A 115343-nucleotide genomic window follows, 5' to 3' on the forward strand; every position below is an offset into this window, starting at 1 on the left:
GATCGTACTCGATCGTGGCAACCTTGGCGGGCACGCCGTCCTTGTTGCGCTTGAAGTCGATCACGCGGTAACGACGCTTCACGCCGCCGCCCTGGTGGCGGGTGGTGATGCGGCCGTTGTTGTTACGACCGGCCTTCTTGGGCAGGGGCTCGAGAAGAGACTTCTCGGGCTTGGTGCAGGTGATCTCGGAGAAATCGGAGATCGTCTGCCAACGCCTACCAGCGGAGGTCGGCTTAAGGTGCTTTACAGCCATTACAATCCCTTTCAATAGGAATCCGTTAGCCATCGCAGACAGGGATTCGAGGTTCTGCCTCGGGTGCGATGACACCGGACGTATACACGGTTCCGGGCGTGTCCATTTTATACGCCCGAAACCTTGAGCTCTCGCCTCCCCTATTTGGGAGGCATGAGCTCACTCAACAGCAGCGAGTCTTAGGCCTGGTTGCCAAAGACCTCGATGGTGTCGCCCTCGGCCAGCGTGACGATGGCCTTCTTCCAAGAACGGGTCTTGCCGGCGACATAGCGCACGCGCTTGGTCTTGGGCTTGACCGTCAGGGTGTTCACGCGAACGACCTTGACGCCGAAGATCTCCTCGACAGCGTCCTTGATCTGATACTTGTTAGCATCCTTGGCGACCTCGAACGTGTACTTGTTCAGCTCCATGCCGGAGAAGGAACGCTCGGACACGATCGGACGGATGATGATCTCGTGGGCGGTCATTTATGCAAGCACCTCCCCGAAGTGAGCGGCGATGTCGGCGGGCATCAGCACAGCGTTGTTGTTGACGAGATCGTAGGTGTTGGCCTCGTCGGCAGTGATGATGAACGTCTTGGGAATGTTGCGGAACGACAGGTAGGCGTTGACGTCCTCATCGCGAACGATGATGGTCAGACGCTTGCCCTCAAGGCCGAGAGCCTTGAGCATGGCGACGGCAGCCTTGGTGGAAGGCTTCTCGAAGCCGTAGTCGTCGACGAGCACGAGCTCGCCATCGGCCAGCTTGGCGGACAGCGCGGAGCGCATAGCCAGCTTGACCTCCTTGTTGTTCATACGCTTAGCGTAGGAACGGGGCTTGGGGGCGAAGACAACGCCACCGTGACGCCACTGGGCAGCACGGATGGAACCCTGGCGGGCACGGCCGGTGCCCTTCTGACGCCAAGGCTTCTTGCCGCCACCGGAAACCTCAGAGCGACCCTTAGCAGACTGGGTGCCCTGACGCCAAGAGGCCATCTGGCACTTGACGATGTGGTGCATAACGTGGATGTTCGGCTCGATGCCGTACACCTCAGCGGCGAGCTCGGCCTCGGCGACCTTCTTGCCCTCGCTGTTCTTTACTTCAAACTTTGCCATTTAAGTGTTCTCCTTGGTATGACGCTGGGCTAAATGGGCTGGGCCCTTAGGCCATACGGATGGCGACGAGACCATTCTTGGCACCCGGGACAGCGCCCTTGACCAAGATGAGGTTCTGCTCGGCATCGATGCGGACAACGGAAAGGTTCTTGACGGTAACGCGCTCGTTACCCATGTGACCGGCCATCTTGACGCCCTTGAGGACGCGCGCAGGATAGGCGCACTGACCGATAGAACCGGGGTGACGCTGGAAGTGAGAACCATGCGTCATAGGACCGCGGCGCTGACCCCAGCGCTTGATGCGACCCTGGAAGCCCTTACCCTTGGAGGTACCGATGACGTCGACCTTCTCGACATCAGCGAAATCAGCGACGGTGACGACCTCGCCGACCTTGTGCTCCTCGCCGTTCTCGACGCGGACCTCACGAAGGAAGCGGACAGGCTCGACGCCAGCCTTGGCGAAGTGACCAGCCATGGGCTTGTTCACGTTCTTGGCCTTGATGTCGCCGAAACCGATCTGGACGGCGTCATAGCCGTCGGTTGCCTGAGTTTTAACCTGCGAGACAGCGCAGGGGCCAGCCTGGATGACCGTGACGGGAACGACGTTATCGTCCTCGTCCCAAACCTGGGTCATGCCAATCTTGCGGCCGAGAATCATGCTGATCAAGATATGATCCCAACTCTCGCGTGGTCTTGGGACAATGCGTACACCACCGAGCGTACGCCCCTAGAGGACCACTACTTACACGACGTGCTCCCCAGCCTTGTATTTCGCCCGGACTACCTGACAACCCTATTAAGCAGGCATTTTGTCCAGCCAGAATACTCCCCTGGTTACACACAGCTGTTTAGTATACACGGCTGCGGGCGTATCCATCGAGATTCATATTTCACTCACATTGTTTACGCAGGTAAAGTGCGTGGCACGTTCCCAGTGTGCGGCGGAGGGGGCGGGCCTGAGACATATTAAGGTTGCTGCTCTACAGTCCTGCTCACGACGGAGAGCACATTAAGTGCTCTCCTGTTCGTGCGGAACTCGCGACAACCTTAATATGTCTCAGGCCCGCCCCCTCCGCCGCACACTGGGAACGCCACGTTGATGTCTGCTTAACTCTGCTCGTTCAGGCTAATGACTTTGTTGGGGGTCCACAATTTGCTGCAAGGTGAACTTGCATTGGGGCGCATCGTCCTCTTCTCGCGCATCATCAAAATCGAAAATCATGATGGCGCAGTTGGGGAGTTTTGCTGGGAGCTCGAAGCCTTCTGGGGCTGCAGCCTTGATGAATTGGCGGCTAGCGCTGCCGTGGCTTACTGCTAGAAGGGTTCCGATACCATCGATGCCCATGAGATTGGTGAGGGTGTCTACCATGCGCTCTTGCAGGGCATGACTTCCTTCTCCTCCAAAGGGGACCAAGTCCTCGCCTGGATCCCAGACGTCGGTGGGCAGGGCGTCGTGGGGGCCTTCTTCGAAGGTGCCGTAGCTGCGCTCAATGATGCCTTCGCAGGGCTCGACTTCTGCATCAAGGCCGAGGAGTTCGGTTGCGACGAGACTTGCCGTGTCCATGGCTCGGCCTAGGGGCGAAGAGACTACTTTGTCGGGGACAACGTCGTGGTCCTTGAGCCATGCGGCTGCCATTCCCGCTTGTTTGCGGCCCAGGTCGGTCAACGGAGAATCGCAGCGGCCCTGGACCAGCTTTTTGACGTTGAACTCCGTCTGACCGTGGCGGAGTAGATACAGCTTCTTCATGCTCTCCCCTTCTGCATAACCTGCTTTGCCGGCACAGCCTTACTCGTGGGTATGCCCTACGTAGTCTTCGTCGATCGTAATCTTGGCAATCGACTTGGGATATTCCGATTCGACCCGTTGTGCCAGCGCGTGCTTTACGTCTTCGGCACTCATCTGCAGATCCGAGGGACGCACGCAGTCAAAGATCACGTTGGTGTGCGTAGGACCCGGCACACAGCGTAGGTCATGAATCGAAAGGCGGCTATCGATCTCTTGAGCCATAGCGTTGATGCGCAAGCGCATGCTCGCCACCTTGGGATCGTCGGTCACGATGGGGTCGTAATGGAGCGTGACAATCATGCCGTCTTCGTCCCTAAACGACTGCTCGATGTTATCGAGCGTGTCGTGACTTTCTAGCGGGCTGGCCTCGGCTGCCATCTCGGCGTGTGCGCTTGCGAACTTCCTGCCCGGGCCGTAGTCGTGAACCATCAGATCGTGAACGCCCAAAACGCCGGGGTAGCTCATGATCTTGTCTCGAATATGCTTGACCAGCTTAGGATCGGGCGTCTGGCCCAAAAGCGGGCTCACCGTATCCTGGATGAGTTCAAAGCCGCTCCAGCCAATATAGGCACCAACGGCAAGGCCGACCCAAGCGTCAAGGTTGATGCCCGTCACCTGCGAAACAATTGCGCACGCCAGTACGGCGCCCGTGGCAAGAACATCGTTCTTGGAATCCTGCGCGGTCGCACGCAGCGTCTCGGACTCAATGCGATCGCCGAGCTTTTGGTTGAGGGCCGCCATCCAGAGCTTTACGATAATCGAAAGCACGAGAACTGCCACCAGGGCAAGCGAGAACTCGACAGGTTCGGGGTGGATGACGCGCTCGACCGAGGACTTCACCAGCTCAACGCCAATCAGCAGCACGAGTGCCGCCACGACCAGACCCGAGAGATACTCGTAGCGACCGTGGCCGTAAGGATGCTCGGGGTCGGCCGGCTTGCTCGCCAGCTTAAAGCCCAGCACGCTCACGATATTCGAGCTGGCATCGGACAGGTTGTTCATAGCATCCGCCACAATCGAAACCGATCCCGAAACCACACCAATGGCACCCTTTGCAGCACAAAGCGCCACATTGGCGACAATACACACCATGCCCGCTAACGTGCCCACACGTGCACGATCGCCCTGCGCGCGCTTAACAATCCACTCGACCATCTGCATCCGCCCCCACGGTACTACTTATATATCTATTGCTTGACCGGATTGTAGTGTAGCCACTTTGTCCCCCAGATACAAAAAGGCCGCAGCCCACACGGGCCGCGGCCTTGGAACACGACAAAGGGATCGTCCTTTTGTCGCACAGGTTTATGCGCTTACTTCAGCAGCGCTCGCCACTGTTTCGGGCGAATCGGCTCCGTCCCCCGTCGCCTGCCCCTTCGCCGGCACCACGCCAAAGCAGTAGCTCAGCGCCGCAGACACCGCAAATGCCGTGCCGCCGGCAACGCAGCACCACAGCAGGTTCGAGATGCCGCCCGTGGCAAAGCCAATGACCATGAGGACATTCGTCATGCCGATGGTATAGGCCGTAACGTGGCCCACGGCCGCAACAAGGCCTCCGACGGCACCACCAATGGCCATGCACGTCAGGCACCTGCCGTATTTAAAGCCGCAACCGTACAGCGCCGGCTCGCTTACGCCGCCAAGCACGCCCGAGATTGAATAGCCCAGCATGAGCGCCTTCTCGTCCTTATCCGCAACGCGGAGCGACGCGCCAAAGGGCATGCCCCAAACGGCGAACGTTGCCATCGTCGCGGCGATCAGGATGCACGAATCCGTTCCCACACTCATAAACTGCGCATAGGCGAGCGATAGGACAACGTTGCTGACACCCGCGATCTTAAGGAACTCCCAGCCCGCGGCAAGCCCCATGAGCGTGAGCAGCGATACGATGCCACCGGAATTGCCAAGCATAAACATAAGCTGGCCCAACAGCATGCCCAGATAGCTGCCCGCCGGCGCCGTAATACACAGCGAAACCGGAACCATAACGAGCATGGTCGCAAACGGAACGAACGAAAACGCCACGGCCTTAGGGATAACGCGCCGAAAGAAACACTCCACTCGCCAAAGCACGGGTACCGAGATGAGAACCGGAATAACAGTCGTCGTGTAATCGTTGACCGGCGCGGGAAGCAGGCCATACACGGAAGTCATCGATGCCCCCATCGTCGATGCGGCATCGACGAGCTTAAGCAGATCGGGCGCAATCAATACGCCGCCCAGCATCATACCCAGCTGCTCCGAGCAACCGAGCTGGCGGGCGGCCGCCCACCCAAGATAAATGGGCAAAAAGTAGTAGCCGGCGTTATAGAGCCAACTGTAGAACAGGCGATAGATTTCGGAATCGGCAGACCATAGGCCCAGCATGCCTTCGCCCATAATGACGGCGACGGTGCGGAACAACGCCGCGCAGACAATAAACGGCAGCGCCGACATCATGCTTTTGGACAGATAGTCCACCACGGCCATGGCGTTTGATGAGACCGTCGTTGTAAACGAGGTGTTAGAAACTTGTGACACAGGAACCCTTTCCCAATGTGACATGCGGACTGTCCCTTTGTCACATCGTGCGGTACTGACCGATTGCGCGGTACTTTTCGTAGCGGAGGTTTATGAGGGTCGCGTCATCGAGCCGCCCAAGCGTATCGAAGGCATCAAATGCCGAGGACATGACGGCGCCGGCGATCTCCTCATGCGACAGGCCCCTATCGTCGACAATGCTGTCGATGATGCCGAGCGCCAACAGATCGGGGGCCGTGAGTTTCAGCGCCTCGGCGGCCTCATTCGCGCGCTCGGTATCCTTCCACAGGATCGACGCACAGGCCTCGGGGCTCACGACCGAATAGGCCGAGCTCGAGAGCATCAGGATGCGGTCGGCCACGGACAGCGCCAGCGCGCCACCAGAGCCGCCTTCACCCGTCACCACCGAGACAATCGGTGTCTTAAGGCCGCTCATCTCCATGAGATTCTGGGCAATCGCCTCGCCCTGGCCGCGCTCCTCGGCACCGATACCGCAAAACGCGCCCGAAGTATCGACCAGGCACAGAACCGGTCGACCAAACTTTTCGGCCTGGCGCATAAGGCGACGCGCTTTGCGGTAGCCCTCGGGATGCGCCATGCCAAAGTTGCGGCGCATACGCTCTTTGGTCGTGGTGCCGCGCTCAATGGCGATGACCGTTACGGGGCGTCCATCTTTCCAGCCAATGCCAGCCACCACAGCGGCGTCGTCGCCAAAGTAACGGTCGCCGTGCAGCTCCACAAATCCATCCAGGCCCAGCGAGATCATCTCACCCGCCGTGGCGCGATCTGCCGAGCGGGTCTGCTTGACAATCTCGAGCGCGGTTTTTGGTGCGGGCGAGCGCTTAAACAAGTGTCCCAGCTTTTTGCCGCGGCGACCCGTATGCACGATTTCATGCGGTGCCCCCAGGCCGGGCGCGCGCCCTTCATGCAGCGCCAGCAGCTCGCCTACCGTGAGCGCAATCTCGCCACGCGGAACAACGGCATCGCAAAAGCCGTGCTCCAGCAAAAACTCGGAGCGCTGGAATCCCTTGGGCAGGCGCTTGTGCATGTTCTGCTCGATCACGCGCGGGCCGGCAAATGCCGTCAGGGCATCGGGCTCGGCCAGGATAATGTCGCCCTCCATGGCAAAGCTCGCGGTTACGCCTCCGGTCGTGGGGTCGGTGAGCACCGTGATATACAGGCCGCCCGCCTCGCTGTGGCGCCTAACCGCCGCAGAAATCTTGGCCATCTGCATAAGCGAGGTCACGCCCTCTTGCATGCGCGCACCGCCCGAAACGGTAAAGCCGACAACTGGCAATCCCAGCTCGGTCGCACGCTCAAATGCGCGACAGATCTTCTCGCCCACCACAGAACCCATCGAGCCCATCATAAAGTTAGCGTCCATAAAGAAGAGCGCGGTATCGCAACCGCAGATTTTGCCCCTGCCGCACACAACGGCATCGCGCTCGCCCGAACGCTCGCTCACGCCCTTGAGCTTATCGGCATAGCCGGGAAACGAGAGGAAGTCCTCCGACGCCAGATTGGCATCCCATTCCTCAAACGTGCCCTCGTCGACCGTCATGCGCATGCGCGCGCGACCGCTCACGCGAAAGTGTTTGCCGCAACGAGGGCAGACCTCGAGGTTGTCGTGTAGGCGTGCCTCATCGATCACACGGCGGCACTCCGGGCACTTGATAAACACGTGGCGCGCGGGAAACTCGGCGCACGACTCGGTTATCGGCCCCTCAAGGACATTGACCGTCTTCGCTTTTCTATTCATCAGCATAGAGATGCCCCATCAGATCGGTGTGATACATGCCCGACAAGAACTCGTCGTTTGCCAGCACGTCGAGCTGAAGCTCGCTGTTTTCGCTCACGCCCTCAATCACGAGCTCGCCCAGGGCCGAGCGCATCTTGCGAATGGCGCCGTCACGCGTGGGCGCACACACGATGAGCTTGCCGAGCATGGAGTCGTAGTACGGCGGAACTGTCGCACCGGTGAACATGGCCGAATCCCAGCGCACGCGCGGACCACCCGGTACACGCAACGCGGTGACCGTTCCGCATGACGGCAGAAAGTCCGGCGTCTCGGCATTGATGCGGCACTCCATGGCATGGTTGCGGACCGGCATGTCCTCCTGCTCAAAGGGCAAAGGCTGGCCGGCCGCCACGCGCAGCTGCCACTTGACCAAGTCGGTATCGGTCACAAACTCCGTAACTGGATGCTCCACCTGCAAGCGCGTGTTCATTTCCATAAAGTAGAAATTGCCGTCGTCCGAATACAGGAACTCGATGGTACCGGCTCCTTCGTAGCCGACGGCACGAGCCAGGTCACGCGCCGCCTTGTGCATACGGGCACGAATGTCGTCGTGTCCGTCGAGGCACGGTGCGGGGCTCTCCTCGATCAGCTTTTGGTTGCGGCGCTGCACCGAGCACTCGCGCTCGCCGAGCGAAAACACATGGCCCTGCTTATCGGCCATAATCTGCACTTCGACGTGGTGCGCCGGCGCGACGAACTTCTCCATGTAGCACTCGCCGTCGCCAAAAACGGCCTCACCCTCGGCACGTGCTTCAATAAAGGCCTTTGCCGCGTCTTCCACGCGCTCGACCTTGCGAATGCCGCGACCGCCGCCACCTGCACGCGCCTTAATAAGCACGGGGCAGCCAATGCGCTCGGCCTCGGCCGTCGCCTCCTCGGGGCTTTTGAGCAAATCGCAGCCCGGCACGATGGGCACGCCCGCCGCGGCAGCCGTTCGACGTGCGGCATCCTTGTCGCCCATGCTGTCGATCACCTCGGCCGAAGGACCGACAAACGCCAGGCCATACTTGTCGCAGTCGCGCACGAAGCTCGCCTTCTCGGAAAAGAAACCGTAGCCAGGATGGATTGCCTTTGCCCCCGACTTCACGGCACAGGTGAGCACAGCATCGTCGTTGAGGTAGCTCTCGGCAAGACGCGGGCCGCCGATGCAATACGCCTCGTCGGCAAGCTGCACGTGCAGCGCGTCCGCATCGGCCGTGGAATAAACGGCGACGGTCTTGATGCCCATATCGCGGCACGCGCGGATAACACGGACCGCGACCTCGCCGCGGTTGGCGATGAGCACTTTGTCGAACATGAAGCCTTCCTTAACTTTCGTGCATGAGTGCAAAGGACATATCGGCGCGGCAGCAAACCTCACCGTTGACGCTCGCAGTACCCGTCGCAAAGCGGAACGGCCCGCGCGCACGCGTGATGGAGCACACCAGATCCACCGTGTCGCCCGGGCGCACCGGACGCTTAAAGCGCACCTTGTCCAGACTCGTGTAGAACGGCGTCGCGCCGCGCGCCTCCTCATCGCCCATCAGCAGCACGCAGCAGTTCTGGGCGAGCATCTCGCACTGGATCACGCCGGGGACGACCGGGTTTCCCGGAAAATGCCCCTGCAAAAAGTACTCGTCGCCCGTAATCGTGATCTTGCCGTGGGCCTCGTCGCCCACTAGCTCGGCTTCGTCGAGCAAAAGCATCGGCTCGCGATGCGGCAACAGCTTCTTGAGCTCTTCTTTGTTCATGGATATCACCTATCCGATCCTCATGAGGCAGCTGCCAAACTCCACGAGGTCGCCGTCGGCCACGCAGATCTCGAGTACCTCGCCATCCGCCTCTGCCGTCACCTCGTTGAGAACCTTCATGGCCTCGATGATGCAGAGGGTCTCACCGGCCTTGACCTTGGAGCCCACGTGCACAAACGGCTCGTCGCCCGGCGCCGGGGCAGCATAGAAAACGCCGACCATGGGAGCGGTCACCTCGGTGCCCTTGGGCTCCGGTGCGGCGGCAGGCGCCTGCGCGGCGGGCTCCGGTGCGGCGGCAGGCATGGCGACAGGAGCCACCGCCGGAGCAGTCACGGCACCCGGCATAGGCATGGGCACGGCAACAGGCTGCGCGGCGCTCGCGCGCTCGAGTTCGACCGCGGTGCCATCGGGCTCCTCAACGCGTACGCGCGTGAGGCCGCGGTCCTCCATAACATCGGCTATCTCGGCAAGTCTTTTGGAATCCATGCTCTAGCTCCTCGTATATCTACGCAGCGCGATGGCGGCGTTGTGCCCGCCAAAGCCCAGGTTGGTCGAAAGCGCCCAGGTAAGGTCGGCGCGAACCGCGCGATTGGGCGTGTAGTCAAGATCGCAGGCGGGATCGGGTGTGTGGTAGTTAATGGTCGGCGGCACCACGCCCTGCTCGAGCGCCATGGCGCAGGCCATGACCTCGATGGCACCCGTGGCACCGATCATGTGGCCGGTCATCGACTTAGTCGACGAGACATGCGCGGCGCGCGCCGCGTCCTCGCCGAGCGCACGCTTAATGCCCGCCGTCTCGGACGAATCGTTGAGCTTGGTCGATGTGCCGTGGGCATTGATATAGAGACCCTCGGAAGGCTTGACGTCGCCCTCGGCCACCGCCAGCGATATCGCGCGGGCAATGCCGGCAGCCTCGGGATCGGGGCTCGTGATGTGATAGGCATCATCGGTGTTGCCGTAGCCCACGACCTCGGCATAAATGTGCGCACCGCGCGCCTGCGCATGTTCCATGCTCTCGAGCACGAGCACGCAGGCGCCCTCGCCCATCACAAAGCCGTCGCGGTCTGCATCGAACGGGCGGCAGGCCGTCGCGGGATCGGGGTTGGTGGTCAATGCGCGGCAGGACGTAAAGCCTGCAACAGCATCGGGGATAATGGCCGCCTCGGCACCGCCCGCGAGGATCGCGTCGGCATAGCCGTGCTTGATAGCACGGAACGCCTCGCCCACCGCATGGGCCGAGGTCGCGCACGCAGTCACGACTGGCAGGGTCGGTCCCTTTGCCTTGTGACGGATTGCGATATTGCCCGATGCCATGTTGGGGATCATCATCGCGATCATGTAAGGCGATGCGCGGCGGGGCCCACGGTCGGCAATCGTATGGACGTTGTCGACGAGCGTCTGCATGCCGCCCACGCCCGACCCCACGTAAACGCCCAGGCGCTCGCGATCGATGGCGCCTTCGGCATCAAAGCCCGCATCGTGCATGGCCTCGTCCGAAGCCACCAGCGCAAACTGAACGCAGGGATCGAGATGCTTGGCGTCACGCTTGCCAAAGTACTCGTTGCCGTCAAAGCCCTTGACTTCGGCCGCCACCTTGACGGTAAACGCATCGGTATCGAAGTGCGTGATCGGGCCGATGCCACAGGTCCCGGCGCACATGGCCGCCCAGGTGGCAAGCGCGGTGTTGCCGAGCGGCGATACGGCACCGATGCCGGTGATTGCAACTCTCTGTTCCATCATGGTCTCCTCATCCAAGCCGTTCTTCGGCCCTGGTTTCTACATCGCCATTCCGCCGTCGACGCGCACGACCTCGCCCGTAATGTAGGCAGCCGCATCACTCGCTAAAAAGCGCACCACGCCGGCCACTTCCTCGGGGCGTGCCATGCGCTTAAGGGGAATCTGTTCCTCGGTTGCCGTACGCACCTTCTCCGAGAGCTTTGCCGTCATATCTGTCTCGACAAACCCGGGGGCGACCGCGTTCGCTCGTACGCCACGAGGCGCAAGCTCGCGCGCCACCGCCTTGGTAAGCCCTATCACGCCCGCCTTGGAAGCAGCGTAGTTGGCTTGCCCGGCATTGCCCATCAGGCCCACGACCGAGCTCATGTTGACGACGCAACCGCCGCGCTGGCGCATAAAGGTCTTGGTGAACGCGCGCGTCATATTGAATGTTCCCTTGAGATTGACATCGAGCACGCGATCGAATGCGTCATCGCCCATGCGCATGAGCAGGCCATCGCGGGTGATGCCGGCATTGTTGACGAGCGCCCAAATGGAACCAAAGTCGTTGAGGACCGCTTCCACACACGCGTTGACGGCAGCGGGATCGGCCACGTCGCATTGATATGCGCGTGCCGTGGCGCCAACCGCCTCACAGGCTTCGCACGTCTCGCGCGCCGCATCGACGCTGCCGGCATAGACGACGGCGATATCAAAGCCGTCCTCCGCCAGACCGACAGCGCAGGCGCGGCCGATACCCCGCGAGCCGCCCGTGACCAGTGCCACGCGACGTGAGTCGTTGCGCTCGAGCGCGCCGTTGTTCAAGTTGCCCATGTCATTCCTTTCGGGTTACAGCCCTGTGGACTATGCGAGCTCGTCGGCAATAGCTGCGACCTGCTCGGCCGTTTCGCACGAATACACGCGAACGTCGCTCAGCGTACGCTTGGCCAGGCCCGACAGCGTTTTGCCAGGGCCGACCTCAATAAACGTGTCGATGCCCTGATTCTGCAGAGCATGCAGCGTGTCGACCCAACGAACGGCATGACTCACCTGATTGGCCAAGACATCCGATGCCGCTCGCGGGTCCGCCGGATAGGGCGCCGCCGTCATGTTTGCCATGACCGGAATCAGCAGCGGTGACGGCGCGTGGCCGGCTTGGATATACGTCGCCAGCCCCTCAGTCGCCTCGGCCATATAGGGGCTATGAAATGCGCCCGACACCGCGACTTTCATAGCGCGGCCGCCAGCCTCTTTTACTAGGACGTCGAGCTCCTGCAGCGCCTCGGGCGGTCCGGCAACAACCGTCTGCTGCGGACTGTTGTAGTTGACCGGCCAGCAGTCCTCGCCGGCCTGTTTTGCCAGGTTCTCGACTTGCGCCGCATCGAGCTTGATGACGGCGCGCATGCCGCCCGGATGGCGCTCGGCAGCCGCGGCCATCAGCGCCGCGCGCTCGCACACGAGCTCAAAGCCCGCTCGCGTATCGAACGCCCCCGCAAAGGTGAGCGCGGCGACCTCGCCAAGCGAAAAACCCGCACAGGCGGCAGGTACCACGCCGCGCTCACGCAGGGCGGCAGCCGCTGCCAGATCGTGAACGAACACGCACGGCTGCGTGTTCTCGGTCTGCGAGAGCTCCTCCTTGGAGGCGCTTCGGCACTGCTCACTGGTCCCCGGGCGCACCTCGTCGGCAATGGCGAACACCTCGGCGGCCGCCGGCGATGCCTCGATCAGGTCGACGCCCATCGCGGGGTGCTGGGCGCCCTGGCCGGCAAACAGAAACGCTACGCCACCCATGCGCACGCACCCTTCAGGACGTGCTCGGCGCCATCGACCAGGTCGTCAACGATTTCACGTGCGCTTTGGCGCTCGTTGACCATGCCGGCAATCTGTCCACACAAAAACGAGCCCTCTTCGTAATTGCCGTCCTTGGCGGCCTTGCGAAGGGCGCCCGTGCCCATGGCCCCGAGCTCCTCGACGCTTACGCCCGCCGCCTCGCTCTTGGCGTAGGCGTTGGTGAAGGGGCTCTTGAGGGCACGCACCGGGTGTCCCGTCGAGCGGCCGGTCGCACGCGTCGAGGTGTCGTTGGCCTTCAGGACCATCTCCTTGTACTGCTCCGATACGGTGCACTCATCTGCGATCAGAAAGCGCGTACCCACCTGCACGCCGGCGGCGCCCAGCATAAAGGCGGCCGCCACGCCGCGGCCATCAGCGATACCGCCAGCCGCAACCACGGGAATATCGACCGCATCGACAACCTGCGGCACCAGTGCCATCGTCGAGGTCTCGCCAATATGGCCGCCTGATTCGGTACCCTCGGCAACCACGGCAGTGGCTCCACGACGCGCCACGAGGCGCGCCAGCGCCACCGAGGCAACGACCGGGATGACCTTGATGCCCGCCTCGTTCCACGCCTTCATGTACTTGGTGGGATTGCCGGCACCCGTCACGACGACCGGCACCCGCTCGTCAATCACGACCCGCGCGACCTCGTCGGCAAACGGGCTCATGAGCATGACGTTGACGCCAAAGGGCTTATCCGTCCTGGCGCGCAGCTCATGAATCTGGTCGCGCAGCCAGTTGGCGTCGGCGTTCATGGCCGCGATAATCCCTAAGCCGCCCGCCTCGGACACTGCCGACGCCAGCGAGGCGTCGGCGATCCAGGCCATACCGCCCTGGAACACGGGCTTTTCGATGCCGAGCAGATCGCAGAGAGGAGTCTTGAGCATCTCTACTTCTCCAATGCCGCCTCGACCGTATCGGCGAACTCGCCGACCGTCTTGGGGTTCTCCTCGGTATCGAGCTGGATGCCAAACTCGTCCTCAACGGCGACGAGGATCTCGACGGTGCCCAGACTGTCGAGACCAATCTCCTCGAGCGTGGACTCGGGCTTCATCTCGACGTCGTCAAGACCGGCGGTCTCGCGGATAACATCGCAAACGCGCTCGAAGGTCTTCTGATCTGCCATGGTAGTTCTCCTTTGTTTGTGCCCTAGGGGCGTTTTTATTTCCTATGTGCGACTACTTCCAACGAAGTAGATAGCCACCTATATCCAGACCGGCGCCAAATCCAACGAGGGTGATGGTGTCGCCCGTGTGAAGTGCACCGGCGTTTGCCAGCCGGTCGAGGGCAAGCGGAATGCATGCGCTCGAAATGTTGCCGGTCTCGCGCAGCGTTCGAACCACGCGCTTGTCTGGCACACCGAGGCGCTTGACCGCCTGACTCAGGATTCGTTCGTTAGCCTGATGGAATACAAAATGGTCGATGTCCTCGACCGAAATGCCCGCATCGCTCGCAAGCTTATGGACCGTGTCGCAAATCGCGTTGACGCCGAACTTGAACACGCGGCGGCCATTCATGGACAGCACGCTCTCGCTATCTGCGGAGGCCTTAAACGGCGAGGTGCCGACCAGACCGGGAACGCACAACGTCTCGACGTCGGGCGCCGTCGAAAGCTCAACGGCAAGGGGGCTGTCTCCCCCAGCCTCAATCACCGCGGCGCCTGCCCCATCGCCAAAGAGCACACAGGTGGCGCGGTCGGTCCAGTCGAGCGCGCGCGTCATCTGCTCGGCGGCAACGACAAGCACATGCTTGGCTCGTCCTCGAGCGATATAGCCCTCGGCAACATCGAGCGCAAATACGAAGCCGGCGCAGGCAGCCGAGACATCGAAGGCAGGGCACGTCGCGCCCAGTCGCTCAGCAACGGCACACGCCTCGGCGGGAACAAGGTGGTCACCCGTCGTCGTCGAGCAGACGATCAGATCCAACTGGCTCGCGTCGATTCCGGACACCTGAAGTGCCCGCTCGCTCGCCGCTACGGCAAGGTCGTCAAGTGACTCGGTGGTGCAGACGTGGCGACTCTTAATACCTGTGCGGGTAAAAATCCACTCATCCGAGGTATCGAGGAACTCGGGCAGCTCGTCATTGGAAACACTGCGCTTAGGAAGCGCCGAGCCTGTTCCAAGAATCGTGAAACCCATCACTAACCTCCTTTGAGTTGTTGACGTGTTTACATCGACCAAGAGAGGATAGCGCATTTCAGTCGTTGTTAACGTGTTAACATTAAATTGTCCAAATGCGACAAAGGCTTCACATTGTGTCTCTCTCGACACTATTGCGTTATTCACTTATTCATTAAGGAGGTAGCAGCCGTTATGGATGCCAAATTAACGATAGTCGACGTAACCGGATCGACCAACGATGACCTGCTCGAAGCAGGAAAACAGGGAGCGCCGCACGGCACAGGACTTGCCGCCCGGGCTCAGACAGCAGGACGCGGCCGGCGCGGCCACAAGTGGGATTCAACCGCCGGCAACCTATTGCTTTCGATTGTCCTGCGTCCATGCGTTAATCCTGCGAAGTACTCTGGTCTTGCTGCCGTCAGCGGCCTAGCGGTGCTCGAGGCGCTCGAAAAACAGGGTCTTGCAAACGAGATTGGCCTCAAATGGCCCAACGACCTGGTCGCGCGTGGACGCAAACTCGGCGGCATTCTGGTCGAGGCCGCACGCGATAACGAAGGCAAACCTTTCGCCGTCTGTGGCATTGGTGTCAATGTGAACTATGCGCCCCAAGAGGTGCCCGATGGCGGCCTGCCGGCAATCGGTCTCTCGGACCTTAACGAGAACGTTCCAACTGTCGACATGCTCCTCGATGAGGTCTATCACGCAGTTATAGACGCTATAGATGCCTGGGCAGAACGCCTCAACGCCATGGAAGAAAACACCGGACCGCTCGCGCCCGTCCACGGCGAATATGTCGCTCACCTCAATTGGATTGGAAAGCACGTTATCGCCCGCTCCCCTGCCGGTGACGAGCTGGCGCGAGGCATCTTTAAAACGGTCGATGGCTTTGGTCGTGCGTGCATCGAAACAAAAGACGGCTTGCGATCCTTCCATTTTGAGGAAGCGTCATTGCGCCCCTTGAGTGAGTAGGTCGCCACAGCCAGCCGCTCGGCAGCCTTACCCGGCGATCCAAACCCATCATGCAAAACAAAAGGGCCCCGCTACCGTAACGGCAGCGGGGCCCTTTAAGCTATGAGCGATATCGCTTAGAGCTTGATGTCGATGTCAACGCCAGCGGGGAGGTCGAGACGCATAAGCGAATCAACGGTGCCCGAGGTGGGGTCGAGGATGTCGATGAGGCGCTTGTGGGTGCGCATCTCGAACTGCTCACGGGAGTCCTTGTTCACGTGCGGCGAGCGGATAACCGTGTACAGGTTGCGCTCGGTGGGCAGGGGGACAGGACCGGAAACGCGAGCGCCGGTCTTCTGAGCGGTCTCGACGATGAGCTTCGCGGACTGATCGACGACCTCGTGATCATAGCCCTTGAGGCGAATGCGGATCTTCTGGGTAGCCAACTTAAACCTCCAAAGAGTGAGAGAGATGCTCTCGCGGATTACGTAACAGGGAGCTCGAACTTAGGCGTTCTTGCTCATGACCTCGTCCACGATGGACTTGGGCGCGGGCTCATAAGAGTCGAACTGCATCGTGTAGGATGCACGGCCCTGGGTCTGGGAGCGAAGGTCGGTAGCGTAACCGAACATCTCGCCCAGCGGCACCTTGGCACGGATGAGCTTGCTGTTCTTGCGATCCTCCATGCCCTCGATCTTGCCGCGGCGACCGGAGAGGTTGCCCATAACGTCGCCCATGTACTGCTCGGGGGTCTCGACCTCGACAGCCATGATCGGCTCGAGCAGCTGCGGGTCGGACTTCTTGAGGGCGTCCTTGATAGCCATGGAACCGGCGATCTTGAAGGCGGCCTCGGAGGAGTCGACCTCGTGGTAAGAACCGTCGAACAGGGTGACCTTAACGTCGAGGACCGGGAAGCCGGCGATAACACCGGTGTTCAGGGCCTCCTGGATGCCCTTGTCGATGGACGGGATGTACTCCTTAGGCACGACGCCGCCGACGATAGCGTTGACGAACTCGTAGCCGAAGCCCTCCTCCATCTTCTCGAGCTTGATGACGGCGTGGCCGTACTGACCGCGACCGCCGGACTGACGGACGAACTTGCCCTCAGCCTTCTCGACGTCGTGACCAGCGGTCTCGCGGTAGGCAACCTGGGGCTTACCGACGTTAGCGTCAACCTTGAACTCGCGGAGCAGACGGTCGACGATGATCTCGAGGTGCAGCTCGCCCATGCCGGCGATGATGGTCTGGCCGGTCTCGTGGTTGGTGGACACCTGGAAGGTCGGGTCCTCCTCGGCGAGCTTGGTCAGAGCCAGGGACATCTTGTCCTGCTCGGCCTTGGTCTTGGGCTCGATGGCAACGTCAATAACGGGCTTAGCGAACTCGATCTTCTCGAGGACGATCTCCTTGCCCTCGGCGCACAGGGTGTCACCGGTGGTGGAGTTCTTGAAGCCGACGCAAGCGACGATGTCGCCGGCGGCAGCGTCGTCACGGTCGATACGCTCGGCGGCGTTCATCTCGAGGATGCGGCCGAGGCGCTCGCGCTGACCGTTGGAAGCGTTGACAACGTAGGAGCCGGACTCGGCGCGGCCGGAGTAAACGCGGACGTAGGTGAGCTTACCGACGAACGGGTCGGTCATGATCTTGAAGACCAGGCCGGAGAAGGGCTCGTCGAAGGAAGGATGACGCTGAATCTCCTCGCCGGTGTCCGGATCGGTACCGGTGACGGCCTCGACGTCAAGCGGGCTGGGCAGGTAGTCGACGACAGCGTCGAGCAGCTCCTGAACGCCCTTGTTCTTGTAGGCGGAACCCACGAAGACGAGGTTGAGCTCGTTGGCCAGAACGCCCTTGCGCAGAGCAGCCTTGAGCTCCTCGACGGTGAAGTCCTCCTCCATGAGGATCTTCTCCATGAGCTCGTCGTCAAAGCTGGCAGCAGCGTCGAGGAGCTCCTCGCGCTTGGTGGCAGCGATGTCGGCAAACTCAGCCGGGATCTCGTCCATCGGCTCGGGGTAGGTCATGCCCTTCTCGTCGGCCTTGAAGTCCCATGCAGTCATGGTGACCAGGTCGATGACGCCCCAGAAGTTGTCCTCGGCGCCCATCGGGACCTGAGCGGCCACGGCGTTGGCGTCGAGACGATCCTTCATGGTCTCGATAGCGTTGAAGAAGTCAGCGCCCACGCGGTCATACTTGTTGATGAAGGCGATGCGGGGGACGTTGAAGGTAGAAGCCTGACGCCAAACGGTCTCAGACTGGGGCTGAACGCCGGCAACGGCGTCGAAGACGGCGACAGCGCCATCGAGGACGCGCAGGCAGCGCTCGACCTCGGCGGTGAAGTCAACGTGGCCCGGGGTGTCGATGATCTGGATGCGGTAGTCCTTACCGTCCTTGTTCCAGAAGCACGTGGTAGCAGCGGAGGTAATGGTTACGCCGCGCTCCTGCTCCTGAACCATCCAGTCCATGGTAGCAGCGCCCTCATGGACCTCACCGATCTTGTGGGTCTTACCGGTGTAGTAAAGAATACGCTCGGTCGTGGTGGTCTTACCGGCATCGATGTGGGCCATGATGCCGATGTTACGGGTATCGGAAAGCTTGTACTTAGGCTTAGCCATGTTAGTTCCTTACCTTAACTTACCAACGATAGTGAGAGAACGCGCGGTTGGCCTCGGCCATCTTGAAGACGTCCTCACGCTTCTTGACGGAAGCGCCCAGGCCGTTGGAGGCGTCGAGGATCTCGTTGGCGAGACGCTCGGCCATGGTCTTCTCCTTGCGAGCGCGGGAGAAGTTGACGATCCAGCGGATACCCAGAGCGGTGGAACGACGGGAGTTGACCTCCATCGGGACCTGATAGGTAGCGCCACCGACACGCTTGGGCTTAACCTCGAGCGTGGGCTTGACGTTGTCCATAGCCTTCTTGAAGGTAGCGAGAGCGTCGCCACCCTCGGACTTCTCGGCAACGATCTCGAAAGCGGTGTAAACGATGCGCTCAGCGGTGGCCTTCTTGCCGTCAAGAAGGACCTTGTTGATGAGCTGAGTCACCAGGCGGTTGTTGTAAACGGCGTCAGGCTGAACCTCACGACGATTAGCTGCTGCACGACGCGGCATGTGAAATCTCCTTAAGTGTCTACCGTGCGGCGCTCAAGACGGCACACGGCGAAAGTATCAAAACGTTATCTGGCTTATTTAGCCTTAGGGCGCTTAGCACCGTACTTGGAACGGGCCTGCATACGGTTCTGGACCGGAGCAGCGTCGTAGGCGCCACGGATGACGTGATAACGGACACCAGGGAGGTCACGGACACGACCGCCGCGGACGAGCACGATGGAGTGCTCCTGCAGGTTGTGGCCCTCACCCGGGATGTAAGCAGTAACTTCGATGCCGTTGACAAGGCGAACACGGGCAACCTTACGAAGAGCCGAGTTCGGCTTCTTGGGGCTCGTGGTGAAGACGCGGGTGCACACGCCGCGCTTCTGGGAGTTGTGCTGCAGAGCAGCGTTCTTGGACTTCTTGGGCACGGAACGACGGCCCTGGCGAACCAGCTGGTTAATAGTAGGCAAAGCGTACTCCTTCTCGAATGATTCCAGCTTTCTGTAAAGTGCAACGGCTTGAATCGAGGGGTCAGCATCCCCCTACGAAACACGCAGTTCGATAGGATACGTGGCGTTAGCTGTGCCGTCAACAGACCACGCCGCCGGGCGTATCCCAAAATTGGCACATTTCCGCAAAGCCTACACAAAAGGAATCCCCTCCTGTGCGCGGGGGCGGATCCCCGGCCCGGGCGGCACAGGGGTTAAGTTTGCTGCTCTACAGTCCTGGCTCGCACGGAGGCCACATTAAGTGGCCTCCGGCTCGTGCGGAACTCGCGACAAACTTAACCCCTGTGCCGCCCGGGCCGGGGATCCGACGTGCTCGTCGGGGCAACGTTCTCTACTAAAAAGGGGGCAAGTCTATACCTGCCAAAAAGGGACAGGTTTATTTTGGTCGGTTTTATCTGGGAAAACGCCGCTCTTCACGGTGATCCGCATCCATTTGCCACGTTCTTCCGAGAATCAGACAAATAGCGTTCAATCTAACCGTCCATATAACGCAAAATAGGCCGCTTTCCCTCTTGGGAAGCGGCCTAGACCTTACGAATAGACGATGGTAAAGGGTACTTTCGTTTCGGTCTCCCCCGTTGATGTGTACCTCGCGCCCTCGAGGGTTACCGAGACCACTTGATCGACATCAATCAACTTCGTTGGCACCCAAATGTTCTCTCCGCTATTGCGTGCCATCGAAACATAGAAATTGTACGCCCCTGCGTCGTCATCTTCGATAATCTGCTCCGATCCATCCTTGTAGCTGACGGTCAGTTTATGATCAACTGCTTCATAGCCCAGATCATCGATGTGCGTCTGGATGGAAAACGGGCTGATCTCGAGAGGCGAGTCGTCGGAGCGGAGCTCCTTTGTATCGACGTGCGCTCCGACGTTAAACTCTGGCGTCGATACCTCGATCACCTTCGCATCCTCACCTTTGCCCTCCGTCCAACTGATATTCCAGGTGACCGCATGTCGTAAATCTCGATCGCGATTCCAAGATGCAAAGTACATCGTGCCGTTAATGACCGTGTCGCTTGATGTGTCTTTATCAATGGTGCAGCGTGTATCAGCCCATTCCTCGCCGAAGTTCATGCTGGGTGTACTGACGCCCCCTTCTTCTTCACCATAGAGAACAAGTTCGCCAAGCTCTGCCGCCGGCTTGTAGTAGTTAACGCCATTCGGATTGGACAATGTAAACGTCACAGCACCGCAACCGTTCTCGTCGATTGCCATCTCATGAATGTCGAGCGTATAGCCGTTGCCCTCGACGGACAGATTGACCTTCTGGACTGCACCCTCCAGGCTTTGGGGCGCGATACCACCACCAAACTCTCTGGTGTAGGTATATTTCGTCCCCGACGAGCCGCCATTTGTCCAGGTAACGGACTCTCCGTTGCCATGGTTTCCCCAGGCAGAGGCAAAATAACTGGAATTGACAACAGCGTAGGCGACCCCTCCGGTCGCCAGCACTCCGGCAAGACATCCGATTACGGCAACATACAGAGGCTTCGCGTGACCCTTTCGGCGAAGCGGCTCGCCAGCAGCGGCATAAAGAACACGGTCAGCAAGATCGCTATCGGCTTGGACGGACTCGAAGGCCTGCTTGATCTGGTTGGATTTCACGGTCGCCCTCCTCTAGGATGAACTTGAGCTTCGATCTGCCGCGAGCTAAACGCGTTCGAACGGTCGCGGCTGGCACATGCAGTAACTCGGCAATTTCTGAAGTCGAGAAGCCCAGATAGTAATAGAGCACGATAGGAATACGGAATCGCTCCGGAAGTCGCATAACGTCTGACAGGACCGCCTTGGTCTCCTCCTGCGCCGTCGAAAGCGAATCGGCCAGATTCTCAATATCCTCCACGCGCCTCCACGGCTTTCGAAAGAGAGATTTACATTCATTGATCGTGACCCGGATAAGCCATCGACGAAGATGCTCCCAGTTTTCAAATTGCGCGTCGCTTTTGAGCAACTTAAGAAAGACGTCTTGAGCGACATCGTCGGCGTCAGCGCGATCACGCAGATACGTCAATGCGATCCGAAACACGACATCCCGGTGGTCTTCGACCGCCTGTCTAAAAGCTTGTTCTTCCATAATCACCTCCCGGTGACATTAATGGTTCTCGATGAGGCCCTCACCATAGATACGCTCTGGCCGGACGAAATGTTTCAAATTCAAGCAGGAAAAACCTACCAAAATATACCTGTCCCTTTTTTGGCAAGGGATCAACGGAACGCAACAGGTTGAGCATACGCAAGCGAGCGGCCCCCAGAGCGTACAAGGTGGCATGAAAAAGGCAGGGCATTGACCTTTTGGTCATGCCCTGCCTTTTGAATGACAGATTGTAGCTCTGGGGGCCGCGCAGCGACGGAGGTCGCCGCCGTTCGTTAGAACGGCGGAACTAGTTACTCCTCGTCGTTGTCCTTGGCCTCTTCGGCGTCGTCGGTGTCCACGAGCTGGTTGAGCAGCTCGTCGAGGGAAGCCATGTCCTCGTTGATCGCGCCGTTGGCGGGAGCCTTCTTGTCGTCGATCGGGGCGCCCAGGAGCTCCTCGTCGGCGTCGGCGTGATGCGTCGGCGTGGCGGAGGTGCCCAGCAGGATGTCGTCCGGACCGTCGGGGCTAAAGACCATCTGCAGCAGCTGCGAGAGGTCTTCCTCGTCGGCAACGTCGTCGTTGTTCTCGAGGATGTAGAGCAGGTCGTGGGCCTCCAGGCCGTCACGGAGCTCCTCGATCGCCTTGGCACCGATGCCATCGATGCGCAGCAGATCCTCCTCGGACTTGCCGACCAGGTCGCCGACCGTCTCGATGCCGACCTCGCTGAACTTGTTGGTCCAGCGCTGCGACACGCCCAGGTCGTCGAACAGGTACAGGCGAGCCTTCTCAGCAGAGATGGTGTGGCCGTTGCGGGTGAACGAACCGTCAGCACCGCCGAACTCGTCGTAGCCGGCCCAGTCGAGCTGCTGCGGAAGCTGCTCGTCCAGGTCCTTGAGCTCCACAGGAGCCCACTCGGGCAGCGACTTGGCGTTGGGCGAAGCCGGACCATCGATGTCCACGTAGCCGTCGGCCGTGCGATACGTCAGCTTGGCGTTGGCGTACGGCTTGAGGCCGGTACCAGCCGGGATCTTCTTACCGACGATGACGTTGGACTTAAGGTCGAGCAGGTGGTCGACCTTGCCCTCGATGGCAGCCTCGGTAAGGACACCAGCGGTACGGATGAACGAAGCGCTCGACAGCCAGGAGTCGATGTTGGACGCGACCTTGAGCGTACCCAGGATGACGGGCTCGGCCACGGGAGCCTGACCGCCCAGACGGGCAACGCGCTCGACCTCGTCGGCGAACTCGTAGCGGTCGACGTACTGACCAAGCAGGTACTTGGAGTCGCCGGGGTTGGTGATCTGAACGCGACGCAGCATCTGACGTGCGAGCACCTCGATGTGCTTGTCGTTCAGGTCGACGCCCTGGCTGGTGTAGACGTCCTTAACGCTCTCGACGAAGGTGTGCATCGTCGACTCGATGTCGGTCAGCTTGCGCAGGTTGCGGAAGTTGACGAAGCCCTTGGTGATCTGGTCGCCGGCGCGAACCTCGCAGCCGTCCTCGATCTCGGGCATAAAGCGCACCGAAGCGGGGACGCGACGCTCGTCGAGGACACGGGTGTGATCCTCGGAGTCGGTGAGCGTCAGCACGTACTCGGACTTCTCGGGCTTAATCGAGAGGTGACCGGAGTACGGAGCCAGCTCGGCCTCGCGACCCAGAATCTTCTCGTTGACGTTGCCGACGATATCGAACATACGGCTGACCGTAGGCAGACCCTGCGTAATATCGTCGACGCCAGCGACGCCGCCGGAGTGAATGGTACGCATCGTAAGCTGCGTACCGGGCTCGCCGATGGACTGGGCGGCAATAATGCCGACCGCGGTACCGATGGCGACCGGACGACGGGTGGAAAGATCCCAGCCGTAGCACTTCTGGCACACGCCGTACTTGGAGCGGCAGGTGAGCAGCGCGCGGAGCTTGACCTTCTTGAGGCCGGCATCGACCATCTTCTGGATGTCGGCGACCTTCTCGATGTAACCGTCCTGCTCAAAGAGCACGGTGCCATCGGGAGCCACGACGTCCTCAATGAAGCAACGGCCGACGAGGTCGGTGTTGAGGTCGGTGGTGCCGGGGATGATGAGGTTGTAGGTGACGCCCTCGTGCGTACCGCAGTCCTCCTCGCGGACGATGACGTCCTGGGCCACGTCGACCAGACGACGGGTCAGGTAACCAGAGTCCGAGGTGTGGGATGCGGTATCGACCAGGCCCTTACGGGCGCCGTAGGTCGAAATGAAGTACTCGAGCGGCAGCAGGCCCTCGCGGAAGTTCGCCTTAATGGGAAGGTCGATCGTCTCGCCGGACATGTCTGCCATCAGGCCGCGCATGCCGCCGAGCTGACGCAGCTGGGTCTTAGAACCACGGGCGCCGGAGTCGGCCATCATGTACAGCGGGTTCTCCTCGTCGAACATGTCGAGCATGAGCGCTGCAACCTTATCGGTACAAGCGGTCCACTCGTTAACGACTTCGATGTGGCGCTCCGTCTCGTTGATGAAGCCCTCCTCGAAGTACTCGTTGATCTGGTCGACGTTGGCCTGGGCGCGATCGAGCAGCTCCTGCTTCTCGGCAGGGATGAGAGCGTCCCACACCGAGATGGTGAGGCCGGCGCGGGTAGCGTAGTGGAAGCCGGAGTACTTAATGGCGTCGAGGATCGGACCGACCTTGGCCTCGGGATAGCGATCGCAGCAGTCCGCAACCAGCTTGGCCACGTCGCCCTTGACCATCTTGTAGTTCATGAACTCGTAGTCTTCGGGCAGGCACTGGCGGTTGAAGATGATGCGGCCGATAGAGGTCTCGAAGCGCGCGGTCTTGTTGCCGGTGACGTCGTAGTCGACAAACTCGTTCTTGCCGTTTTTGACGCGGAAGATACGGGTGCCGTCCTCGTTGATGACATTGGCGTCGGCAGCGGACACGCGGACCTGAATCTTGGCCTGCATGTCGACCTCGGAGCGGCAGTCATAGGCGTGCAGCGCGTCGTCGAAGCTGGCGAACACGTGGTTCTCGCCCGGCAGACCGTCGCGGACCTGGGTCAGGTAGTACACACCGATGATCATGTCCTGCGAGGGGATGTTGACCGGCTTGCCGGATGCCGGCGAGCGCAGGTTGTTCGCAGAGAGCATGAGCACGCGAGCCTCGGCCTGAGCCTGGCTGGACAGCGGCACGTGGACAGACATCTGGTCGCCGTCGAAGTCGGCGTTGAAGGGCGAGCAGACCAGCGGGTGCAGGTGGATAGCCTTGCCCTCGACCAGCACCGGCTCAAAGGCCTGGATGGACAGACGGTGCAGGGTCGGTGCACGGTTGAGCAGCACGACGCGGCCGTCGATGACCTCTTCGAGGATGTCCCACACAAAGGTGGCACCGCGGTCGATAGCGCGCTTGGCGCCCTTGATGTTCTCGACCTTGCCAAGCTCGACCAGGCGCTTCATTACGAAGGGCTTGAAGAGCTCCAGCGCCATGGTCTTGGGCAGACCGCACTGGTGCAGCAGCAGCTTGGGGTCGGTAACGATAACCGAACGGCCGGAGTAGTCGACACGCTTACCCAGCAGGTTCTGACGGAAACGACCCTGCTTGCCCTTGAGGGCCTCGGCGAGCGACTTGAGCGGGCGACCGCCACGGCCAGAGACCGGGCGACCACGGCGGCCGTTGTCGAACAGGGCGTCCACGGACTCCTGGAGCATGCGCTTCTCGTTGTTCACGATGATCGCAGGGGCGTCCAGGTCGAGCAGGCGCTTGAGTCGGTTGTTACGGTTGATCACGCGACGATACAGGTCGTTGAGGTCGGACGCGGCGAAGCGGCCGCCGTCGAGCTGGACCATCGGGCGCAGATCGGGCGGAATGACCGGGATGACGTCCAGGATCATGTTCGCGGGGCTGTTGCCGCCCTTCAGGAAGGCGTCAACGACCTCAAGGCGCTTGACGGCCTTCTCGCGCTTCTGCTTCTGGGAATCCTCGTCGGCGATGATGGCCTTGAGCTTCTCGGCCTCGGAGGGGAGGTCGATGGCAGCGAGCAGGTCGCGGACGGCCTCGGCACCCATGCCACCCTTGAAGTACATGGAGTAGTAACGGGTCATCTCGCGGAACAGCGGCTCATCGGAGATGAGGTCGCGCTCGGTGAGCTTCATGAAGGCGTTGAAGGCGTCCGTGCGGAGCTGCTTCTCGTCCTTGCACTCTTCCTCGATGTCGACGATGCCAGAGGCGATCTCCTCGGGGGTCAGCGGCTCCTCGTCGGAGAACTCGTCAAAGTTCTCGGGGTCGCCCTGCTCCTTGAGGGACTCGATCTGGCGGGCGCACTCGGCATCGATCTCTTCCAGATCGGCGGCGAGCTCCTCGCGCAGGTCGTCGGCGTCGGCCTCGCGAGCCTCGTAGTCAACCTCGGTGATGATGTAGCTGGCGAAGTACAGAACCTTCTCGAGGTCCTTGGACTTGATGTCGAGCATACGGCTCATCGGGAAGCTCGTGGGGCTCTTGAAGTACCAGATGTGGGACACGGGAGCGGCGAGCTCGATGTGACCCATGCGGTCGCGACGCACCTTGGCCGAGGTGACCTCGACGCCGCAGCGCTCGCAGACGATGCCCTTAAAGCGGATGCCCTTGTACTTGCCGCAGGAGCACTCCCAGTCCTTGGCGGGACCGAAGATCTTCTCGCAGAACAGGCCGTCCTTCTCGGGCTTGAGGGTACGGTAATTGATGGTCTCCGGCTTCTTGACCTCACCGTGCGACCAGGAACGGATCTGGTCGGCGGAGGCAAGGGAGATCTTTACCGAGTCAAAATCAGTAGCTTCGAAATCTGCCACAGTCAACTACTCCTTATCAGTGGTCGTGGCGGCGACAGCCTCGGGCGCCTCGGCGGTCTCGGCATCCTCGGCCTCGACGTCGGCGTCAACGCCGGCGAGCGCAGCCAGGTCGTCGAGAGCGGAGGTCTCCTCGGCGGTCACAGGGGCGGAGGCGTCCTCGTCGGCATCGTGCATGGGCTCGATGTCCAGTGCGAGGGAGCGAATCTCCTTGACGAGAACCTTGAAGGACTCGGGGATACCCGGGACAGGAACGTTCTCGCCCTTGACGATGGACTCGTAGGTCTTGACGCGGCCCACGGTATCGTCGGACTTGACGGTCAGGATCTCCTGCAGGACGTTGGAAGCACCGTAAGCGTACAGTGCCCAAACTTCCATCTCGCCGAAGCGCTGGCCGCCGAACTGGGCCTTGCCGCCCAGAGGCTGCTGGGTAACCAGGCTGTAAGGGCCGGTCGAACGGGCGTGGATCTTGTCATCGACCATGTGGCCGAGCTTGAGGATGTAGGACGTACCCACGGTAATGGGCTCGCGGAACTCCTCACCGGTGCGGCCGTCGAACAGACGGGTCTTGCCGCGCTCGTCAAGCTGGGTGACGAACTCGGGGCGCATGTGATCGCCAAAGGCAGCGGTGGCCTTGTTGAGCATGTTCTTGTTGGCACGACGGATGACCTCGGCGATCTCGTCCTCCTTGGCGCCGTCGAAGACGGGCGTGGCGGTGAAGAACGGACCGGGGACGTACTTGTCGGAGTCGGCCTGTTCGGTATCCCAACCGCAGGCAGCAGCCCAGCCAAGGTGGCACTCGAGCAGCTGGCCGACGTTCATACGCGAAGGAACGCCCAGCGGGTTGAGGATAACGTCGATCGGGGTACCGTCAGCCATGTAGGGCATGTCCTCGACCGGCAGAACGTTACAGATAACACCCTTGTTGCCGTGGCGGCCGGCGATCTTATCGCCCTGCTGGATCTTACGACGCTGGGCGACGTAGACGCGCACCTGCTCGTTGACGCCGGGGGCCAGGTCGTCGCCGTTCTCGCGGCTAAAGCGGACGACGTCGATAACGCGGCCGTAAGCGCCGTGAGGCATCTTAAGGGAGGTGTCGCGGACATCGTGCGCCTTGGCACCGAAGATGGCGCGCAGCAGGCGCTCCTCGGCGGTCAGAGCGCTCTCGCCCTTAGGCGTGACCTTACCGACCAGGATGTCGCCAGGGCCGACCTCGGCGCCGATGCGGATGATGCCGTCCTCGTCGAGGTTGGCAAGCATGTCCTCGGAGAGGTTCGGGATCTCGCGGGTGATCTCCTCGGGGCCGAGCTTGGTGTCGCGGGCGTCGATCTCGTGGCGGGTGATGTTGATGGTCGTCAGCAGGTCCTCGGCCACCAGGCGCTCGGACACGACGATACCGTCCTCGTAGTTAAAGCCTTCCCACGGCATGTAGGCCACAGTGAGGTTCTGACCCAGTGCGAGCTCGCCATGATCGGTCGAAGGACCGTCAGCCAGAGGCTCGCCCTGCTCAACGGTGTCACCGACGCGCACGAGCGGACGGTGGTTGATGCAGGTGGACTGGTTGGAGCGCTGGTACTTGGCCAGATGATACTCGTCCATGCCGCCGGCATGCTTGACGATAATCTTGGCGGCGTCGGCAAAGATGACCTCGCCGGCGTTCTTGGCCAGGGTGACCTCGCCGGAGTCCAGAGCGGCGCGACGCTCCATGCCGGTACCGACATAGGGAGCGGCGGGGTGAACCAGCGGCACGGCCTGACGCTGCATGTTGGCGCCCATCAGCGTACGCTTGGCGTCGTCGTGCTCAAGGAACGGGATCAGCGTGGCTGCGACGGAGAGCATCTGACGCGGCGAGACGTCCATGTAGTCGACGTCCTCGACGGGCACGTCGGCGGGAGCGCCGAAGGAGCCGTCGAAGTCGCGGGTACGGGCGATCACGGTGTGCGGACGGACAAGCTTGCCCTCGGCATCGGTCGTGATGAACTCGTTGGTCTTGGGATCGAGCGGCGTGTTGGCCGGCGCGATGACGTGCTTCTCTTCCTCGTCAGCGGTCATCCAGTCGATCTGGTCGGTGGCAACGCCGTTCTCGACGCGACGGAACGGGGCCTCGATGAAGCCATACTCGTTGACGCGGGCGTAGAGGGCGAGCGAGCCGATCAGGCCGATGTTGGGGCCTTCGGGGGTCTCGATCGGGCACATGCGGCTGTAGTGCGAGTTGTGAACGTCGCGGACGGCCGTCGGCACGTTGGTGCGGCGGCTGGAGCCGGACTTGTGGCCGGCAAGACCACCAGGGCCGAGTGCGGACAGACGGCGCTTGTGGGTCAGACCGGTCAGGGGGTTCGCCTGGTCCATGAACTGCGAGAGCTGCGAGGAACCGAAGAACTCCTTGATGGAGGCCACGATCGGGCGGATGTTGATGAGCGACTGCGGGGTGATCTCGTCGATGTCCTGGGAGCTCATGCGCTCACGGACGACGCGCTCCATACGGCTCATGCCGATACGGAACTGGTTGGCGACGAGCTCGCCAACGGTGCGGATACGGCGGTTGCCAAAGTGGTCGATGTCGTCGACCTTGAAGCCCTGCTCGCCGGCAGCGAGGGACAGCAGGTAGCGCAGCGTTGCGACGATATCCTCGTCGGTGAGCACCGTGACCTCTTCCTCGGTGGTGAGGTTGAGCTTCTTGTTGACCTTGTAACGACCGACGCGGGCCAGATCGTAGCGCTGCGGGTTAAAGAGCAGGCCCTCGAGCAGGCTGCGGGAAGCGTCCACGGTGGGAGGCTCGCCTGGGCGCAGGCGACGGTAGATCTCGATGAGGGCGTCCTCGCGGGTGAGGGCGGTGTCGCGCTCCAGGGTGCGCTTGATCACATCGGAGTTGCCGAGCAGCTCGATGATGTCGTCGTTGGTGACGGCGATGCCAAGGGCGCGCAGGAACATCGTGGCGCTCTGCTTGCGCTTACGGTCGATGGAGACCATGAGCTGGTCGCGCTTGTCGACCTCAAACTCAAGCCAGGCACCGCGGGACGGGATGATCTGGGCCTTGTAGATCTGCTTGCCCGAATCCATCTCGGAGCTGTAGTACACGCCCGGGGAGCGGACGAGCTGCGAGACGACGATACGCTCGGTACCGTTGATGATGAAGGTGCCCTGATCGGTCATCATGGGGAAGTCGCCCATAAAGACGAGCTGCTCCTTGATCTCGCCGGTCTCCTTGTTGGTGAGACGAACGTCGGTCAGAAGCGGAGCCTGATAGGTCATATCCTTCTCGCGGCACTCCTCGACGGTGTGCGCGGGGTCGCCGAACTGATGCTCGCCGAAGGTAACCTCGAGAACATGGTTCTGGCTCTGGATGGGGCTGGATTCCTTGAACGCCTCACGAAGGCCCTCGTCCTTAAAACGCTCAAAGGATTCCCTTTGAACAGAGATAAGGTTGGGGAGCTCCATGGCCTCCGGGATTTTCCCGAAGCTGACGCGCTTGCGCTCAGTGGCAGTGTATGCGTAGGTCACCAGGTTTTTCCTCCTTCACGGAAATGCTCGGTGGGTTGGCGAGGCATAGCTTCGCCAGTTATCGCAACCTAATAGTTTATCAGGTACCGACCGTTGGGCAAGAAAAGCCTTGACGCGATTGAGTTTTTGGAGTAGCAAAGTTTTTCGGCAGAAAATATGCAGGTAGATGTATGTGTATCGAACATCTGTTCATATATTTTCTGTGAACAGAGGGCCGGCAATCGCAGCTCTTATAAAAAACGGGCGCGAACCGAGGTCCACGCCCGTAAATGTCGATGCCCGAAGGCTTACTTGCGCATCAATCCGCCGCGCTCGTCGATGGCGTCCCAGAAGGCATCGGCAAAGCGGGGGTCGCTTGCAGCCATGAGGGCGTTGGTGGCCATCCAGCCAGAGGGAGTGCCGGTGTCGTAGCCCGACAGCGGGTCGATGACGACGGCGTACATGGCCTCGCGGTCGAGCGAACGGGCCATGGCGTCGGTGAGTTGGATCTCGCCGCCCTTGCCGGCCTGCTGATCTGCCAGCAGGTCCATGACCAGCGGGCTCAGCAGGTAGCGACCGACGATGTACAGGTTGGACGGAGCAGCCTCGGGAGCGGGCTTCTCGACCAGACCGCCGATGCGCCAGACAGCGCCCGGCTCGGCATCGGCAACGTCCTCGGCGCCCTCGAGCGAACCGACGCGCTCGCCGGCGATAACACCGTAGCGGCTGACTTCCTCGGGTGAGCAAGCAGCGACGGCGATAACCGAAGCGCCACCGTGCTCCTTGGAAACGGCGAGCATCTTGTCGCAGATGTCGCGGTTAGGCACAACGTAGTCGCCCAGAAGAACCAAGAAGTTCTCCCCTGCCACGGCGTCGGCAGCAGAGCGGATAGCATGGCCGAGGCCCTTGGGCTCGTACTGATAACGGAAGTCGACCGGCATACCGCCAGCGTGGGCGACGGCATCGGCATAGGCGTTCTTGCCGCGCTCGCGCAACAGGTTCTCGAGCGAACGGTCGGGCTGGAAGTAGTTCAGCAGCTCGGGCTTGCCGGGCGAGGTAACGATGATGGCGTCGTCGACCTCCTCGGGGTCGAGTGCCTCCTCGACGACATACTGGATGACCGGCTTGTCGAGCACCGGCAGCATCTCTTTGGGCGTGCACTTGGTGCCAGGCAGAAAACGCGTGCCAAGACCGGCGGCGGGGATGATTGCCTTCATGTTATTCAAAGATCCTTTCGCAGGCGCAAAAGCGCCCCGTGCGTGCGGCGCACAGCCGCAGACCAAATTGCGATACCCAAGCATCTTACCGCTGGAACTATATGTCGCTACAAGGCAGAGACAATTCTTCAGCAGGTCAACGCAAATTATTGCTCGAATGGTGCAATTTTATTGCCCAACGACAGGGCACCCGATACGACGCAAATCACAGAACATGGCAGTTTGAGCAACCGATGCCGAGGGGCCAAAAAACAAAAAAGACGGGGCTCGCAATGCGAACCCCGTCTGCAAAGAAATCTGGCGAGAAAGCCTGATTACTTGAGGGTGACAGCAGCGCCAGCAGCCTCGAGCTTCTCCTTGGCAGCCTCGGCGTCCTCCTTCTTGGCACCCTCGAGAACAGCCTTGGGAGCGCCCTCGACGACCTCCTTGGCCTCCTTCAGGCCAAGGTTGGTGAGCTCACGGACGGCCTTGATGACCTGGATCTTGTTGTCGCCGAAGCCCTCGAGCACGACGTCAAACTCGGTCTTCTCCTCGGCCTCAGCAGCGCCAGCAGCGGGAGCGGCGACAACAGCGGCAGGAGCAGCGGCGGAAACGCCGAAGGTGTCCTCGATAGCCTTGACGAGCTCGGAAGCCTCGAGAAGGGTCATTTCCTTAAGAGCATCGATGATCTCATCGGTGGTAAGCTTAGCCATTTCTAAGTCCTTTCGGTTTCCGTGTCTGTGCACGGAGATCAGTTAAAACACGGCGCGAATGCGCCAGGGGTGCGGCGTTGCCGCCGCGGGTGAAAACAGCGACTAGGCTGCCTTCTGCTCGGAGACCTGCTGGATCGAACGAGCGAGACCAGAGGAAACGCCGTTGACGCAGACAGCAATGTCGCGAGCGAAACCGGAGATGAGACCGGCGATCTGACCGAGAAGCTGATCCTTGGTGGGCAGCTCGGCGATAGCCTTAACATCATCAGCGGAAACGGCCTTGCCGTCGGAGATACCACCCTTGATCTCAAGGACGCCCTTGGACTTAGCGGAGAAGTCCTTAAGGGCCTTAGCGGCCTCGACCGGCTCGGTCTCGTAGAACACATAAGCGACGGGGCCGGCGAGGATCTCGTCGATCTCGGGCTGCTCCTGGTTCTTGAGAGCGATCTTGACCAGGTTGTTCTTGTAGACCTTCATCTCGGCGCCGCACTCGCGAAGCTGATGACGCAGCTCCTGAGCCTGCTTAACCGTCAGACCGTTGTAGTTGACGACGAACAGACCGGCGTTCTCGGCGATACGGGACTCGATCTCTGCAACCTTGTCGATTTTGTACTGCTGGGGCATAAATTACACCTCCTCGAATTCTTTCCGGGCACGGTCCGCCACAAGGACGTGACGGGGGCATGTCCAAAAAGAAAGCCCCCGCGCTGCATGAGCGACGGGGGCGAGAAGACATATCTACTCGACCACCTCGGCTGGCGGGATATCCCATTAAGCTCGCGGGCGATGCCCGTTTGCACCGGCTGTCTCTGGCAGCGGATTCGTGCGTGAACCGAAAGTATTATGGCGGGGACCCCGGCGTCGGTCAACGGGCGCGAGGATTCGTCCACAAACCCTGCATACGCTCCGGCCCGAGGGGACGGGTCGAGATTTTCGCTCGGTCAAGTCCTGGCTCGCACGAAGGCCACATTAAGTGGCCTTCGGCTCGTGCGGAATCTACGAAAATCTCGACCCGTCCCCTCGGGCCGGAGCTGCAGTAACTTTGCGGCGAATCCTCGTGTCCGTTGAGCGGCGCGCCCCACTCACAATCCTTAAGTCGGTGGGCTGATGTGTTGCGTCCCTGGTGGCTATAGAGTTGAGACGAAGGTGGACAGGCGGCGGAGGCCTTCGTCTAGGTCTTTGTCGGAGACGCAGTAGCTTAGGCGGATGTGGCCTTCGGTGCCGAAGCAGTTTCCGGGAACTAGGGCTACGTTGGCCTCTTTGATGGCTTTGATGCAGAAGTCTTCGCTTGTTAGGTCGAACTGCTTAATGCTGGGGAAGGCGTAGAAGGCGCCTGCCGGTTCTACTACGTCGAGGCCCATGGCGTTTAAGGCTGCGAGCACGCGTTCGCGGCGGGCTCGGTAGACTTTGAGCATGGGGGTTGGGTCGACGGTCAGGGCTCGGGCTGCGGCGTCCATTTCGAAGGAGACAGCACTCGATACTAAGTATTGGTGAGCCTTTGCGATCTCGGCGATGACGGGGGCTGCGGCTGCGAGCCAGCCCAAGCGCCAGCCGGTCATGGCCCAGGGCTTGGAGAAGCTCTCGATGACTACCGTCTGCTCGCGCAGTTCTGGGTGTCGCTGGGCAAAGCGCTCGTAGCCATCCACATAGACCAGACGGTTGTACACGTCGTCGCAGACCACGTAGATGCCCGCCTGCTCCGCCACGTGCGCCACGGCGTCGAGCGAAGCCGCGTTGAGGATGCAGCCCGTGGGGTTGTTGGGCGAGCAGATGACGATGGCTTTGGTCGCCGGCGTCACGCAAGCACGAAGTGCGTCTTCGTCAATCTGAAATTGCGCAGGCTCCGTATCCAAAAAGACCGCCTTGGCATGGTTGGCCACGACGATGCTCTCGTACAGGCCAAAGGCCGGCGTGGGGATAATGACCTCGTCGCCGGGGTTGAGCATAGCCATGAATGTTGCCGACAGGGCCTCGGTCGCGCCGTCGGTTAGGATGACCTCGTCGGCCGAAAACGCCAGGCCCGCGTCATCCATATATTTGGACAGTGCATCACGCAGGGCGGGGCGACCGTTGTTGGGCGGATAGTGCGTGTCACCGCGGTCCAGCGCGGCGGTCACCTCGGCGCTAATCACATCGGGCGTGGGAAAATCGGGCTCGCCGAGCGCAAGCGCGATGCACCCCGGGTGCTGGGCGGCGAGCGCGTTGATCCGGCGGATACCGGAGGGCTTGAGCGTGGCAAGCGAGGTATTCATGGGCAGTCGCATGGCGTTCCTTTCGTAAGGGTTGCACTAGGATAGCGCGGCGGGGCGCCGCCAGACGGTGTAACCTAAACGGAAACGAGCCGGAAAGGAGATGGCATGGAGACGACCGCGCGTAGCGACGTACCAAAAACACTGCAAACCATTGCGTATATCAGCATTCCCAATAGCGCCGATCTTGAGTTTTTGCTTTGGGACCTGCAGGATGCCATCGCCGCCTATGCACAGCTTTCCGGCACTGCACTCCCCCGCCCAGTCGACTTGAAGGCAAATGACGCCGGCAGCGTTGCCGATGGCATCGTGCTGGCCATTGAAGATATGGCTGACGATGAGACGTTGACAGCCATCGAGCAGGCGCTTGAGCGCTTTGGCAGTACGGGAACGCGTGTCTACGCCGTGATTAGAGCCGCACAACAGGGCGCTGAGCAGGCGCGTGGGACCGCCGTTCGCTTGCACAAGGCATGCGAGCGCCATGACCAATTGTGGTGTGGCGGCGTTGCCATCTGCGCCGGCAGCGGCATCGCAGCGCTTCGCCATTCCCCACGCATGGGACTCTTGCGGCGACCATTTTCGGAAGCGATGGATAAGCTTGTGGGCGCTGTGCGCATGGGCTGCTCCGTCGAGCATGCACAGCGACTTGGCGGCGGCAATGCCGCCAACGTCGACGCCGACGGCATGGTTTGCGCCGAGCCAGCCGTGCCCGCGCCGGTCTGGCGAGGCGTTCTGAAACACCTCGGCGCCCACACTCAATCAATAATCTAAATTAATGAGCTGCCCAGTCAACGGCTTCACTCCAACGCTCGACAAGCCGCTCCAAACGCCACGCCGCGTTGGCAGGACTTGTCGAGGGCAGGACGATGGCGGGCAGCCCCGTCCGATCTTGCAAGTAGCGTTTGTAGAGTCGCCCTGCCGTGCCGCCGTTACAGACAACGGCCTCGATCGGCGCGGCATCGGTAATGCACTCGATATGTGCCGGCACAACGTTGCGAATGCTCGCGTCACTCGAGCCCTTAATGTCGCAGCCCTCAATCACATCCCACAGGGCTACGCCGCCGTTCAGCAGCATGGATCGCTTGGCGGCAATCGAGGCGTCGAGCGTCGCAGGCTCGCTGCCTGCCAAAGGGTCGCCCTCGTTGGGCGGCACGGGCACACCGAGACACGCGGCCATCACGCGCCAAAAGCGATTCTGAGGGTTGCCGTAATAAAAGGCATTGGCGCGCGAAAGCACCGAGGGAAACGACCCCAGCACCAAAACGCGCGAGTGCTGGTCGAACACGGGCTCAAACCCATGCTCAATATGTTGATAGCCCACGTCGGACGCAGCCATGGCCTAGGCCCTCAACAGATAGCGCACCTCGTAGGGCGCAAGCTCAAGGGAGCCCGCCAGCTCGACCGTGGGCACGCCGTCGCCAAGCAGGTCGACGAAGGAGCCGTTGAGCTCGCCGGCGCCAAAGGTGTAAGGCTCGTCCACGGCGTTCACCGCCACGAGCACCGTCGCGCCGTCACAGGCGCGCTCGAACAGCAGCTGCTTGTTCTGGATCACCACGTTGCGATAGGCACCGTAGTTGAGAGCACGGGCAGCCGCGTCGTCGGCCGAGCGAAGGTGCGCAAGCCGCGTGATGAACGCCGTCAGCTCGTTGGGCGCAGGCTCATCGAGCGCAGGGCGCAGCGCCCAGTCGCCATCGGGGCCGCCCTTTTCGCCAGCAATTCCCCACTCGCTGCCATAGTAGACGCACGGGATGCCTGGCATGCCAAAGAGCATGCCGTAGGCAGGACGTAGACAGGACTTGTCGGTGAGGATGCTCGCCAGGCGCGGTACATCGTGGTTGTCGACAAACGACAGCAGATGTTTGCCGCGGTAGATGCACCACGGATCGCCGCCAAACTGGCGGTGCAGCGAATGGGCGATCTCGAACATATTGACCGAGTTAAAGCTGGAGTACAGGCCCTTGTAGCACTCGTAGTTGGTGCAGGAGTCGAGCATCTCGTCGTTGACGATCTGGTTGTAGTCGTCGTGGAGCGTCTCGCCGATCAGCACAAAGTCGGGCTTGAGCTCACGGGCAAAGGCGTGCAGGCGGCGCATAAAGTCGCGGTCGAGCATATAGGCAACGTCCAGGCGCAGGCCGTCGACGCCAAAGACGTCGGCCCAACGGCGCACAGACTCGAGCAGGTAATCGACCACAGCGGGATTTTGCAGGTTGAGCTTCACAAGCTCAAAATGGCCTTCCCAGCCCTCGTACCAAAAGCCGTCGCCATAGCAGGAATCTCCGTCAAAGCTAATATGGAACCAGTCCTTGTAGGGCGAGTCCCACTTGCGCTCCTGCACATCGCGGAAGGCCCAAAAGCCGCGACCGACGTGGTTGAAGACGGCATCAAGCACCACGCGGATGCCATGGGCGTGCAGCGTGTCGCATACGGCGGCAAAGTCGGCGTCCCCACCCAGGCGACGGTCGATATGGCGCAGGCTGCGCGTGTCGTAGCCATGGCTATCGGACTCAAGCGGAGGGTTGATCAGCACGGCACCGATACCGAGCTCCTGCAGGTAATCGGCCCATTGGGCGATTTTCATGATGGGGGCATCGGGATTGGACGCGGTACCGGCAGCTTGGGAGAGCTCGTCCTCGGCAACGGGCGCGACGTTCTCGCGCGGAGCTCCACAAAAACCCAGCGGATAGATCTGGTAGAACGTCGTCTCGTATGCCCACATAGCAACCTCCCGGTAATCTTTCACGCAACGCCATCCATTGTATGCCCGCCGCGCATCCCCTCCCCCAAAATAAGTTGCGGTGAAATAGGGACTGTTGAGACCAATAAACCGGGCAAACAGTCTCTATTCCACCGCAACTGATGAGGGAACGTGATTAGGCGACGGGCTTTGCGCGGCGTATGGCCGGGAACAGCACCGTAATGGCGAGGATGACGCCCACGACGGTAATCGCCCCGCCCGCGAAGCCAATCCAGGTGATACCGGGACCCGAAACCACGGCGCCGCCGATCGCGGTGCCCGTGCCGATGCCGAGGTTAAACAGGCCCGAGAAGATCGACATGGCGACGGCCGACGAATCCGCCGGCGTGTACTTGATGAGCTCGGCCTGAAACGCCACGTTAAAGGCCGTGGAGCAGCAGCCCCATAGCGCGCAAACAGCGAGAACGGCGACGAGCGACGGTGCAACCGGACCCATGAGCAGCAGAGCCACAGGCACGCCGGAGAGTGTGATAGCCAAGAACGGAAAGCGATGGCCATCGAACAGTCGGCCGAACAGCCAGCTTCCGAGCAGACCGGAGCAACCAAACGCCGTCAGCGTCATGGTGATGGCGCTTGCGTCGACATGGGCGACCTGCGCCAGGAAGGGCTCGATATAGCTGTAACCCGCGTAGTAGCCGGTCGCCATAAAGACCGTGACCGCGTAGAGCGCGATGAGGAACGGGTTCTTGAGCAGCTCGGGCAGCTGTTTGACGGTAAAGCGCTCGCCCGCCGGCATGGCCGGGAACACCGCTGCCTGATACACCACCGAAGCGGCAGAGAGGGCCCCAACCACGGCGAATGTCATGCGCCAGCCCACGGCCAGTCCGATGGCGCGGCCGATCGGCAGGCCAAAGATCTGCGCGATGGACGAGCCCGTGGCGATCATGCTGATGGCGAGCGCCCCGTGGCGCGTGTCAACCAGACGCGACGCCATGATCGAGGCGACCGACCAGAACACGGCATGCGCGCAGGCGACCACCAGACGCGCGCAAACCAAAATAGGATAGGTAGGCGCCACGGCCGACAGAAACTGCCCGAGCGAGAACACGGCAAGCACGCCGAGCAGCATACGCTTGAACTCAAAGCGCGAGGCAAACACCATAAGCGGCAACGACAGCAGCATGACGCCCCAGGCGTAGACCGAGATCATGATGCCGGCCTGGGCCTCGGTAAGCGAGAACGACGCGGCGATATCAGTCAGAAGGCCAATGGGCATGAACTCCGACGTGTTGAATACGAACGCGCAGCAGGCGAGCCCGATAAGCGGGAGCCACTGCTTGAGTGAGATGCCATCTTGCCTTGCCTGAGTCATGTAGGAAACCTCTCCGATTGTCTTGAGCGGTGGGCGATTATATAGCAACGACCCCGCATCCGTCAGTACAGATGCGGGGCCGCAATCAACTCAATACACAGAGGTGGCGACGTCAATTAATAGCTAAGCCAACCCCAGCAATATGCCCGCCGAATGCACGACAAACGCCACGATCCAGGCGACCGTCACCTGAAACGCGAACACGGCAACGGCATAGCGCGCGCCCAGCTCACTCTTGACGGCGCCGATTGCCGCTACGCAGGGCGGGTACAGCAGCGTAAAGACCAGGAACACGTAAGCGGTAAACGGCGAAAACATGGTCGACAGTGCCGCGGGCGATGTTGCACCCAAAAGCACGGTGAGCGTCGAGATGACGCTCTCCTTGGCGATAAGTCCGGTGACGAGCGCCGTGGATGCTCGCCAATCGCCAAACCCAAGCGGCGCCAGCGCCGGCGCGATGATGCTGCCGAGACCCGCAAGCAGGCTTTGCGACTGATCGGCGACCACATTAAAGCGAATGTCGAACGTCTGAAGGAACCAGATGACCACGGTAGCGGCAAAGATAATGGTAAAGGCCTTGGTAATAAAGTCCTTGGCCTTATCCCATGCCAGCATCACCGTCGTCTTGACGCTCGGCAGACGGTAATTGGGAAGCTCCATGATAAACGGCACCGGGTCGCCCTTAAATGCCGTGCGGTTGAGCACCAAAGCCGCGATGCAACCGACCGCAATGCCAATCAGATAGAGCGAGACCATGGCGGGAACTGTCGCCTGCGGGAAAAACGCCCCGCACAGCAGACCGTAGACCGGCAACTTGGCCGAACAGCTCATGAACGGCGTGAGCATGACCGTCATCTTGCGGTCGTGCTCGGATGGGAGCGTACGGGTTGACATGATTGCCGGCACGGTGCAGCCAAAACCGACGAGCATGGGCACAAAGCTGCGACCCGACAGGCCAAAGCGACGCAGCACCTTATCCATGACAAAGGCCACGCGCGCCATGTATCCGGAGTCTTCCAGAATGGAGAGGAACAAGAAGAGCACGACGATAATCGGCAGGAAGGTCAGCACGCTGCCCACACCCGTAAGCACGCCGTCGACAGCCAGCGAGCGCACCACGTCGTTGGTGCCGAACGCCTTGAGGCCCGCATCGGCCGAGGCGATGATGACCGCGATGCCGTCCTCCATGAGTCCCTGCAGCGCCGCGCCGATCACGCCAAACGTCAGCCAAAAGACGAGACCCATGATCACCAGGAACGCCGGAATGGCCGTGTAGCGACCCGTCAGGATGCGGTCGATCTTGACGGAGCGCACGTGCTCGCGGCTCTCATGCGGCTTGACGACGCAGCGCCCACACACGTCGCCGATAAAGCTAAAGCGCATATCGGCCAGCGCGGACAGGCGGTCGGTGCCGGCTTCGCCCTCCATCTGGGTAATGATGTGCTCGATAGCGTCGAGCTCATTGCGATCCAGGTGAAGCGCCTCGGTCACCAGCTCATCGCCCTCAACCAGCTTGGTCGCTGCAAAGCGCACCGGGATGTGCGCCGTCACGGCATGGTCCTCGACAAGGTTGGCAATGCCGTGGATGCAGCGATGCAGTGCACCACCGTCCGAGCCATCGGGCGCGCAGAAGTCCAGGCGACCGGGGCGCTCGCGGAACCGCGCCACGTGCAAGGCATGATCTACCAGCTCGCCGATACCCTCGTTGCGGGCAGCGCTAATGGGGACAACAGGCACGCCCAACAGGCTCTCGAGCAGGTTGACGTCCACGGCGCCGCCGTTGGCCGTCACCTCGTCCATCATGTTGAGCGCGATGACCATGGGGCAGTCGAGCTCCATAAGCTGCAGCGTCAGGTACAGGTTGCGCTCGATATTGGTGGCGTCGATGATATCGATGATGGCATCGGGATGCTCGTCAAGGATAAACTGGCGGCTCACAATCTCCTCGCCCGTGTACGGCGACAGGGAGTAAATGCCGGGCAGGTCGGTAACGCTCGCCTCGGGGTGGTTACGGATAGTGCCGTCCTTGCGGTCGACCGTCACGCCGGGAAAGTTACCGACGTGCTGGTTGGAGCCCGTAAGCTGGTTGAACAGCGTGGTCTTACCGCAGTTTTGGTTGCCGGCGAGGGCAAAGTGCAGCGGTGCGCCCTCGGGCACGGCCGTTTTTGCCGCACGGGGCGAATACGTCCCCTCGCCGAGTGCCGGATGCTCCGTCGTGCCGATTGCAGCGTTAGCGCGCGGACCCATATCGGTATCGTGAATGCCCACGAGCTCAATGCGGGCGGCATCGTCCTTGCGCAGTGTCAACTCGTAGCCACGCAGACGGATCTCGAGCGGATCTCCCATAGGGGCGTATTTCATCATGGTGACTTCGGTGCCCGGCGTGAGGCCCATGTCCAAAATATGCTGTCGGAGCGCCTGATCATCGGATGTCACCGATGCGACAACGGCGTCCTTTCCAATCTCGAGTGTATCGAGCTTCACGCGCTCATCCTTTCGTTAGACGCGGTTAACCGTTTACCGGGGCTAACCAACTCGTAACGACAAATGATAGCGCTCTGAACTATTTTATAAAGTCAAATACCGATGTTTACCTGCGCAAACTTTATGCGATGCGCCCCGAAAGCTCTTTGCGCATACCGCTCAGCGAGATCGAAACGGAACCCGACCGCGCGGTGGCAGTGAGTCGATCACCCTCGACTGACCCCGTGCATGTAAAGGGTGCCTTGCCCATCAAGACGTGGGAGATAGTACCCGAGAGTTCAAAGAAATCGCCCTCAGCGCGGGCACTCGAGAGAGCGATATTGAGACCCCTGACGTTTAGTACTGCCCTGAGCACGCCGTTCACCCCATGTGAAAACGTCACCTCGCCGCGTTTACTCCCCACCGGCGTCTGGGCCGAAACCACATACGTACCCTCGAGCATGGCTCCTCCTCTGAGTAGGCTTTTTGAAATGGCCATCTAGTCTACTTTGCTGCGAGACGGCTTGCCCAGAAACCGCGAGCACACAATGACGTTCAATCAACAGATTGCTGCAAGGGAAGCAAGCGTGCAAGGGGGACAGATTACTTTTGACACCATTTGCGCCAACGGACGGGATGCGGAGCGACGACCGTGCAGGTGGATTCCGGATCGTCGCTTCCTCCGTCCCCCAGCGAATCAAAACGAAGTTGCGGTGGAATAGTTCCTGTTTGATGCTTTAACCAGCAAAAACAGGAACTATTTCACCGCAACTGCAAAAGCCCGCGCTGGCAACAAATGTCACCTGCGCGGGCTTGGCGGGCGTTCAAAAAGGCACGTTACAGAGACCCACATCAGTTATGGAATGCCGAGCAGCACCGATGCGCGATGCCCGCTGGCTTACCAAGCAACGAAGCTCGCCGTAGCCTTAGACAATCGGCGCAATGCCGGCAAAGTGCAGATACAGCGAGATAACTGCCACGACAATGACCACCGCTGCGATCAGCTTGTCGTGCAGATGCGGAAGCACCTGCTTGCCGCGGCCGCGCTCGCCCAGAATATAGACGGGGATGGCTGGGGCAAAAAGGATCGTCGTGATCATGACGCCCTGAAGACCCGTCGACCACACAAGGAACAACGTGTAGATAAAACCGAGCGTACCGAAGAAGCGTGCCTTGCCAACGCTTGGCGCATGCGGCCCGTCCAGATGCTCGTTCTTCCAGCCGATCACCATGTAATAGGCAGCCGAACAGACATACGGAACTAAAATCGTGTTGACCGCGCAGCTATAGAAGAACTGGTAGGTGCTCGCCGCCACATACGAAACAATCAAGAAGAGCTGCGTGATGCCGGAGCTTACGAGAACCGTTACCACCGGGGCATCGTGCTTGTTCGTCTTAGCAAACGCCAGCGGGAAGGAGCCCTGACGCGCCGCCTCAAACGGCGTCTCGGATGCAATGATGACATAGCCCAGCATCGCACCGACCAGCGAGAGAATAACGCCAAGGTTTACGATGGCTGCACCAACCGGACCGATTGCGCACTCAAGAATTCCCGCCATGGAGGGCGTTGCAAGTTGTGCCATCTCCTCGCGCGGCATAATGCCGAGCGACAGCATCGAGATAATCAGATACAGCGTAAACACGGCTGCAAATCCAAGCGCCGTCGAACGACCGACGTCGCGCACATACTTTGCACGGCCCGAAATGACGACAGCGCCTTCGATACCCGTAAAGACCCAGACAAGGGCAATCATGGTCGAGACAACCTGCTCACCAAAACCGGGGCCAGCCGGCTCTCCCCAGAAGTTGTCCATAAAGATATCGACGTTGAACTTACCCAGGAGCACAATGCTCAGCACAAAAAGCCCCAGCGGCACCAGCTTCGCCAAGGTGACGATCGTGTTGATGCCGGCAGCTTCCTTAACGCCGCGAAGCACGAGAGCGGTTAGGAACCACAAAAACACGCTGGCGCAGACGATGGAAAGCATATTGTTGCCCGTACCGAACGCAGGGAAGAAATAGCCCAGCGCGCTAAACAGCAAGAGCGCAAAGCTCACATTGGAAAGACATGCGCTGATCCAGTAGCCCCAAGCGGAGTTGAATCCAACGTAATCGCCAAAACCGGCCGCAGCGTATGCATAGATGCCGCCAGTCAGGTCTGGACGAGCCTGAGATAAACCGTTGAATACCATCATCAGCGCAAAGACGCCAATGAAGCAAATTCCCCACGAAACGATAACCGCGCCGGTATTGGCTCCGCCTGCCGCCATATCGCCGGCAAGAGAAAAGATGCCGCCGCAAATGCTCGCAGTGATGACCATCATGGTCAGACGAAAGAGATCGAGGCCATTAGGGTCGATAATCTCTTCATTTTGAGCTTTAGAGGCCATTGTATGTGCACCCCCTTCATCATGTGATCGAACGAAAGATGGCCCGGACGTCCCGAATCGGGTGCCGGGCCATCGGTCAAGCGATCATCAGACTGTTACAGCTATCGCGTTAGAAGCGCAGCGACAGGCAAGAAAGGCCGCCGTCGACCTTGCGATACTCGGAGGTGTCGACGACGAGCGTCTTGTAGCCCAGATCCTGCACGGCCTTGAGCACGGTCGGATAGCCCTCGGCAACGATGACCGTACCGTTGACCCAGATGCAGTTGGCGCCGTAAGCCTCGTCCTCGGGCACGACGATCTTGTTGTACTGGGCAAAGTCGGGCTTATCGATGAACTCACCAGAGACGAGCATGTTGTTGTCCTCGATATAGTTGACGCCCGTCTTGAGGTGCAGGACCTCCTCCAGCGGAACCTCGGAACCCTCGAGGCCCCAGCCCTCGAGAATCTCGCAGAACTGGCGGATGCCCTCTTCGTTGGTGCGAGCGGAGCGACCGACGTAGAAATGGTCGCCGACCATCATGACGTCGCCGCCGTCGAGCGTGCCCGGAGAAACGATGTGCTTAACATGCTCGTCGTCAAAGAAGCGGCGGACGGCCGGCTCGATCTCATCCTTCTCGCCGTTGCGGCTATCGGCACCGGGGTTGGTAATGATGGCGCCGCAGCGAGTGATAACGGCCGGATCTTCGACGAAGCAGCTGTCGGGATACTGCTCGAGAGCCGGCAGCACCGACACGTCAACGCCGCACTGCTCGAGTGCGTGCTCGTAATCGTAATGCTCCTCGATAGCGCGCTCGTAGATGGGCTGGCCAAGCTCGGGAGCGCTCGCGATGCCATTGCTCAGGGACTTGCCGGGACGACGGATGATGACGTGGCTGAACTTGGTCATGATGATCCTCCTTGGATCTCATAGTACTGAGCGGACTTCCTTGCGTCCGCCTTCCTTCCGATGGCTTTATCTTAGGGTGTCTTTGCTGTTTTGTATATTGTATACAATCCTGAACGGTAGATATTTTTCGGTGAACGTATTTTTGCTTCCTAGGGTCAGGTAGCGTGATTTAGCTGGTCGTTCTATAATCAAATTAGCCTATTCAAACCAAACGTATTTAAATTTGAAAATATACAGTTAAGGTATATAAGCTCATGGAAACACTCAGAAGACCCTTGAAGGATCATGTATACGACTATATTTCGAGTCGCATAGACGCCGGCGAGCTTTCGGCCGGCGACCGTGTGAGCGAGCAAGCGATCTGCGATGCCATGGGCGTGTCGCGCACGCCGGTTCGCGAGGCGCTCATCCAGCTGGCAAGCGACGGCTATCTGGACAACCTCCCCCGCCGCGGATTCCGCGTCCGTGGGTTCGATCAGCAAAACGCCGTTGAAGTCTTTGAGATTATGGGGCCGCTCGACGGGCAGGCGGCATACCTTGCCTGCCCCCTCCTGACCGAAGAGGACATCATGCAGCTAAAGTTCTTGGTTGGATCCATGGACCTCGCGATCCAAGGCGGTCTTATCCGAAAGTACGACGACATTCAGCGGGACTTTCACCTTACGTACTTCAACCGCTGCGGCAACGACCGTCTGCGCGACATGATTTCGCAACTCGAGCGTTGCTTTATCAAACGCGATTACGAGACCGTCGATCAGGAGACGGCGTGCAAACTGCTGGGTATAGCCAATGCCGAGCATGCCCACATTCTTGAGCTGTTCGAAGCGCGGGATGCGGCGGCCGTGCGAGACTACGTTCGCGATGTCCATTGGAACACGGAGAACGCCCAGTTCACCGTTTGGTAGGAAAGCAACAGGGGACGACATCGGTCTTAAACCTTGACGCCAGCACCGCCCAAACTGATCCATTTTCCTCCGTCCCCGAGGGATCAGCGACGCCCTTCTGGAAAGCGCATCCCACCATCCGGGCGAATTCCGGGATACCGTTTCCCGATGGGGCCTCTCGGGGAAATTGCGTCCCAGAATTCTGGCTCGAAACGGGATATGGTTTCCCAAACAGGCCTCTTGCGGAAAATGCATCCCGGAATCCCTGCCCGAAACGGGACGCGCTTTCCCAGTCGAGGCCCTACGGGAAACTGCATCCCGGAATCCACGCCCAAACCGGGACGCAGTTTCCGGGCGGGGCATCAAAAACAAAGTTGCGGTGGAATAGTCCCTGCTTGGGCTGGTTGAGGGCTTAAATAGGAACTATTTCACCGCAAGTTATTGAGGGGATGTCCGTCCTCTTACAGATGGCGTTCCAAAAAGCGGAAAGCTAGGCGAATCCAGGGGCGGACGGCCACTTGCTTGTCCTCATTGTCGACCGCGGTGTTGGCGTTGCCGAGCGAAAGGCCGTGACCGCCCTGGTCAAAGACGTGCATTTCGCATGCAACACCCTCCTCGGCCATGCGCTGCGCAAACGGGTAAACCTGCGCGATCGGCGCCGTCTTGTCGTCGGACACGCCCCACACAAAGGTCGGGGGCATCTGACGCGAAACATGCGTGGTGGGGCAGATGTCGGCCAGGTGCTCGTCGGTCGCCTCGCCGCCCGTCACCATCGACAGATAGTCGTTAAGCAAATCGCGCCCCGTCTTGCCACCCGTCTTGGGCACGCGCAGGTCGATGCGCGGGTCGCGCGTCTGCATATCACGCACATAGGCAAGGTCGAGCAACGGATAGCCCAGCACCACGGCGTCGGGACGAATATCCTCCGGACGAGCCCCTGCCAGGCCCGCGAAGGGACCAGTCTTCCACTGCGTTGCCAGCGAAGCGCAAATCATGCCGCCCGCCGAGAAGCCCACGATGCACACGCGCTTGGGATCGACATGCCACTCGTCGGCGTTGGCGCGCACGGTAGCAACCATCTTGGCAAGGTCTGCCTGCGGGTGCGGAAAACTCACGTCGCCCGTGGCGCTCGTCACATAGCTGAGCACAAAGGTCTGGTAGCCGCGGTCCAAAAATGCAAACGCTACCGGGTCCTGCTCATGCGGAGCGATATGCGTAAACCCGCCTCCGCCGCAGATGATCACCGCGGGGCGGCGGCCATTGGGCTTGTCGGGCAGCGGCTCGGCACCCAAATACGTAAACGTCGCCGGATATTCCTCGGTCGGCTCCTCGCCCCACAGTGCGTGATTCTCGACAATCATATGTGCTCCCTTCGCGCAATTCGTGCGCACTATTTTTCCGCTCTCAAGCGTACCCCAGTTGGGCCCAGGGCGCAGAAACACTCCCGCAATAAGTTCACCTTCAACTGATATATCACATAATCCCAGCTCAGGACCATCGTTGAGCAGCGTAGAATAGGGGCGTTGACCAAGCCGCGAAACACATATGAAACGTTTCCGGCAAACCAAACGCGCGATATGCGCCTATTTAAGTTGGAGGCAACTATGGGTCTGCTCGATTCGCTTAAGTCCACCTTCACCTCGACCGGCGAGGCGTCCATTCCGCCCGCAGCAAGCTTCGCCACCCGCGAAGGCGTCATCTACGCCCCCGTCAACGGCGTGCTCGTCAACCTGGACGAAGTTCCCGACGAGACCATCGCCTCGGGCATGCTTGGCCAGGGCTATGGCATCGAGCCCATTACCGGCACCATCTATGCGCCCGCCAACGGCCGCATCGGCGCCACCACCGTCACCAACCACTCCATCGGCATGATCACCGAGGACGGTCTTCGCGTGTTCATCCATGTCGGCCTGGGCACCGTGGAAATGAATGGCAAGGGTTTTGCCCGCTTTGTCGAGATGGGCGATGTGGTCAAGGCGGGCCAGCCGCTCATCAGCTTCGACCGCGACGCCATTAAGGCCGCTGGTCACGAGGATATCGTGACCGTCATCGTCTCCGAGCTCGATCGCCTTAAGAGCATCGACCATGTCGGCGAGTCCGGAACGCTTATCGGCGGCAACCCGCTTGTCAAGCTGGGCGACCCGCTGCTGGTGGCCAAGACCAAGTAGCCAGGTCCCGCGCTACACAGCCAAAAGACACCACGAAAAGCGCCCGCGACCATTTGGTCGTGGGCGCTTTTCGTTTGAAAACCATCCCGTCAATGCCTTGTCTGTATAGCCCAAATGAGCCGAGCTGCTAGAATATCGAACTGTATGGATAACTATCATTCAACCGTTATGGGAGGATACGTGAACCGCACCAAAATCGCGCAGCTCTATACGCACGCCGAGTCGCTCGGTGGCCAGACCGTCACCGTTGCCGGCTGGGTCAAGTCCGTCCGCGACATGAAGAACTTTGGCTTTGTTACGCTCAACGACGGCAGCTGCTTCCGCGACCTGCAGGTCGTCATGAACCGCGAGGCGCTCGACAACTACGACGAGATCGCCCATCAGAACGTCTCGGCCGCACTCATTTGCACCGGCACCGTCAAGCTGACGCCCGATGCGCCCCAGCCTTTCGAGCTTTCTGCCACTTCCATCGAGGTCGAGGGCGTCAGCGCCCCGGATTACCCGCTGCAGAAGAAGCGCGCGACCGTCGAGTTCCTGCGCACCCAGCAGCACCTGCGCCCGCGCACCAACCTGTTCCGCGCCGTGTTCCGCATCCGCTCTGTCGCGGCTGCAGCCATCCACCGCTTCTTCCAGGAGCAGGGCTTTGTCTACGTCAACACCCCCATCATCACCACGAGTGACTGCGAGGGCGCCGGCGAGATGTTCCGCGTGACCACGCTCGACCCCAAAAATCCGCCCCTCACCGAGTCCGGCGAGGTCGACTGGAGCCAGGACTTCTTTGGCAAGCATGCGAGCCTCACCGTGTCCGGCCAGCTCAATGCCGAGAACTTTGCCATGGCCTTTGGCGACGTGTATACCTTTGGCCCCACCTTCCGCGCCGAAAACTCCAACACCACGCGCCACGCCGCCGAGTTTTGGATGATCGAGCCCGAGATGGCCTTTGCCGATCTGAACGACTACATGGATAACGCCGAGGCCATGCTCAAGTACGTCCTTAAGGACGTTATGGCCACCTGCCCCGACGAGCTCAATATGCTCAACAAGTTTGTGGACAAGGGCCTGATCGAGCGCCTGGACCATGTGGCAAACTCCGACTTTGCCCGCGTTACCTACACCGAGGCTGTCGAAATCCTGGAGCAGGCAGTCGCTGCTGGCCACCAGTTTGATTACCCCGTCAGCTGGGGCATCGACCTGCAGACCGAGCACGAGCGTTTCCTGACCGAGGAGCACTTTAAGCGACCGACCTTCGTAACCGACTACCCGGCCGAGATCAAGGCGTTCTACATGCGCATGAACGAGGACGGCAAGACCGTCGCCGCCGCCGACTGCCTGGTTCCCGGTATCGGCGAGATTATCGGCGGCTCCCAGCGCGAGGAGCGCCTGGATCTGCTCGAGGCCCGCATCAAGGACCTGGGCATGAATCCCGAGCAGTACAAGTACTACCTTGACCTGCGCCGCTACGGTTCCTGCAAGCACGCCGGCTACGGCTTGGGCTTCGAGCGCTTGGTCATGTATCTGACCGGCGTGGGCAACATCCGCGACGTCCTGCCGCACCCGCGCACCGTGGGCAACGCCGACTTCTAATCGCCACAGCGCCACCAAACGCGTTCCAGCGCATCATGCCAGCGCCTCTCGGCAAGCCGAGGGGCGCTTTTTTCAACAGTATCCGTCAAGCTTTTGGCAAGATTTTGGTCAGTTGAGCAGGGCTGTTGAAAACTCGACCCGCCGCTTGCCGACGACTACCGACCGCCCGGAGCGTCCTGCACCCCTGGGAAAGCCCCGCGCCCTAGGCTCCATACCGTCGCCACCCAAAACGGAAAGGACGTAGATGCCATGACCGAAACCGCTGTTGAAACTTACGAGACCACGACGAGGGGCGCCGCCTCGATGGCAGCCTATCGCGCCGTTCGTATCTTGCAACTATTAAGCGAAAACACCGGCGAGGACAAGGCCATGCTTTCCGATGAGTTGATCAGGCGCCTCGCCCATCCCGACGACCCCGCCCGCATGCCCATCTCGGCGGCGCGGCGCAGCATCTACACCGCCATCTCCGCACTTCGCCATGCCGGATACGAAATTGAGTACAAGCGCGGCGTGGGGTATCGACTCTTGACCCGTCCACTCACCGACGAAGAGGTCATCCGCCTCCACGGCATGGTCATGCGCAACCGTTCTACGCCCATCGCCATCCGAAAAAGCATGGCGCAGCACTTGGTCGCCATGGCGAGTGCCGACGTTCGCGGCTACCTCGATGCACCCGAGCCCGCTCCAAGCGCGGGCAGCAAATCCACCAAGGCCCCGCGCACGCCCGTCAAGCGCATCGACACCTGCGAGCTCATCGAGCAGGCCATCGACCACGGAACCACGGTGAGTTTTGATATTTCGAGCGTCACGGCACGTGGCGAAACCGAAGTAGCGCGGATGACGCTCCGGCCCTTTGCCATCAAGCAACGAGACGGCATCTCGTATTTGCTGGGAACGGTCTATGACGCCCGAGGCGCCGATGACACGCTGCGTACCGTAGAGATTGGCCGCATGAGAAACGTCACCACGCGTCTCCTCGACGGCAAGAAGCTCTTCGCCGCCCTGGACGAGGACGACACCTCGTCAGCCGCATAGGACCCTTCGCCGCCCATTCGACTACCCGTACCGCCCATCCGATTCTGTATTAAAAAACCCGCCAGGTTATTGTAAAAATGGACATCCGCGCTACTATAGTTCCACTTGCACTTTGTTTGAGTGCAGTGTTTCCAGCTATTTCTATACTGGGGGTAACGATATGAAGGACATCACCATCAGCCGCAGGAGCCTTCTGGTCTCCGCCGGTCTGCTCGCACTGGCCCCGCTTGCCGGATGCGGCGGCAACTCTGGTTCCGGCTCCGCAGCCGCCGGTTCCGACTACACCATCGGCGTTCTGCAGCTCACCGAGCACTCCGCACTCGACGCCGCCAATGACGGCTTTGTCAAGGCCATCAAGAAGAGCGGCCTTAAGGTCAAGATCGACCAGAAGAACGCCCAGAACGACCAGTCCACGTGTAAGTCCATCGCCGACAAGTTTGTGGGCGACAACGTCGACCTGATCTACGCCATCGCCACGCCTGCCGCGCAGGCCGCCGCCGGCGCCACGGCCGATATCCCCATCGTGGGCTGCGCCATCACCGACTACGCCGCCTCCGGCCTGGTCCAGGACAACGACAAACCCGGCACCAACGTCACTGGCGCCTCCGACCTCACCCCGGTCGCCGAGCAGCTCGAGATGATGCAGAAGGTCCTGCCCGACGTAAAGAAGGTCGGTCTGCTCTACTGCACTGCCGAGTCCAACTCCGACGTCCAAATCAAGGCCGCCAAGAAGGAACTCGGCAAGCTGGGCCTGGAGTACACCGACTTCACCGTCTCGAGCTCCAACGAGATCCAGTCCGTCGTCGAGTCCGCCGTGGGCAAGGTCGACGCGCTCTACTCCCCCACCGACAACACCATCGCCGCGGGCGCTTCGCAGGTCGGCCAGATCTGCAAGGAGAATAAGCTCCCCTTCGTGACCGGCGAGGAGGGTATGTGCATGGCCGGCGGCCTGTTCACCCTCTCCATCAACTACGAGGATCTGGGCTACGCCGCGGGCGAGATGGCCGTCAAGATCCTGAAGGGCGAGGCCAAGCCCGAGGATATGCCGATCAAGCACCTCTCGAGCAAGGACCTGGTCGTCGTCAAGAACGACGAGATGGCCGAGGCTCTGGGCATCGACCTCTCCGCTCTGGACGAGTAGCGGTATGCGCGGCGATGTGCCTAGGGCCCATACTCGCGCCGTTGCCGTGTTATTCAATATCTGAGCCACAGGGGCGAACGCCAAAGACCGGCGTTCGCCCTGCTTGTTACGGATGAGACAAAACATCCGGCCGCAGCTCTTTCATGCATTGTTACCGCTATCATGGTGACTCACGTGTCTACCCTATCCTAGGAGGTATGAAGCATGCTCATTGCATTGCAGGGCGCCGTTTCGCAGGGCGTCCTCTGGGGCATTATGGTGCTTGGCGTGTTTATCACGTTCCGCCTGCTCGACATCCCCGATATGACCTGCGACGGCAGCTTTGCCCTCGGCGGCTGCGTCTGCGCCGTACTCATCGTCAATAACAACGTCGACCCGCTGCTCGCCGTACTGGCCGGCATGTGCGCCGGCGCCATCGCGGGCGCCGTCACGGGCATTCTGACCACCGTCTTCGAGATTCCCGCGATCCTCGCCGGAATCCTCACCCAGATCAGTCTGTGGTCCGTCAACCTGCGCATCATGGGCAAGTCCAACACGCCCATCCTCGCCAAGGGCACCATCTTCTCGTCTGTTAGCAACATGACGGGCCTGCCGCAGTCCACCGTCGCCATCATCCTGGGCATCTTGCTCGCTGTGGCTATCGTCGCCATCCTGTATTGGTTCTTTGGCACCGAGATCGGCTCGGCACTGCGCGCCACCGGCAACAACGAGTACATGATCCGCGCCCTGGGCGTCAACACCAACTCCACCAAGATGATCGCGCTGGTGCTCTCCAACGCCCTCATCGGCCTTTCGGGCGCGCTCATCTGCCAGAGCCAGAAGTACGCCGACATTGGTATGGGCACCGGTGCCATCGTTATCGGTCTTGCCGCCATTGTTATCGGCGAGGTGCTCGGCCGCCTGCTGCCCGGCGGTCTCACGCAGTTTAGCGTCCGCCTGGCCTCCGCCGTCTTTGGCTCCGTGGTCTACTTCCTCATCCGCGCCATCGTGCTGCAGCTGGGCATGGACGCCAACGACATGAAGCTGCTCTCCGCTGTGATTGTCGCCGTGGCCCTGTGCGTGCCCGTGGTTTGGGAGCGTTACAAGCTCCGCAGCTCCTACACGAGGGGAGATGAGGCAGATGCTTAAGCTCTCGCACGTCAAGAAGACCTTTAACAAGGGCACCGTCACCGAGAAGCGCGCGCTCACCGGCGTCGACCTTACCCTCAACGACGGCGACTTTGTAACTGTGATCGGCGGCAACGGCGCCGGCAAATCCACGCTGCTCAACATGATTGCCGGCGTATATCCGCTCGATTCGGGCGTTATCGAGCTCGACGGCACCGACATCTCGCGCCTGAGCGAGTCGCAGCGCGCCAAGTACCTGGGCCGCGTGTTCCAGGACCCTATGCGCGGTACCGCTGCCGACATGCAGATCGCTGAGAACCTGGCCCTCGCCAAGCGCCGCGGCCAGCGTCGCGGTCTTTCGTGGGGCGTCACCAAGGCCGAGAAGGACGAATACGTTGAGTTGCTCAAGCGCCTGGACCTTGGTCTGGACACGCGTCTCAACGCTAAGGTCGGTCTGCTCTCGGGCGGCCAGCGCCAGGCACTCACCCTGCTCATGGCCACGCTCACCAAGCCGCGCCTGCTGCTGCTCGACGAGCACACCGCGGCCCTCGACCCCAAGACGGCATCGAAGGTGCTCAATCTGACCGAGGAGATCGTCGACGAGAACCACCTGACCACGCTCATGGTCACGCACAACATGAACGACGCCATCCGTCTGGGCAACCGTCTGATCATGATGCACGAGGGCCATGTGATCTACGACGTGGCCGGCGACGAGAAGAAGTCGCTCACCGTGGCCGACCTGCTGCAGAAGTTTGAGGAGGTCTCGGGCGGCGAGCTCGCCAACGACCGCATGCTGCTGAGCTAAACCTACCAAAAAGGGACAGGTTTATTTTGGCAGGTTTTATCTGGGCAAACGTCAAAACCGCCGCAAAGGGTCAGACACCTTTGCGGCGGTTTTCGCATATTATGTCGATAATCCAGCGGCAGCAGAAACCACTGGTTAAGAACTAAGGAAACTACCATGAGAAGACTCCTTCCCGTCTTGCCTTGACCGCCGCGCATCTCGCCGGTGCGCTCACCGGTGCCCCAGCCCGCGCCGCTGCGACCACCCTTCTCAAGTTGTCGGCCTGTCCGATGTGATCGGACGGGCTTCTTGGTGGGTATCATGGTTGAACGATCATGAGGAGGTTTCCCTACATGGAATTGTTTGAGCCAATTCTTCATTTCTTTGCACAACGATGGGTCCACAACATCATCTGGGCAGGTATCTTGGCTATCGGCACCGCCGTTGCCGCCAAGGTCGCGTCCAAGACCCTGCACCACCTGCTTAGCCGCGACGACAACCCACTCCCTTCATCAAGCATCTTCATCAACATCGCGCGCGCCGTCATATGGACGATCGGCGGCAGCTTTATCCTCGACAACTGCTTTGGCATTAATGCAAACGCCCTCGTCGCCGCTCTTGGCGTCGGCGGCATCGCCATCTCACTCGGCTTTCAGGACACGCTTTCAAACCTTATCGGCGGTATGCAGGTTACGTTTATGGGCATCATCAAGCCCGGCGACAATATCGAAGTCGGCGGCGTGTCGGGCGTGGTCCAAGATATCACCTGGCGCCATACGACCATCGAAGATGCCTGCGGGCAGACCATCATCGTCCCCAATTCAAACATCTCCAAGAACACGCTCGTCCACCTCATGCCCTTTGGACGCGTGGCCGTCCCCGTTGCCGTAAAGGACACGTCCAAGTGGGCCTCGTTGGACGCGCTGGCAGATGAGCTTACCGACGCCACCAAGGCCGCGGTGCTTCCCATCTCTGGCTTTGACAAGGAGCCGTACGTGCTCTTTAGCGAGATCGGCGACTTTGGCGTCAAGGGCAAAATCATCTTTATCGTCAGCGACGATAGCACCACCTTCACGGCAGCCGACGCCTGCATCCGCGCCATCGCCCCCACCATCGCCTAAAACCACCGCAAAGGGGACAGGCACCTTTGTGGTGGTTTCGCATCGTGGTACCATGGTTCATATCGTTGTTTAAACGACTAAGGGAGTAGACACCATGGAAGAGGCCTATCGTCAAGCGCGCAAGCGCGGCGAACAGGGACGCCGTCGCGCCATCAGCCAAAGCGAGCATCCATATCTTACGGACCTCGACAGCTTGGTCGCCCAGCTTCCCTGCGGGCAGCGCGAGAACATCGGCCTGCGGGACATTCCGCTCGAAATGGTCGTCGGCACGGTTACCAAAGGTCGCCAGTCCGCCTTTTCGTGTAACTTTATGCCGCTGCTCCCCTGGAATACCGAATTCGCCCGCAAATGGTCCAACCTCTACGATATCCAAATCTCCGAGGGCTACCGCGACCCCATCATCGTCACCGAGTTCATGCACCGCTTTTACGTCCAAGAGGGCAACAAGCGTGTCAGCGTCCTCAAATTCCTTGACGCTCCGACGGTTTCGGCCAAGGTGACGCGTCTGTACCCCGGTAAGCGGGATTCCGTCGAGAGCCGCCTGTACGGTGAGTTCTGCGCGTTTTGGCGCGTCTGCCCCCTGTACGAGATTGAGTTTTCGCGCGAGGGCAGCTACGAGATGCTTGCCAAAATGCTCGGCCAAGATCTTGTCGAAAAATGGCCTCAAAAGAAGGTCGACTACCTACGTCACACCTTCCTGCTCTTTAAGCGCGCCTATCTTCGCGCGGGCGGCGACCACTTGGACATTACGCCTGCCGATGCCATGCTCGTCTACCTCAACGTCTACAACCAGGACCGTCTGCTGGATACGCCGACGGATATCGTCGTCAACCGTCTGTGCAAGATTTGGCGCGAGCTTGTCATTGCCGGCAAAAGCGACGAGGACAAAGTCGATCTTGTCGAAGCGCCGCAGCCCAACGAGAAAGAGGGCGCACCGACAAAAGCTACCTCGGGCGTGCTCAACTTCTTTATGAGCAAGACCGTCTACTCCACTGCCAATCCCATGCGAATCGCCTTTATCCACGAGTTTCCCTGTGCCACGTCGAGCTGGGACAGCCTACACGACCAGGGCCGCCGGTATCTTGATGAGCACTTTGGCGGCATCGTGCGCACCGAGGCGTTCGAGGACTGCCACGATTCGGACGTGTTCTACGCCGCCGTCGAGACAGCCGTAAAGCACGGGGCGAACGTCATCTTCTCGACCTCACACCGGCTCATGGAATACACGCTCAGGGCGTCAGTCGAGTATCCCCAGGTGCGGTTCCTTAACTGCTCAATCGGCCTTCCCCACCAAAGCGTCCGCTCGTACTTTGGAAAGATGTACGAGGCCAAGTTCCTACTGGGCGCCCTTGCCGCCAGCATGGCCGACAACCACCGTATTGGCTACCATGCGTCGGTCTTCGCCTCGGGCGCGCTGAGCGAAATCAACGCCTTCGCTATCGGTGCCTCGCTGCTCGACCCTCGTGCGCAGATTATCCTCACTTGGGGAGATGTTCCCGCCGGCGGTCTTGCCGAAGCCATGTGTCGCGAGGGCGTGAGCGTCATGACCGGCGCCGATATGTCCAAGTCTCTCGAGGACCCCACCGCCTACGGGCTTCACCGTCTGGTAAACGGCAAGGAAATTACCGGTATTGCTATGCCGGTATGGAACTGGGGCCGTTACTACGAACTCATCGTACGCAGCCTACTGCACGGCACATGGGACGAGACCGCCGATGACCAGCAGGTGCACGCCGTCAACTACTGGTACGGTATGAGCTCCGGCGTCATCGATATTCGCTACGCTCCGGGCCTACCCTATCAGACGCGTAAACTTGTGCAGCTGCTTCGCAACGGCATTGTCGAGGGCTCCATCAACCCATTTGGCGGCGAGCTCCACAGCCAGGACGGCGTGGTTCAGATTGAGGGCTTCCCTCCCCTGCCGAGTACGCAGATTGTCGAGATGAACTGGCTGGCTGACAACGTTATAGGCTCGATTCCGCAGCTCGATAACGAGCCGGAGGTCCGTGCCCTATGAATATCCTAGCCATTGCCGATGTAGAGGAGCGATGCCTGTGGGAGTGCTTTCGCAAGGAGCGCTTTGAGGACGTTGACCTGATTCTATCCGCAGGCGACCTGGATCCGGACTATCTTGAGTTTTTGGTCACTGTCATCAACAAACCGCTTGTGTACGTTCGTGGCAACCACGACGACCGCTACGCGCGCCATGCACCGGGCGGGTGCATTTGTGTTGAGGACAGCGTATATGTGTACCGAGGTATTCGCATTGCGGGTCTGGGCGGTTCCATGCGCTACCGCGACGGCGCGAACATGTATACCGAGCGCGAGATGGCAAAACGCATGCGCAAGCTATCGCGAAAAATCGCACTGGTAGACGGATGCGATATTCTACTTACCCATGCACCCGTCGCAGGCATGGGCGACCTGGACGACCTGCCGCATCGAGGATTCGAGTGCTTTAATGCGGCTCTTGAGTCTTGGGGTCCCGACTATATGATTCACGGGCATGTGCACCAAAGCTACGGCCCCAACTTTCAACGCGAGCGCCAACACCCATGCGGAACGAAGATTGTCAACGCCTGCGGCTATACCAAGATCGAAATTGACGAGGCGCGCTACCCCACGCGCGGTTGGAAGGCCGCTTGGCTCAACTCGCAAACCATGCGCCGCGAGCTCAAACGCCACGAAGCAATCGAGTCTTCAACCGCCAGAACCCCCTGGTAACTGCCAACAACCACCACGAAGGGGATAGGCACCTTTATGGTGGTTTTGCTGACTCGTCCGACCTGTCCATCACGGTGCTTGTGTAATTAACGAGAACACTCATTGTTTTGTAAGGACGGCGCTCACGTGCCGTCTTTTTTTGTCAACTTATGCAGTCTCGACCGTGTTGTATGTAGAGGGACCTCGCGAGACGCCTTCCCTATATCCACCACGACCAATTGGAGGTGACACTATGCCTGCACGCCGTAACCGCAATAGCACGCTCCGATGCGATGCCGATCAGATCGAGCGGGAAGCAAAGCGCTTGGTCGACACGTATTCCGACCTCATCCTTCGATTGTGCTATTCGGCCCTTGGATCCGCTGACGACGCTCAAGACATCTGCCAGGACACGCTGATCAAGATTCTCCAACGCACTCAACCGTTCGACTCGCTCGAACACGAACGTGCTTGGGTGATCCGAGTCGCACTGAACGCATGTCGCGATATCGGCCGTACGCACGCGAATCACCCGGTTGTCGACCTCGATTCGCTCCCCGATTTCTGCGCACCCGTAACACATACCGAGCAAGAATTCGCGCAACGCGACTGCGCCATTCTTTCCGCTGTCACGGCCCTGCCTCAAGCACAGCGCATCGCCATCTTTTTGCACTACTACGCAGGCATGAGCATCAGGGAAATCGCAGACGCCGTTCACGCGACGCCAGCTGCAACCGCCCAGCACCTTAGCCGCGGACGTGCGTCACTTCGGCTTTCCTTGAAAGGAGACCACAATGACTACGAATTCGAATGACTATCGCCACGCCCTGGAGCACATTTCGTTTACCGATAATGCGAAGCAGCACATGGCAAACTCGATTGCTCAGTCCGTCGCCTCGAGCGATGCGGCGACCGCTCAAAGCAACTTTAATGGCACGCGACGCAAGCCGCGCATCGCCCGCCATCCCGTAAGAACAGTCGCTCGCATTGCCGCTGTAACGGCAGTCCTCGCTATCGTCATTGGAGGCGCTGGCACGGCTATGGCAACAGGCGTCCTGCCGCTTCCTTCTGACATGCTTTCCGACATCTTTGACGGACCTGCTTCTCAAACCGAGATCATCGACCGTATTGGCCGGCCCGTCGGTGCTAGCTGCTCCAACAACGGAGTCACCGTGACCGCCGACGCCATCATGGGCGACAAGGATATGGTTACCATCGCCTATACGCTTACGTTCGACGATCCCGCTGCCCTGAAAAAGCTTTCCGAGCCGGGCGAGAACGGAACTATCGCCGGAAGTGTCGATGGAAACGTATACGTTGATGGCGAGCATGGCGGCCAAGGCCAATCATGGCTCATTGACAAGAACCCCAATGACTCCAGCATTCAATACTTTGCACAGTTCAGCGTTGAATCACCCGGCCTTATGGGCAGGACCGTCCGCACGCATATCAACTCTCTCGTTGTGCCACGTGCTGGCAAAGAGCTTCCCGAGTATAAGAAAATACTTACGGGCCCATGGGATCTTAAGTTCCAGCTGAATTACGAAGATACATCCGTTACGATTCCCGCGCCCAAATCGGTCAACTTTAACGGCACCAAGGCGACGATTCAAGAGGCCACCGTATCCTGCGTTGGCGTTTCAGTCCGCTACAACATAGATCGTTCCATCGAACACGACAACAACAGCGGCAAGATGTCTCAAAACATGGAGGAGTCTATGGATGCCGTTGGCAACATACCCCTCATCGTGACGTTCAAAGACGGTCATGTTGAGGACGCAACCAGCCACAGCGGCTATTTCGCAAATAAACTGGATAACGGCACCACTGATGTCCACAAGACCTGGCCGTTCTCGCAAGTTTGTGACACAGACAAGATTGCAAGCGTACAAATTGGCGATACGGTCATTCCCATGAATTCGTAACGCTACGCGGCTCGTATATGCACCCGGTTCCGCACTTCGCGTCTAAAGATGCGCTGTCATCGAGCAGCGTGAGCGCAAGGCCGCCCGTATGGTCGGCTGGGAACACCTCGTTGCGCTAAAAACCACCACGAAGGGGACCGGCACCTTTGTGGTGGTTTTGCTGACTCGTCCGACCTGTCCCAACGGTTTGTCTCAATCTGTAACAGGTAGGGCCCAAATAATCGGTTAGCTGTTACAGATCGAGACAGACCACGGATGCTCAGCCGAAAATCTCAATCTGTAACAGGTAGGAACGATTTTGCCCCTTAGATGTTACAGATTGAGATATTTGACAGCTTGAATCGGCATCGCCTACAGCGCGGCGACGACCTTGTCGCCCATCGTCGTGGTGCCGAGGATCTTATCTGCCGGGGTGTTGACATCGGCGATGTCACGGGTGCGCCAGCCCTCGTCGAGCACGCGCGCCACGGCGCTCTCGATCCACGCGGCTTGCTCGCCCATGTCGAGCGCGTAGGTCAGCAGCATCGCCACCGACAAGATTTGAGCCAGCGGATTGGCCACGCCGAGCCCCGCGATGTCAGGAGCGCTGCCAGCGCTCGGCCCAAACAGCGATACGCCATCATCCAGCGAGGCAGAGGCAAGCATACCGAGCGATCCGGTAATCTGAGCCGCCTCATCGGACAGGATGTCGCCGAACATGTTCTCCGTCACCACGACGTCAAAGTCTGCCGGTCGACTGATGAGCTGCATGGCGGCGTTGTCGACGAGCAGGTCCTCAAGCTCCACGTCGGAGTACTCCTCGTCTTGCACGCGATGCACGATCTCGCGCCACATGCGGCTCGTCTCCAGCACGTTGCGCTTATCAACGCTCGTCACCTTGCCGCGACGTTTGCGCGCCGCCTCAAATGCCTGGCGCGCAATGCGCTCAATCTCGTACTCGCGATACTCCATCACGTCGACCGCACGCTGACCGGCCGCACCCGCAGCGCCCGCGCAGGTCACGGATGCGGGCGCCAAAGTCCCACGGCATGTTGTAGCCCATCGTATCGGGGATGTTCACGACCGTGGCACCGGCCTTTACGGCCGCCTCGATAATGCGCACCAGAAACTCCTGATCGGAGCGGCCGGCATCCTCGGCATAAAACTCAACATCGTCAACGAACTTGCGAGCATGTTTGACGGCATGGATCGCTCACTCAATTGCCCTTTCCTCAGTCATATGGAGCTTGTCGCGCAGGTGACTGGTGCTCACACCCAGCCCTGTATGGATACGGGGCCTCTGGGCCGTTTTGAGCGCCTCTGCAGCCACTTCGATATCCCTGTCGACAGCGCGCGTCAGGCCGCATACCGTGCATCGGTCGCCCGCAATCTTGCCAATCTCCTGTACGGAGCGAAAGTCACCAGGACTCGAGATGGGAAAGCCCGCCTCGATAACGTCCACGTTCATGCGCACCAGCTGGCGGGCGATGAAGAGCTTTTCCTCGGTATTCATGCTGGCGCCCGGCGACTGCTCACCGTCGCACAGGGTGGCGTCAAAGATTGTGATTTTGCGGCTTATATGTTCCTCCTGATTGACCGTTTTATGACAGATGGCTTTCAGGAGAGAGAGAAGGCCTAGAGATAGAAAAATACCCGTGTCGCTCATCACGCCTGAAAGCGGCAGACGATAGCGCACCCGGGTACAACAAATCGTTATAGCGAGATTACAACCCTAGCGCGCTATCCAATCTAGTAGCGCTAGGCCTAGGAGCTGTTGCGTGTTCTTAAACATGTTGGGCTCCCTTCGGCCTCGGGTAGTACTACATCGCGCTAAAGTACAACACAAGTAAAACCACCACAAGGGTGCCTGTCCCCTTCGTGGTGGTTTCGTTGACTCAAAAGCAAGAGACCCGGTCCTGCACAAGGCAGAACCGGGTTTCTTTAGCAATGCTTGCTTTGCTCAGGCAGTAACTAAAAGTTACTCAGCCAGGAAGTCACGCTGGACAGCGGGATCGACCTTGACGCCAGGGCCCATGGTGGAAGACACGGAGATGGACTTGACGTACTTGCCCTTAGCAGAAGAAGGCTTGACGCGCAGGATCTCGGTGTACAGGGCAGCGTAGTTCTCGACGAGCTGCTGCTCAGAGAAGGACTTCTTGCCCAGGGGCACGTGGCAGATGCCGTAGCGGTCGGCGCGATACTCAACGCGGCCGGCCTTGAGCTCGGAGACCATCTTGGCGACGTCCATGGTCACGGTGCCGAGCTTAGGGTTCGGCATGAGGCCACGGGGACCAAGAATCTTACCGATGCGGCCAACCTTGGCCATCATGTTCGGCGTAGCGATAGCGGCGTCGAAGTTGATCTCGCCCTTTTGAATCTGGGCGACGAGCTCGTCGGAACCGATGATGTCGGCGCCGGCAGCCTCGGCCTCGCGGGCCTTCTCGCCCTCGGCGAAGACGGCAACACGAACGGTCTTGCCGGTGCCGTGGGGCAGGGAGATGGAACCACGGATGTTCTGGTCAGCCTTACGAGTATCGATGCCCAGACGGAAGTGAGCCTCGACGGTCTCGTCGAACTTGGCGGTGTCGAGCTCCTTGATGAGCTTGGCAGCCTGAAGGGGGGTGTAGAGCGTGGCGCGGTCGATCTTCTCGGCAGCGGCGTTATAGCTCTTACCATGCTTAGCCATGTGCATTACCTCCTGTGGTTAAACGGGCGTGAGCCCTCCCACATCGTATCGTGTGCCCTATTGCACACATATAACGGGCGCCCCGGTCGGAGCACCCGTCATTACCTAAAGAAATCGCTACTCAGCGATGGTGACGCCCATGGAACGGGCGGTACCGGCGATGATCTTCTTGGCGGCGTCAATGTCGTTGGCATTGAGGTCCGGCATCTTGATCTCGGCGATCTTGGTGAGCTGCTCCTGGGAGAGCTGACCGACCTTGTCGGCCTGGGGCTTAGCGGAACCAGACTTGAGGTTCAGCTCCTTCTTGATGAGGTGAGCCGCCGGCGGGGTCTTGGTGATGAAGGAGAAGGACTTATCCTCGTAGACAGAGATCTCAACGGGGATGATGTCGCCCTTCTTGTCCTGCGTCTCGGCGTTAAAGGCCTGGCAGAACTGCATGATGTTCACGCCAGCAGCGCCCAGGGCGGGGCCGACGGGAGGAGCGGGGTTAGCTGCACCAGCAGGAATCTGGAGCTTAATGACGTTGGCAACCTTCTTCTCAGCCATGGTCATTCCTTTCGAATCACGAGTGTGAAGTACTTGCTATATCGTAAGCACGCACGTGTTAGAAGCACTCCTGAGATGAGCAGTCACAGAAGAAGCACGCTCGCGCGAACGGACGCAAACTTAAGCGATGACAGCGACCTGGTTAAAGTCGAGCTCGACCGGCGTCTCGCGGCCAAAGATCATCAGCGTGACCTTGAGCTTGCCTGCCTCGGTATTAACCTCGGAGACCTTGCCATCAAAGTCGGTAAGCGGGCCATCGGTGACGCGGACGGACGTGCCGACCTGAATATCGACCGAGGTGCGCTTGGGCGAATCGCCCTTACCGGGACGACGAGTCATCTTATTGTACTCGTCGCGGGAAAGCGGAGCGGGCTTGCCGTTGCCGCCCAGGAAACCGGTGACGCCGGGCGTGTTGCGAACACACGTCCAAGCATCGTCATCCATCTCCATGCGGACCAGGACATAACCCGGGAAGATCTTGGAATCCTTGGTCTCACGCTTGCCACCCTCTTTAATCTCGGTGACGCGCTCCATAGGAATCTCGATATCAAAGATACGGTCCTGCATGCCCATAGTCTCGATGCGATGCTCGAGATCGGACTTAACGCGGTTCTCGTATCCAGAGTAAGTGTGAACGACGTACCAACGCTTAGACATGGTTTAGCCCCTCAATCCAGAGAACAGAGCGAGAGCCTCGCCAAAGCCAGCATCGAGCAGAGCGATGACGACGCCGACGATGATCAGAGAAGCGCAAACGACGACCGAGTAGTTCACGAGCTCCTTCTTATCGGGCCACGTGACACGCTTCATCTCGGACTTGACCGAAGCGAAATACTTCTTGGTGCGGGCGAAGAAACCAGGCTTCTCGTTCTTCTTGGACTTCGCAGCCTTCTCGTTCTTCTTGGCAACGGCCTTCTTGGCCTCAACCTTGGAGTTGGCGGCAGCGTTATTGGCAGGTGCCGACTGCTGAGCCTTCTTCTTGTTCTTCTTGTTGGCCATTTGGGTTACCTCCGCGCAATGCGCTTATACATGAGTAAACCGTAAGCCCCCAATTGGGAGCTTACGGAATAATGACTGGCACGCCAGGAAGGACTCGAACCCTCAACACTCGGTTTTGGAGACCGATGCTCTACCAATTGAACTACTGGCGTATATGACTAGAGACTAGCGAGTCTCTTTGTGCAACGTGTGGTGACGGCACCAGGGGCAATACTTCTTGATCTCCATACGATCAGGCATGTTCGACTTGTTCTTGGTGGTCGTATAGTTGCGGCGCTTGCACTCAGTGCACGCAAGAGTAACTAGAGTACGCATGTATCCTGAACCTTTCATTTCCGCCCCGTACGGGCACGAGATGGTACTTTATCAGCTCTATGTAAGTGCTGTCAATGAAAACCTCGAATCAATTGGTTCTCGGTGGATCCATTCATATTTGGAACACATCAATGAAGCCATCGAGAGCTAATCGACGGTGCAACCAGGACCATTATTGATCCTCTCGACACCAGCAACGGCTCAATATCCATTGCAGAAAAGAACCCGGCACCCATATAAGTGCCGGGTTCTCTAAGTCAACTATCAGAGAGCTAATTTACTCAATGATCGTGGAGACGATGCCCGAACCGACGGTGTGGCCACCCTCGCGGATAGCGAAGCGCAGGCCCTCCTCCATGGCGATCGGGTGGATGAGGTCGCCCTCGATGGTGATGTGGTCACCAGGCATAGCCATCTCGGTGCCCTCGGGGAGCTTGACCGTACCGGTAACGTCGGTGGTACGGAAGTAGAACTGAGGACGATAACCATCGAAGAACGGGGTGTGACGGCCGCCCTCCTCCTTGGTCAGAACGTAGATCTCGCCGGTGAACTTGGTGTGCGGGGTAACCGAACCGGGCTTGCAGAGAACCTGGCCGCGCTCGATGTCCTCGCGCTTGATGCCGCGGAGCAGCAGACCGACGTTGTCGCCAGCCTCGCAGAAGTCCATGGACTTACGGAACATCTCGATACCGGTAACGACGGTGTTCTGGGTATCCTTGATGCCGACGATCTCGACGGGCTCGTTGAGCTTGAGCTCACCGCGCTCGACACGGCCGGTAGCAACAGTACCACGGCCGGAGATGGTCATAACGTCCTCAACGGCCATCAGGAACGGGAGGTCGTTGTTACGAGCAGGCGTCGGGATGTACTCGTCGACGGCGTTCATGAGCTCGCGGATAGCGTCCATCCACTTGGCGTCGCCCTCGAGAGCGCCCAGAGCGGAACCACGGATGACGGGGATGTCGTCGCCGGGGAAATCGTACTCGGAGAGGAGCTCACGGGTCTCCATCTCGACGAGGTCGATGAGCTCGTCATCGTCAACCATGTCGCACTTGTTCAGGAAAACGACGATGTAAGGAACGCCAACCTGACGGGCGAGCAGGATGTGCTCGCGGGTCTGAGCCATGGGGCCGTCGGTAGCGGCGATGACCAGGATAGCGCCGTCCATCTGAGCAGCACCGGAGATCATGTTCTTGACGTAGTCAGCGTGGCCCGGGCAGTCAACGTGAGCGTAGTGACGGGCAGCAGTCTCGTACTCGACGTGGGAGACGGAGATCGTAATGCCGCGCTCGCGCTCCTCGGGAGCCTTGTCGATGTTCTCGAACGCAGTGAAGTCAGCCTTGCAGCCCTCGGTCTCGGAGAGAACCTTGGTGATGGCGGCGGTCAGCGTGGTCTTGCCGTGGTCGACGTGACCAATGGTGCCGATGTTAACATGCGGCTTAGTGCGCTCAAACTTCTCTTTGGCCATAAAGCCCTCCTCTAAACAGGTCGTCCCCGGACGGGACTTTGCCTTTATACCATAGTAGCCTCTCAACATACTATTGAGAAGCCACCGTGTTACCTATGGTAGCGGTGACTGGATTCGAACCAGTGACGCCACGGGTATGAACCGTGTGCTCTAACCAACTGAGCTACACCGCCGGATGGAGCCTGCAACCAGACTTGAACTGGTGACCTCTTCGTTACCAACGAAGTGCTCTACCGACTGAGCTATACAGGCACTTGACGGGTGGGAGCTATAGGATTCGAACCTATGTAGGCAGAGCCAACGGGTTTACAGCCCGTCCCCATTAACCACTCGGGCAAACTCCCAATCGTTCAAGTATCCGCAGGTTCTTTGGTCTTTTGGACCGCCGCCCCCGCGAACGAAAAAGATAATACGATGCAACCTTGGGGGCTGTCAACGAAAACCTCTAGATACACGGTTCCGGGCGTATCTATATAGCCGTGACCTGCGGTTTTGTTGAGTTTGGATGTGAAGGACGGTGGTTTTGGATACAGCGGTGACGTTTCCCAAGGTAACACTTTGGTGTAGTGGAGTACACCTTCAGGATCGAACTTCGATAACAGCCTATTTGCACCTATATATAGGTCGAGATCGGGCTTCCGCGGCAGATTCGAGCGTGGATTTTCTCCCGTTTGAAATCGAGCGTGGATAATCTCCCACTATTGGCGTGCCCCCAAGGCCAAAGTGGCAGATTATCCACGCTCATTCTCCAGGCGGGAGAACTATAGAGCCGCAACTACTCGGGCCAGGCCAAAGTAGACCCATAGAGCGGCTCCCCCTTGGTGCAGGGGTAGCGACTCAAGTAACACGACGATAGCAAGTCGAAGAAATAAGTCATGGCATATTTCGAATAAACGCCGAGTCGGTCAATTCCGTTTCCCGCATTACCAAGACGATATACACGGTCAAAAGACCTCGATTTGTCATCGTTGCTAAACGCAGTAATTAGAATCTTCCTGCCCGAACGGCAATCAAGATACTCACGCGCCTGTGACGCAAATAGCCCGGAGACCGATACGAGAATTATCAATGACTGCGAAGTGTCTCCCATGTTTTTCAATTCCGCGACGTTAGCCCCAGCAACTATGCGAACTATCTTGCCCGCATAAAACATTTCCTGCTGAAATCGTACGAGATTGGCGCTCACATTATTGGTGCACCAGATTTCAACGTTTTTATGGCCATCAATTTCGTCGGCAAGGTGCTTAATAGCGATATCGGACACGCCGCTTTCGACCTCAGCGAACATCTCGATCATGCGAACGTCGAGCTCTGCCCTGTACTCCTCGTAGCCAAATTCCTCCTCTCGATGGCTTAAGTCGCTTGGAAAGACTGATTGAGTAAATGATTCTTTCAAATCGCTAAGAGACTGGTAGCCCAATCGATTGCAGAAACGACGAACAGCGGAACGGGTCACGAATGCATCGCGGGTTATTGCGGCAACATTGATTTCGCTCGAACGCCTAATGTGAGCGATGAGATATCGAGCGATGGCGGCATCGTTTGACCCAAACTCGCTGTTGATGATGGAGCTAATGCGATTGAGCACATCGAAGTCATTGATATTCACGTGATCCCTCTTTCCGCTCTCCTCGATATTATGGTTCATTTATTGAATCAAACAGCTTTGGTCGTTCTCCTATGATTCAAATCAGTTGACGTCATCTTAATCGTAATTCCGTCACACGTATCCACCGTGTTGAATGATGGAAAGGGGATTCATGGGCAACGTGAACAACATGCCGTTTCTCTGGGGTTCCGCCACAGCGTCTTATCAGTGCGAGGGTGCCTGGAACGAAGACGGCAAAGGCCTCGGCGAGTGGGATTTCTTTAACCACACAAGCAATAAGAACATCAACCATGTTGACGGTGATGTATCTTGCGACTTCTACCATCGCTATGAAGAAGATATCCGCATGATGAAAGAAGGCGGACAAAACACCTATCGCTTCTCTCTTTCATGGAGTCGAATCATCCCCACGGGTATCGGCGAAGTGAATGAAGAGGGTATCGATTTTTATAATCGAGTCATTGATTGCTGCCTCGAAAATGGCATAGAGCCCAACGTTACGCTGTTCCATTACGATCTGCCATTCACGCTTGCTTGCAAAGGCGGATGGCTGAACAACGACATGGCAGAGTGGTTCTGCAAATACGCCAAGATTTGCTTTGAGCGCTTTGGAGACCGCGTCAAAATCTGGGCTACCGTTAACGAGCCGCATTTCTACAGCTACTGCGTAAACATGTTGGGCAACTATCCCCCCAATCGATCGCTCGACGTTCAGTCGTACATGCAGTTTCAATACAACCTGATGCGCGCAAGCGCACTCGCAGTCCGAGCATATCGTCAAATGGGCTACGACGGCATCATCGGCGCCGTCCACGATGGCGGCGTTGTCGAACTCGACCCGGCAACCGAGCACCCTGATGACGTATTTCGATACGCAGACTTTTTCGCCAATCGCATGATTCTGGCACCAGCGCTTCAGGGTCAACTGCCGCCAGAAATGGACGAAATCCTTGAAAAACTTGGCGTCTCGCTCTATCGATCCCCAAATGACGTAGAAGAATTCAGAGACGGTAAAGTCGATTTTATTGGACTCAACGTGTATTGCCGAGAGTATGTAACCGACTGGCACGGTGGAGAGCTTGCCGTTTCGGCGAACAATAAGGGCGGTTCGAGCAAAAAAGTCGAAGGAAAATGCATTGCGCCCTTGTTTGAAAGCGCCCGCGACAGCAATGTTCCCCGCAATAAATGGGGCCGCGAAATACTCCCAAGTTGCATGTATTCAACCATCATGGATGTCCACGAGCGCTATGACGCGCCCCGCATCTTTATTACGGAAAACGGACATGGCGCCTATGAGCAACCAGACGCAGACGGAATGATCCACGATGATGACCGCATCGAGCTTCTGGGCCAGTTCATCGAGCACATGATGAGGGCTAAGCGCGACGGCGCGCGCGTTGAGGGCTACTACCTCTGGTCGACGATGGATCTGTATAGCTGGATCAACGGCTACGAAAAACGATACGGACTTGTCCACATCGACTTCGAGAACAATCTGGAGCGCACCCCCAAAAAGAGCTGGTATTGGTACCGAGACCTTATCTCGAAGTATCAGGAGCAGGAAGGTTAGGAGAAAGAGATGAAATATCAGGCAATGTCCGAAACAGTCCTAAAGGCTGTTGGCGGCAAAGAGAACATTACATCGGTAACTCATTGTGCGACGCGCCTTCGCATCGACGCACGAGACACCTCGATCATCGATCTCCAGCTCGCCAAATCGGCCGATCAGGCGCTCGGGGCAGTAGTCAGCGGTGGCCAGCTTCAGGTGATCATCGGCCCCAACGTCACCGAGGCTTACAACGACTTCCTCGACTTCGCGGGAATCGAAGTCGGCGGCGGCGCGGTTGCCGATGATGCCCAAACCGCCAAGGATCTTGCAGAGGGTATCAAAAGCGGCAACACTGCCATGAGCCTGGTTGAGAAATTCGGAAATGTCTCCGCACAGGTATTCATGCCCATCGTCCCGGCGCTCATCGTAGGCGGACTCATTCTTTCGATTAAGAATCTCCTGGTCAATTATTGTGGATTGAGCACCGATAGCGGAACTGCTCAGGTTCTGCTGGCGATCTTCAGCGCCTCATTTAGCTTCCTGCCCGTTTACCTAGGCTACCAGCTCGCCGCTGTCATGAAGATGCAGCCTATCATGGGCGCGCTGCTGGGCGCAATCATGATTAGCTCGTCTATTAGCGGTGCTGAGGGTCTCGACTTTCTTGGCATCCCCATCCCGACGAATGACTACTCGAGCACGGTGGTGCCAATCGTACTGGGCGTTGTGTTCATGTACTTTGTTGATCGCGGTCTTCAGAAAATCATCCCGGACGTTACCAAACTGTTCTTGAAGCCGCTACTCACCATGTTTATCGTCGTGCCTGTTGAGCTGATTATCCTCGGCCCCGCCGGCAGCATGATGGGCTACGCGCTGAGTGATGCCGTCACGTGGCTCATGGATAACGTGGCATTTATCGCTACTCCAATCCTTGCAGCCCTTAACCCCTATTTTGTCATGCTCGGTCTTGATAAGGCCTACATCGCAATCGAAGTTACGAGCTTGGCGCAGCTCGGCTGGGCGCCCATCATCTTTGGCTTCATCTCAAACCTCTGCATTGGCGGCACGAGTCTCGCCTTGGCAACTGCAATGAAAGGCAACAAGGAGAAGAGGGGTATGGTCACCACGGTTGCCGTCACCGCACTCTGCGGCGTAACTGAGCCCGCGTTCTACGGCTGCCTCATCGAGCGTCCCCGCCTGCTTGTCGGCACGGCAATCGGCGCCCTCTGCGCGGGACTCCCCGCAGGTATCTTCGTCCTGAAGGAGTATGTTGCGGGAGCATGCCCCGGCCTTCTTTCGGCGCTGATTTTTATCGCTCCCGATGGATCCATGGGCAACTTCGTACTGGCGTGCGTTGTCGCCGTCATCGCCATCGTCGTCTCGTTCATCGCTGCACGCGTGATCATCAAGAAGAACCCCAACTATATTGAGTAAATGCCCGCTGTTTGCATTGGGGACATCCTCGGCAGACCATTAGCAAGAACCCAAGAAGTCCCTTAGGAGCTCGATTAATCCATTCGGATTCCTGAGGCACAAACGACCCCGATTCCACAATGAAATCGGGGTCGTTGTTTCTAAAGCCGTCGATAGACAATCGGTGTTTACCTTAGCCCCCTATCCAAGTTAATTATCCACGCTCGTTCTCCGGTCGGGAGATTTTCTTCTCTCTCGTGTCCAGAAATCCACGCTCGAGCAGGACATCCAGGACCGTACCCGCCCTTGTCTCGATCTGTAACAGCAGGAGACCTATTCCGCTTCTACATGTTACAGATCAAGATATTCCTAAAACACCCTAAGTTTCATCTCAATCTGTAACAGTTAGATGCCAAATATCGGTCTTGGCGTTACAGATTTAGACAAACTGGAGGACGAGACAAACCAAAAACGGGATGGGCGCTAACCCAATGGCGCACCACCTAAATAGAAACGGGCCCTGTCCCACAAGGAACAGAGCCCGAAACTCTCATGGAGCCAGTGACAGGAATCGAACCTGCAACCCACTGATTACAAATCAGTTGCGCTACCGTTGCGCCACACTGGCACACTTGGCGCTTTCGCGCGAAGCCAATTAAGAATAAAGGAATTGCGGACGAGGCGCAACAGGCCGCGCGGCGTTATATAAATATGCAAAATCCAGCAACAACACGTACCAAGCCCGTTCATTTCTGTCAGTTCGCCCTCAATCTTAAAACTCTTCGCCAGAACGAATAGTTTTAATTACAATTGGCTATATAAAACTATTCGTTCTGGCGAAGGGTTTCGCGATGTTGACTACAAAGGAAGCAGCCGAACTGCTCGGCATCACCCCGCGCAGGGTGCAGGAGCTCATTAAGAACGGCGCGCTGACCGCCCGCAAGGCTTCTGGCGTGTGGCTTATCGACAAAGACAGCGTAGACACGCGACTCCGCTCCGCAACCAAAAGAGGGGGACGGCCTCGTCGCGGGCATGGGAAAAGCGAAATCGCATTTACCCTCATGAACCGCACGCACGAAGTGGCCCAGCTGGTCTACAGCAGATCACGGAAAGACTTCACCCACATCGGCGCCGACGTCGATCGTGCCCACGCCCCTATTGGAGTACTTGGCCCCAATAGTCCCGTGTCGCTCGACTCTTTCCGCATTTGGTGGCGAGGCCGCGGTATCCCGCTCGCGCGCATTGGGCTTGCATCCCTGTTGGCAGAAGCAGCAGTCGATGTTCCCGACGAACTCATCCAGCGAAATCTTGGCCTCTCCTTATCCGACCAGTATTGGATTAGACCCCAAGGCTCCGGTCTCGCGTGGGAAGATATCAATTTCTTCAATAATGCTTTTGACGACGTCTCTCTCAGCATCGCGCCCTTCGCCCCAGAGGGCAAGGCAGCTGCCGCAAAGCCCGACAACACCTCGGACGGCAATCTTCAAAAGTACTGGACATGCGAGGATGACCGTCGAATACTCCACAAGGCAGGTGCGCACCTGAACCAGGAACCCTATAACGAGATGGTGGCGACCGCACTTCACCGTCGCATCCTAAACGCTTGCGATTATGTACCCTATTCGCTCGAAGGCACAGGTACTTCTGCCTTGAGCACATGCAATGTCTTCTTAACTGACGAAGAAGAATATGTCTCTGCGTTCTATGTAAACCAGCATGCAAATGCAGACGAGCGACTAACCGATTACGAACGGTATGTAGCAAACTGTGAGGAGCTTGGAGCGACAGATATAAAAGACGCCCTTGACCGCATGATCGTATGTGACGACATCATTGCCAACTACGATCGTCATTGGCGCAACTTCGGCCTCGTGCGAAACGTCAACTCACTGGTCTGCAGACCAGCCCCCATCTTCGATTCGGGCTCATCACTCTGGTGCAACATATCACTAGAGGAGCTTAGGGCGGGAGAGCACAGTTTTACCAGCGCACAATTTCATTCAAGCCCCGCCAAACAAATGTTGCTCGTCGAGGACATGGGCTGGTTTGACGGCGACAAACTCGAAGGCTTCGTTGGCGAGGCAATCGAGATTCTGTCCAGAAACAACGCGCTCACGGCAAGGCTGCCATATCTAAAAGAGGCGCTTACATGGCGCCTCCGTAGAATGATCGACATCGCTGAATGGAGTTAGCGAGACAGCGTCGCGCCGTCAGCTCCCCTACCTCCCGCGCAGGGCCTTGAGCTTGGCCAGGGCATCGGGGCTCAGGCGACTGCCCAGAGTCATCTTGATCTGCGGAGCTTCCTCTGCCTCGTGAACGTCGTTGTCGATCTGTTTGATCTCGTCCACCAGCATACGGCTCGAGATGCGCGTGACGCCCTTGCCCATGACGACGGCCTGTATTGTGCCGTCACTCGATACCACGGAGCACGCGCGGCCTTCCTCACGCGCCTCGATGCAGAGCTTCTGCACCACGGTATCGGCAGAGACGCCCGTCGGCGAGAACTCGATGCGCACGCCGCGGGCCGGTAGGTTGGGGCGCTCGTTGGAGATGTTGCCCGCGCCGTCGAACACGATCACGGCCTCGTAACGGCCCTGGGCAAACGCCGCGACATCGTTGATAAGCGCAGTACGAGCCATATCGTGGACGTCGCTGGAATATGGATCGTCGGAATGGTCGTAGACGAGCTTTTCGTAGCGCTGCGTGCAGTGGATCACGTTGTAACCGTCGACCACCAGCAGCTCGGGCTTGTTGGAGTGCACCGTCGAGACTGGGTCGGCGATAGCCTGCGCAAACGCATTGCCGCCCACGCCGTAGGTCGCGGCCGAAACAATCGGCTTGGCCGAGCCCTCGCCAAAGCGCTTGGCCTTGGACTTGGCGCGGTTCTTCTTGGACATGCGCTACTCCTCCCCCATGAGCTCGCCGGCATTGCGGCGCAGCCACTCAAAGCACAGCGCGGTGGTCGCCTGGGCCACATTGAGACTCTCGGTCATGCCGCGCTGGGGAAGCTTGGTCAAAAAGTCGCATTTCTCGAGCACCAGGCGCGAGATGCCGTCGCCCTCGGACCCCATGACGAGCGCAACGCGGCCCTCGAAGGGGGCGTCCCAGCAGCTGCCCTCGGCGTGCTCGGAGGCACCGCCCACCCAAAAGCCAGCGGCCTTAAGATCGTCGAGTGCACGGGCGATGTTGGGCACCTGCGCGATGGACAGATGCATGACGGCACCGGCTGAAGTCTTGTAGCTGCCCACAGTCACGCCAGCGGCACGCTTGTTGGCGATGATAACGCCCGCGGCGCCCACGACCTCGGCGGAGCGCACGATGGCGCCGAAGTTACCGTCGTCGGTCACGTGGTCGAGCACCACGACAAGCGCCGGACCGTCGCCCGCGCGGTCGAGGATATCGGCGACATCGGCATAGGGGAAGTTGCCTACCTCGAGTGCGATGCCCTGGTGAGCGCCATGGCTCGACAGCGCATCGAGCTGTGCACGCGGCACGTACTTAATGCGGACACCCGCGGCATTGAGGTCATCGACCAGGCGCGACAGGGCGGCATCGCGCTCCCCGCCCTCGGCGATGAGCGCGCACTTGATGGGAAAACCGGTGCGTAGCGCCTCGGCGGCAGCACGACGGCCTTCAATAAACTCGCCCTTGGGAGCCTGAACAGCGTCGCGGTTGCGATCGCGCTGCGGACGAGCGGCCTGGGCGCGATCGCGCTGGCCCTTAGGAGCGGCAGCGCGATCATTGCGGCGAATCGGACGCGAGCCAGAAGCAGCCTGCTTGCCGCCACGAGGCGCACGCTTGCGATTGTCGGCCATAGGACGGCCTCCTTAAATAGATAACGAACAAGAATCGACCGTTCGAGCCGCGGCACCTTGCCTTTCAATCGTCGGGCATGACCACCAGGTCTATGCCCTCCTCTTTCAAGGCAATCTGCCGCACCTCGAACGGTCGACAAATACTAGAGACTCTTAATACGAGTGCCCGCGGCCGTATCCTCAATGGTGAGGCCCAGGTCCTTGAGCTGGTCGCGAATGGCATCTGCCAGATCCCAGTTCTTGGCGGCACGGGCCTCGGCGCGAGCCTCGAGAATCTTAGCAGCGGCCTCATCCACGTCGTCACCAGTGTAGGCAACCAAACCGGCGGCAACGCCCAGCAGACCCAGCGGCAGCTCGACCTTGGGCTCGGGAAGTTCAACGCCAAACGCATCGATCAGCTCGGCCAGCGTATCGGCGGCAGCCAGGACTGCGGCCTTGTCGGCAGCATCGCCCGCCTGCTCCAGATACTGATTGCACTCGGTGACAAAGCCAAAGACGGCACCCATGGCACCGGCGGTGTTAAAGTCGTCGTCCATGCACTCCTTAAAGGCGGCACGGGTCTCGGCGGCCTTGGCGGCAAACGCCTCGGCGGCAGCCGCATCGGCATCGGCCGTCGCGTGGTTCGCAGCCCAACGCAGGTTCTCGACCGTACCGGCAATACGCGTGAGCGAATTCTCGGCGCCCTCCAGGCGCTCCCAGGAGAAGTCGAGCGGTGAGCGATAGCTCGTCTGCAGCATCAGCAGGCGCAGGGCGGCAGCGGAGTGCTGCTCGAGGACCTCGGCCAGCGTAAAGAAGTTGCCGAGCGACTTGGACATCTTCTCGCCGTCTACCAGCAGCATGCCCGTGTGCATCCAAGTGTTGGAGAAGCCCTGGTGCCAGGCGCAGGTGGCCTGGGCGCACTCGTTCTCGTGATGCGGGAAGGCAAGGTCGGAGCCGCCGCCGTGGATATCGATCGGGGTGCCCAGGTAGCGGTGCACCATGGCGGCACACTCGGTGTGCCAACCGGGACGGCCTTCGCCCCAGGGGCTCGGCCAGCTGGGCTCGCCGGGCTTGGCAGCCTTCCACAGGGCAAAGTCGAGCGGGTCGTTCTTGTCCTCGTTCTCCTCGATGCGCGCGCCAACCATAAGGTCGTCGATGTTGCGGCCCGAGACCTGACCATAGTTGGGATCGCTGCGCACGGCAAAGTACACATCGCCGTTATCGGCTGCGTAAGCGTGGCCCTGCTCGATAAGCGTCTTGATCATGGCGATCATGGGGCCGATCTCCTTGGTGGCGCGGGGGCGCACATCGGGATCGAGCACGTTGGCGGCGCGCATGACGCCGATGAACTTGTCGGAAAACTCCGTCGCGACCTCGGCAGCCGTACGGCCCTGCTCGTTGGCGCGCTTGATGATCTTGTCATCGACATCGGTGAGGTTCTGGGCGAACGTGACCTCGTAGCCGCTCGCGATGAGCCAGCGACGAATCACGTCAAAGCTGATGAACGTACGGGCGTTGCCGATGTGGATGTTGTCGTAGACCGTGGGGCCGCACACGTACATGCGGACCTTGCCGGACTCGATGGGCTGGAACTCTTCCTTTTTATGGGTAGCGCTGTTGTAGATACGCATTCGTTACTCCTTAACGGTTTTCTGTAGCAGGCAGACGGCCCAGGCGCCAATTCCCTCGCCTTGACCTTCCCAACCGAGTTTTTCGGTCGTGGTGGCGGCGACGCCCACGTTTTCGACGTCAACGCCCAGAGCATGGGCGAGGTTGGTGCGCATGGCATCGCGGTGCGGGGTGATCTTGGGCTGCTGACAGGCAATGGTGCAGTCGGCATCGACAAACTCAAAGCCCAGCTCGCGCGCATAGTCCATCACACGGGCAAGCAGCACCATCGAGTCGGCGCCCTCATAGGCGGGGTCGGTATCGGGGAATAGCTTGCCAATGTCTCCCCCACGGCAGGCACCCAGAATGGCGTCGGCCAACGCGTGCGCAAGCACATCGGCATCCGAGTGGCCCAGCAGGCCGCGCTCATAGGGAATGTCGACCCCGCCGATAATACATCGACGCCCCTCCACCAAACGATGGACGTCGTAGCCGTGGCCAATGCGCAGGTTACTGAACATGGGGAAGGTCCTCTCCCTCGGCCATGCGGCCAAGCAGAATCGCGGTTACGGGACGCAGGTCCTCGGGCACCGTCACCTTAAGGTTATCGCGCGGGCTCTGGACACAGCGGACACGCCCGCCCATGCGCTCGACCAGCGAAGAATCGTCGGTCCCGATAAAGCCCTCGGCGATAGCTGCGGTGTGGGCGCGCTTCATGGCGTCGACGCTAAAGATCTGCGGTGTCTGCGCGGCCCAGTAGAGCTCACGCGGCGGCGTCTCGACGATATTGTCGCCGTCGACGATCTTGAGCGTGTCGATCGCGGGCTGACCGCATACGACACCGTCGAGCGAGCGGTCGCCCACAAGCACGTCGATCGCATGATCGACGGCCTCGGTCGTGATGAGCGGACGGGCGCCGTCGTGGATGGCGACATATTCGAAACCCGCCGGAACCGCATGCACGCCGGCACGGGTGGAATCCTGACGGGTATCGCCGGCATCGGCGAAGCTGATGGGCGTGTCATAGTCAAACGGGTCGATGGCCAGGCGGCGCATCTCGGCACGGCGCTCGGCAGGACACACCACCACGATGTGGCCGACCTTGTCGCTACGATCGAACGCGCGGATGGACCAGCTCATGAGCGGACGGCCCGCCACGTTAACGAGCTGCTTGCCGCCGGGATTTCCAAAGCGCTGGCCGCTACCGCCGGCAACGACCACGGCGCATACGGGCGCCATTATGCGTTCCCCTGTTTGGTGCCCTTCATGCGGTACAGCGAGTCCGCAAGAATGGCAGGATTGTTGACGCCAAAGTCGCCCAAGCGCTCCGGATCCTCGCTGATGTCATCCATGAGCTCCTGCAGCGAGCCGTACTCGTCGACGATCTTCTCGGCCACGCCGTCGCGCACGACGGACACGCGCGAAAGCGTACGCAGGCCCAGCGGCGTCATGACGGAGTCCTCGTCCAGGTCGTCGTAACCCAGAACCGCCGCCACATGCTGTGGGTCGGACAGGTCCTTAGGTGTCATACGGCTTAGGTTGGCGCGAATCTTCTCGGCATTAGCCTCGGAAGAATCACTTGCGTAGTCGCGGATCATCAGGTCATACTCGGTATCCATGCTGGAGCCCGCGAGCTGCTCGAGCTGCATCTGCACGAGCTTGCCCTGGTTGCCCAACTTGACGATGCAATCCTTAAGCTCAGTCTTTGCCTGCTGCATGATCTCGAAGCTCGAGAAAATACCGGTAATGTCGGCGAGCGTAACGTAGTCGTCGAGCTCGAGGGCCGTCAGGCGCAGCAAGGAGCGGTCGAGCGACTGACGGGTAGTCTGGAGCGTGGCGACGAGCTGGTTGACCGAGCTCATGATGGTGGTGACGGGCTGGATCTCGTAGCTCTTGCCGTGAACGTACACGTTGACGACGGCACGACGGGCCGAGACCGAGATCACAATGGCATCGGTGAGCACCGACATGCGAGCGGCGGTGCGATGACGCATGCCCGTCTCGCTCGTGGCAAGCGAGGGATCGGGATTGAGATGGAAGTTGGCGCGCAGGATCTGGGTGAGGTCGCCGTCGATGACGATGGCGCCGTCCATCTTGGAGAGCTCGAACAGACGGTTCGAGGTGAACGAAATGTTGAGCGGGAAGCCGTCGTTACCGGCAGCGAGCACGTTTTCGGTGTCGCCAACGCAGATAAGGGCGCCCAGGTGACCGGCGATGATCATGTCGAGGGCAGTGCGGATCGGCTGACCAGGTGCCGTCAGACGGATGGCCTGTTCCATACGCTTTTGCAGCTCGTTCTTATCCAAGGCATCGCTCCCATCGTATACGCTCCATAAACGCTAAATAGTTTCTCACGGTTTGTCCCCGCGGCGCTCGCGAAATCCGATGCTTACAGAATGAGCGAACACCGCTAAGATAGCTAATTTGGGACGGGCTCTTTTGACTACCCACTCAACCATTTGCCAAGGATAGTCTTTATGTTGCTCCCCCAAGAGGTACACGCGGGCCCGCCCGCAGAGAGGGAGCCAGACTATGGGACTCGCAGAGCTCGTGCTGCTCGCCGTTGGCCTTTCGATGGACGCCTTTGCCGTATCCATCTGCAAGGGCCTTGGCATGAAGAAGATCAACCTTAAGGTCGCCGTAGTGCTCGGCCTGTTCTTTGGCGGCTTCCAGGCCGGCATGCCCGTGATCGGATGGGCGCTTGGCAGCCAGTTTATGGGCATCATCGGCCCCATCGACCACTGGATCGCCTTTATCCTGCTCGCCTTCATTGGCGGCAAAATGCTGTGGGAGGCCTCTACCGAGGACGAGGATGAAGGCGACGGCGAGGATGCCGAAAAGATTGACCTGGGCGAGTACCTGATCCTCGCCATCGCCACCTCAATCGACGCCCTAGCCGTAGGCATCTCATTTGCCGCGCTCTCGGTCGACATCATGCCCGCCGTGTCGCTCATCGGCATCACGACCTTTATCTTCTCCGTCGCCGGCGTAGCGATCGGCCACACCTTTGGCGCGCGCTACGAAAAACCCGCCACCATCGTGGGCGGCGTCGTGCTCATCCTTATCGGGCTTAAGATCTTACTTGAGCATCTGGGGATTCTCGCGATATAAAAAACGCCTCTCATAAGCCAACGTCAATGTAGGGATCTCATGCAGAGTTTTGCATAATGCCTTTTCGTGCAGACTTTTGCATGTCATACTGATATGCAAAAGTCTGCACGTTAGGAGATCGCCGTGGATAACCTTCCCATCACCACACCGCGCCAAGCTGGCATCTACGTGCGCCAGGCACGCGAGACTCAGGGTCTCACCCGTGCCGCCCTCGCCAAAAAGGCCGGTGTTTCGGAGCGCCTGCTCGCATCGCTCGAGCTAGGAGACGCCACGGGTATTCGGCTCGACAAGTTGCTGACCGTTTTTAACGCACTCGGCATAGGTCTCTTTGTGCAAAGCGATAACGACTCCATCGCATCGCCCTCTGAACATCCGACGACGATAGCGGACCTCCCTATCGCAAACTCGAATGCCCTGCCAAAGCCAAGCGTAGGCAGACGACCCGCTCGACAAGGAACGCCATCTTCCTATGGTGCCTTGCTGGCCCAAATCGCAGCCGAGCAAGGCCTTTCCGGCACTTCAGACCTCTCCTTTGGCTGTAAGGTTGTGAAATAAATGGCAGAAATGGAGCTTGCGACCCTCATTTGTGGCGAAATCGCAGGCACTCTCCGGCAAGACGAGCATGGACTCTGCAGCTTTGTATACGCCCCAGCCTATCGCGGAGCACCGCTATCGCTAACAATGCCGCTTTCCAATCGCACGTATGGCCATAACATCGTCCGCCCGTTCCTATTTGGCCTTTTGCCCGACAGTCAAGAGCAGCGTCGCGCTATTGCCGCCGAGCATGACGTTGCATCCAACAACCCCGTCGCCCTCTTGTGCCATATCGGTCTTGACTGCGCGGGGGCCGTTCAGTTTTGTCGAACCAATCAATTAGGCGCCGCCCGCGGCAGGGTCTCGGCATACCGCCCGCTTACTAATTCTCAAATCGCTCACAAGCTCAAAGCAATTCGCGATGACGAAAGAGAGACATGGATGGGCTCCAACGAAAGCTGGTCCCTGGGCGGCAACCAAGGCAAATTTGCACTAGCTTGGCATGATGGCCAATGGTGCGAATGTCTAGGGTCATCCCCCACTACCCATATCTTCAAAAATGGTGTCGTTGGGTTCAAACATCAGGCCTTAAACGAATTCGTCTGCATGAAAACGGCTCAGCGCGTTGGCATTCCAACTGCCAACGTCTCCTATTGCACATTTGAAGACGAAGCCGCACTCGTCGTTGAACGGTACGACAGAATGGTCAATAGCAGCGGAAATATCGAAAGGCTGCATCAGGAGGACTTTTGCCAGGCGCTCGGTGTATTGCCAAGCCAGAAATACACCGCCGACGGAGGACCGACTACACGAGACATCCAAGAACGACTGATTAGCACAGTCCCCCACCACATGAATCTTGTGCTTTTTACCTATATGTTGTTCTACAACGCCATTATCGGAGCGCCTGACGCACACGCTAAAAACTACTCGCTCATCCTTGGCAAAGGCACAAACGCGGCGCTCGCACCCATGTACGATGTCGCGTCGGGTTTGGCATATGAGCGCATGCGCCGCCGGGCGCGCCTTGCCATGAGCGTTGGCGGCGAAAATCGTGTGGGGCGCATCGGTCCAGCCGCTATCCGCCGATACCACGGTATGGGCGACTCCGCGCTGGAGGCGACGCTCACCGATGCCGGGCTATCCGAGAAGTTTTGCTTTGCGACCATGATGGACCTCGCCTACGAGGTGCCCATTTGCATGGAAGAGGTCATGGACGAATACGCCGACTTACCCGGCATGGCGGACCTGCGCGAGCATATGCTCGGCCCCGTCCGCGAAAACTGCCAGCGAACCCTCGACCTCATCAGGGCGGATATGGGCTAGACGCCAATCAATTTCCCATTTCTTAAAAGAAGAGAGGGGACACCTGTCGCAAAAGACCGGGCACCCCCTCTCGTAATGTCATTTGCAATCCGCTAGCACGTGGCTCGGACTGCTGCTAGCGCAACCTTTACGCGGCGAGGCGCTTGAGCACGTCGATGAGCAGCTCGTAGAAGCGCTCGGCAGAAGCGAGCTCCATGCTCTCGTCCGGGGTGTGGACATCGGAGAGCGTCGGGCCCACGGCGATGGCGTCCAGGCCGTGCAGGGCCTCGGCAAACAGGCCGCACTCAAGGCCGGCGTGAATGGACTCGATGCGCAGCTCGGAGCCAAAGAGCTCGCGATAGCTCTCGACAAAGACGTCGCGGACCGGCGAATGCTCGGCATAGCTCCAGCCGGGATACTCGAACTCAAACTTGGCGTCGAAGCCCAGGACATCGGCAAGCGTCTGCAGACGATCCTTGAACTCGTTCTGCAGCGAGGTGATCGAAGAGCGCGGGGACAGCATGATCTTGACCTCGTCGTCAGAAGTGGCGACCACGCCGATGTTGGAGGAAACCTCGACGGAGCCGTCGGTGGCGACGTTGCGGCGGATCACACCGTTGGGGGCAAGACGCAGGGCGCGGATGAGGGCAAGCGCGGACTTCTCGTCCATGGCCTCGACCTCAGCGTTGTCGGCGATCTCGACAGTGCAGGTAAAGCCGGGGTCGAAGACCTCGAGCTCGGCGGTAACGTCGGCGATGATGCCCTTTGCGATCTGGGCCGCGGCCTCGGCGGCAGCGTGGTCGGCATAGACCAGAACAGCCTTGCACTCACGGTTGATGGCGTTGTCCTTGGTGCCGCCGTTAAAGCTAACGATGGCAGGCTCGCCGGCAACCATCAGGCGGTCGATGATGCGGGCCATGATGAGGTTGCCGTTGCCGCGCTCCAGGTGGATATCGCTGCCGGAGTGACCGCCCAGCAGGCCGGAGATGTCGAGCGTGAGGGCGCTACCGGTCTTGTGCTCGCGCGTGATCGGGCAGGTGTAGGTAACGACGACGCCGCCGGCGCAGCTCACGGTGGCAACGCCCTCTTCCTCGGAGTCAAGGTTAATCATGGTGCGGGCGCTAATCTGGGACTTGTCGAGCGTCTCGGCGCCGACCAGGCCAGTCTCCTCGTCGGTGGTGAATACGCACTCGAGGGCCGGATGGACAATCGAATCGTCGTTGAGCACGGTAAGCATAAGCGCGACGGCGATACCGTTGTCGGCGCCCAGAGTGGTGCCGTTAGCGGTGAGGACGCCGTCCTTGACGACCAGGTCGATACCATCGGTCGTAAAGTCGTGCTCAACGGAGCCCAACTTGTCGCACACCATATCGATGTGGCCCTGCAGCATCACGGTCGGAGCATTCTCGGCGCCGGCAGAAGCGGGCTTGCGAATGATGACGTTGTAGACCTCGTCCTGGTACACATCGAGGCCGCGCTCCTTAGCAAACGCAACCAGGAAATCGCTGATGCCCTTCTCGTTGCCAGACCCACGGGGGATCGCGCTGACCTCCTCAAAGAAATGGAACAGCTGGGCGGGCTCGTAGCCGGTGATCTTGTAATCCATGGTGCCTCCTTGGCGCAACTGGTTAGACAGTAAGACATGCGTCTTGTATATTCCCAGACTTTGCGTGCATAAACCAGTCGAAAACGCCGAGCGCCCTTGCATCATCGGCTAACGGCGGGGAAACGCCACTTTATTAAGATAAAGCAGGCTAGACGGGCCGTGCCGAAGGGGCGTTGGACCCTTCAACCAACCTCAACGCCTGTTGAACATTAATGCATACACCATTGGTATGTTTAATAAGATTCTTGTCCTCCGTCACAACGTAATCGGCATCAATGCGATTGGCGACGCCCAGCATCAGGTCGTCCTCAAAGTCATTGTGGTGGTACTTGAACACAAAGGAGTCGAAGACCTCGTCTGCACCGACCGGGGCGATGAGGGCTAGCTCGCGCATCTGTCGAACGCATGCCCAAGTCGTTTCGTCTGCCGCCGCAATGGCGTTATCGCTCAGTGAGCCAGTCTTTCTTCGGCACTCCTGCTTGATTGCCGCCGAGACAAGATATGAAACGTCTTTGACCGAAAGCGACGAGGCAAACAGGGCAATCCGCTCCGAGGCGTCGGCAATCTCGATCAGATGGACGACATTTGCCGTACGGTCGGACCTGCCAGAAAAATAATCCATCCATACGTTGGTATCGATTAACAGCTTGAGGACGCCTTCTGTGCTCATAGTTCCACCCATTCGGGATAGCGCTCCGCCATGGCCTCCTCATAGAGGTCGTCATAGTCTCCCGAGAACTCAGGGATGGGGATGCCGTATTTGAGGCACGAATCGCGAACGATATGGCTGCCTTGCGCGGCCCTTGACTCCATGCGCTGGGGCTCCACTCCGTCAGAAACCGGAGCCGCCGCGTCTCCCTTCGAGGGCATGTGTCCGTTAACGACCAGATACTCCCAAAGTGTCCGAACGGCTTGTGACGGCGTCATGCCAATATGAGTCAGGACGGCGTCTCCCGCCTCTTTGAGCTGGCGATCTATACGCACGTTCATCTGAACTGGCCGCGTGTCGAGTATTGACGTAGGCATATCAGCTCCTTTGCTATACTATATCTCGATTTTAGTATAGCACGGCAGATTGAAGCGCATTTCAATAGAAATGGGGGCGCTTCCTTATCGGAAACGCCCCCGTTATACAAGGTATGTTTAATCCCTACAGCGCACCAGAGCCGGCTTGCATCATACCGCCGGGGCCCGAGGTCACGCCGCCGCTCACGGGCGCGGCGTTGCCGGTGTGCGGTGCCGCCGGGGCGGTATCGCCACCGAGCGTGCCCGCCGGACGCGGTGCCGGGATCTCGCCCGTGCCGTGGCTAAAGACAAACTTGCCATCGGCCACGTCGCACAGGACGGTATCGCCCTCGCCCCACTCGCCGGCCAAAAGCTCCTCGGACAGCGGGTCCTCGATGAGCTTTTGAATAGCACGGCGCAGCGGACGCGCACCGTTGGTGAGGTCGGTGCCCTCGGCCACGATCTTGTCATAGGCCGCATCGGTGAGCTTGATGTTCATGCCGTTGGCAATCAGGCGCTGGCGCAGATCGTCCACCAGCAGGTGAGCGATCTTGGTCAGGTTCTCGCCCGAGAGCTTCTGGAACACCACGATGTCGTCGATGCGGTTGAGCAGCTCGGGGCGGAACAGACGCTTGAGCTCGCCCATCGCGCGGCCGCGGATCTCACTCGAGGTGAGGCCCTGCTCGCCGGTGGTGCCAAAGCCCACGCTCGCATCCTGCGCGATCTCGCGGGCGCCCACGTTGGATGTCATGATGATCACGGTGTTGCGGAAGTCGACCGTCTTGCCCTGGCTATCGGTCAGACGACCCTCCTCCAGCACCTGCAGCAAGATGTTGAAGATATCGGGGTGCGCCTTCTCGATCTCGTCGAACAGCACGACCGAGTACGGGTGGCGACGAACGGCCTTAGTGAGCTGGCCGCCCTCGTCGTGACCAACGTAACCCGGAGGGCTACCGATGAGCTTGGATACCTCGAACTCGCTACCGAACTCGGACATGTCGAAGCTGATGAGCGCATCCTTGCTGCCAAAGAGGTACTCGGCGAGCGTCTTGGCGAGCTCGGTCTTGCCTGTGCCGGTGGGACCCAGGAAGATAAAGCTGCCGCCGGGGCGACGCGGGTCCTTGAGCGGCGAACGGCTGCGGCGCACGGCCTTGGCGACGGCCTCGACGGCCTCGTTCTGGCCGATAATGCGGGTCTTGAGCACGCTTTCGGTCTGCAGCAGGCGACGGCTCTCGCTCTCGGTGAGCGAGGAAACCGGCACGCCCGAGGTCACGGACACGATGTCGGCAATCTGACTCACGTCGATGGTGAGCGGGCTGGCGTCGAGCTCGGCGGTCCAGGCAGCCTTGGCCTCGGCGAGTTCAATCTCGGCAGCCTTCTGCTGCTCGGTGATCTCGGCGGCCTTGTTCATGTCGTCGCTCTCGGTAGCCTCCTGTGCGGCAGCCTTGAGTTCCTCGATGCGATGCTCGGCCTCGCGCACCGGCTCGGGTGCGCGATTCGCGGCGATGCGAGCGCGGGCACCGGCCTCGTCAATGAGGTCGATGGCCTTATCGGGCAGGAAGCGATCCTGGATGTAGCGGTTGGAAAGGTTCGCAGCGGCCTCGACAGCACCCTGTGTGTAACGCACATGGTGGTGCTCCTCGTAGCGCGGCTTGAGCGCGGTCAGGATCTTGACCGTGTCCTCGACGCTCGGCTCCTCGACATCGATGGTCTGGAAGCGACGCTCAAAGGCCGGGTCCTTGGTGAGGTACTTGCGGAATTCCTCGGCCGTGGTGGCGCCGATAATCTGGAAGGCACCACGCGCGAGCACGGGCTTGAGCATGGAGCTTGCATCGATGGATCCCTCGGCAGAACCGGCACCGATGATGGTGTGCATCTCGTCGATAAACAGAATGACGTCGTCGGCCTCGGTCGCCTCCTGGATCACGTTCTTGAGGCGCTCCTCAAACTCACCGCGATACTTGGCGCCCGCGACAAGACCCGGCAGGTCAAGCGTCCAGATGTTCTGGTTCATAAGGTTCTCGGGCACATTGCCGGCAGCGACTTGCTGTGCCAGGCCCTCGACGATGGCCGTCTTGCCCACGCCGGGGTCGCCCAGGATAAGCGGGTTGTTCTTGGTGCGGCGCGAAAGAATTTCCATCATACGCTGGACTTCCTTTTCGCGACCAATTACAGGGTCGAGCTCGCCGTCGCGCGCCTTCTGCGTGAGGTTGGTCGCGAACTGCTTAAGCGTATCGGTGCCACTCCCCTTTTGCTGAGAGGCATCCGAGCCGCTAAAGAACGGCAGGCCCGCACCGGGACGACCAGCACCGGCGCCGGCGAGCGGACGCTTCTTGTCCTGGTCCTTGGCGGTGAGTTTCTCGATAGCCTTTTTGATGGAGGCGGACGACACACCCAAGCGCATGAGGATGTCCATGGCCATGCCGTTGCCCTCTTCGACGATGCCGATCAGCAAGTGCTCGGTCGACACGTAGGTCTGGTTGTTCTCACGCGCCACGCGGAATGAACGCTCCATCACGCTAATGACGAGCGGCGTAAAGGCGAGCTTGGCCGCCTCGGTCTCCTCACTGGGGTCGGGAACCGTGGTCTGGACCTCTTTGAGAGTATCCATGATGTCATCGTAGGAGATGTCGAGCGAACGCAGCGCCTCGGCGGCAATGCCCTCGTCCTCCTTGGCAAGCGCGAGCAGCAGGTGCTCGGTACCCACCTTATTTGAATGAAGATCGAGCGCCTCTTGCTTGGCCATGGACATGACCTTGCGCGCGCGATCGGTAAAACGGTCTAACATGCTAGTTCCTCTTAGACGAGCTAGTTTTTTCAAACGCAAAGCGCCGCCCCGCGGCAGCGCTTTGGTCTCTTTACCCATATGGAGTATATGTTAACCGTTGGGACCTTTCCTGCCCGTAGCCGCGCGACAACGTCTACAAAAAAGGAATCGCCAGGTGCGTCTGTATCGGCCCAACGAGCGTGGATTTTCGGACACCCATTCCATGAACGTGGATAATCTCCCGTTTTGAGCCCGTAAACAGGCCAAAAACGGGAGATTATCCACGTTCATGTTATGCGGATCAGTTTCACTTGCGCCAATTAGCTGGTGTGGCGCCAGCGAGGGTCGGTGAGCGTACGCGCCACACCCAGACCAACGGGCAGAAACGCCACGATGAGCACTGCACGCACAAACCAGCCGAGCATATTGACCGTGTCGAAGGTGCACATGTAATACATCGAGCGATACAGATACAAGCCCGGCACCATAATGACAATCGACGGCACCGTGAGGGCGATGCGTGGGTAGGTGAGCTTGATTTCGGCTAAGCTCGCGAGCAGTCCCGATACCAGCGCGCCGATAAACGCTGCTGCCTCGGGAGGCATACCCACGCTCAGACCCAGGAAGGGAAACAGCGTCGGCGCATCAACGAGCGTAAGGCGCAAGGTATTAGACACGGCGCCGATGAGCCCTGCCGCCGCTGCCATCTTTACCGGACTGTTGAACATAACCGAGAAGCCAAATACTCCGACAAAGCTCATCACAATACGCAAGAGTGTAAGAGCCAACGGTGAGAGGCCGAGCGGGGCAAAATCATCCGGCGCCAGCCCCACACACTCGGCAACCATCCAGCCTACGAGGGTCGCCATCACAATAATCGACACAGCATACGAAAGACGCTCAATGCCGCTTCGCATGTCGAGCTTAGCGATGTCGAGGCCTGCCGTAATGAGAGGAAAGCCGGGGATCACAAAGAGCATGGCGCCGATATAGCCTTCTTGGTGCGACATTGCCCCCGGTATGACCTGGCCAAGGCCAAGCAATGCCAGTAGATACGAGACGCAAGCGAGTGCAACGCCGATCGTCAGCGCGCTAAACTGGCCAAGGCCCTGCTTGAGAATATGGGAGCGCGCAAAGTTGCCGACACCAGCGCCCACAAATGCACAGGCCATCTCGATAGGGCCGCCGCCGAGCAAAAAGACAAAGGCGCCGCAAGCACAGGCCGCCGCAATGCCCTGTTGCCAGGGAGTGTAATCGGGTTTTGAACTCTCAACGGTCTTGAGCATCTCGTGGTACTCATGCACGGTAAACCGGCGCCCGTAAACCTCGATTTCCTTTAAGAAGCTCTCCATCATCCATATGCGATGAGTATTGACCCCCGTTGTGGGTAGGCTGACGACCTCGTTAAAGCAGTGACCATCTTCGATACAAGTACACTCAAACGACAGGAGACTTAAGTCAACGTGGATGGTGACACCGAGTACAGCGGCGACGCGATTCATGGTATCGCGTACACGCCAGGCACCCGTTCCGCTCGCGAGCATAAGCATACCGGTGCGGCAAATGATGGATGATTTATCGGTGAGCGGCGCATCGACGGCAAGCTCACCGCCTGCCGTCACGATCTGGCACCAGTCGGTTTTCATATGGAGTGCGCCGGCACGAACACCGTGGTGCATGGGGGCTCTCGAAAGCAGCGAGTCAAGGCGCGAAGACTGTGGGGGTTCCGTCGATTCGACCTCGTCCTCGTCGGGCCCTTCATCAACAAGGTCGAAAGCATCGAGCGACGCCGGCTCGCGACGATCGATCAGCTCCTCGTCCTCATCGTCAAAGTAATTGAACTGATCGAGCATGTCCTCTTCGATTGCACGATCGCTCGCGTCGTTCATATAGACGCTCCCTTCCTACCGACTAACCCCCATCCTAGGCAGCGACGGCTAAAGGAAACATAAAAGAGACGACTGTCATGCATGGAAGGCGTAAACCCCCAATGCGCCGGTAGACCCCAGGCGGCTAGGACCGTCCCCAAGTGCCGGCACAAGAGGAACGTCCCTAAGTGCCAACCAGGGCAACGCCGCAGGTAGAGGACGGACAGCGAAAGCCCGCCAGAGCGAGCAAGGTGCCTTCAAGCAAAATGGCGCCGCAGGTTGAGCATAAGTCAGCGAGCGGGTCGCATTTGAGGCAAGGTGGCGTGAAACGAAAGGGCGCTGACCTTCTGGTCGCGCCCTTGAAGTTGAACGTCAGATTGCCCAAATGCGGCCCGCGCAGCGTCGAGCCGTTACGCGGTTCGTAGAACCGCGTAACTAGTTAGTACATCTTTGCGCCGGCAGGGATGGAATCGTCGAGCTGGATCAGGTTGAGACGCTCCTCGCCCTCCTCCTCGTGGATGGCGCTGATGAGCATGCCACAGCTGGGGATGCCCATCATCTTGCGCGGAGGCAGGTTGGTGATGGCGAGTAGGGTCTTGCCGACCAGGTCCTCGGGCTCGTAATAATCGTGAATGCCGGAGAGGATGGTGCGGTCGGTGCCGGTGCCGTCATCGAGCGTAAAGTTCAGCAGCTTCTTGGACTTCTTGACGGCCTCGCATGCCTTGACTTTCACGGCGCGGAAGTCGCTCTTGGAGAAGGTATCAAAGTCGACGAACTCCTCAAACAGCGGCTCGACGGCAATCTTGGAGTAGTCGAGCGTGGGCTTGAGCGGCTTGACGAAGGGGCTCGCGGTGTTGCCGGCCTCGGCAGCCTTGGCAGCGGCGGCACCGGACTGGAAACCCTTCTCGGGCTTCATGTGCGGGAACAGCAGCACGTCGCGGATGGATGCCTGGTTGGTGAGCAGCATGACCACGCGGTCGATACCGATGCCGATGCCGCCCGCGGGAGGCATACCGTACTCGAGGGCGCGAACGTAATCCTCGTCGTACTCCATGGCCTCGTCGTCGCCGCCGGCCTTCTCGGCCATCTGGGCAGCGAAGCGCTCGGCCTGGTCGACCGGGTCGTTGAGCTCGGAGAACGCGTTGGCGTACTCGTGACCGGCGATGACCAGCTCAAAGCGATGGGTCAGGCGCGGATCATGCTCAAAGCGCTTGGCAAGCGGGCTAACCTCGATGGGGTAATCGCACACGAAGGTGGGGTTGACGATGGTGTCCTCGCCCAGCTCGTCATAGATCTCGGCGATGATCTTGCCGGCGGTCCACTCGGGCTTGATCTCCAGGCCCTTCTCGCGTGCAGCGGCAGCAAGCTCCTCAACCGGCGTGTCGATGGTGACCTGCTTACCAATCACGTCAGAGACGATATCGGTCATGGAACGGCTTGCCCACTCACCAGAAAGGTCGATGGTCTGGCCCTGGTACTCAATAACCTCGGGGTTGCCGATAGCCTTGTTAGCGGCCTTAATGACACCCTGGGCGAGCGCCTTCATGCCCTCGAGATCGGAGAAGGCGCGGTAAGCCTCCATCGTGGTGAACTCGGGGTTGTGGGTGAGGTCCATACCCTCGTTGCGGAAGATGCGGCCGATCTCGAAAACGCGCTCAAAGCCGCCGACGATGCAGCGCTTGAGGTGCAGCTCGGTGGCGATACGCAGGTAGCACTCCTGATCGAGCGCGTTGAAGTGCGTGATGAACGGCTTGGCAGTAGCTCCGCCCTGGATGGTCTGCAGGATAGGGGTCTCAACCTCCATGTAGCCATCGGACTCCATAAAGCGGCGGAACGTGGAGAGGATCTGCGAGCGCTTGCGGAAGGTCTCGCGAACGTCGTCGTTGGCGATGAGGTCGACATAGCGCTGACGATAGCGGGTCTCCTTGTCGGAGAGGCCGTGGAACTTCTCGGGCAGCGGGCGAACGGCCTTGGACAGCAGCGTCGCGCTCTTGGGGGCAACGGAAAGCTGGCCACGCTTGGTGCGCACGACTACGCCGGTCACGCCCAGGATATCGCCCAAGTCGAGGGCCTTGAGCGTATTCCAGGCGGCCTCGTCCATATCGTTGATGCGGCAGAACAGCTGGATCTCGCCGGTCGCGTCGCGCACGACGATGAACATGATCTTGCCCTGACCGCGCTTGGCGACCACACGGCCGCCGATCTTCACGACGTCCTCGGTGTCCTCGCCATCGGTGAGCTCGGCGTACTTAGTCTCGATGTCGACGACGTAGTCCTCAATCTCGGAGTGCTCGGGATAGGGGTTCTGGCCCGCCTCGAACAGGGCGGCGCGCTTGGCCAGGCGCGTGGCGCGCTCGTCGTTGAGCGTCGATGCCTGCTCGGCGGCGTTCTGGTTCTCTGCCATAGTTAGCTCCTCAAACTAAAACGCTCCCCAGGATTCGGTCCCAGGGAGCGAAAACATACCTTTACGCGGGACCGTGGTCTAGCGTGCAATCTTTGCGATGGTGTAGACGCGGGTCTTGCCCGAAGGCGTAACGACCTCGACGGAGTCGCCCTCGCCGTGACCGATGATGGCATGGCCGACCGGAGACTCGTTGGAGATCTTGTGCTCGAGCGAGTTGGTCTCGGTGGTACCGACGAGCGTGACTTCCATGACCTCACCGTTGGGATCGATCAGAGAAACGGTGGAACCGATGGAGACGGTCAGATCGCCCGTGGTGGCAGCGACCTGAGCGTTGGCGAGGATGGCCTGAATCTCGGCAATGCGAGCAGCATTCTGGGCCTGCTTGTCCTTGGCGGCGTCGTACTCGGAGTTCTCCGAAAGGTCGCCGAACGCGCGGGCTTCCTTGATGTCCTCGACGATCTCCTTGGCGTAATCGCCCTCACGCCAAGCGAGCTCCTCGACGAGCTTCTGGCGGCCCTCAGCGGTCAGTACGATCTGGCTTGCGTCCATACGGATATCTCCCCAACTATGATGTAACGATCAACTGTCAACAAAACGAAAAAGACCGGCTAGCCTGCGGGCAAGCCGGTCAGGTGCTCACCCCAAAGGGATGGGACTACTCTGCGTCCGCGTCGCTGTCCTCTGCCTTCTTTTGCTTGGCAGCAGCGAGCTTGGCCTCGAGCTCTGCGATCTCCTTGTCCTCCTTGGACTCCTCGACCACAACGTCCTCGGCCTGCTTGGTTTCGCCCTTATCGTCGCCCTCCATACCCTCGCGGATATTCTTGACGGTAGAGCCGAGGGACTTGCCGAGCTTCGGCAGGTTCTTAGGCCCGAAGATAATCAGGACAACAACGAGAATAATGATGAGCTCAGGAGCCCTCAGTCCAAACATGTAGACCTCCACAATACAGCGAGACAAGCTCGAATGAGTATACCGCGGGTGCCGCGGTATCACAACAATAGCTAAAAAAAGGGACCGCAAGAAGCGGTCCCTCCTCATGCTCTGGTCGGGTTGACTGGATTTGAACCAGCGACCCCTGCGTCCCGAACGCAGTGCTCTACCAAACTGAGCCACAACCCGTTAGCTCGACTATAGTAACAAAGATTTTCGCCGCGTGCTAGAGAAATTTTTATTTCTTTGGCGCTTCAATGCGAACCGTGTTGGGAATGAGCTCCGTCGCGCAGGACCACCAGCCGTTTTGCAGGGCAGCGTCGGCAAGCCTTTCGGCCGTGACGGCGGTGTCGCAAATGGCAAACGAGCAGGCGCCCGATCCGCACACATCTACAGCAACGGCGCCGTCCTGTTTACGCAGCCAATCGAGCACCGTTTGAATCTGCGGCTCCATCTGTGCGGAAATGACACCCAGGTTGTTATGGATGAGCGCATATGCCGTCTCGGTATCACCAGCACGCAAGGCAGAAGCTATCGCGCCGGGCTTGTCTGCAGGCACTGGGGCCTCGTCAAAACGTCGATAGGCTTCAATTGTTGAAACGCTTGCCTCGCGCGGCTTGACCAGCACGACGGGTGTCGCAGGTAGTACGGGGTACTCGGTGGCCAGCACGTCTCCCCCACCTACGTAAAATGCAGGGCTGGCATGCAAAAAGAAGGGAACATCGGCGCCAATACCCCGTGCAATGTCGTCGAGCGCTGGGTCGGTGCGATCAATTCCCCAGAGCTCCGCCAAGGCAACAATGATCGCGGCCGCATCCGTCGAAGGGCCGCCCAAGCCGGCGCACAATGGAATGCGCTTCCCAATCGTCACGCAGATGTTTGCCTCGCGACCATAATGCTCGGCCATAGCAACCGCAGCCCGATACGCCGTATTCTTTTGCATGGGAAAATCTGATGCCGGAACCGTCTGGACGGTCAGCGCCTGCGCCGGCGTGACCGTCACGGTATCGGAAAGGTCGACGGCTGCCATCAGGGAATCGACCCTGTGGTAGCCGCGGGCGTCACGCTCGGTATGAACCCCCAGATAGAGGTTGATCTTTGCCGGCGCGGAAAGGGTCAGGGACCAATCGGTCACCGCTAGTGCTCCTCGAGCTGATTGCCGAGCGGAGTAAAGATGTGCTCACCGCTCTCGGGGTCGAACAGCTCGACCTGACCGGTAAGGACGTCGATGTACTGGTAGGACTGACGCGACTTGCGGCCGCGGCGTTCGTCAACCTCGACGATAAAGACAGCCGGGTGGACGCTCTTGATGGTGCCCATGCGCTCGACGACGCGGGTGCGGCCCATGTTGGCCTTCACCTTAACGCGATCGCCCACCATATCGGTCAGCTTCTCGTGGATGTCGTCGACGTGATTGACTTCCATCTCTTCCATGAACAGGGCCTCCAGAAGGTGCAATTCAAAAAGGGGATAATACCCCTAAGATAGACAAAACTCTAATACTATAGCACCCTGTTGCGACCACGCGCAAGTAGCTAAATAAGCCCCGTCCCAAATTGACTACTTACAGATTGTCTGTGTCCAGAACGATGGTGAATGGACCGTCGTTGACGAGGTCGACCTTCATGTCGGCGCCGAAGATGCCATGCGCTACGTGCTCGACGTCCTCGCGCACAAGCGTCAGGAAGTACTCGTAGAGCTTGTTGGCAACATCGGGGGCGCCGGCATCCGTAAACGATGGGCGGCGGCCGTGACGGCAATCGGCGAACAGCGTGAACTGCGACACCACGAGAACCTCGCCGTCGACATCGGCAAGTGCCAGGTTGGTCTTGCCGTTCTCGTCCTCGTTAATGCGCAAGCCCCGGAGCTTGCCCCACAGCTTATCGGCCTCGGCGCGCGTGTCGCCGTGGCCCACGCCCAACAGCACCAGATAGCCGCGCCCAATTTTGCCCACGCACTCGCCGTCGACCGTCACGCCGGCGTTGAGCACGCGCTGCACCACCGCACGCACGGCCTACTCCTCGCCCGTCAGTTTGGCGGATAGGTGCTCGAGCGCATGGAATCGGTGGCTGATGGCGTTCTTCTCGTCCGCCGTCAGCTCGGCCATAGTCTTGCCCGGCGTGTCGACCGGCAGGAACAGCGGATCATAGCCAAAGCCGTAATCGCCGCGGCCCTCGTGCGCAATGACGCCTTCACAGGCGCCCTCGCCATAAGTGACCAGGCCGTCCGTATCGATAAGCGCGACAACGCTCATGAAGCGCGCGGTGCGGTCCTCGTCGGCCACGCCCTCCAGATTCACGAGCAGCTTGGTGTTGTTGGCGGCATCGTCGCCATGCACGCCCGCATAGCGCGCGCTATACACGCCCGGCTCGCCGTCCAGCGCGTCGACGACCAGGCCCGAATCGTCTGCAATGGCCATGAGCCCCGTCTCTTCGACGGCAGCCTGCGCCTTGATGATGGCGTTCTCCAAAAACGTCGTGCCGTTTTCCTCGGGATCCTCAAAATCACCCAGCTGGCCGAGCGCCACAAAGCGAACCTCGGGCATAACCTTGCCCAAAATAGCCTCGATCTCGGTGAGCTTATGGGCGTTGCCCGTTGCCACGACGATGGTCGCCGCCGGGTCGAGGGTGTCGATGTCGATCTTCTCAAGTGCCATGAGTGGTCTCCTTGTCTCTATAGCAAAGTCACGTAAAAGGGACTGGCCCTTCGGCGTCTCCCCTTTCGTGTAGCATCAACCTTATCTATCGGCGTTTCCGCAGATAAAACCTACCAAAATAAACCTGTCCCTTTTTGGCAGGTTAGGCGAGGGCCTGGCGCTGAAGCTCGATGAGCTCGGCGATGCCCTTGTCGCCCAGGTCGAGCAAGTCGTTGAGGCGCTTGCGGTCGAAGGGCGCCTGCTCGCCGGTGCCCTGGAGCTCGATCATCTCGCCGGAGTCGGTGGCGACAAGGTTCATGTCGACCTCGGCGTGGCTGTCCTCGGAATAGTCCAAGTCGAGCAGGGTGTTGCCGTCGACGACACCCATGGAGATGGCGGCGACCTGGCCTGTGAGCGGGATGCGCTCGAGCTTACCCGCCTCGACCCACATGGCAAGGGCGTCGTGCAGTGCCACCCAGGCGCCGGTAATGCTCGCCGTTCGCGTGCCACCGTCTGCCTGAATCACGTCGCAGTCGACGGTGACGGTATACTCGCCGAGCGCCTTCATGTTGACGACGGTGCGCAGGCTGCGGCCGATGAGACGCTCGATCTCCATGGAGCGACCCTTGCGGTTGGCGTGCTCGCGCTTGCAGCGCTTGCCGGTCGATGCCGGCAGCATGGCATACTCCGCCGTTACCCAACCGGCCTTGGCGCCCTTGCGCCAGCCCGGCACGCCCTCCTCGATGGTGGCAGCGCACAGCACGCGCGTATCGCCAAACTCGGCCAGGCACGAACCGTGGGCGTGCTTCATGACGCCGCGAGTAAGCCTGATGGGGCGCAACTCATCGGCGGCGCGGCCGTTGGCGCGATTGACCTGCATATACTCCATAGAAAAATCCTTTCGGCAAAAGGTGGACGTGAGCCTTTGGTCGGTGCCCTTATATCTATTTCAGTTCGTCGATATCGATATGCTCAATGCTCTTGAGCGGCTGACCAAAGATAAAGCTGCCCGCCACCGCAAACTCGGCAATGTTATCGGCCGTCGTGGCAAAACGATGCTGCGGCTCGGCGGCGTCGCCCGCCAGCTGCTCGCGGCGCGTGAGGATATCGGTCAGCTCGCGCGTAGTCTCCTCGGCGGAACTCACCACGCGCACCCCGGGCCCCAGCGCATGGCGAATAGGTCCCACGAGCAGCGGAAAGTGCGTGCAGCCGAGCACTACGGTATCGATTCCGCGATCGCGCAGCGGCTCAACCGTGGCACCGACCAGCGCTCGCACGGCCGGCGTATCGAAGATGTCCTCGTTCTCGAGCCACTGCTCCTGCAGATGCGCACCCGAGGCGAGCTCGTGCTCGACGACCTCGACAAAACTCGAAGCCGGGCATCCATACACGTCCACACCGGCGTCCAAATCCTGAATGGCACGCGTGTAAGCACCCGAGCGAATGGTGAGGTTGGTGGCGAGCACGCCCACGCGGCGCGTGCGAGTGCTGTTAATCGCCGCACGTGCGCCCGGCGCGATGACACCGATCACGGGCACGTCGAGCACCTGCTGAGCCAGACGCAAGGCCGCTGCGGTCGCCGTGTTGCAGGCGATGACCATGATCTTGACGTCGTGCTTTGACAGCCAGCGGCTCGCCTGCAGTGCAAACGAGCGTACCTCGTCCTCGGTGCGGGTGCCATAAGGACAGCGTTTGGTGTCGCCGAAGTAGTAGACGGACTCATGCGGCAGCGCCGTCGCGATGGCGCGGGCAACCGTCAGACCGCCCAGACCCGAGTCGAATACGCCAATGGGGCGCGTGTCGCCAGCCAGATTCTCGATATCGGACATTACCTCACCAGATTCTCTCTCGAAATAACAGCCACGCGCGATGCGCCGCGCTACGAACGAGCCGCGACGAGCAGCTCTGCCGTTGCCACCCAGCCATCGACAATCTTGCCGCGCGTGACGTAAGCGTTATCGCAAGCGTCCAGGAACTCGGGCGCGCCGGCGCTGGTCAGGCCGTTCTCGACCAAACAGAACGTGCCCACGTGGTCGGCCATGTAGAAGTCGGACTCGGAGTCGCCGAGCGCAAGCGTCTCCTCGCGCTCGATCCCCAGGTGCTCGCAGAAGCGCGCAATGGCAACGCCCTTGTTGAGGCCCGCCGGATTGATATTGAAGGCACGACCGTCCTCGACGCGATCGAGCTCAAGCGTCGTCGGCTTGGACAGATGCGTCAGGTGGCCGTTGCAGGCCCAGACCAGGCCGCAGCCGGCCTCGTCAAGAATGGCCTGGACCTCGTCGTCGGGCACATCGCCGCGCATGCCAACGGTGACCTCGCGGTACTTGTAGCCAGTCGACATGTCGTTGTGGTACTCGATCTTATGTGGCCAGCGGGCGAGAATCTTCTCGCACACGCCGGTCTGCTCGATCACCTGATGCGGCGTGAGGCCGCAGGCAGGGTCGTAGGGCATATCGCCGGTCAGATACTCCCAATCGTTGGCCTTGAGATCGTACATGACCAGGCCACCCATCTCTCCGATGTAGGAGTTAAGGCCGAGCACGCGCGCGTCCTCGTGGATCATGGTACGGTTGCGGCCCGAGGTGGGAACCACCTGGATGCCGGCGCGGGCAAGTGCCACGACAGCCTCGACGAGCTTGGTCGAGGGGTTGCCGTCGTTGTCGCGCAGCACGCACGAGCCGGGCGCGAGCATGGTGGCGTCCAGGTCGGTAAAGACGTACTTAACCTTGGCAAGACGCTCGCGCATCTCGCCCGAAAGCTCAGCGACGGTCGGCAGGGTATTGTGGGACATGATTACTCCATTACGTAGAAGGGGCTTGGTCTAGGCGTCGTACGCCGCAAGGGTGCGCTTGAGGATCGAACCGTCGCGCTCACAAGGCTCGGGTCCGTTCTTGCGCAGCATACGCTCTTCCTCGCCCTTACCGGTCACGATGACCACGGCAGGACGGACGGTTTCGCGCACGGCAGTCTCGATAGCGGCAACGCGATCAGTCACGATTTGCCAGTTATCATTTCCCTGCGCTTGAACGTTGCGCGCGATCACGGCGCAGATATCCTCGACATCCTCGGGGCCGGGGTCATCCTCGGTAATCACGATTCGGTCGGCATACTTGCCAGCGGCGATGCCCATCGTGGTGCGTCGATCGACACCCTTACCGCCCGTAGCGCCAAATACAACCGCCAGCTCGCGCTCGGGATAGTTCTCGCGCAAGTCACGCAGGAGCGTCTCGAGGCTCATGCCGTTATGTGCAAAATCGACGACGCCCAGGATTTTGCCCGATACGGACGGATAGAGCTCCATGCGGCCGGGGACGAAGACGCCCTCAAAGCCGTGGACGATACCCTCCTCGGAAATGCCCAGGGCCTCGGCGCAGGCAATAGCGGCAAGCGCGTTGGACACATTGAACTTAACCGGCGTGGGAATCACAATGTCGCGCGTAAAGCGGGGCGTGCGCACCGTTGCCACCACGCCGCAGTCGCCATTGCGAATCGCCAGCGCAAGCACGTCGGCACGCTCGTCGGTCAGGGAGAACGTCACCGTACGTTCGCAACGAGATGCCGCCTCGAGCACACGATCGACCTTATCCATATCGAGATTGACCACGGCAAAACGGCTCTGCGAGAAGATTTTGAGCTTGCTGGCAAAGTAATCCTCGAGCGTCGGATGCTCAATCGGCGAAATGTGATCCTCGCCGAGATTGGTAAAGGCGCCGACTTCAAAGGCGATCTTGCCCGTGCGCTCGTATTTGAGGCCCTGGCTCGATGCCTCCATAACCAGCCACGGGGCACCCGCCTCCGCAGCATGTGCGATACGAGACTGCAGCAGGAAGGATTCGGGGGTCGTCAGCTTGGAAGGGCCCGTCTCGATGCCGTCGTCGAACTCAATGCCCGTATTAAGAGCGGGTCGATGACAGCCCGTAAGCTTGGCCTCGTTGACGAGAATGCCGCGCAGATAAAAGCTACAGGTCGACTTGCCCTTGGTGCCTGTAAAGGCGCAGACCTTCACCTTGCCCGACGGGTGCCCATAGAAGGCATCTGCCACCACGGCGAGCGTGCGACGAATATCGCTCACAATCACCGCGGGAGCATCGACATCGTAATCGACCTCGGAAACGTAGGCCACGGCGCCATCGGCGATTGCCGAAAGCAGGTACTCACGCTTAAACGCGCGGCCCTTGCAGACAAACAACGTGCCCGGACGCACCTGGCGCGAGTCGTCAGTCGCAAACTCAATGCGCTGGTCGCACGAAGCGCTCGGTTTGGAAACAACAAGGTCATCTTCCTCGAGCAACTCTATATAGCGCATCAGAGTTAGCTTCTCTTGTGTCGGACTCGACATACAAAGACCTCTCTCGCTCAATTCGGCCTTAAAGGGCAAAAGACGTCCCGCGGCAGAAACGATGAAACATTCTGTATTATCAACCATCCTAATATGCCACCCGACCCTGCGCGCACTGCAGCCTTCTAAAAAATTGCATGGACTGTGCCGTGGATTAATAAATGGCGGCAGTGTCCCCCCGTGTAACAACGAGGAAATCTGGGTGCTATTCTTTATCCAAATGTCTTGATGTGCCTCATTGACCCACAATGCCGACCCATCATGCCCAAGCAAAGGATTCCAGATGAAACGACACTTCGAACGTCGCCACCGCTCGGCACGCGTCCAGTTGACCCGGCACATCGTCTGCGCCTTCGCGACGGTCGTTGTGGCCCTTGCCACCATCATCGGCGCGAGCGGCTGTTCGTCCTCCCAGAACGCCTCGAGCACCTACACACTCGTCGAGAATGGCAAGCTCACTGTCGCAAGTGACTTGGCCACACCCCCGTTTGAATACGTCAACGATTCCGGCAAAGACCAGGGCTTTACCTATGAACTCATGGGCATGATCGCAGACGAGCTCGGTCTGGAGCTCAACTACTTGCCGGCGCAAAAGTTCGACGGCATTATCCCCATGGTCAAGCAGGGTGTAAAGACCGATGTCGGCGCATGTAACATCACGATTACCGACGAGCGCAAGGAAGAGGTCGACTTCACCAACCCCTATATCGACTCCAACCAGGGCGTCGCAGTTGCAAAGAACACTGGATACGACACGGTCGATAGCCTCAACGCACCGGGTGTCAAAATTGCCGTGCAGTCGGGCACCACGTCCGAGGAGTGGGCAATCGAGAACCTGCCGCAGGCAACCACCGTCAACTTTGACGACTGGACGGCAGCCTTCACCGCCGTCATGAGCGGTCAGTGCCAGGCGGTCGTATGCGATCTGCCCGTTGAGCAGTGGATGGTTTCGAACTCCTTTACCGGTATGGAGATCATCAAAGAGGTTCCGACGGGCGAGCAGTTTGGCATTGCCGTCTCTAAAGACAACCCCGAGCTGACACAGGCCATCAACGATGCCCTTGCCAAAATCAAGAGCTCCGGTGCCTATGACAAACTGTACGAGAAGTGGTTTGGCATGGCGCCCACGAGCGGGTCCGATAACAAGGATGCCTCGAGCTCAGACGACGCGACGGGCACTTCACTCGCCGTCACCTCGGCGACCGCCAAGTCAAACGAAGACAGCGGCAACGGCGTGCTCGGCGGCATCGCAACCCGCCTGACCTGGGAAGCGACAACGGGTAGCGACGAGGGCGACGTTTCGCAAATTGAACTTGAGCTGCCCGAGGGCGGATCGTTTGAAAGCACCGATGCGAAGGTCACGCTGCTCGACGGACTGAACCAGACGGGTGTCAAGGAATCGTGCTCGCTGGACGGCTCAAAGCTCGTCATCAAGTTTGCCGATCCCGTCGCCGCCGGCTCGCAGATTCGCGTTGTCGTCCCCGACGTCGTATTCCCGAGCAACGCGGGTGCCTATGCCGTCACCGGCAGCTATGTCGCCGACGGCGACAAGCGAGATCTTCCCGAGAGCCCCACCATCAGCGTCTCGGAGAGCACCATGGTGCAAGAAATCGTCACCTGGCTCGATGCCCAACCTTGGGTTGCCGCGTGGAACTCCAACCCGTTTTTGGGCATGTTCTGCAAGCCGCAGATTATCGTCACCTCAATCGCCTCGCTCTTTAAGGGCTGGGGCATAGCACTTGCCGTGACCGCCATCGGTTTTCCGCTCGCCATCCCCATCGGCTTGCTGTTTGCCTTTATGAAAATCAGCCATAGTCGTATGCTGCGCGGCATCGCCGTGACATACATCAACGTCCTGCGCGGAACCCCACTCTTCCTGCAGATCTACATTGCGTTCTTTGGGTTCCCTATGATCGGTCTCAACGTGCCCAATCTGCCGCTCGGCGTTGGCGTGCTCGCCATCAACTGCTCGGCCTATCTTGCCGAGATTTTCCGCGCCGGCATCGAGAGCGTGCCGCATGGTCAAGCAGAAGCTGCCTACTCGCTTGGCATGACTTGGTCCCAAGTTATGTCGCGCATCGTGATTCCGCAAGCCGTACGTTGCGTTATACCGACTATGACCAGCGAGTTCGTTATGCTGTACAAGGACACATCGCTGCTTTCGAGCGTTGGCGTCATGGAGCTCATGCTGTTCTCCAAAAACCTCACAGCCACCACGGGCAACATTACGCCCTACATTTGCGCCGCACTTTACTACCTGGTCGTGACGATTCCGCTCATCCACGCCGTCACCAAGGTGGAGCACCGTCTCGCCGAGCGCAGCAAGCGCTAACCGCTCATACATAGCGTTCGTAACCACGGCCCGCCGCTTCGTCTGAAGATCGGGCCGTGGTTTTTTCGGTTCGCTCGGCGCTTATGCCCTATCACGAAACAAAAGATTGGCATGATAGTAAAGATTATTTGACATCAGCTGCCGTAACCCTTGCGGCAGTACACCTGAGCCGTCAGCAGAAAGGATCTTGCATGTGCGGTTTTGTCGGTTTTACCGGTACAGATGAACAGAGTGAGCTGGTTCTCACGGCCATGATGAATCGCATCATCCACCGTGGTCCCGATATGGGCGGCCAGCATATCGTCGACAACGTTGCCCTTGGCTTCCGTCGTCTTTCGATTCTTGATCTTTCCGAAGCTGGAGCTCAGCCCATGTCGAGCGACGACGGCAAGGTCACGATTGTCTTCAACGGAGAGATCTACAACTTCCAGGAGCTTCGCGCCGAGCTGGAGGCAGCCGGCTACGCCTTCCACTGCAACGCCGATACCGAGGTCCTGGTACACGGTTACGAGGAGTGGGGCGAGGACCTGGTCAACCGCCTGCGCGGCATGTACGCGTTCGTGATTCACGACCAGAACAAGAACAAACTCTTTGGCGCTCGTGACATCTTTGGTATCAAGCCGTTCTATTACTACCAGGCATCCGATGGCTCGCTGCTGTTTGGCTCCGAGATCAAGAGCTTCCTGGACCATCCCAAGTTTGAGAAGGCTGTCAACCACGACGCGCTGCGCCCCTACCTGACGCTGCAATTCCCCGCCACGGAGGAGACCTTCTTTAAGGGCGTGTTCAAGCTTGCCCCGGCGCATTGCTTTACGTATGACCTGACGACCAACGCCATGGACATCAAGCGTTACTGGAGCTGCGACTTTACCGACGACAACTCCAAGACCTTCGAAGAGTACGTGGACGAGTGCGACAAGGTCGTGCACGAAAGCGTCGCTGCGCACCGAATCGCCGATGTTAAGGTGGGCTCGTTCCTTTCTGGCGGCGTCGACTCCAGCTACATTGCCGCCTGCCTCATGCCCGACACCACGTATTCTGTCGGCTTCGATTACAAGAACTTCAACGAGACCAACTACGCTGCCGAGCTTTCCGACAAGCTGGGCATCAAGAACGTGCGCAAGATGATTACCGCCGACGAGTTCTTCGATGCACTACCCGATATCCAGTACCACATGGACGAGCCGCAATCGAACCTGTCCAGCGTTCCGCTGTACTATCTGGCGCAGATGGCTTCCGAGGAGGTCACCGTCGTCCTTTCGGGCGAGGGTGCCGACGAGCTGTTTGCCGGCTATGAGTGGTACGAGGACACCCCCGAGATGCGCTCCTTTAAGAAGCGCGTGCCGCTCGGCGTGCGTCGCGCCCTGGGCTCACTCGTTCAGCATCTCCCCTACTTTAAAGGCCATAACTTCCTGACGAAATGCGCCGAGGTTCCCGAGCGCTGGTATGTGGGTCAGGCAAAGGTGTTCGACCCGTCCGAGGTCGACGAGGTGCTCAAGCCTGCTTATGACACCGGCAAGAACGCCGCCGAGATGTGCGCCGAGTACTACAAGCAGGTTCCCAACTGCTGCGAGCTTTCCAAGAAACAGTATCTGGATATGAACATGTGGCTGCCGGGCGACATTCTGCTCAAGGCCGACAAGATGTGCATGGCGCATTCTCTGGAGCTTCGCGTCCCGTTCCTGGACAAGAAGGTCATGGAGTTTGCCGAGCACATTCCCGCCAACTACCGTGTTAACGAAGAGGGCTGCAAGCTTGTCCTGCGCCACGCCGCCAACCGCACGCTGCCCGATGAGTGGGCAACGCGCAAGAAGGTGGGCTTCCCCGTACCGGTCAAGTTCTGGCTGCGCGAGCAGAAGTATTATGACTACGTTAAGGAGTACTTCACCGCGCCGTGGGCTGCCGACTTCTTTGACACCGATGCACTCATGAAGCTGCTCGACGATCACTTTGAGGGCCGTGCGCTCAACCAGCGCAAGATCTATACCACGCTGACGTTCCTCATCTGGTACAAGCGCTTCTTTATCGACGAGGACACGGACGCAGAAGTCGCCGCGTAAGTTTCGTTATGAATTAGCGGTGAACAGCATAGGGTTTCCGCTATACTCAATCCCTGCGGGCGATTGGCGCAACGGTTAGCGCAGGTGCTTTACACGCACAAGGCTGGGGGTTCGAATCCCTCATCGCCCACCATTGAATTGGAAACGGTCCTCGAAAGGGGACCGTTTTTGTTTGGGCCCATTTCATGGGATTCGAACCCGCAAGGGTGCGGAGCTGAGGAAACGCGAAGCGTTTTCCAGCGCAGCACGCGAGGAGCGAAGCGACGAAGCGGAAGCGGGCGGCGCCAGCCGCACGCGGACATCCCTCATCGCCCACCACTTGATTGAAAAGGCTCCCAGCGATGGGGGCCTTTCCTTTTTGGGCCCATCGCAGAGGAATTCGAACCCGCAAGGGTGCGGAGCTGAGGAAACGCGAAGCGTTTTCCAGCGCAGCACGCGAGGAGCGAAGCGACGAAGCGGATGCGGGCGGCGAAATGGACCCTTGGCGAATACCCGTGTGCAAAAAATGCCAAATATGAGTACTGCTACCTTTTTGGTAGCAGCGTTTTCGAAGTCATAAAAGGCAAATCCGACATTAGAACGACGACTGATAGTCCAGTTAAGCCAATTTAGTTACTGCAAAACTGGACATATGTGGCCCAACTCATCTAAAAACGCCCAATTTATATGTTACGAAGTTAGTGCCCGTACTCATATTTGCCACTTTTTGCACACGGCCTATCCCAGCCATGGTAAATCGATAGCAAAACGGGCTCCAGACCGCTGAATCGTGCCGCATATGGCACGTCCGCAGTCCGGAACCCGGTCCAAATTGAGTTATTGCGCTGTGTTAGGCCAAAACGTCCGACAAAATCTCGATCAGGCTGTCCACGTCGGCTTCTTCGCAGACAAGCGGCGGCAGGAAACGCAGCGTGTGGGCACCAGTAGCGTTAATCACGGCGCCGGCGGCCAGCGCGCGGGCAACAATATCATGCGCATCGCCCGCAGCGTCATCCAGATCGCAGCCGAGCATTAAGCCGCGACCGCGTACCTCGGTAACGTGCGGAAGCTTGGCCAGCGCCTGCTCCATATAAGCACCCACCTTGGCGGCATGCTCAGCGTAGTCGCCGCGCACAAGCGCGGAGAGCGTCGCGGCGCACGCCGCGACAGCCAAGCAACTACCGCCAAAGGTCGAGCCGTGGTCGCCCGGCTTAAACACGTCGGCGATCTCCTTCTTTGCCACCACGGCACCCATGGGGACGCCGTCGGCGATCCCCTTGGCAAGGCTCATGATGTCGGGCTCCACGCCATAGGTCTGGAATGCAAACGGCTTGCCGGAGCGGAAGATGCCACACTGGACCTCGTCGGCGATAAGAACGGCACCCACCTCGTGTGCCAAGTCGCGCGCTGCCGCCATAAACTCCTCGGTCATGGGGTGCACACCGCTCTCGCCCTGAATCGGCTCGAGCATGACGGCGCAAATCTCGCTTCCCAGCTGCTTAAAGATTGCACGCAGCTCATCGACATCGTTGGGTGTGCAGGCCACAAAGCCGCCCGGCAGCGGACGGAAGCTGTCCTGTAGCCAATCCTGCATGGTGGCGGCAATGGTCTCGAGCGTACGACCGTGGAAGCCGCCGCGCATGCATACGATGGTGTTGCCGCCGTTACCAGCACGCTTGGCGTACAGACGCGCGAGCTTCATCGAGCCCTCGTTGGCTTCAGCACCAGAATTGGCAAAGAACGTCTCCCACACCTGCTCGCCCGCCGTCGGAGCGCCGAGCGCAGCGGCCGTGGTCTCATCGCCGGCGGCAATGGCATCGGCCAGAACGCACGCACCATCTACGTCGTCGTTGGCAAGCTTGGACAGCAGCGCCGCGACCTGTCCACGCTGCTCGATGTAGAAGTAGTTAGACACGTGCAGAAGCTTTTTGGTCTGAGCCTCGAGCGCCGAAAGCACTGCAGGATTACCGTGGCCTAGGCTACACACGCCAATACCAGCGAGAAAGTCGAGATACTCACGACCATCGTCACCGATGAGCTTCATGCCGTGGCCTTCGACAAACTCTACCGGCGAGCGACCAAAAGTATGCATAACGTAATGGGATTCGAGCGATTGTTGAGTTGCAAGTGACATGGGATGCCTTTCGTTGGGCGCCGTACGGCGCAGGGCTATGGGTGCAGGGACGCGACGACCGCGGGTCAGCTAGACCGTCTGGAGCTTCTCGACCTCGTCGAGGTTCTCGGTCAGGCGCGCCGCAAACGTCGAAAGCGGGTGCGGATGCGTATCGAATTCGTAGGCTGTCTCGGTGGAATGGATCACGGTGCCGACGCCAGCATCGGTCAACAGCTCCAGCAGCAGCGAGTGCGGCGTCGTGCCATTGATGATGTGGGCTCGGAACACGCCAGCGGTAAGCGCATCGACGGCGGCGCGCAGCTTGGGGATCATGCCCTTGTCGACCTCGCCGCCGTAGAGCATCTCATTGACCTCGTCGAGCGTCAGGTTGGAGATAAGCGAATCCTTGTCGCTAAAGTCCTTGTACAGACCGTCGACATCGGTCAAAAAAATCGCCTTGTGCGCATGAAGCGCCGCCGCAACGGCGCCGGCGGCGGTATCGGCGTTGATGTTGAAGAAGCCACCGTCCTCCCCCGCCGCGACCGTGGCGATAACGGGAATGTACTCGCTGTCGAGCAAACGCTCGATATAGTCGGTGTTGACGTGCGTGACCTTGCCTACGCGGCCGAGCTCTGGGTCGAGTGGCTCGGCGATAAGGGTGCCGGCGTCGCTGCCGGACACGCCCACGGCCAGGTTGCCGTGGTGGTTGAGCGCCGCGACCAGCTCCTGATTGACCTTGCCGCCCAGAACCTCGCGCACGATGTCCATGGTGGCAGGCGTAGTCACGCGCTGGCCGTTCTTAAACTCGACGGGGATGTCGTAGTGGCTGAGCGCCTCGTTGATGGCCTTGCCGCCACCGTGCACGATAACAGGGCGCATGCCGATAATCTTGAGCAGGACGATGTCGCTCATCACGTCACGACGCAGTTGCTCGTCGACCATGGCGGCACCGCCGTACTTGATAACGACCGTCTTACCGGTCAGGTTCTTAATCCATGGCAGCGCCTCGAACAGCAGCTGCGCGGTAACTTCGTTGGATTCGCTTGAGCGACAATCGCGTGCGAACTTCATAGTCTGCCTCGTCTTTCGTGTAGCTATCGCGCCGTACCTCGTTGCCCGCGATTGCAGCGGGACGCGCGGCACATCGGGACTCTAGGAACGGTAATCACCGTTAATGGAGATGTACTCGTGCGTGAGGTCGCAAGTCCACACGGTGGTCGCCGCGTCCCCTGCGCCCAGGTCTGCTGAGATCACGATCTCGGGCGCCTCAAAGCGACGCAGCGCCTCGTCCTCGTCAAAGGGAACGGTCAGGCCATCACGGCAGACGGGCATACCCATCATGTCGATGGACACATCTTCTTGGTTAAACTGCACGCTGCACTTGCCGAGCGCCATGGCAACGCGGCCCCAGTTGCAGTCGTGGCCGGCGATGCAGGTCTTAACGAGCGGCGAGTTGGCGACAGCACGAGCGGCGATATCGGCCTCCTCGTCGTTCACGGCGCCGGTGATGTTAACCGTCACGAGCTTGGATGCGCCCTCGCCATCTGCGGCGATATTGCGCGCCAGGCTCTCGCACACCTCATGTACGGCAAAGGCCAGCTCGTCGAAGGCATCGGTGCCCTCGACGATATTCTCGGCATCCGCGGCAGCAGCGCCAGAAGCAAGCATGATGCAGGTGTCGTTGGTCGAGGTATCGGAATCGACCGTCACCTTATTGAAGGTCTGCTTAACGGTTGAGAGCAACAGGGTGTGGAGCGCCGCCGGCTCGACGGGGGCATCGGTAGTAATGACCGCGATCATGGTGGCCATATTGGGCATAATCATGCCCGAGCCCTTGCACATGCCGCCCACCGTATAAGCGTTGCCCGCATGGCTCGCAGCCTCACTGCGGTAGCGAACGGCATACTCCTTGGAGTGTGTATCGGTCGTCATGATGGCACGAGCTGCAGCGGCACCGCCATGGGCAGAGAGTGCCTCGTATGCAGACGGAACGGCTGTCTCAAACGTGTCGATCGGCAGAATCTGACCAATTACGCCCGTGGAGGCGACCAGAATCTGCTGGGACTCGCAGCCGATGACCTGCGAGGCGATGTTGCAGGTCTCGCGCGCGCAGGCAAGACCGGTCTCGCCCGTGGCGGCGTTGGCGTTGCCAGAGTTGATAGAAACACCGGCGATGATGCCATAGCCCTTGTCGGCGCCGCCCAGGTTGGCACGACTCACCTGCACGGGCGCCGCACAAAAGCGGTTAGCCGTAAACACGCCGGCCCCGGGACAGGGTTTATCGGGCACGACGAGCGCGTAATCCAGGCGCTCGGGATTCTTGCGGAATCCGGCATGGATGCCCGCCGCCTTAAAGCCGGCTGCCGCCGTTACGCCGCCCTCTACGGCACGAATCTTGATATCGAACTGCTCAGCATTCATCGTCTTTATGACTCCTTATGTCAAACAAAAAATGGGCATCGGTTGGTGCGCCATGCCAGCCACAATCATGAGACCAGCTTAAGAGTGGCGCCCCACTCGATGCCCGACTACCAAATCGTTAACAATCGAATGTGCTACACCGGGCACGCCACTGTGGGCAAGCCTCGTCGCTCGTCAAAGCCAAAAACGATGTTGGCGCACTGGACCGCCTGGCCTGCTGCACCCTTGCACAGATTGTCGATGGCGCCCGTAGCCACCAGAACGCCCGCGCGCTTGTTGAGCGCGAGGCCGATTTGGGCGGCGTTGGTGCCGACGACCGAAGCCGTCTTGGGCTGCTGGCCGGCATCGAGTACGCGCACGAAGGTGCGACCGGCGTAGAACTGCTTGTAATGGTCGACAACGTCCTCAAGGGTCAAGGTATCGATAGCCTGCGGCGTAAGCGGCATCGTCACCGTAGAGAGCAGACCGCGCTTGAGCGGTGCCAGGTGCGGGGTAAAGACGACGCGATCGGTTAGGCCCAAGATCTGCTCGATTTCGGGCGTGTGACGATGCTTGCCCACGCCATAGGCCTCCAGGTTCTCCTCCGCGCTGCAAAAATGGGTGCGGGCGTTACAGGACTTACCGGCACCCGTCACGCCGCTGATAGCGTCGACGATCACGGGACCGCTCTCGGCCACCCAGCCAGCGCGCACGGCAGGCGCGGCAGCAAGGCTCGTTGCGGTGGGATAGCAACCGGCGCAGGCGACCAGTACGGGCTTGCCGTCGGCGTGGTCGGATGCAGCGGTCTCCAAATCCTGGCAGAACAGCTCGGGCAGACCAAAGGCGCGGGTCTTGAGTAGCTCGGGGCTCGTGTGCTCGGCGGCATACCAGGCCTCAAAGGTGGCCGGATCGCTCAGGCGATAGTCGGCCGAGAGGTCAATGCAGGAGACTCCCGCGGCAAGCAGGGCGGGCACCTGCGCCATGGCGGCCGTGTGCGGCACGGCCAAAAAGACCGCATCGCAGTTCTTGAGCTCGGGGGCGTCATGCGTCGTGAAGACAAGATCGCTTACGCCGGCGAAACTCGGATACACCGCAGACAACGGCTGGCCGGCATCGGCGTTGGACGTAATGGCAGCAAGTTCAAACTCGGGATGACCGAGGACGAGGCGAATGAGCTCGGCGCCGGCATATCCAGCCGCACCGACGATTCCAACCTTTAAAGACATATCTAACTCCTTGTCTGCAGTTTATACACCAATGCGCATCCCGCAGCCGTCGTTATGAAGTGGGTTGAAACTTTAGCACCAAAAGATGCATATCTACGCAAATCTATTGCATATTCATGCATTGAAACAGTCCCGACACATTCACTCGAAGGAATTGACAAATAAGTGCGGGCCCCATATTGCCCAGTGCGCCTTACGGTGACGTTGCAATGTGGGGCCCGCTACATGCGAGAATTTGAATTGTCGAAGCTTGCTGAGAGAATCGTTTAGAGCTCGATCGGCACCCATTCGTCATGGTTGCAGATAAAGGCCTCGGGTTCCTCCACGCTAAAGAAGACGAGCGTGGGATCGCCTGCGCCCTCGTAGTGCTCGCCTAGGCGCTCCAGGTGCTTCCAGCCTGCCTCGCGCATATCGGGAGCGGCCTGGTCATCCAGACCCGCACGCCCACGCAAGATGAGCCAGCCATGGCCCGGCCACCAACTCGTGGCCTCAAAGCGTTGATTTTGCAGCAACTCTTGCCACACGTCTTTGGTGCGCGCCGTTACAAACCACAACTTGCCGTCCTGGATCTGCGCAAACGAAAACGGACGCACATGCGGCTGCCCGTCAACGCTCGTCGCCAAATACCATGCCGGCACCGACGTCAGATACTCCAACACCGTATTCAATCCGTCCACGTTTCCTCCTGTCACCTGACCAGTCTTTTTGGAATGGGTAGTCAATTTGGGAAATTAGAGCTCCAGACGCTCCTCGCTGCCGTCGATATCACAGAAGCGAGCGACGATGTTGCGAACCGAGAAAAACGCAAGGCGACCGTCGTTGGCGCCCTCGTGGTCTTCGCCGATGCCCACCATGTGCTTAAAGCCGGCTTGGCGCACCCGGTCGCTCACGACCGCGTCGTCCTCGAGCGCGGCCTCGCCGGTCAGCACAATCCAACACTCCCCCGGTTTCCAGCCCGAAACCTCAAACTTGGGGTTCGCGCTGAGCTCGGCCCACACGTCCTTATCGCGCGAGGTGCAAAACCACAGCTTGCCATCATCGACCATGGCAAACGAGAACGGCCTCACGCGCGGCTGATGTCCGTCCGTCACGTCGATCGTGGCAAGATACCACGCCGGAATACGCCTAAGATACGAACAGGCGCGCTCGAGCTGCGCCGTGCGATCGTTGTCGGTCATAGGGACCCCTTTCCTGCGCTCGAATCGCGCCTAAACAAGTTGAAGATTGATGACGATGACGCAGATGAGCAGCAACGCCGTCACCACCGCCGCCAACGCGTCGCCGCGGCCAAATGCAAGCGCATGCAGACGCGTGCGGCCCTGCTCGCCATGATAGCAACGGGCATCCATGGCGGCAGACAGCGTTTCGGCATGACGGAACACGCCCGTGAACAGCGGAATCGCCACACTGCCGAGCATGCGCACGCCGCCGAGCGGGCCTCCCGTCACGCGCGCACCGCGGCTCGCCTGCGCATCGGCCGTCTGCTTCATCTCGGTGGCAAACTGCGGCATAAAGCGCAGCGCGATACCCATGATCATGCCGAGCTCGTGCGCAGGAAGTCCCACACGCGCAAACGGCGCGAGCAGGCGCTCAAAGCCCGCGGTGAGGTCGAGCGTCGGTGTGGTGAGCGTGATAGCGCTCATACCGGCCATCATCAAGGTCAGGCGGCACGCCATAAAGGCGGCGGAATGTAGCGAGCCCTCGCTTATCTGCAAAAAGCCGAGCTGCCACAGAATGCGCCCGCTCTGGTCGGAAAACAGGTTGAGCACCGCGACCACCGCGACAATCGCCAGCAGCGGTGCCATCGATGACAGGACGCGACGAGCCGGCACCCGGGACACGGCATAGATCAGGACAACGAAGGTTGCGATCGGGACCAGTCCGCGGAAGCTGCTGACCGTGAGTGTCGTGATCAGAAACACAAAGCCCAAGAGCAACTTAGTTCGCGGGTCCAGGCGGTGGATTGCACTATCGCCGGGATAGTAGCTACCAAACGAAAACGCCTCCATTAGCAGCCCTCCTCTCGCGCGACCGTCTTGGATTTAGCAATGTCCGCGACGTTAGAAGGACCGTCCGAGCGACCGATCAGCAAATCTGCCAACTCGTCTGCCAGCGACTCAACCGTATAGAGGCCGTCAAAGCGCAGCGGCACGCCTGCCTTCGTAAGCGCCAGCGCCATGCGCTGAGCGGCAGGTACGCCCAAGCCGATTGATTTAAGCTCATCCGCATGCGCAAACACCTGAGCGGGCGTGCCCTCGGCAAACACCGCACCTTTGTTCATTACGACGATACGGTCGCAGCAATTGGCCAGGTCATCCATGCTGTGCGAAACCATGACGACGGTCAGGCCATCGCGGTGAAGTCGATCGATAAGCTCAAGGAAATCCCTGTGCGCAGCCGGATCGAGCCCCGCCATGGGCTCATCGAGTACCAGGACCTCGGGCTCCATGGCAAGCACGCCAGCAAACGCCACGCGCCGCTGCTGCCCGCCCGAGAGCTCAAAGGGGCTCTTGTCGCCCACCGTGGCCAGGTCGAGGCCCACGCGCGCGAGCGATGACTCAACGCGGCGGGCAACCTCGGCCTGCGACAAGCCAAGGTTACGCGGACCAAATGCCACGTCCTGTGCCACGGTCTCGGCAAACAGCTGACGCTCTGGATACTGAAACACCACGCCGACCTTTGCCTTAACCGCGGCGGCATCTTTCTTGTTTGCCAGGTCGAGCCCCAATGCGTAAACGGAACCCTCCTGGGGACGAATCAGGCCGTTGAGATGCTGAACCAGCGTCGATTTACCCGAACCGGTATGGCCCGCAAGGCCCAGGAACTCGCCACGACGCACCGTTAGCGACACATCACGCAACGCCCAGGGGCTGCTCGGGTCGTTGCCCCAGAGGGCCTGTTTGTTCGATGCACCCTCGGCGGCTAAGCGCTTGTGCCAACGGCGACGCTCGCGGGCGCTCAGCGAATAGCTATACGAAAGGTGCGAAATCTCGATGACGGGCTGCGGCGCGTCTGCGCCATCGATTGCAGAGGAGACGTTGTCGGGAATACGAGGATCGGATGCGAAAGGCCGCCCGGCGATGCCTGTCCTACTCCGCTCGGCATAAGCCTGCGCTATATCGGCGACCATATCCGCCTCGCGCACCTTCGCGCAAATGGGCACACCCTTCTCACGAAGTGCCATGCCCAAACGGCACGACTCCGGCATATCCAAGTTGAGCTGTGCAAGTTCGTCCGCCCGCGTCAAGATCTCCTCGGGCGTACCGAGCATGGCAACGCGGCCCGCCTGGAAGACAGCAACGCGATCGGCCTCAGCGGCCTCTTCCATAAAGTGCGTAATCATCACGATGGTCATGCCGCGTTCGTGCAGCGCGTGACAGGCCTTCATAAGGCCCTTGCGCCCGCGCGGATCGAGCATCGAGGACGCCTCGTCCAAAATGAGCACACGCGGCTCCATGGCGAGCACGCCGGCAAGCGCCACGCGCTGCTTTTGTCCGCCCGAGAGAGCGTGGGTCTCGTGTCGCTCAAAGCCCACCAGACCCACGGCCTTCAGCGCCTCGCACACGCGCTGCGCGATCTGGGCCGATTCGACCCCTAAGTTCTCGGGACCAAACGCAACATCGTCCTCGACAAGCGTCGCCACAAGCTGGTCGTCGGGATTCTGGAACACCATGCCCGCAGTCGAGCGGATATCGTAGACCAGCTCGGGATCGGACGCGTCCATGCCGTTGACGCACACCGTTCCCGCATCGGGATGCAGCAGCGCGTTCAGGTGCTTGGCAAACGTCGACTTGCCCGACCCATTGCCGCCGAGGATGCAGAAAAACTCGCCATCCTCGATGTTCAGATCGATGCCATCGAGCGCTTTCGCAGCGCCGTCGTAGCTAAAGGAAACGCTCCGACACTCAATCATGCGCGGCCTTTGACCTGGTCCTTCTTGGGCGTGATGAGATTAGAGACCGCCTTGTACACTGCCAGCGTCAACACCGAGTTGAGCACGGTCTTGATGAGGTTGAACGGCAAAACGGCGGGAATCATGAGCGGGGCGATCGCATCGACCGAGCCATACCAGAACCAAACGCCAATGGTAAGGTTTGCGACCATAGACAGCGCCGTAGCGGCAATAACACCCAGCGCCAGGCCAATCACGGCACCCTTATAGGTATGCATCTTCTGGTAGACGATAGCCGCAGGCAGAATATAGCCCAGCGTGGCAACCAAGTTCATAATCGCACCAACCCAATCGCCCGTGGTAAGCGCATGGATGACGATCGCCATGGCGGCAACAGCGGTGCCGGCACCAGGGCCATACGCAAATCCACACACCATCGCCGGCACCAGCGACGGGTCATACGTCAAAAACGGCGCCGAGGGAAGGATGGGCAGTTGCACGTACATAAACAGGGCGCCCAAGGCGCACATCAACGCCATGGTAACGAGCTGTTTGGTGCTCCACCTATTCGTGTTCTCAAAATGGATATGCTGCGACTGTTCAGACATAAGATCACCTGCCTCTTTCATCCGGACTCTAACCGTTGGTACTGGGATCTCACCAGTTCAGCCGGCATGCGAACCAACGCACACACGGGTCGCGGACTCATCGGCTCGGTCACAGACACCTCGCCTGCGCCACGGCATCCCTTTGACACCGCCCGATTTACCGCCAGTGGGGAATTTCACCCCGCCCTGAAACAGCAATTGCAAGTGTAGCACCAGCAGGCTTTCGCGCAAGTATGCCAAGGATAATTTATGGCTGGGACCAGTTGCCGCAACAACCACGTTCCCCACCCATTCCAAAGTAGCGCGCCTTTCGCGCAAAGCGCGAAACAGCGAAGGGGACACGTATCCCTATCAACCACGTCCTTCTCCGCCCGCCGACCTCAAGGCCGTAAACGCAGGGAATCCGGGGGCGTGACGGGGGCTTCTCTCCGGAACATTTCCGCAGGACGCAAAGAGGCTCCGCAGCGCGAAGCGCGATGCGGAGCCTCTTTGCATGTCCGAGGACGTTCCGGAGAGAAGCCCCCGTCACGCCCCCGGATTCCCGGTGGGAGTTCTAGACCTTGTCGGCCTTAGTACATACCGCCGCCCTGCTGACCAGCGGTAGCAGCAGCGATAGCGTCCTCAAGCTGAGTGTTCTTGGGCACATCGGAGACGGTGGCCTCGGTGATGAGGATCAGGCTGGCGACAGAAGCAGCATTCTGCAGGGTGACGCGGCTGACCTTGACGGGGTCGAGGACGCCCATCTCGATCATGTCGCCCCACTCGCCGTTGGCAGAGTTGAGACCCTGGCCGGCGGGCAGCTCGGCAACCTTGTCGACCACGACAGCGCCCTCAAAGCCAGCGTTCTTGGCGATGGTGGCGACCGGAGCGGTCAGAGCCTTCTTGACGATGTCGACGCCGATCTTCTCCTCGGGGTCGTCGATCTCGACGGCGTCGAGCGCAGGAGCAGCGTCCATGAAGGCGACGCCGCCGCCGGCGACGATGCCCTCCTCGACAGCAGCGCGGGTAGCCTGCAGGGCATCCTCGACGCGGTGCTTGATCTCCTTGAGCTCGGACTCGGTAGCAGCGCCGACCTTAATGACGGCAACGCCACCGGAGAGCTTTGCCAGGCGCTCCTGGAGCTTCTCACGGTCGAAGTCAGAGGTGGTGTTCTCCATCTCACCCTTGATCTGAGCGATGCGGGCGTCGATGGCCTCCTTGGAGCCAGCGCCGCCGACGACGACGGTGTTGTCCTTGGAGATGGTGACGGACTTAGCAGTACCGAGCATATCGGCGGTGATGTCAGCGACCTTCACGCCCAGCTCGTCCAGAGCGGCCTGGCCACCGGTGAGGACGGCGATGTCCTCGAGGATGCGCTTGCGGCGATCGCCGTAGCCCGGGGCCTTGACGGCGCAGACGTTGAGAGCGCCACGGATCTTGTTGAGGACCAGGGTCGGCAGAGCCTCGCCGTCGATGTCCTCAGCGATGATGAGCAGGCCACGGCCGGCGCGCTGGACAGCCTCGAGAACAGGCATGATGTCCTGAACGCTGGAGATCTTCTGGTCGGTGATGAGGATGTACGGATCCTTCATCACGGCCTCCATGCGGTCGTTGTCCGTGACGAAGTAAGCGGAGACATAGCCCTTGTCGAACTGCATGCCCTCGACGGTGTCGATGGTGATGTCGAACGTCTGGGAATCCTCGACGGTGATGACGCCGTCCTTGCCCACGACCTCCATGGCCTCGGCGATCTTCTCGCCAACCTCGGGGTCACCGGCAGAGATGGTACCGACGGAAGCAATCTGCTCCTTGGTCTCGACCGGCTTGGCCTGCTTCTTCATCTCGGCGACGGCGGCGTTGACGGCCTTGTCGATGCCGCGACGGATGGCCAGCGGGTTGGCGCCAGCGGCGACGTTGCGCAGGCCGTCATTGACGATGGCCTGGGCGAGCAGGGTTGCGGTGGTGGTGCCGTCACCCACGGTGTCGTTGGTCTTGGTGGCGACCTCCTTCACCAGCTGAGCGCCCATGTTCTCGATGTTGTCCTCGAGCTCGATCTCCTTAGCGACGGAAACGCCGTCGTTGGTGATGGTCGGGGCACCGAACGTGCGCTGCAGAGCGACGTAACGGCCCTTGGGGCCCATGGTGACGGTAACGGCGTCGGCCAGAGTGTTGACGCCCTTTGCGAGCTTGGCGCGGGCATCGGTGTTGAACGTAATGTTCTTTGCCATGGTAGGTAATCCTCCAAAAGAAATGTGACTCGCGTCGCCGTTTCCGAGTCTTATACGGCGGACGCGTTCAAAGACGAATCAGAGATTCTGACGAGACTAGGCCTCGACGACGGCGTAGATGTCGTCGGCGCGCATCAGCAGATACTTCTCGCCGTCGACCTTGACCTCGTTGCCACCGAACTTACCGTAGATGACAACGTCGCCGACCTGAACGTCCATGGGGATGCGCTCGCCCTTGTCGTTGACCTTACCGGCGCCAACGGCAACGATGGTGCCGCGCTGCGGCTTCTCCTGAGCGTTGCTGGCGATGTACAGACCAGAAGCGGTCTTCTGCTCGGCCTCGTCGGGCTTGACCAGGACGCGATCTGCAAGCGGCTTCAAAGACGACATGCTTGTTTCCTCCTTTTTGGGCCGCGCGGTCATGCCGCGCGGGTTAACCCTTTTTGTTTGCGTACGCGTTGAATGGTACCCACGAATGGCGGGTTATACAACACGGAGTCAAAAAATCTTATTTTTTGGCACTTAGATTTTCTGAATGCCGGGGGATAACTTGTGCGCGGCTCCCGTGTGGCGCCGGAGGGGCGGGATATAAGGTTTCCTGCTCGGGCAGTCCTGCTCGCACGAAGGCCACATTAAGTGGCCTTCGGCTCGTGCGGAACTCGCGATAAACCTTATATCCCGCCCCTCCGGCGCCACACGGGAGCTTGGTTAACTAATTCGGCCCCGGCATTCAGAAAAGTCTGTGCAGCAAAATGGCGATGCGGATGGCGACATGGGCATGGTTTTCGCCGCGCGCACGGGTCCCCCGGGGAGCACCGTGCATTTTTGGGAGTATTCAGCAGGCCAGGACGGCTGCATACGCGCCGGACACCCCTTATTGGCCCCAAAGACGCCTTCGACCGGCGATTTGGGTCGGCAGACAGACTTCGTCGAGACAAATAATCATGTCTCGCGTCGCACCGGACCCCAAAATGACGTTGATCTCCGCAATGTTATCCAACTGCAGCGGTACCGGAGGAACTTGCCGTGCAGAATACTCCGTTTTTTGCACGGCCTAGGCGGGGGTACATCAGGACCGGAAAGAACATCTCAGCTTTTTTATGCAATCTGCAACTGGAAGTATGCAAAACACCAAGAGAAAGCATTGCTGATATCCCAATTGAGCGCGCGGGGCAGCAGCGTCCCCACCCTGCGCTCAAATCCAGCAGAGTGGGGACGCTCCTAACGGACCCGATCGGCAAACAAACGCGGCTCGAGCGCCATCCCAAAATAGGCTGCCCGAGCCGCGTTTAACGGTACGGCATGAATATTAGCGCTCGTAGATTAAGTTGCCTGCCAGGTAGGTGGCCTGGACCTTGGTGGCTTGCAGCTCTTGGGGGTCGATAGTGAGCGGGTTTTGGTCCAGGACTACCAGGTCGGCGTATTTGCCGGGCTCTAGGCTGCCGAGGTTTTGCTCGTCGCCCGCTGCGTACGCGCTACCAAGCGTGTAGTTGCGCAGGGCCGTTGCCGCATCGATGCGCTCGCTGGGGAGCCAGCCGCCCTCGGGCCAGTGGCTGCGAGGGTCTTGGCGCGTAATAGCCGTGTAGAGCACGTTCATGCTGGTAACGGCCGTGATGGGGCTGTCGGTACCAAAAGCTTGGCGGATGCCGCGCTGCTTATAGGTCGCAAACGGCCACATGATGCGGCTGCGTTCCAGGCCCAGGTCGCGCTCCGGGCCACCCGGGTCGAGCGTGATGTGGCAAGGCTGGCTCGAGGCAATGACGTTGAGCTTGCGCAGACGATCGATGTCCTGAGGCAGCAGATTCTCCAAATGCTCAAGCGTATTATGACCGTGCTGGGGCAGGCCGTAGAGCTCTGCCGCCTCCTCAAAGATATCGAGTGCGGCATGGATGGCACCGTCGCCG

Annotated in this window: 101 protein-coding genes, 7 tRNA genes, 1 pseudogene and 1 riboswitch (2 of these 110 only partly in view); of the genes and pseudogenes, 23 read left to right on the forward strand and 86 right to left on the reverse strand. The window is 59.7% G+C overall.

Translation table 11 applies throughout. The annotated features are described in order from the left end of the window. From rplB to DW892_RS01075, 17 genes are all read right to left on the reverse strand, one after another. Positions 1–253, reverse strand: the 5' end (the start) of a protein-coding gene (rplB, locus tag DW892_RS00995) for a 50S ribosomal protein L2 (RefSeq protein WP_055250219.1). The gene continues 578 nt to the left of window position 1, outside the view; 253 of the gene's 831 nt are visible here — the first part of the coding sequence; it begins with the start codon at positions 251–253; its stop codon lies off the left edge, out of view. A gap of 179 nt (positions 254–432) precedes the next feature. Continuing rightward, a complete protein-coding gene (gene rplW, locus DW892_RS01000; RefSeq protein ID WP_022094197.1) occupies positions 433–720 on the reverse strand; it encodes a 50S ribosomal protein L23 in 288 nt (95 codons plus the stop codon). After that, positions 721–1347 carry a 50S ribosomal protein L4 gene (gene rplD, locus DW892_RS01005; RefSeq protein WP_006235032.1) on the reverse strand — a complete coding sequence of 209 codons (627 nt, stop codon included), beginning with the start codon at positions 1345–1347 and terminating at the stop codon, positions 721–723. A 46-nt stretch (positions 1348–1393) separates the two neighbouring features. Continuing rightward, positions 1394–2014: a 50S ribosomal protein L3 gene (gene rplC, locus DW892_RS01010; RefSeq protein ID WP_035137484.1), complete on the reverse strand. Its 621-nt coding sequence runs from the start codon at positions 2012–2014 to the stop codon at positions 1394–1396. Positions 2015–2473: 459 nt separating this feature from the next. Beyond that, on the reverse strand, positions 2474–3094 hold the full coding sequence (locus tag DW892_RS01015; protein ID WP_117765050.1) for a histidine phosphatase family protein: 621 nt from the start codon (positions 3092–3094) through the stop codon (positions 2474–2476). A gap of 39 nt (positions 3095–3133) precedes the next feature. After that, a complete protein-coding gene (locus DW892_RS01020; RefSeq protein WP_233546740.1) occupies positions 3134–4288 on the reverse strand; it encodes a cation diffusion facilitator family transporter in 1155 nt (384 codons plus the stop codon). Positions 4289–4438: 150 nt separating this feature from the next. Continuing rightward, a complete protein-coding gene (locus DW892_RS01025; protein WP_147349827.1) occupies positions 4439–5653 on the reverse strand; it encodes a PTS transporter subunit EIIC in 1215 nt (404 codons plus the stop codon). Between the two features lie 40 nt (positions 5654–5693). Beyond that, positions 5694–7418 (reverse strand): acetyl-CoA carboxylase, carboxyltransferase subunit beta, encoded by a 1725-nt coding sequence (gene accD / locus DW892_RS01030; RefSeq protein ID WP_117765056.1) that lies wholly within the window; start codon positions 7416–7418, stop codon positions 5694–5696. Continuing rightward, positions 7405–8748: an acetyl/propionyl/methylcrotonyl-CoA carboxylase subunit alpha gene (locus DW892_RS01035; protein WP_117765058.1), complete on the reverse strand. Its 1344-nt coding sequence runs from the start codon at positions 8746–8748 to the stop codon at positions 7405–7407. The genes accD and DW892_RS01035 overlap by 14 nt, the downstream gene beginning before the upstream one ends. Positions 8749–8758: 10 nt before the next feature. Next, positions 8759–9181, reverse strand: a complete 423-nt coding sequence (gene fabZ / locus DW892_RS01040; protein ID WP_099432064.1) for a 3-hydroxyacyl-ACP dehydratase FabZ — start codon at positions 9179–9181, stop codon at positions 8759–8761. Positions 9182–9190: 9 nt separating this feature from the next. Continuing rightward, positions 9191–9667 carry an acetyl-CoA carboxylase biotin carboxyl carrier protein gene (accB, locus tag DW892_RS01045; RefSeq protein WP_117765060.1) on the reverse strand — a complete coding sequence of 159 codons (477 nt, stop codon included), beginning with the start codon at positions 9665–9667 and terminating at the stop codon, positions 9191–9193. A 3-nt stretch (positions 9668–9670) separates the two neighbouring features. Continuing rightward, a complete protein-coding gene (gene fabF / locus DW892_RS01050; RefSeq protein ID WP_233545130.1) occupies positions 9671–10921 on the reverse strand; it encodes a beta-ketoacyl-ACP synthase II in 1251 nt (416 codons plus the stop codon). A 36-nt stretch (positions 10922–10957) separates the two neighbouring features. Then, positions 10958–11731: a 3-oxoacyl-[acyl-carrier-protein] reductase gene (fabG, locus tag DW892_RS01055; RefSeq protein WP_117765064.1), complete on the reverse strand. Its 774-nt coding sequence runs from the start codon at positions 11729–11731 to the stop codon at positions 10958–10960. 30 nt (positions 11732–11761) lie between these two features. Beyond that, the gene (locus DW892_RS01060) at positions 11762–12688 is read right to left on the reverse strand and encodes an ACP S-malonyltransferase (protein ID WP_117765066.1); all 927 of its coding nucleotides are present in this window, start codon (positions 12686–12688) and stop codon (positions 11762–11764) included. After that, a complete protein-coding gene (fabK, locus tag DW892_RS01065) occupies positions 12676–13620 on the reverse strand; it encodes an enoyl-[acyl-carrier-protein] reductase FabK (protein ID WP_117563768.1) in 945 nt (314 codons plus the stop codon). Before fabK ends, DW892_RS01060 begins: the two co-directional genes overlap by 13 nt. 2 nt (positions 13621–13622) lie before the next feature. Beyond that, entirely contained in the window at positions 13623–13859 is a 237-nt protein-coding gene (locus tag DW892_RS01070) for an acyl carrier protein (protein WP_006235019.1), read from the reverse strand. A 52-nt stretch (positions 13860–13911) separates the two neighbouring features. Then, entirely contained in the window at positions 13912–14871 is a 960-nt protein-coding gene (locus DW892_RS01075) for a 3-oxoacyl-ACP synthase III family protein (protein ID WP_117765068.1), read from the reverse strand. Positions 14872–15045: 174 nt separating this feature from the next. On the opposite strand from DW892_RS01075, the gene DW892_RS01080 reads away from it, so the two are divergent. After that, on the forward strand, positions 15046–15822 hold the full coding sequence (locus tag DW892_RS01080; RefSeq protein WP_117765070.1) for a biotin--[acetyl-CoA-carboxylase] ligase: 777 nt from the start codon (positions 15046–15048) through the stop codon (positions 15820–15822). Between the two features lie 116 nt (positions 15823–15938). On the opposite strand, the gene rpsJ is transcribed toward DW892_RS01080, so the two are convergent. The 12 genes from rpsJ to DW892_RS01140 form a co-directional block, all read right to left on the reverse strand. After that, positions 15939–16247: a 30S ribosomal protein S10 gene (gene rpsJ, locus DW892_RS01085; RefSeq protein ID WP_022094184.1), complete on the reverse strand. Its 309-nt coding sequence runs from the start codon at positions 16245–16247 to the stop codon at positions 15939–15941. A gap of 60 nt (positions 16248–16307) precedes the next feature. Continuing rightward, positions 16308–18407: an elongation factor G gene (gene fusA / locus DW892_RS01090; protein WP_022094183.1), complete on the reverse strand. Its 2100-nt coding sequence runs from the start codon at positions 18405–18407 to the stop codon at positions 16308–16310. A gap of 19 nt (positions 18408–18426) precedes the next feature. Further along, a complete protein-coding gene (rpsG, locus tag DW892_RS01095; protein WP_006235013.1) occupies positions 18427–18900 on the reverse strand; it encodes a 30S ribosomal protein S7 in 474 nt (157 codons plus the stop codon). Positions 18901–18974: 74 nt separating this feature from the next. Further along, positions 18975–19352, reverse strand: coding sequence for a 30S ribosomal protein S12 (gene rpsL, locus DW892_RS01100; RefSeq protein WP_006235012.1), 378 nt, complete (start codon positions 19350–19352; stop codon positions 18975–18977). A 570-nt stretch (positions 19353–19922) separates the two neighbouring features. Next, entirely contained in the window at positions 19923–20999 is a 1077-nt protein-coding gene (locus DW892_RS01105; RefSeq protein ID WP_117765072.1) for a DUF4179 domain-containing protein, read from the reverse strand. Beyond that, positions 20950–21468 carry an RNA polymerase sigma factor gene (locus DW892_RS01110; RefSeq protein WP_187364957.1) on the reverse strand — a complete coding sequence of 173 codons (519 nt, stop codon included), beginning with the start codon at positions 21466–21468 and terminating at the stop codon, positions 20950–20952. The genes DW892_RS01105 and DW892_RS01110 overlap by 50 nt, the downstream gene beginning before the upstream one ends. Positions 21469–21779: 311 nt before the next feature. Next, the gene (locus DW892_RS01115; RefSeq protein ID WP_187362386.1) at positions 21780–26258 is read right to left on the reverse strand and encodes a DNA-directed RNA polymerase subunit beta'; all 4479 of its coding nucleotides are present in this window, start codon (positions 26256–26258) and stop codon (positions 21780–21782) included. 6 nt (positions 26259–26264) lie between these two features. Continuing rightward, complete coding sequence (locus DW892_RS01120) at positions 26265–29693, reverse strand: DNA-directed RNA polymerase subunit beta (RefSeq protein WP_229071722.1); 3429 nt, start codon at positions 29691–29693, stop codon at positions 26265–26267. 350 nt (positions 29694–30043) lie between these two features. Continuing rightward, on the reverse strand, positions 30044–30952 hold the full coding sequence (locus DW892_RS01125) for a UTP--glucose-1-phosphate uridylyltransferase (RefSeq protein ID WP_055250255.1): 909 nt from the start codon (positions 30950–30952) through the stop codon (positions 30044–30046). Positions 30953–31266: 314 nt separating this feature from the next. Continuing rightward, positions 31267–31644 carry a 50S ribosomal protein L7/L12 gene (gene rplL / locus DW892_RS01130; protein ID WP_006235005.1) on the reverse strand — a complete coding sequence of 126 codons (378 nt, stop codon included), beginning with the start codon at positions 31642–31644 and terminating at the stop codon, positions 31267–31269. 102 nt (positions 31645–31746) lie between these two features. Then, positions 31747–32268 carry a 50S ribosomal protein L10 gene (gene rplJ, locus DW892_RS01135; RefSeq protein ID WP_055250258.1) on the reverse strand — a complete coding sequence of 174 codons (522 nt, stop codon included), beginning with the start codon at positions 32266–32268 and terminating at the stop codon, positions 31747–31749. Positions 32269–32771: 503 nt separating this feature from the next. After that, complete coding sequence (locus DW892_RS01140; protein WP_117765074.1) at positions 32772–33908, reverse strand: pyridoxal phosphate-dependent aminotransferase; 1137 nt, start codon at positions 33906–33908, stop codon at positions 32772–32774. A 93-nt stretch (positions 33909–34001) separates the two neighbouring features. Here DW892_RS01140 and DW892_RS01145 point away from each other — a divergent pair, with 93 nt between their 5' ends. Next, complete coding sequence (locus DW892_RS01145) at positions 34002–34664, forward strand: hypothetical protein (protein ID WP_117765076.1); 663 nt, start codon at positions 34002–34004, stop codon at positions 34662–34664. A gap of 1 nt (position 34665) precedes the next feature. On the opposite strand, the gene DW892_RS01150 is transcribed toward DW892_RS01145, so the two are convergent. The 7 genes from DW892_RS01150 to DW892_RS01180 all read right to left on the reverse strand — a co-directional run bounded on the left by DW892_RS01150 (position 34666) and on the right by DW892_RS01180 (position 43699). After that, positions 34666–35229 carry a uracil-DNA glycosylase family protein gene (locus tag DW892_RS01150; protein ID WP_117765078.1) on the reverse strand — a complete coding sequence of 188 codons (564 nt, stop codon included), beginning with the start codon at positions 35227–35229 and terminating at the stop codon, positions 34666–34668. Positions 35230–35232: 3 nt separating this feature from the next. Then, entirely contained in the window at positions 35233–36609 is a 1377-nt protein-coding gene (locus tag DW892_RS01155) for an alpha-amylase family glycosyl hydrolase (RefSeq protein ID WP_117765080.1), read from the reverse strand. A 154-nt stretch (positions 36610–36763) separates the two neighbouring features. Beyond that, a complete protein-coding gene (locus tag DW892_RS01160; protein WP_117765082.1) occupies positions 36764–37960 on the reverse strand; it encodes an MFS transporter in 1197 nt (398 codons plus the stop codon). A 123-nt stretch (positions 37961–38083) separates the two neighbouring features. Continuing rightward, entirely contained in the window at positions 38084–40444 is a 2361-nt protein-coding gene (gene feoB, locus DW892_RS01165; protein WP_117765084.1) for a ferrous iron transport protein B, read from the reverse strand. 121 nt (positions 40445–40565) lie between these two features. Continuing rightward, positions 40566–40886, reverse strand: a complete 321-nt coding sequence (locus DW892_RS01170; protein ID WP_117765086.1) for a hypothetical protein — start codon at positions 40884–40886, stop codon at positions 40566–40568. 463 nt (positions 40887–41349) lie between these two features. Beyond that, positions 41350–42813, reverse strand: coding sequence for a basic amino acid/polyamine antiporter (locus DW892_RS01175; RefSeq protein ID WP_117765088.1), 1464 nt, complete (start codon positions 42811–42813; stop codon positions 41350–41352). Positions 42814–42922: 109 nt separating this feature from the next. Next, entirely contained in the window at positions 42923–43699 is a 777-nt protein-coding gene (locus DW892_RS01180; RefSeq protein ID WP_117765090.1) for a dimethylarginine dimethylaminohydrolase family protein, read from the reverse strand. 275 nt (positions 43700–43974) lie between these two features. On the opposite strand from DW892_RS01180, the gene DW892_RS01185 reads away from it, so the two are divergent. Next, complete coding sequence (locus DW892_RS01185; RefSeq protein ID WP_233546742.1) at positions 43975–44604, forward strand: GntR family transcriptional regulator; 630 nt, start codon at positions 43975–43977, stop codon at positions 44602–44604. 440 nt (positions 44605–45044) lie between these two features. Here DW892_RS01185 and DW892_RS01190 read toward each other — a convergent pair whose 3' ends face one another. Then, positions 45045–45944: an alpha/beta hydrolase gene (locus DW892_RS01190; RefSeq protein WP_117765092.1), complete on the reverse strand. Its 900-nt coding sequence runs from the start codon at positions 45942–45944 to the stop codon at positions 45045–45047. A gap of 243 nt (positions 45945–46187) precedes the next feature. On the opposite strand from DW892_RS01190, the gene DW892_RS01195 reads away from it, so the two are divergent. The 11 genes from DW892_RS01195 to DW892_RS01245 all read left to right on the forward strand — a co-directional run bounded on the left by DW892_RS01195 (position 46188) and on the right by DW892_RS01245 (position 58154). Continuing rightward, positions 46188–46751 carry a PTS glucose transporter subunit IIA gene (locus DW892_RS01195; RefSeq protein ID WP_233544295.1) on the forward strand — a complete coding sequence of 188 codons (564 nt, stop codon included), beginning with the start codon at positions 46188–46190 and terminating at the stop codon, positions 46749–46751. A gap of 180 nt (positions 46752–46931) precedes the next feature. Further along, positions 46932–48335, forward strand: a complete 1404-nt coding sequence (gene asnS / locus DW892_RS01200) for an asparagine--tRNA ligase (RefSeq protein ID WP_117765221.1) — start codon at positions 46932–46934, stop codon at positions 48333–48335. A 249-nt stretch (positions 48336–48584) separates the two neighbouring features. Further along, positions 48585–49370, forward strand: coding sequence for a hypothetical protein (locus tag DW892_RS01205; protein ID WP_117765094.1), 786 nt, complete (start codon positions 48585–48587; stop codon positions 49368–49370). Positions 49371–49530: 160 nt separating this feature from the next. Beyond that, positions 49531–50511 carry an ABC transporter substrate-binding protein gene (locus DW892_RS01210; protein ID WP_117765096.1) on the forward strand — a complete coding sequence of 327 codons (981 nt, stop codon included), beginning with the start codon at positions 49531–49533 and terminating at the stop codon, positions 50509–50511. A gap of 204 nt (positions 50512–50715) precedes the next feature. Further along, positions 50716–51639, forward strand: coding sequence for an ABC transporter permease (locus DW892_RS01215; RefSeq protein WP_117765098.1), 924 nt, complete (start codon positions 50716–50718; stop codon positions 51637–51639). Continuing rightward, positions 51632–52426 carry an ABC transporter ATP-binding protein gene (locus DW892_RS01220; protein ID WP_022093887.1) on the forward strand — a complete coding sequence of 265 codons (795 nt, stop codon included), beginning with the start codon at positions 51632–51634 and terminating at the stop codon, positions 52424–52426. Before DW892_RS01215 ends, DW892_RS01220 begins: the two co-directional genes overlap by 8 nt. A 332-nt stretch (positions 52427–52758) precedes the next feature. Next, on the forward strand, positions 52759–53526 hold the full coding sequence (locus tag DW892_RS01225; RefSeq protein ID WP_117765100.1) for a mechanosensitive ion channel family protein: 768 nt from the start codon (positions 52759–52761) through the stop codon (positions 53524–53526). Between the two features lie 94 nt (positions 53527–53620). Then, positions 53621–55543, forward strand: a complete 1923-nt coding sequence (locus DW892_RS01230) for a BMP family ABC transporter substrate-binding protein (RefSeq protein ID WP_117765102.1) — start codon at positions 53621–53623, stop codon at positions 55541–55543. Beyond that, complete coding sequence (locus DW892_RS01235) at positions 55540–56250, forward strand: metallophosphoesterase (protein ID WP_117639531.1); 711 nt, start codon at positions 55540–55542, stop codon at positions 56248–56250. Before DW892_RS01230 ends, DW892_RS01235 begins: the two co-directional genes overlap by 4 nt. 232 nt (positions 56251–56482) lie before the next feature. Continuing rightward, positions 56483–57043 (forward strand): RNA polymerase sigma factor, encoded by a 561-nt coding sequence (locus DW892_RS01240; protein WP_117583099.1) that lies wholly within the window; start codon positions 56483–56485, stop codon positions 57041–57043. Beyond that, entirely contained in the window at positions 57024–58154 is a 1131-nt protein-coding gene (locus DW892_RS01245) for a DUF4179 domain-containing protein (RefSeq protein WP_117635373.1), read from the forward strand. The genes DW892_RS01240 and DW892_RS01245 overlap by 20 nt, the downstream gene beginning before the upstream one ends. Before the next feature lie 351 nt (positions 58155–58505). Here the strand turns inward: DW892_RS01245 and DW892_RS01250 are convergent, their stop codons facing one another. From DW892_RS01250 to DW892_RS01310, 13 genes and pseudogenes are all read right to left on the reverse strand, one after another. Continuing rightward, positions 58506–59171, reverse strand: coding sequence for an isocitrate/isopropylmalate family dehydrogenase (locus DW892_RS01250; RefSeq protein ID WP_226790685.1), 666 nt, complete (start codon positions 59169–59171; stop codon positions 58506–58508). Further along, positions 59080–59799 (reverse strand): annotated as a pseudogene (locus DW892_RS01255) (hypothetical protein). The gene DW892_RS01250 and the pseudogene DW892_RS01255 overlap by 92 nt, the downstream one beginning before the upstream one ends. 312 nt (positions 59800–60111) lie before the next feature. After that, positions 60112–60819 (reverse strand): 50S ribosomal protein L1, encoded by a 708-nt coding sequence (gene rplA / locus DW892_RS01260; protein ID WP_022093892.1) that lies wholly within the window; start codon positions 60817–60819, stop codon positions 60112–60114. Between the two features lie 117 nt (positions 60820–60936). Beyond that, positions 60937–61365, reverse strand: a complete 429-nt coding sequence (rplK, locus tag DW892_RS01265) for a 50S ribosomal protein L11 (RefSeq protein ID WP_022093893.1) — start codon at positions 61363–61365, stop codon at positions 60937–60939. Positions 61366–61485: 120 nt separating this feature from the next. After that, complete coding sequence (gene nusG, locus DW892_RS01270; RefSeq protein WP_006234984.1) at positions 61486–62022, reverse strand: transcription termination/antitermination protein NusG; 537 nt, start codon at positions 62020–62022, stop codon at positions 61486–61488. Between the two features lie 3 nt (positions 62023–62025). Continuing rightward, the gene (gene secE / locus DW892_RS01275) at positions 62026–62364 is read right to left on the reverse strand and encodes a preprotein translocase subunit SecE (protein WP_117765104.1); all 339 of its coding nucleotides are present in this window, start codon (positions 62362–62364) and stop codon (positions 62026–62028) included. A 76-nt stretch (positions 62365–62440) separates the two neighbouring features. Next, positions 62441–62516: transfer RNA gene (locus DW892_RS01280), tRNA-Trp, on the reverse strand. 13 nt (positions 62517–62529) lie between these two features. After that, entirely contained in the window at positions 62530–62679 is a 150-nt protein-coding gene (gene rpmG / locus DW892_RS01285; RefSeq protein WP_117655047.1) for a 50S ribosomal protein L33, read from the reverse strand. Positions 62680–62956: 277 nt separating this feature from the next. Continuing rightward, entirely contained in the window at positions 62957–64147 is a 1191-nt protein-coding gene (tuf, locus tag DW892_RS01290) for an elongation factor Tu (protein ID WP_117563790.1), read from the reverse strand. Positions 64148–64243: 96 nt separating this feature from the next. After that, positions 64244–64320 (reverse strand) — tRNA-Met (locus DW892_RS01295). 3 nt (positions 64321–64323) lie between these two features. After that, positions 64324–64399 (reverse strand) — tRNA-Thr (locus DW892_RS01300). A gap of 10 nt (positions 64400–64409) precedes the next feature. Beyond that, positions 64410–64491, reverse strand: a tRNA-Tyr gene (locus tag DW892_RS01305). 431 nt (positions 64492–64922) lie between these two features. Continuing rightward, positions 64923–65756 (reverse strand): MurR/RpiR family transcriptional regulator, encoded by an 834-nt coding sequence (locus tag DW892_RS01310; RefSeq protein WP_158564497.1) that lies wholly within the window; start codon positions 65754–65756, stop codon positions 64923–64925. Positions 65757–65907: 151 nt separating this feature from the next. Between DW892_RS01310 and DW892_RS01315 the strand changes: the two genes are divergently transcribed. Then, positions 65908–67326, forward strand: coding sequence for a glycoside hydrolase family 1 protein (locus DW892_RS01315; protein WP_117765108.1), 1419 nt, complete (start codon positions 65908–65910; stop codon positions 67324–67326). A gap of 24 nt (positions 67327–67350) precedes the next feature. Continuing rightward, positions 67351–68736, forward strand: a complete 1386-nt coding sequence (locus DW892_RS01320) for a PTS transporter subunit EIIC (protein ID WP_233546744.1) — start codon at positions 67351–67353, stop codon at positions 68734–68736. A gap of 532 nt (positions 68737–69268) precedes the next feature. Here the strand turns inward: DW892_RS01320 and DW892_RS01325 are convergent. Further along, positions 69269–69343 (reverse strand) — tRNA-Thr (locus DW892_RS01325). 223 nt (positions 69344–69566) lie between these two features. On the opposite strand from DW892_RS01325, the gene DW892_RS01330 reads away from it, so the two are divergent. After that, positions 69567–70907, forward strand: a complete 1341-nt coding sequence (locus DW892_RS01330; RefSeq protein WP_117765112.1) for a DNA-binding protein — start codon at positions 69567–69569, stop codon at positions 70905–70907. A 27-nt stretch (positions 70908–70934) separates the two neighbouring features. Here DW892_RS01330 and DW892_RS01335 read toward each other — a convergent pair whose 3' ends face one another. The 6 genes from DW892_RS01335 to disA all read right to left on the reverse strand — a co-directional run bounded on the left by DW892_RS01335 (position 70935) and on the right by disA (position 76396). Continuing rightward, positions 70935–71612: an NYN domain-containing protein gene (locus DW892_RS01335; protein ID WP_117765114.1), complete on the reverse strand. Its 678-nt coding sequence runs from the start codon at positions 71610–71612 to the stop codon at positions 70935–70937. A 3-nt stretch (positions 71613–71615) separates the two neighbouring features. Next, complete coding sequence (rlmB, locus tag DW892_RS01340; RefSeq protein ID WP_117765116.1) at positions 71616–72530, reverse strand: 23S rRNA (guanosine(2251)-2'-O)-methyltransferase RlmB; 915 nt, start codon at positions 72528–72530, stop codon at positions 71616–71618. A 143-nt stretch (positions 72531–72673) separates the two neighbouring features. Next, positions 72674–74140: a cysteine--tRNA ligase gene (gene cysS, locus DW892_RS01345; protein WP_117765118.1), complete on the reverse strand. Its 1467-nt coding sequence runs from the start codon at positions 74138–74140 to the stop codon at positions 72674–72676. A gap of 3 nt (positions 74141–74143) precedes the next feature. Further along, positions 74144–74638 (reverse strand): 2-C-methyl-D-erythritol 2,4-cyclodiphosphate synthase, encoded by a 495-nt coding sequence (gene ispF / locus DW892_RS01350; protein WP_117765120.1) that lies wholly within the window; start codon positions 74636–74638, stop codon positions 74144–74146. Beyond that, positions 74628–75356 (reverse strand): 2-C-methyl-D-erythritol 4-phosphate cytidylyltransferase, encoded by a 729-nt coding sequence (gene ispD / locus DW892_RS01355; RefSeq protein WP_117583110.1) that lies wholly within the window; start codon positions 75354–75356, stop codon positions 74628–74630. The genes ispF and ispD overlap by 11 nt, the downstream gene beginning before the upstream one ends. After that, positions 75356–76396, reverse strand: a complete 1041-nt coding sequence (gene disA, locus DW892_RS01360) for a DNA integrity scanning diadenylate cyclase DisA (RefSeq protein WP_369831362.1) — start codon at positions 76394–76396, stop codon at positions 75356–75358. Before disA ends, ispD begins: the two co-directional genes overlap by 1 nt. Positions 76397–76649: 253 nt before the next feature. On the opposite strand from disA, the gene DW892_RS01365 reads away from it, so the two are divergent. The 3 genes from DW892_RS01365 to DW892_RS01375 all read left to right on the forward strand — a co-directional run bounded on the left by DW892_RS01365 (position 76650) and on the right by DW892_RS01375 (position 79088). Continuing rightward, a complete protein-coding gene (locus tag DW892_RS01365) occupies positions 76650–77228 on the forward strand; it encodes a manganese efflux pump MntP family protein (RefSeq protein WP_117765122.1) in 579 nt (192 codons plus the stop codon). 123 nt (positions 77229–77351) lie between these two features. Then, entirely contained in the window at positions 77352–77783 is a 432-nt protein-coding gene (locus DW892_RS01370) for a helix-turn-helix domain-containing protein (protein WP_187364958.1), read from the forward strand. After that, a complete protein-coding gene (locus DW892_RS01375) occupies positions 77784–79088 on the forward strand; it encodes a type II toxin-antitoxin system HipA family toxin (protein ID WP_117765124.1) in 1305 nt (434 codons plus the stop codon). It abuts the gene before it with no gap. A gap of 127 nt (positions 79089–79215) precedes the next feature. On the opposite strand, the gene DW892_RS01380 is transcribed toward DW892_RS01375, so the two are convergent. The 17 genes from DW892_RS01380 to DW892_RS01460 all read right to left on the reverse strand — a co-directional run bounded on the left by DW892_RS01380 (position 79216) and on the right by DW892_RS01460 (position 96589). Next, positions 79216–80673, reverse strand: coding sequence for an aminoacyl-histidine dipeptidase (locus DW892_RS01380; RefSeq protein WP_117765126.1), 1458 nt, complete (start codon positions 80671–80673; stop codon positions 79216–79218). 148 nt (positions 80674–80821) lie between these two features. Beyond that, positions 80822–81343 carry a PIN domain-containing protein gene (locus DW892_RS01385; RefSeq protein WP_158566988.1) on the reverse strand — a complete coding sequence of 174 codons (522 nt, stop codon included), beginning with the start codon at positions 81341–81343 and terminating at the stop codon, positions 80822–80824. Further along, complete coding sequence (locus DW892_RS01390) at positions 81340–81699, reverse strand: type II toxin-antitoxin system RelB/DinJ family antitoxin (RefSeq protein WP_117765130.1); 360 nt, start codon at positions 81697–81699, stop codon at positions 81340–81342. The genes DW892_RS01385 and DW892_RS01390 overlap by 4 nt, the downstream gene beginning before the upstream one ends. A 124-nt stretch (positions 81700–81823) precedes the next feature. Next, positions 81824–84466 carry an ATP-dependent Clp protease ATP-binding subunit gene (locus tag DW892_RS01395; RefSeq protein WP_117765132.1) on the reverse strand — a complete coding sequence of 881 codons (2643 nt, stop codon included), beginning with the start codon at positions 84464–84466 and terminating at the stop codon, positions 81824–81826. Between the two features lie 299 nt (positions 84467–84765). Beyond that, the gene (locus DW892_RS01400; protein ID WP_199577648.1) at positions 84766–86334 is read right to left on the reverse strand and encodes a threonine/serine exporter ThrE family protein; all 1569 of its coding nucleotides are present in this window, start codon (positions 86332–86334) and stop codon (positions 84766–84768) included. A 418-nt stretch (positions 86335–86752) separates the two neighbouring features. Next, the gene (lysS, locus tag DW892_RS01405; RefSeq protein WP_117765134.1) at positions 86753–88717 is read right to left on the reverse strand and encodes a lysine--tRNA ligase; all 1965 of its coding nucleotides are present in this window, start codon (positions 88715–88717) and stop codon (positions 86753–86755) included. Positions 88718–88795: 78 nt separating this feature from the next. After that, the gene (greA, locus tag DW892_RS01410) at positions 88796–89266 is read right to left on the reverse strand and encodes a transcription elongation factor GreA (RefSeq protein WP_006234960.1); all 471 of its coding nucleotides are present in this window, start codon (positions 89264–89266) and stop codon (positions 88796–88798) included. Positions 89267–89372: 106 nt separating this feature from the next. Then, positions 89373–89648 carry a twin-arginine translocase TatA/TatE family subunit gene (gene tatA / locus DW892_RS01415; RefSeq protein ID WP_152073393.1) on the reverse strand — a complete coding sequence of 92 codons (276 nt, stop codon included), beginning with the start codon at positions 89646–89648 and terminating at the stop codon, positions 89373–89375. A 112-nt stretch (positions 89649–89760) separates the two neighbouring features. Next, a tRNA-Pro gene (locus DW892_RS01420) sits at positions 89761–89837 on the reverse strand. Positions 89838–89886: 49 nt separating this feature from the next. After that, positions 89887–90783 carry a 4-(cytidine 5'-diphospho)-2-C-methyl-D-erythritol kinase gene (ispE, locus tag DW892_RS01425; protein ID WP_117765136.1) on the reverse strand — a complete coding sequence of 299 codons (897 nt, stop codon included), beginning with the start codon at positions 90781–90783 and terminating at the stop codon, positions 89887–89889. Between the two features lie 2 nt (positions 90784–90785). Beyond that, positions 90786–91082 carry a Veg family protein gene (locus DW892_RS01430; RefSeq protein ID WP_006234957.1) on the reverse strand — a complete coding sequence of 99 codons (297 nt, stop codon included), beginning with the start codon at positions 91080–91082 and terminating at the stop codon, positions 90786–90788. A 130-nt stretch (positions 91083–91212) separates the two neighbouring features. After that, a complete protein-coding gene (gene dtd / locus DW892_RS01435; RefSeq protein WP_117765138.1) occupies positions 91213–91659 on the reverse strand; it encodes a D-aminoacyl-tRNA deacylase in 447 nt (148 codons plus the stop codon). A gap of 3 nt (positions 91660–91662) precedes the next feature. Further along, a complete protein-coding gene (gene rdgB / locus DW892_RS01440) occupies positions 91663–92304 on the reverse strand; it encodes an RdgB/HAM1 family non-canonical purine NTP pyrophosphatase (RefSeq protein ID WP_117765140.1) in 642 nt (213 codons plus the stop codon). Between the two features lie 142 nt (positions 92305–92446). Beyond that, positions 92447–93172 carry a ribonuclease PH gene (rph, locus tag DW892_RS01445; RefSeq protein WP_117765142.1) on the reverse strand — a complete coding sequence of 242 codons (726 nt, stop codon included), beginning with the start codon at positions 93170–93172 and terminating at the stop codon, positions 92447–92449. A gap of 55 nt (positions 93173–93227) precedes the next feature. Further along, a complete protein-coding gene (gene murI, locus DW892_RS01450) occupies positions 93228–94112 on the reverse strand; it encodes a glutamate racemase (protein ID WP_117765144.1) in 885 nt (294 codons plus the stop codon). A gap of 50 nt (positions 94113–94162) precedes the next feature. Next, a complete protein-coding gene (locus DW892_RS01455) occupies positions 94163–95074 on the reverse strand; it encodes an HAD family hydrolase (protein WP_117765146.1) in 912 nt (303 codons plus the stop codon). A 30-nt stretch (positions 95075–95104) separates the two neighbouring features. Then, complete coding sequence (locus tag DW892_RS01460) at positions 95105–96589, reverse strand: Mur ligase family protein (protein ID WP_233546747.1); 1485 nt, start codon at positions 96587–96589, stop codon at positions 95105–95107. Positions 96590–96905: 316 nt separating this feature from the next. Between DW892_RS01460 and DW892_RS01465 the strand changes: the two genes are divergently transcribed. The 3 genes from DW892_RS01465 (at position 96906) to DW892_RS01475 (ending at position 101147) form a co-directional block, all read left to right on the forward strand. Then, positions 96906–98954, forward strand: a complete 2049-nt coding sequence (locus DW892_RS01465; RefSeq protein ID WP_117765150.1) for an ABC transporter permease subunit — start codon at positions 96906–96908, stop codon at positions 98952–98954. A gap of 191 nt (positions 98955–99145) precedes the next feature. Continuing rightward, on the forward strand, positions 99146–101014 hold the full coding sequence (gene asnB, locus DW892_RS01470) for an asparagine synthase (glutamine-hydrolyzing) (protein WP_117765152.1): 1869 nt from the start codon (positions 99146–99148) through the stop codon (positions 101012–101014). A 57-nt stretch (positions 101015–101071) separates the two neighbouring features. Continuing rightward, a tRNA-Val gene (locus tag DW892_RS01475) sits at positions 101072–101147 on the forward strand. 696 nt (positions 101148–101843) lie between these two features. On the opposite strand, the gene DW892_RS01480 is transcribed toward DW892_RS01475, so the two are convergent. The 12 genes from DW892_RS01480 to DW892_RS01535 all read right to left on the reverse strand — a co-directional run. Beyond that, complete coding sequence (locus DW892_RS01480; RefSeq protein ID WP_117765154.1) at positions 101844–103127, reverse strand: aspartate aminotransferase family protein; 1284 nt, start codon at positions 103125–103127, stop codon at positions 101844–101846. A gap of 69 nt (positions 103128–103196) precedes the next feature. After that, complete coding sequence (gene argB, locus DW892_RS01485) at positions 103197–104177, reverse strand: acetylglutamate kinase (RefSeq protein WP_117765156.1); 981 nt, start codon at positions 104175–104177, stop codon at positions 103197–103199. An 81-nt stretch (positions 104178–104258) separates the two neighbouring features. Next, a complete protein-coding gene (gene argJ, locus DW892_RS01490) occupies positions 104259–105527 on the reverse strand; it encodes a bifunctional glutamate N-acetyltransferase/amino-acid acetyltransferase ArgJ (RefSeq protein ID WP_187364959.1) in 1269 nt (422 codons plus the stop codon). 134 nt (positions 105528–105661) lie between these two features. Continuing rightward, positions 105662–106732, reverse strand: coding sequence for an N-acetyl-gamma-glutamyl-phosphate reductase (gene argC / locus DW892_RS01495; protein ID WP_117765160.1), 1071 nt, complete (start codon positions 106730–106732; stop codon positions 105662–105664). Between the two features lie 266 nt (positions 106733–106998). Then, entirely contained in the window at positions 106999–107409 is a 411-nt protein-coding gene (locus DW892_RS01500) for a pyridoxamine 5'-phosphate oxidase family protein (RefSeq protein WP_117765162.1), read from the reverse strand. A 54-nt stretch (positions 107410–107463) separates the two neighbouring features. Further along, positions 107464–107910, reverse strand: a complete 447-nt coding sequence (locus tag DW892_RS01505; protein ID WP_117765164.1) for a pyridoxamine 5'-phosphate oxidase family protein — start codon at positions 107908–107910, stop codon at positions 107464–107466. 30 nt (positions 107911–107940) lie between these two features. Then, positions 107941–108741, reverse strand: a complete 801-nt coding sequence (locus tag DW892_RS01510) for an energy-coupling factor transporter transmembrane protein EcfT (RefSeq protein ID WP_117765166.1) — start codon at positions 108739–108741, stop codon at positions 107941–107943. Beyond that, on the reverse strand, positions 108741–110645 hold the full coding sequence (locus DW892_RS01515; RefSeq protein ID WP_117765168.1) for an energy-coupling factor transporter ATPase: 1905 nt from the start codon (positions 110643–110645) through the stop codon (positions 108741–108743). The genes DW892_RS01510 and DW892_RS01515 overlap by 1 nt, the downstream gene beginning before the upstream one ends. Then, the gene (locus DW892_RS01520; protein ID WP_117765170.1) at positions 110642–111232 is read right to left on the reverse strand and encodes an ECF transporter S component; all 591 of its coding nucleotides are present in this window, start codon (positions 111230–111232) and stop codon (positions 110642–110644) included. Before DW892_RS01520 ends, DW892_RS01515 begins: the two co-directional genes overlap by 4 nt. 5 nt (positions 111233–111237) lie before the next feature. Then, positions 111238–111430, reverse strand: a riboswitch (FMN riboswitch). A 371-nt stretch (positions 111431–111801) separates the two neighbouring features. Beyond that, positions 111802–113439: a chaperonin GroEL gene (gene groL, locus DW892_RS01525; RefSeq protein ID WP_006234938.1), complete on the reverse strand. Its 1638-nt coding sequence runs from the start codon at positions 113437–113439 to the stop codon at positions 111802–111804. Between the two features lie 96 nt (positions 113440–113535). After that, positions 113536–113829, reverse strand: coding sequence for a co-chaperone GroES (groES, locus tag DW892_RS01530; protein WP_040358989.1), 294 nt, complete (start codon positions 113827–113829; stop codon positions 113536–113538). A gap of 919 nt (positions 113830–114748) precedes the next feature. Continuing rightward, positions 114749–115343, reverse strand: the 3' portion of a protein-coding gene (locus DW892_RS01535; RefSeq protein WP_233546751.1) for an amidohydrolase. It continues 1043 nt past the right edge of the window; the window shows 595 of its 1638 coding nt (coding positions 1044–1638); its start codon lies off the right edge, out of view; its stop codon occupies positions 114749–114751.

The sequence above is a fragment of the Collinsella sp. AM40-7AC genome (assembly GCF_003468125.1).
Lineage (GTDB): Bacteria > Actinomycetota > Coriobacteriia > Coriobacteriales > Coriobacteriaceae > Collinsella > Collinsella aerofaciens_O.

Bases quoted from the DNA above. Each gene is read 5' to 3' on its own strand.
- fabZ (WP_099432064.1), bottom strand. From the start codon at position 9,181: ATGAACAAAGAAGAGCTCAAGAAGCTGTTGCCGCATCGCGAGCCGATG.
- DW892_RS01400 (WP_199577648.1), bottom strand. From the start codon at position 86,334: ATGAACGACGCGAGCGATCGTGCAATCGAAGAGGACATGCTCGATCAG.
- DW892_RS01060 (WP_117765066.1), bottom strand. From the start codon at position 12,688: ATGGGTGGCGTAGCGTTTCTGTTTGCCGGCCAGGGCGCCCAGCACCCC.
- DW892_RS01160 (WP_117765082.1), bottom strand. From the start codon at position 37,960: ATGACTCAGGCAAGGCAAGATGGCATCTCACTCAAGCAGTGGCTCCCG.
- tuf (WP_117563790.1), bottom strand. From the start codon at position 64,147: ATGGCCAAAGAGAAGTTTGAGCGCACTAAGCCGCATGTTAACATCGGC.
- DW892_RS01075 (WP_117765068.1), bottom strand. From the start codon at position 14,871: ATGGGTTTCACGATTCTTGGAACAGGCTCGGCGCTTCCTAAGCGCAGT.
- DW892_RS01215 (WP_117765098.1), top strand. From the start codon at position 50,716: ATGCTCATTGCATTGCAGGGCGCCGTTTCGCAGGGCGTCCTCTGGGGC.
- DW892_RS01455 (WP_117765146.1), bottom strand. From the start codon at position 95,074: ATGTCCCACAATACCCTGCCGACCGTCGCTGAGCTTTCGGGCGAGATG.
- DW892_RS01190 (WP_117765092.1), bottom strand. From the start codon at position 45,944: ATGATTGTCGAGAATCACGCACTGTGGGGCGAGGAGCCGACCGAGGAA.
- rplJ (WP_055250258.1), bottom strand. From the start codon at position 32,268: ATGCCCCAGCAGTACAAAATCGACAAGGTTGCAGAGATCGAGTCCCGT.
- DW892_RS01460 (WP_233546747.1), bottom strand. From the start codon at position 96,589: ATGCGCTATATAGAGTTGCTCGAGGAAGATGACCTTGTTGTTTCCAAA.
- DW892_RS01390 (WP_117765130.1), bottom strand. From the start codon at position 81,699: ATGCCTACGTCAATACTCGACACGCGGCCAGTTCAGATGAACGTGCGT.
- DW892_RS01430 (WP_006234957.1), bottom strand. From the start codon at position 91,082: ATGGAAGAGATGGAAGTCAATCACGTCGACGACATCCACGAGAAGCTG.
- DW892_RS01210 (WP_117765096.1), top strand. From the start codon at position 49,531: ATGAAGGACATCACCATCAGCCGCAGGAGCCTTCTGGTCTCCGCCGGT.
- fabF (WP_233545130.1), bottom strand. From the start codon at position 10,921: ATGATGGAACAGAGAGTTGCAATCACCGGCATCGGTGCCGTATCGCCG.
- tatA (WP_152073393.1), bottom strand. From the start codon at position 89,648: ATGTTTGGACTGAGGGCTCCTGAGCTCATCATTATTCTCGTTGTTGTC.
- DW892_RS01380 (WP_117765126.1), bottom strand. From the start codon at position 80,673: ATGGATTACAAGATCACCGGCTACGAGCCCGCCCAGCTGTTCCATTTC.
- rph (WP_117765142.1), bottom strand. From the start codon at position 93,172: ATGGAGTATATGCAGGTCAATCGCGCCAACGGCCGCGCCGCCGATGAG.
- disA (WP_369831362.1), bottom strand. From the start codon at position 76,396: ATGGAACAGGCCATCCGTCTGACGGCACCTGGTCAGCCGATCCGCACT.
- asnB (WP_117765152.1), top strand. From the start codon at position 99,146: ATGTGCGGTTTTGTCGGTTTTACCGGTACAGATGAACAGAGTGAGCTG.
- rplW (WP_022094197.1), bottom strand. From the start codon at position 720: ATGACCGCCCACGAGATCATCATCCGTCCGATCGTGTCCGAGCGTTCC.
- DW892_RS01070 (WP_006235019.1), bottom strand. From the start codon at position 13,859: ATGGCAGATCAGAAGACCTTCGAGCGCGTTTGCGATGTTATCCGCGAG.
- DW892_RS01515 (WP_117765168.1), bottom strand. From the start codon at position 110,645: ATGATTGAGTGTCGGAGCGTTTCCTTTAGCTACGACGGCGCTGCGAAA.
- DW892_RS01505 (WP_117765164.1), bottom strand. From the start codon at position 107,910: ATGACCGACAACGATCGCACGGCGCAGCTCGAGCGCGCCTGTTCGTAT.
- DW892_RS01080 (WP_117765070.1), top strand. From the start codon at position 15,046: ATGGATGCCAAATTAACGATAGTCGACGTAACCGGATCGACCAACGAT.
- fabG (WP_117765064.1), bottom strand. From the start codon at position 11,731: ATGGGCAACTTGAACAACGGCGCGCTCGAGCGCAACGACTCACGTCGC.
- rpmG (WP_117655047.1), bottom strand. From the start codon at position 62,679: ATGCGTACTCTAGTTACTCTTGCGTGCACTGAGTGCAAGCGCCGCAAC.
- DW892_RS01015 (WP_117765050.1), bottom strand. From the start codon at position 3,094: ATGAAGAAGCTGTATCTACTCCGCCACGGTCAGACGGAGTTCAACGTC.
- nusG (WP_006234984.1), bottom strand. From the start codon at position 62,022: ATGTCTAAGCGTTGGTACGTCGTTCACACTTACTCTGGATACGAGAAC.
- DW892_RS01175 (WP_117765088.1), bottom strand. From the start codon at position 42,813: ATGGCCTCTAAAGCTCAAAATGAAGAGATTATCGACCCTAATGGCCTC.
- DW892_RS01235 (WP_117639531.1), top strand. From the start codon at position 55,540: ATGAATATCCTAGCCATTGCCGATGTAGAGGAGCGATGCCTGTGGGAG.
- greA (WP_006234960.1), bottom strand. From the start codon at position 89,266: ATGGACGCAAGCCAGATCGTACTGACCGCTGAGGGCCGCCAGAAGCTC.
- DW892_RS01230 (WP_117765102.1), top strand. From the start codon at position 53,621: ATGGAAGAGGCCTATCGTCAAGCGCGCAAGCGCGGCGAACAGGGACGC.
- DW892_RS01510 (WP_117765166.1), bottom strand. From the start codon at position 108,741: ATGGAGGCGTTTTCGTTTGGTAGCTACTATCCCGGCGATAGTGCAATC.
- DW892_RS01395 (WP_117765132.1), bottom strand. From the start codon at position 84,466: ATGTTAGACCGTTTTACCGATCGCGCGCGCAAGGTCATGTCCATGGCC.
- DW892_RS01125 (WP_055250255.1), bottom strand. From the start codon at position 30,952: ATGAAGGCAATCATCCCCGCCGCCGGTCTTGGCACGCGTTTTCTGCCT.
- DW892_RS01520 (WP_117765170.1), bottom strand. From the start codon at position 111,232: ATGTCTGAACAGTCGCAGCATATCCATTTTGAGAACACGAATAGGTGG.
- argJ (WP_187364959.1), bottom strand. From the start codon at position 105,527: ATGAATGCTGAGCAGTTCGATATCAAGATTCGTGCCGTAGAGGGCGGC.
- DW892_RS01140 (WP_117765074.1), bottom strand. From the start codon at position 33,908: ATGCGACTGCCCATGAATACCTCGCTTGCCACGCTCAAGCCCTCCGGT.
- DW892_RS01375 (WP_117765124.1), top strand. From the start codon at position 77,784: ATGGCAGAAATGGAGCTTGCGACCCTCATTTGTGGCGAAATCGCAGGC.
- DW892_RS01120 (WP_229071722.1), bottom strand. From the start codon at position 29,693: ATGGAGCTCCCCAACCTTATCTCTGTTCAAAGGGAATCCTTTGAGCGT.
- DW892_RS01240 (WP_117583099.1), top strand. From the start codon at position 56,483: ATGCCTGCACGCCGTAACCGCAATAGCACGCTCCGATGCGATGCCGAT.
- DW892_RS01335 (WP_117765114.1), bottom strand. From the start codon at position 71,612: ATGTCCAAGAAGAACCGCGCCAAGTCCAAGGCCAAGCGCTTTGGCGAG.
- rdgB (WP_117765140.1), bottom strand. From the start codon at position 92,304: ATGGCACTTGAGAAGATCGACATCGACACCCTCGACCCGGCGGCGACC.
- DW892_RS01035 (WP_117765058.1), bottom strand. From the start codon at position 8,748: ATGTTCGACAAAGTGCTCATCGCCAACCGCGGCGAGGTCGCGGTCCGT.
- DW892_RS01385 (WP_158566988.1), bottom strand. From the start codon at position 81,343: ATGAGCACAGAAGGCGTCCTCAAGCTGTTAATCGATACCAACGTATGG.
- DW892_RS01155 (WP_117765080.1), bottom strand. From the start codon at position 36,609: ATGTGGGCATACGAGACGACGTTCTACCAGATCTATCCGCTGGGTTTT.
- DW892_RS01195 (WP_233544295.1), top strand. From the start codon at position 46,188: ATGGGTCTGCTCGATTCGCTTAAGTCCACCTTCACCTCGACCGGCGAG.
- argB (WP_117765156.1), bottom strand. From the start codon at position 104,177: ATGAAGTTCGCACGCGATTGTCGCTCAAGCGAATCCAACGAAGTTACC.
- murI (WP_117765144.1), bottom strand. From the start codon at position 94,112: ATGTCCGATATCGAGAATCTGGCTGGCGACACGCGCCCCATTGGCGTA.
- DW892_RS01020 (WP_233546740.1), bottom strand. From the start codon at position 4,288: ATGGTCGAGTGGATTGTTAAGCGCGCGCAGGGCGATCGTGCACGTGTG.
- DW892_RS01465 (WP_117765150.1), top strand. From the start codon at position 96,906: ATGAAACGACACTTCGAACGTCGCCACCGCTCGGCACGCGTCCAGTTG.
- argC (WP_117765160.1), bottom strand. From the start codon at position 106,732: ATGTCTTTAAAGGTTGGAATCGTCGGTGCGGCTGGATATGCCGGCGCC.
- DW892_RS01110 (WP_187364957.1), bottom strand. From the start codon at position 21,468: ATGGAAGAACAAGCTTTTAGACAGGCGGTCGAAGACCACCGGGATGTC.
- accD (WP_117765056.1), bottom strand. From the start codon at position 7,418: ATGCTGATGAATAGAAAAGCGAAGACGGTCAATGTCCTTGAGGGGCCG.
- rpsG (WP_006235013.1), bottom strand. From the start codon at position 18,900: ATGCCGCGTCGTGCAGCAGCTAATCGTCGTGAGGTTCAGCCTGACGCC.
- DW892_RS01245 (WP_117635373.1), top strand. From the start codon at position 57,024: ATGACTACGAATTCGAATGACTATCGCCACGCCCTGGAGCACATTTCG.
- cysS (WP_117765118.1), bottom strand. From the start codon at position 74,140: ATGCGTATCTACAACAGCGCTACCCATAAAAAGGAAGAGTTCCAGCCC.
- groES (WP_040358989.1), bottom strand. From the start codon at position 113,829: ATGTCGTCTTTGAAGCCGCTTGCAGATCGCGTCCTGGTCAAGCCCGAC.
- secE (WP_117765104.1), bottom strand. From the start codon at position 62,364: ATGGCCAACAAGAAGAACAAGAAGAAGGCTCAGCAGTCGGCACCTGCC.
- lysS (WP_117765134.1), bottom strand. From the start codon at position 88,717: ATGGCAGAGAACCAGAACGCCGCCGAGCAGGCATCGACGCTCAACGAC.
- fabK (WP_117563768.1), bottom strand. From the start codon at position 13,620: ATGCTCAAGACTCCTCTCTGCGATCTGCTCGGCATCGAAAAGCCCGTG.
- accB (WP_117765060.1), bottom strand. From the start codon at position 9,667: ATGGATTCCAAAAGACTTGCCGAGATAGCCGATGTTATGGAGGACCGC.
- ispF (WP_117765120.1), bottom strand. From the start codon at position 74,638: ATGTTCAGTAACCTGCGCATTGGCCACGGCTACGACGTCCATCGTTTG.
- groL (WP_006234938.1), bottom strand. From the start codon at position 113,439: ATGGCAAAGAACATTACGTTCAACACCGATGCCCGCGCCAAGCTCGCA.
- DW892_RS01315 (WP_117765108.1), top strand. From the start codon at position 65,908: ATGGGCAACGTGAACAACATGCCGTTTCTCTGGGGTTCCGCCACAGCG.
- DW892_RS01330 (WP_117765112.1), top strand. From the start codon at position 69,567: ATGTTGACTACAAAGGAAGCAGCCGAACTGCTCGGCATCACCCCGCGC.
- DW892_RS01225 (WP_117765100.1), top strand. From the start codon at position 52,759: ATGGAATTGTTTGAGCCAATTCTTCATTTCTTTGCACAACGATGGGTC.
- rplA (WP_022093892.1), bottom strand. From the start codon at position 60,819: ATGGCTAAGCATGGTAAGAGCTATAACGCCGCTGCCGAGAAGATCGAC.
- DW892_RS01320 (WP_233546744.1), top strand. From the start codon at position 67,351: ATGTCCGAAACAGTCCTAAAGGCTGTTGGCGGCAAAGAGAACATTACA.
- rplK (WP_022093893.1), bottom strand. From the start codon at position 61,365: ATGGCTGAGAAGAAGGTTGCCAACGTCATTAAGCTCCAGATTCCTGCT.
- rlmB (WP_117765116.1), bottom strand. From the start codon at position 72,530: ATGGCCGACAATCGCAAGCGTGCGCCTCGTGGCGGCAAGCAGGCTGCT.
- rplD (WP_006235032.1), bottom strand. From the start codon at position 1,347: ATGGCAAAGTTTGAAGTAAAGAACAGCGAGGGCAAGAAGGTCGCCGAG.
- DW892_RS01365 (WP_117765122.1), top strand. From the start codon at position 76,650: ATGGGACTCGCAGAGCTCGTGCTGCTCGCCGTTGGCCTTTCGATGGAC.
- DW892_RS01205 (WP_117765094.1), top strand. From the start codon at position 48,585: ATGACCGAAACCGCTGTTGAAACTTACGAGACCACGACGAGGGGCGCC.
- fusA (WP_022094183.1), bottom strand. From the start codon at position 18,407: ATGGCTAAGCCTAAGTACAAGCTTTCCGATACCCGTAACATCGGCATC.
- DW892_RS01145 (WP_117765076.1), top strand. From the start codon at position 34,002: ATGGAGACGACCGCGCGTAGCGACGTACCAAAAACACTGCAAACCATT.
- rplL (WP_006235005.1), bottom strand. From the start codon at position 31,644: ATGGCTAAGCTTACCACCGATGAGATCATCGATGCTCTTAAGGAAATG.
- ispD (WP_117583110.1), bottom strand. From the start codon at position 75,356: ATGGCGCCCGTATGCGCCGTGGTCGTTGCCGGCGGTAGCGGCCAGCGC.
- DW892_RS01220 (WP_022093887.1), top strand. From the start codon at position 51,632: ATGCTTAAGCTCTCGCACGTCAAGAAGACCTTTAACAAGGGCACCGTC.
- DW892_RS01180 (WP_117765090.1), bottom strand. From the start codon at position 43,699: ATGACCAAGTTCAGCCACGTCATCATCCGTCGTCCCGGCAAGTCCCTG.
- DW892_RS01170 (WP_117765086.1), bottom strand. From the start codon at position 40,886: ATGCTCGAGGGTACGTATGTGGTTTCGGCCCAGACGCCGGTGGGGAGT.
- DW892_RS01480 (WP_117765154.1), bottom strand. From the start codon at position 103,127: ATGTCACTTGCAACTCAACAATCGCTCGAATCCCATTACGTTATGCAT.
- DW892_RS01150 (WP_117765078.1), bottom strand. From the start codon at position 35,229: ATGGCTGCGTCCGACGTGGGCTATCAACATATTGAGCATGGGTTTGAG.